We start from the raw sequence: 88272 nt of genomic DNA on the forward strand, positions 1-88272 counted from the left end.
GGCAGCTTTCTTGTTGTTACTCTCGACGAGATGCACCCAGCCGTCAGCATGTTCCGACAAGCAAATGGCGGTGATGACGCCTGGGAAGCCGCCGCCGCTGCCAAGATCCACCCAGGTCTTTGGGAAGGGGGACAATCGAAAGACTTGCAGGCTATCGACGAAATGCCGCTGCCAGAGATCTTCGAGCGTCGATGGTGCGACCAGATTGATCGACTTCGCCCACTTCTGAAACAGTCCGGCGAAATGCTCCAGCTTGTCGAGCGTTTCACGTGAAACACGCAGCGCTTTCATGCGCTCGGCAGGACTCGCATTCATTGTGCCGCTCGCCCCGTTACACCTTGGGCGCCGCGCTCCTGCCGCCGCAACCACGACAGCAGCAACGAGACAGCGGCGGGCGTCATTCCATCGACCTTCATCGCCTGGGCTAGGTTGCGCGGCCGCTGCTGTGCCAGTTTCTGCTTCAGTTCATTGGAAAGTCCGGGCAAAACGCTATAGTCGAAATCATCCGGAATTGCCGCGCTCTCCTCGCGGCGGATGCCAGCGATGTCTGCGGCCTGTCGTTCCATATAGACGGCATAGGCGGCATCGATCTGCAGGGCTTCGCTGACGCGCGGATCGATCGCGTCAAGCTGCGGCCACAGCGGTCGCAACCCTTCGATCGTCTGATCCGGATAAGCGAGGAGATCAAAGGCCGTCCGCCGCTGGCCGTCCCGGTTGAGTTTCAGGCCGTAGCGCGCGCCTTCATTCGGCGTGATCGAAAGGGACTTGAGAAGCGTATGGCCGTCGTCATAGGCACGCTTCCAGGAGCCGAACCGCGTTCTCCGCGCCTCGCCGACGCAACCCAGCTCGATGCCGGTCGGGGTCAGGCGCATGTCGGCATTGTCGGCGCGCAGCGACAGCCGATACTCGGCTCGGGAGGTGAACATCCGGTAAGGCTCGGTGATGCCGCGCGAGGTCAGGTCGTCGATCATCACGCCGATATAGGAATCCGTGCGGCTGAAGACGAAGGGTTCGCGGCCCATGGCTGCCAAAGCCGCATTCAGACCGGCGACAAGGCCCTGCGCTCCAGCCTCCTCATACCCGGTCGTGCCGTTGATCTGGCCCGCCAGATAGAGACCGGGCGACTTCCGCACCGCCAACGAAAGTTGCAGCTCACGCGGATCGACGTGGTCATACTCGATCGCATAGCCGGGCTGCAGGATCGAAACACTCTCCAGACCGGGAACGGTGCGGATGAAGGCCTCTTGCACCTCCTCCGGCAAGGATGTCGAAATGCCGTTCGGGTAGATGGTGTCATCGTCGAGCCCTTCCGGCTCGAGGAAGATCTGGTGGCCGTCCCGCTCACCGAAGCGAACGATCTTGTCCTCGATCGACGGGCAATAACGCGGACCCACCCCTTCGATCTGGCCGGAATACATCGCCGAGCGGTGGATATTGTCGGCAATGAGCTTGTGGGTGGCGTCCGTCGTGCGGGTCACGCCACAATCGATCTGGCGGTTGACGATCGTATCGGTCATGAAAGAGAAGGGCACCGGTTCTTCATCCGGCCCCTGACGACCGACCCGATCCCAGTGGATGGTCCGGCCGTCCAAGCGTGCGGGTGTACCGGTCTTCAACCGTCCGAGCTTGAGGCCGAAACGCGCAAGCGTCTCCGAAAGCCCGACCGACGGCTCTTCGCCGACGCGCCCGGCCGGGATCTTTCGGTCACCGATGTGAATCAGCCCCTTGAGAAAAGTCCCGGTCGTCAGCACCACGGCAGCGGCGCGGAAGACCTGACCATTCTTCATGATGACGCCGGCAACCGTCTCACCCTCGGTCAGAAGATCGAAAGCATCGCCCTCGATGACCAAGAGATTCTCGATCGCATCGATCTCCCGCTGCATCGCCTCGCGATAGAGCCGCCGATCCGCCTGGGTGCGCGGACCCCTGACCGCCGGCCCCTTGCGGCGATTGAGCAGCCGGAACTGAATGCCGGCCGCATCGGCAACGCGACCCATCAACCCATCCAAGGCGTCGATCTCGCGAACCAGATGCCCCTTGCCCAAACCGCCAATCGCGGGATTGCAGGACATCACGCCAATCGTCTCCTTCTTGTGGGTGATCAGGGCTGTCCGGGCGCCCAGGCGCGCCGCCGCCGAGGCGGCTTCACAGCCGGCGTGGCCGCCGCCGATCACGATGACATCATAGCTTGTCATAGATACTCCCGCTTGCTCGGGTCTTGATTGTCAATTCGCCGCATCCAGTCAACAAGGTTTCACGTGAAACGGGTCCCGGGCTCGCTATTGGTGCATTCTCCGCGTCATTTCCCAATGCAGAACTCCGAGAATATCACGTCGAGAAGATTCTCGACATCGACGCGACCGGTAATCCGTCCCAGCGCGTCGCTTGCCAGCCGAAGTTGCTCCGCCTGAATGTCCAGGCCGTCGACTGCCAGGCTGCGTGCCAGCGCCGTTCTCGCCTGCTTCAGGCAGTCCACGTGGCGCTTTCGCGACGGAATGGCGAGCGAAGTTCGGCCGGCCAGATCGGGCAGCTGCGCTTTTAGCTTCTCCAGCAGATCGGTGATACCGTCACCCGTCTTCGTCGACAGGAATAGGTCAGCCTGTCCAGGCGCCCAATGCGCCTCGCTCCGGTCGATCTTCGTCGCCACCCGGATCACCGGCACATTGTCGCCAATCGGCTCCTCCCAGGCAAACCCGTCCGGATTTTCCGATAACAGAAGGATAAGATCGGCATGGCCGATAGCCTCTCTCGCCCGCCGGATACCCTCGCGCTCGACGAGTTCGTCCGTTTCCCGAAGCCCGGCCGTATCGAAGAGTTTAACGGAGAATCCGGCTAAGGAAAGGTCGACCGACAGAACATCCCGGGTCGTGCCGGCGATCTCCGTGACGATCGCAATATCCCGCTTGGCAAGCGCATTGAGGAGGCTCGATTTCCCGGCATTCGGCGCGCCGGCGATGACGATCTTCAAGCCGTCGCGGATGATCTCCGCCAGCCCGGCCCGGTCGACATGGGCATCGATTTCCGCCTGCAGCGTCTCGATGTCGGCCCAGATCATTTCGCTGACCGAGCCGGGAATGTCGTCCTCATCGGCAAAGTCGAGTTCCGCCTCGATCATCGCCCGCGCATGCGTCAGGCGCCTCGACCAGCCCTGATAGAGAGCCGATTGACCGCCGCCGGCCTGTTCGACGGCAAGCCGCCGCTGCATTTCCGTCTCGGCAGAAATCAGATCGGCCAGTCCCTCGACCTCGACCAGATCCATCTTGCCATTCTGGAAGGCGCGGCGCGAGAACTCGCCGGCCTCGGCATGCCGCAGTCGTTCAAACCCGGCGAGCGTGTCGAGAATGGCGTGGACCACGGCCCGCCCGCCATGCACCTGCAGTTCGCAGCAATCCTCGCCGGTGAACGACGCGGGGGCAGGAAAATAGATCACCAGGCCGCTATCCAGGATCTCACCGTTTCGAGTCCGAATCGTTCTCAGCGCTGCCGTGCGCGGTTTCGGCAGAGCGCCGCAAAGACGCCCGATCACAGCGGCCGTCGCTGATCCGCTGATGCGGATGACGGCGACGCCGGCGGGCAGGGCGCCACTGGAGAGCGCGTATATCGTATCCGTGATCTGCATCGGCTCATTCGGCGCTTGTCGGCGCAACGCTCAACTGTGGGCGCCGCGCCAGCCTCAGTTCTTATCTCTATAGAGGTCCGTTCAGCCGGCGCCTCGGCAGCCCTTATGTCCATAGTGCCTGGGCGCTTTCGGCTTTCCGGCATGGCGGACGGAGCGCAGACTTATGCATAGGTGTCGGGCGAAAATCAAGCGACGCCAGAGTCAGTGAAGCTACGTCGGCTGTTTCACGTGAATCATTCTGATGAACCGACGTTTCTTCCATCCGGCAGGAAGTCCGAAACCTGTCTGAGAAATCGAACGCAAACAAAAGTGACCGGAATCAAGTGATCCCGGTCACGCCAAATCACCGATTCGTCGATCGATCAGGTATTCATCGAATCGAAGAAATCGCCGTTGGTCTTCGTCTGCTTGAGCTTGTCGATAAGGAACTCGATCGCATCGGTCGTGCCCATCGGCGCGAGAATGCGCCGCAGCACGAAGATCTTCTGCAGGTCCTGGCGCGGCACCAGCAGGTCTTCCTTGCGCGTTCCGGACTTCAGAATGTCCATCGCCGGGAAGATGCGCTTGTCGGCGACCTTGCGGTCGAGGACGATTTCCGAGTTGCCGGTGCCCTTGAATTCTTCGAAGATCACTTCGTCCATGCGGCTGCCGGTGTCGATCAGCGCAGTGGCGATGATCGTCAGCGACCCGCCTTCCTCGATGTTGCGGGCCGCACCGAAGAAGCGCTTCGGGCGCTGCAGGGCATTGGCGTCGACGCCGCCGGTCAGCACCTTGCCCGAGGACGGCACGACGGTGTTGTAGGCCCGGCCGAGGCGGGTGATCGAGTCGAGAAGAATGACGACGTCACGGCCGTGCTCGACAAGGCGCTTGGCCTTCTCGATGACCATTTCGGCGACCTGGACGTGGCGCGTTGCCGGTTCGTCGAAGGTCGAGGAAACGACTTCGCCCTTCACCGAACGCTGCATGTCCGTCACTTCTTCCGGCCGTTCGTCGATCAGAAGCACGATCAGGTAACATTCCGGATGGTTGGCGGTGATCGAATGGGCGATGTTCTGCAGCAGAACCGTCTTACCGGTCCGAGGCGGTGCAACGATCAGGCCGCGCTGGCCCTTGCCGAGCGGCGCGACGAGATCGATGACGCGAGCCGACAGATCCTTGGACGTCGGCACTTCGAGTTCCATCTTGAAGCGCTCGTTCGGATAGAGCGGCGTCAAATTGTCGAAGTGAACCTTGTGGCGGATCTTCTCCGGATCGTCGAAGTTGATCGTGTTGACCTTAAGGAGCGCAAAGTAGCGCTCGCCTTCCTTCGGACCGCGAATCGGCCCTTCCACCGTATCGCCCGTCTTCAGCGAAAAGCGGCGGATCTGCGATGGCGAAATATAGATGTCGTCCGGACCGGGCAGATAGTTTGCATTCGCCGACCGAAGGAAGCCGAATCCGTCCTGAAGGACCTCGACAACGCCTTCACCGATAATCTCTATCTCCTGTGTGGCGAGATTCTTGAGGATGCCGAACATCAGCTCCTGCTTGCGCATGGTGCTGGCGTTCTCGACCTCGAGTTCTTCGGCAAAGGCGAGAAGATCCGTCGGCGTCTTGTTCTTGAGGTCTTGAAGCTTCATTTCAGCCATGAAGAGTCCATGATTTGTAGGGGAAATTGGGAATAGGCGTGATTTTCGTAAGGGAGCTGCGAGGGGGAAGGGGGCAGGCTCGAAACTTCGTCACAGGCCTTGGGATGAAGGAGATGGGCGAAAATAGCGATTCACGTGAAACGCTGCAAGGGGGCGCAGCAAATTAGCGGCAACTATCGCCGTGCGAATCGATTGAACTCAAAAAGGCTTCACGACGGCGAGAATGACGATCAGGATCATCAACAGGGTCGGCGCCTCGTTCATCAGCCTCCAGTAGCGCGCGCTCTTCCGATTCGCGTCCCGTTGGAAGGCGGCCACCGCCCGGCTGAAATGCACATGCACCAGCGTCAGCAGCACGACGCAGAAAAGCTTTGCATGGAGCCAACCACCCCTAAAGCCGTAGACGCTCCAGGCAAGATAGAGGCCAAGCATCCAGGCAATCATCATGGCCGGGTTCATGATGACCTTCAGGAGGCGCAGTTCCATCGTCTTGAAGGTCTCGGACTGCACCGAGCCGCGCGGCGCGTCGGTATGATAGATGAACAGCCGCGGCATATAGAGAAGCGCTGCCATCCACGACATGACCGCAATGATGTGGAGCGCCTTGATCCAGAGATAAAGATCGTCCGGCTGCGCGACGAAAAGCCCTGCCAGCAGGGCGACGAAGACGGAAAGCGCGACGAGAGCCCGAAGCCTTGCACGCTTTCCGGGAGCGCTATCCGTCTGGTGCTCGATCATCCTTTCGTCCCACGAACGCGCGCGACGAGGGCGGAGACGTTCTCCGGATCCGCCTCCGGCGTAATGCCGTGGCCGAGATTGAAGATCAGCGGTCCGTTGCCGAGCACATCGAGAATCCTGTCGATGCCGCTCTCCATGGCCCCGCCGCCGGCAACCACCCGCATCGGGTCGAGATTGCCCTGCACGGGACCATCCTTCTGCAATTCGGCCGCAAAGGCGAGGGGCACCGCCCAATCGAGGCCGATCGCGTCGGCACCGGTCAAGCGGCGATAGTCCTTGAGCAACAGGCCCGCCCCTTTTGCGAAAGCGATGATCTTCGCCGAAGGCCTGCGAGCCCGCACCGACGCAATCATCCGCCGCACCGGTTCGACGGCGAAGCGCGCAAACTCATCCTCGCCGAGCACGCCCGCCCAGGAATCGAAAATCTGCACCGCATCGGCGCCCGCGTCGATCTGCGCGACGAGATAGTCGGCCGAAACGTCCGCCAGAAAGGCCAAAAGCTCTTCGAAGGCCTTGGGGTGGCGGTAGGCGAAGAGACGTGCCGGCGCCTGGTCCGGCGTGCCGCGCCCGGCAATCATATAGGTCGCAACCGTCCACGGCGCACCGCAGAAGCCGAGCAGCGTCGTCTCCTCCGGCAACTCGCGACGCAGCCGCGCGACGGTCTCGAAGACCGGAGAGAGATGGCTCAAAATACCATCCGCCTTGAGGCCAGCGATGCCGTCGGTATCGATCGGATCCATCCGCGGCCCGTGGCCCTCTTCGAAGCGGACGTTCCGGTGAAGTGCGTCGGGAATGACGAGAATATCGGAGAAAAGGATGGCGGCGTCGAAAGCGTAGCGGCGGATCGGCTGCAGCGTCACCTCGACCGCGAGATCCGGCGTATAACAGAGATCGAGGAAGCTCCCGGCCTTGGCGCGCGTCGCCCGGTATTCAGGCAGATAACGGCCGGCCTGACGCATCAGCCAGATGGGCGGAGGCGTGAGACTTTTTCCGTTCAAAACCTCAAGGACTTTGCGGCGTGTCTCGGCCACTCGGCATCCCCCAATCTAAAATCAAACCTTATTGAAAAGGTTTCTATTTCTTAGAGTCGGTGGCTATCAAGGATTAAAATCAATCCTCAGTTCGTCCAATCAGCGCAGATCTCGACGGGCGTGGCGGGAGAAGGATCACCCGAATTCATTATAGATCGGGCAAAGCCTGGAAAACGTAGAAAAGTCAGCATCTTGCCTTCGCCACGGAAATTGCGATTCCTGTGGACAAGGAGTCGATCCGCGTGACAATTTGTCGTCGGCTTGAGTCTTGTCCACAACTGCGTCTGGGCGTTTTGCGCTTGGGCATCAGATGTGAATAACGCGACGCTTTTCCACGGGCCCGGGTGGCGACCGCGATTCAAGCCGTCTGGTGTCCCGGTCTATCAACAGCCTCCGGAGAATTGCGTGGAGAACCGAAAAAACTATTTCCACCTGCATCTTGTCTCCGATTCGACGGGCGAGACGCTGATAGCCGCGGGCCGGGCGGCGGCCGCGCAATTCCAGTCCTCGCACGCGCTCGAACACGTCTACCCGCTGATCCGCAACAAGAAGCAGTTGATGCAGGTCCTCGACGCGATCGACGGCGCGCCGGGCATCGTGCTCTACACGATCGTCGACCGGGAGCTTGCCGGGATGATCGACCAGAGATGCCGCGAGATCGGCGTTCCCTGCGTCTCCGTCCTCGATCCGATCATCGAACTGTTCCAATCCTATCTCGGTTCGCCGTCGCGTCGGCGTTCCGGCGCACAGCACGTCATGGATGCCGACTATTTCGCCCGCATCGAGGCGCTGAACTTCACCATGGATCACGACGACGGCCAGATGCCGGCCGATTTCAACGAGGCGGACGTCGTGCTCATCGGGGTGAGCCGGACGTCCAAGACACCGACGAGCATCTATCTCGCCAATCGCGGCATCAAGACCGCCAATATCCCGATCGTGCCCGGCGTGCCCTTGCCGGATGGTTTGCTCAGGGCGACGAAGCCGCTGGTAGTGGGGCTGATCGCCAGTGCCGACCGGCTGTCCCAGGTTCGCCAGCACCGCGTGCTTGGCACGACGCAGAGCTTCCATGGCGAGGAATATACCGACCGCGCGGCGATTTCGGAGGAGCTGAAATATGCGCGCACACTCTGTGCCCGCAACAATTGGCCGCTGATCGACGTGACGCGACGCTCGATAGAAGAAACGGCCGCGGCGATCGTTGCCCTCCGTCCCCGGCTCAGATAGAGCGAACCAGGAACCGGTCGCATCAGCCGGACGGCCGCACCGTTCGGTTCCGGTTCATGAGGAATCGGTCATGATGGTCGGATCGAATGGGTCCGGTCACCATCGTGGTCTCGAATTGCGGATTGAAAGATGACAACCTCGCTCGTTCTGGCTTCCGCCAGTCCATTCCGACGCGCGCTTCTCGAGAATGCGGGGCTGACGTTCTCGGCCCGCGCAGCCCAGATCGACGAGCGGGTCCTGGAGCAGCCTCTGGAGGAAGCGGGTGCGTCGCCTGTCGACGTTGCGCTGACGCTTGCCGAAGCCAAGGCGAGAGATGTGTCGCGCCATTTCGACGGTGCCATCGTAATCGGCAGCGACCAGACGATGTCGCTTGGGACCCGGGTCTATCACAAGCCGAAGGACATGGCGGAGGCCGCCGAACATCTGCTGTCGCTCTCTGGCAGGATGCACAGCCTGAACAGCGCAATTGTGCTCGTCCGGGACGGCGAGGTCCTCTGGCGGCATGTCTCGACGGCGCATATGACGGTCAGGCTTCTGGATCGGGGTTTTGTCGAACGGCATCTGAAAAGAGTGGGGGAGAAGGCGCTTTCGAGCGTCGGCGCCTATCAGCTCGAGGGCGAGGGTATCCAGCTCTTCGAGAAGATCGAGGGCGATTACTTTACCATTCTCGGCCTGCCGATGCTGCCGCTTCTGGAAAAACTTCGCGAACTGGGATCGATCGATGCGTGATTCACGTGAAACATTTGTTAACCACGCCTTCGTCACCGGCTATCCGATCAAGCATTCCCGGTCGCCGCTCATCCACGGCTACTGGCTGAAGCAGTTCGGAATTGCCGGCAGCTACCGGGCTCACGAGGTCACCCCGGAGGCTTTCCCGGAATTCATGGGCCAATTGCGCGACGGCGGCACCGGCTTCTGCGGCGGCAACGTCACCATCCCTCACAAGGAGATGGCTTTCGAGCTCTCCGACCGGCCGGATGAATTGAGTGCCGAGCTCGGCGCGGCCAATACGCTCTGGCTCGAGGATGGAAGGATCTGCGCGACCAACACGGATGGGCGAGGCTTTGTCGCCAATCTCGACGAGCGCGCCAGCGGCTGGGACCGGATCTCGACGGCGGTCATTCTCGGCGCCGGCGGCGCCAGTCGCGCCGTGATCCAGGCGGTCCGCGACCGCGGCGTCAAGACGATCCACGTGGTGAACCGCACCGCCGCCCGGGCGCAGGAACTGGCCGACCGGTTCGGTCGCGCCGTGCACGCGCATCCGATCGCGGCGCTCTCCGAAGTCATGGCCGGCGCCGGCCTGTTCGTGAACACGACGTCGCTCGGCATGGACGGCGAGCCGGCGCCGGCGATCGACTTCTCGCCCTTGGCGAACGGGGCGGTGGTGACCGACATCGTCTATGTGCCGCTGAAGACGCCACTCCTTCGCCAGGCCGAAGAGCAGGGCTACCGCATCGTCGACGGTCTGGGCATGCTCTTGCATCAGGCCGCGCCCGGTTTCGAGAAATGGTTCGGTCTAAGGCCGGTTGTCGATGAAACGCTTCGGCAGATCATCATCAAGGATATGGACGTTCACGCATGATCATTGTCGGGCTCACGGGCTCCATCGGCATGGGAAAGACGACCGCCGCTCAGATGTTCCGGGAGCTCGGCGTCCCGGTGAACGACGCCGACGAGGTGGTTCACGATCTCTATCGCGGCGAAGCGGTGGTGCCGGTCGAAGCCGCCTTTCCGGGCGTCGCGAAGGACGGCGTCATCGATCGGGCGGAACTTTCCAGACAGCTCCTGGCGCAACCGGAGCGTCTCGGCGAGCTGGAGCGGATCGTCCATCCGCTCGTTCGCGCCAAGGAAAGCGAGTTCATCGCCATGCACAAGGCGGCGGGAGCGCCTTTCGTTCTTCTCGATATTCCGCTGCTTTTCGAGACGAAGGCTGAAAAGCGCGTCGACCGGGTCGTCGTCGTCAGCTGCTCTCCGGAGGCCCAGAGAGAACGCGTGATGAAGCGCCCGGGGATGACGGCCGAGAAATTCGCGATGATCCTGGCCCGGCAAGTCCCCGACCAGGAAAAGCGCGCCCGCGCCGATTACGTGATCGACACCAGCGACAGTTTCGACGTCACCCGGGGGCAGGTTCGCGCCATTGTCGATCGATTGCGGGCGACGTAGCGCCGACGATTGCCCTACACCGAGGCAGATCGCGAACCTCCGCTTCAACTGCAAGCGAAATGCCATTAAAACTCAGAAACAGCTCGGACTGATTCGCCGTTGAATCTTCGCCAGGAAAACCGCATGCGTGAGATCATCTTCGATACGGAAACGACCGGCCTCGACAGTCGCGAGGACCGGGTGATCGAGATCGGCGGCGTCGAACTTGAAAATCAGTTTCCGACAGGGCGGACGATTCATATCTACATCAATCCGGGCGACCGCAAGGTCCATCCCGACGCCTTGGCGGTGCATGGCATCACCGACGACTTCCTCAAGGACAAGCCGTCCTTTGCAGATGTCGTCGAGGAAATCGTCGATTTCTTTGGCGACGCGCGCTGGGTCGCGCACAATGCCACCTTCGACATCGGCTTCATCAATGCGGAGTTCGACCGCCTCGGATTGCCGCCGGTCGTCATCGATCGGGTGACCGATACGCTGGCGCTGGCGCGGCGCAAGCACCCGATGGGCCCGAATTCGCTCGACGCACTCTGCCGCCGCTACGGCATTGACAACTCGCACCGCGCCAAGCACGGCGCCCTTCTCGACTCCGAACTTCTGGCGGAAGTCTATATCGAGATGATCGGCGGCCGGCAGGCGGCGCTGGGACTGGTCACCAGCGAGATCGGCGGCCTGGCCGTACAGGCGGACGACGGTCCGATTATTGTCATGCAAAGAGAGCGGTTGCTGGCGCCGCGCCTGACCGAAGCCGAGATCGCCGCCCACGCGGCGCTTGTTTCGAAGATCGGTGCCAAGGCGATCTGGATGAAATACAGCGGCTAAGCCGCCTGCTTTGCGGACAAACAAAAAACCCGGCCTTGAGAGCCGGGTTTTCAGTTTTAAGTCTATCGGAATGCGTCAGTTGGTCGTCGTGTTGCTGTTGGCGACCTGGGCGCGGACCTTCTCTTCCGCCATGCGCTGCGCGAACATCTGCGCAAAATCGATCGGGTCGATCATCAGCGGCGGGAAGCCGCCATTGCGGGTCGCGTCTGCGACGATCTGCCGGGCAAAGGGGAAGAGCAGGCGCGGGCATTCGATGAAGAGCAGCGGCAGCATGTGCTCCTGCGGGAAACCCGAAACGCGGAAGACGCCGCCATAGGCGAGTTCGACATTGAACAGCACCTTGTCGCCGTCCTGGGCCTGGGCGTTCAGCGAGAGAACGACGTCGAAATCGTTCTCGGCGAGCGGGTTGGCATTGACGTTGACATTGATGTTGATCGACGGCGCCTGGTCGCGGGCCTGCAGCGAACGCGGTGCGCCGGGGTTCTCGAAGGAGAGGTCCTTGACGTACTGGGCCAGAATGTTGAGCGACGGGGCCTGCTGGGCGCCGTTGCCGTTGGATGCGGTATCGGTCGTCATAAGAGTTTCCTCGGACTTCGAATTTGGTGAGGCCATCTAGCATTTCGGTCCAGGGCTTACAACCCTCGAAGCCGGAACCGGTTCCCCGGCATTAAGGGGTTTCGATCGCTCGCCGGACCTACAGCGCCGCGCGTCTTTTCAGACGCGCCAAGGTTGCCGTGGCACCTTGAGTCGATCAACATCGGCCTGGTCTAGCGGGAAATCCGGTTGCTTGGCGGAGAGGGACCGTTTTCGTCGTCGTTCTTCCTGGAGAACTCGTCCGAGTCGAGATCGATGATCGCCGGGCCGCGCGGCCGGTCGCTCCTCGCGCCGCTTCCGTAATAGAAGCCGCTTCCGGTTGTCAGGATCGTCAACCGCGTCTGCAGGAAGGAAGCGATGGCGCGTCTGATCGGCGGCAGGAAGAGAATGAGGCCGGCAATATCGGTGATGAAGCCCGGAACGATCAGCAGGATCGCCCCAACGAAAATGAGCGCACCGCCGAGAAGATCCGGGCCCGGGTCCTTCCCCGCTCGCGCCGCGTCCTGCACGCGGCGCAAAGTGCCGAGACCCTGGATGCGGAGAAGCAGGACGCCGGCTACTCCGCTCAAAAGGACGAGGAGAAGCGTCATCGCCAGGCCGAGTTCCCGGCCCACGACGACGAAACCGGCAATCTCCGCGATCGGCAGGCCGAGAATGACGAGAGGAATGATCAGCGAACGCATCGATCGTGCTCGCAAGAAGATGAGTGCAATTGACCGGTCTCCGGTTTATGGGTGCGACATCGCCATTTGAATGGTTTATCCTTGCGGACTATATGGAACACCAAGATAAATTCTAACAGCGGTTCCGGGTGGAAATGGGCTCTTTCGACTTCATCACGTTTTTTTTCCTGATCGCGGCTGTGGTCATCTTCTTGCAATTGCGCAGCGTCCTTGGCCGCAGGACAGGAAATGAACGACCGCCTTTCGACCCCTATTCGCCGCGCGAGGCGCAGGGTCCGGAAGCGAGAGACAATGGCAAGGTGGTGCAACTCCCCCGCCGCGAGAGCACCGCGGAGGATGAGTCCCGCTACGCCGCCATCGACGGATTTTCCAAGCCGGGCACGCCCTTGAATGGCCAGCTGAGGGCGTTGAGCGACGCGGATCCCAGCTTCCAACCCGCCGAATTCCTCAACGGCGCGAAGATGGCCTACGAGATGATCGTCATGGCCTTCGCGGACGGCGACCGGAAGACCCTGAAGGGGCTGCTGTCCCGCGAGGTCTACGAGGGCTTCGAAACGGCAATCGCCGAACGGGAAACCAGGGGCGAGGTGGTCAAATCGACCTTCGTCGGCATCGAGAAGGCCGATATCGTCCATGCGGAACTCAAGGACGCAGAGGAGAACGTGACGGTCCGCATCATCAGCCAATTGATCTCCGCCACCTACGACAAGCAGGGCAAGCTGATCGACGGCGACGCCGATTCGGTTGCCGAAGTGAACGACCTCTGGACCTTTGCGCGTGACATCCGCTCGCGCGATCCGAACTGGAAGCTGATCGCCACCGAATCGGAAAATTGACCGCAAGGGGCGATCATGGCCTTCGATCTCGAACCGGTCGCGTTTTCGGGCTTGCCGGGGTGGCAGCAGGATGACCCGACTCCCGTTATCGACGCGCTGCGCCGCTGTCACCACCATGTCACGGCGGTAAAGCCCTACAGGACGGGCTCTCTCGGTGTCTCGGTCGCCGACCTGCTGCCCGCCTACGAGGCGGCCGGCGCAGTCTTGTCGGGTGCATCGGAAGCGCGGGCCTTCTTCGAGGCTCACTTCGTGCCCTTCCGGATCCGCCCCGAAGACAGAAGGACGGGTTTCGTCACCGCCTTCTACGAGCCGGAGGTCGAAGTTCGCCTCGCCGCCGACCAGGCGTTTCGCTTTCCCTTCTACCGGCGTCCCGCCGATCTCGTCGATGTCGACGAGGCGAACCGGCCCGCGGGCATGGATCCCTATTTCGCCTTCGGCCGGCTTCGGGACGGCAGGATCGAGGAATATCCGGATCGCCGGGCGATCGACGAGGGCCTGCTCGCCGGCCGCGGCCTCGAAATCGCCTACGCTCGGTCGAAGGTCGACGTTTTCTTCATTCATGTGCAGGGCGCTGCACGACTTGTCTATCCGGACGGATCATGCCGCCGCATCACCTACGCGGCAAAGACCGGGCACCGCTTTTCCGCCATCGGCAAGCTGCTGATCGAGCGGGGCGAGATCGACGCGGCGACCGTGTCGATGGCAAGCATCCGCGGCTGGCTCGCGGCCCATCCGGATGCGGCCGACGAGGTTCTGTGGCACAATCGCTCCTTCATATTCTTCCGCGAAGCGCTGGTCGAAAATGAAAGCCTCGGCCCGGTGGCCGCCGCCAAGGTGCCGTTGGAGCCGGGACGGTCGCTCGCGGTGGACCGCCTCATCCATACCTTCGGCGTCCCCTTCTACATCGCCAGCGAAACGCTGACCCATCTCGACGGCGGCCGAGCCTTCGCCCGGCTGATGCTGGCGCTCGATACCGGCTCGGCAATCGTCGGACCGGCGCGCGGCGACATCTTCACGGGCTCCGGCGAGGCGGCTGGCGCGCTAGCCGGCTCGGTGCGCAATGACGCCGATTTCTACATCCTCGTGCCTCGCGCGGCTGCCGCCAGATATCTCCATGGCTAGAGAGAAGAAGCTGTCGCCGGAGGATCGCATCCTGTGGGGCAAGGTGGCCCGCTCGACAAAGCCTATGCCCGGGCGGTTGCAGGACCTCGAGGACCTCATCGGCGAGATCGAGCAGCCGCCGGTTCCGCCGTCTCCGCAACCAACCGGCCCAGGCGCGCCCGCATCCGGTAAGGCGGAACAGGGGATTGCGCTCAGCGGCAAGCCGGAGCACCGCCACCACCCGCTCGAAAGACCGGTCAAACGGAAAATATCGAAGGGGCGGCTCGCTCTCGAGGCGCGTGTCGACCTGCACGGAATGATCCAGAGCGAGGCGCACGGCTTCCTGCTGCAGTTTCTCCTCAAGGCACATGAGCGGGGGCTGCGCCATGTCCTTGTCATCACCGGCAAGGGAACGTCATTTGGCAGCGACGGCGCCTTGAAGCGCGCCGTGCCGCTCTGGTTCGCGCTGCCGGAATTCCGCCCGCTGATCTCGTCCTACGAGCCGGCGGCGCGAAACCATGGGGGCGAAGGCGCGCTTTATGTCCGCCTGGCGCGGGCCCGGGGGCGTACACCATGACGCCTTTCGGCGAGGCCATGCGCGAGCTGCGCCGCCGCAAGGGCGTCTCGCAAAAGGAGATGGCGGCGGCGATCGGCGTGTCGCCGGCCTATCTTTCGGCCCTCGAGCACGGCAAGCGCGGCGCGCCGAGCTTCGATTTCCTGCAGCGCGTCGCCGGCTATTTCAATGTGATCTGGGACGAGGCCGACGAACTCTTCCGCGTCGCGCGGCTTTCCGACCCGCGCGTGGTGCTCGACACTTCGGGACTGCCGCCTGGCCATACGGCCTTTGCCAACCGTTTGAGCGAGCGGATTCGCGACCTTTCGCGCGAAGCGATCGAGGCCTTGGAAGATATTTTGGAAAAAGCCACATTTCCTGATAATGACAGGGGATGAAGCCTCGCCCCGGCCATGCATCCGCCGCCTGGGATTTGGAACCCGTGGACAAATTTTCTATAGTCCGCGAGGCGTCCGCGCTGTGATTCGCAACGAATCGCCGCGTTCGTAGAACCTGGAAAGACCTGAACCCGAATGACCGATATCTCTGAGACCGAAGCCGGCGCGATCGCCGAATATGGTGCCGATTCCATCAAGGTGCTGAAGGGCCTCGACGCCGTACGCAAGCGGCCGGGCATGTATATCGGCGATACCGATGACGGTTCCGGTCTGCACCACATGGTCTATGAGGTGGTCGACAATGCGATCGACGAGGCGTTGGCCGGCCATGCCGACATCGTCACCGTCACGCTCAATCCCGACGGTTCTTGCACCGTGACGGACAATGGCCGCGGCATTCCGACGGATATCCACCGGGAGGAAGGCGTCTCGGCGGCCGAGGTCATCATGACGCAGCTCCATGCCGGCGGCAAATTCGACCAGAATTCGTACAAGGTTTCCGGCGGCCTGCACGGCGTCGGCGTCTCGGTCGTCAATGCGCTTTCCGTGTCGCTGAAGCTCAAGATCCGCCGCGCTGGGAAGGTTCACGAAATGAGCTTCACCCATGGCGTCGCCGATGGGCCGCTGACGGTCACCGGGGACGCCGGCAGCGAGACCGGCACCGAGGTCACCTTCCTGCCCAGCGAGCAGACCTTCTCGAAGACCGAATTCGACTTTGCGACGCTCGAGCATCGCCTTCGCGAACTCGCCTTCCTGAATTCCGGTGTCCGCATCGTCTTGACCGACAAGCGCCATTCGGACATCCGCCGCGACGAGATGATGTATGACGGCGGGCTCGAGGCCTTCGTCGCCTATCTCGACCGGGCAAAGAAGCCGCTGGTTCACAAGCCGGTGTCGATCCGCGGCGAAAAGGACGGCATCACCGTCGAGGTGGCGATGTGGTGGAACGATAGCTACCACGAGAACGTGCTCTGCTTCACCAACAACATTCCGCAGCGCGACGGCGGCACCCATATGGCCGGTTTCCGCGGCGCGCTGACCCGACAGATTACCTCCTATGCCGACACCTCCGGCATCACCAAGAAGGAAAAGGTGTCGCTGACCGGCGACGATTGCCGCGAGGGGCTGACGGCGGTTCTGTCGGTCAAGGTGCCGGATCCGAAGTTCTCGTCGCAGACCAAGGACAAGCTCGTCTCCTCCGAAGTTCGGCCGGTGGTCGAAAGCCTCGTCAACGAGGCGCTCAACGTCTGGCTCGAGGAAAATCCGTCCGACGCGAAAATCCTCGTCGGCAAGGTCGTCGAAGCGGCTGCGGCACGCGAAGCGGCCCGCAAGGCCCGCGAACTGACGCGCCGCAAGGGCGCCCTCGACATCTCGTCGCTGCCGGGCAAGCTCGCCGACTGCTCGGAGCGCGATCCGGCCAAGTCGGAAGTCTTCCTGGTGGAGGGCGATTCGGCAGGCGGTTCCGCCAAGCAGGGCCGTTCGCGCGAAAACCAGGCGATCCTGCCGCTGCGCGGCAAGATCCTCAACGTCGAACGCGCCCGCTTCGACAAGATGCTGTCGAGCCAGGAAATCGGCACGCTGATCACCGCGCTCGGCACCTCGATCGGCAAGGACGAGTTCAACGCCGACAAGCTGCGCTACCACAAGATCATCATCATGACGGACGCCGACGTCGACGGCGCCCACATCCGCACTCTGCTGCTGACCTTCTTCTTCCGGCAGATGCCGGAGCTGATCGAGCGCGGCCACCTCTATATCGCCCAGCCGCCGCTCTACAAGGTGACGCGCGGCAAGTCCGCCCAGTACCTGAAGGACGAAAAGGCGCTCGAGGACTATCTGATCACCATGGGCCTCGAGGAGGCCTCGCTGACCCTCGGCTCCGGCGAAGTCAGGGCCGGGCAGGATTTCCGCGAGGTCATCAACGACGCCCTGCGGCTGCGGTCGCTGATGGACGGGCTACATTCGCGTTACAACCGGGCGATCGTCGAGCAGGCGGCAATTGCCGGCGCGCTCAATACCGAGCTCAACAGCCACCAGGACGACTACCAGAAGGTCGCCGCCGAAGTGGCCCGCCGGCTCGACGTCATTGCCGAGGAAACCGAAAGGGGCTGGGTCGGATCGGTGACAGCCGAGGGCGGCCTGAAGCTCGAGCGCATGGTGCGCGGCGTCAAGGAAGTGGCAGTGCTCGACATGGCGCTGATCGGCTCCTCCGACGCCCGCCACATCGACCAACTCACGGCGAAGCTCAAGGAAGTCTATGCGGCGCCGCCTGTTCTGCGCCGCCGCGACGGCACGCACGAAATCAGCGGACCGCGTGCGCTCCTGGACGCGATCTTTGCCGCCGGCCGCAAGGGCCTGACGATGCAGCGCTACAAGGGTCTCGGCGAAATGAACGCCGAGCAATTGTGGGAAACGACGCTCGATCCGAACGTCCGCTCGCTCTTGCAGGTCAAGGTTTCCGACGCCACCGATGCGGACGGCCTGTTCTCGCGCCTGATGGGCGACGAGGTCGAGCCGCGCCGCGACTTCATCCAGGAAAACGCTCTGAGCGTCGCCAACCTCGATATCTGACGGACCGATCGGGTTCGGAGGAAGCACTCGGCGGTGTCGTAAATAAAAGCGTGGGGCTGTCTCGGCCTCACGCTTTTCATTTTTTGCAGCCGGTTTGTCTGTTCACGCCTCAATCGGCCCGGAATCGACCCTCGAAGACGAATTCGCTGATCGGTTTGCGCTGGCTCGGCTTTTCCCGCTCGCGCAAATCCTCCGGAAGCGTGGACGGGTCGGCGATCCTGCCGATCGCCACTGCCGCCTCGACCCGGTGGTGCTCCGGTACGCCGAGGACGCGCATCGCCTTGTCGCGGTCGATTCCAGCCATGGCGTGGGCGTGCCATCCGGCAAGCTGTGTCTGCAGCGCCAGCGCAAACCAGGCGGCACCCGTGTCGAAGGCGTGCGTATAGGCGGGCCTCACTTCCCCGGTCGATGTGACCCGGTGCGTCTTCGACAGAACGATGACGAGCGCCGAGGCGTTTTTCGCCCAGCGCTGGTTGCCCTCGTCGAGCGTTTCGAGCAGGGAAGCAAAATACTCGCTGCCGCGGCGCGCATAGACGAAGCGCCACGGCTGGATGTTGCTCGCCGAAGGCGCCCAGCGCGCCGCCTCGAAGAGCGCCAGCAGCTCCTCTTTTCCGATTTCCTCGCCGGTGAAGGCGCGCGGCGACCAGCGCTCGAGGAAGATGGCATGAATCGGATGGTCGGCTTTCCTGTGGTTGATTTCCGTCACGAAGAGTATCCTTGTCCTTCATCTGAATCCCTTGGGAGGCTCTTCGACCTACAGCGCCGCGCGCGATTTAAGGAGACATGCAGTAGCGGGCGATGCGTCTGCCGAGGAGCCGGATTCGCCGCGACGCTATAGGAGATGAAGGCACTTTGGAACGTGCGCCTTTAAAATTGATCGAGCGCGGATTGCCGAGCGGCAGCCCTTCGGAAGGCGGGAACGAAGCGAGGTGGCGGACGTTCTTGGGTCGCGGTCTGGCCGTTGATCGAACGGAAAAAGCAGAAACGGCAGAAACGACAGCGGGTGATTGTCGAATCTGAAAAAAGTTGTATAAGTTCTGTAGATTTTTTTCGGAGGGAAGGACCAGCCATGAATCTGAAGGACCCGTCGCTGTTTCGCCAGGCCGCGCTCGTCGGCGAAAACTGGATCGAAGCGGACCCGCAGAATGCGATCGAGGTAAACAACCCGGCGACCGGCGAGATCATCGGCCGCGTCCCGAAACTCGGCGCCGCCGAGACTAAGGTTGCGATCGAAACCGCGGCGCGGGTGCAGAAGGAATGGGCCGGTCGCACTGCAAAGGAGCGCGCGGCAATCCTGCGCCGCTGGTATGAGCTGATGATCGAGAACAAGGACGATCTCGGCCAGATCCTGACGATCGAGCAGGGCAAGCCGCTCGCCGAGGCGACCGGCGAGATCGTCTATGGCGCAAGCTTCATCGAGTGGTTCGCGGAAGAGGGACGCCGCGTCTATGGCGACCTCGTGCCGGGCCACCAGAAGGACAAGCGCATCCTGGTGATGAAGCAGCCGATCGGCGTGGTCGCCGCGATCACGCCCTGGAACTTCCCGAACGCGATGATCACCCGCAAGGCCGGCCCGGCCTTCGCGGCCGGCTGCGCCATGGTTCTGAAGCCCGCCGCGCAGACCCCCTACTCGGCGATCGCCATTGCCGTGCTCGCCGAACGGGCCGGCATGCCGAAGGGCCTGTTTTCCGTCATCACCGGCTCGGCCCGCGAGATCGGTGCCGAGATGACCTCCAACCCGACGGTGCGCAAGCTGACCTTCACCGGCTCCACCGAGGTCGGCGCCGAGCTCTACCGCCAGAGTGCCGCGACGATCAAGAAGCTCGGGCTCGAACTCGGCGGCAATGCACCGTTCATCGTCTTCGATGACGCCGATCTCGATGCCGCCGTCGAAGGCGCGCTGATCGCCAAGTTCCGCAACAACGGCCAGACCTGCGTCTGCGCCAACCGCCTCTACGTTCAGGAGGGGGTCTACGACGCTTTCTCGGAAAAGCTTGCCGCCGCGGTTGCAAAGCTGAAGACCGGCAACGGTATGGAAGACGGCACCATCCTCGGGCCGCTGATCGACAAGCCGGCGCTCGAGAAGGTCGAGGAGCACGTTGCCGATGCGCTTGCCAAGGGTGCCCGCGTCATTCAGGGCGGCAGGCGCCACGCGCTCGGCGGCAGTTTTTTCGAGGCGACGGTGCTGGCGGACGTCACCCAGGCGATGGCGGTGGCCCGCGAAGAAACCTTCGGCCCGGTCGCGCCGCTCTTCCGTTTCAAGGACGAGGCGGATGTCATCCGTCAGGCGAACGACACCGAATTCGGCCTGGCCTCCTATTTCTACGCCAAGGACCTGGCGCGGGTGTTCCGCGTCGCCGAGGCACTCGAATACGGCATGGTCGGCGTCAACACCGGCCTGATCTCGACCGCGGAAGCGCCCTTCGGCGGCGTCAAGTTCTCCGGGCTTGGCCGCGAGGGCTCGAAATACGGCATCGAGGAATTCATGGAGATCAAATATGTCTGCCTCGGCGGCATCGCCTGAGGCAGACAGCATCATCCTGACGTGAAGCGAACCGGCCGGAAAGTTCTGGCCGGTTTTTTCTTTTGTGGGTAAGACGTTAGCAAACGCAATCGATTGGGCGCGGTATTGCCCCTCTCCTCGGGTTTAACCCGAGGACTAGCCCTCTCCCCGCACGCGGGGTGCACCTCTCCTCCTCCTGCAATTGCCGAGAGGGACTTGGAGGGTGCGGCATCGCCCTTCTCCCCGCTCGCGGGGAGAAGGTGCCGGCAGGCGGATGAGGGGCAAAACCGGTCGCTATCCCGCGCAGTAGGAGAGATCAATGCCGGCCCCCAAGAATTCCTTCAAAGCGGCGATCCGCGAAAACCGCTTCCAGCTCGGTCTCTGGGTGGCGCTAGCAAGCCCCTATGCCGCCGAAGTGGTCGGCGGTAGCGGCTTTGACTGGCTGCTGATCGACGGCGAACATGCGCCGAACGATCTGCCGCTGCTCGCCGCGCAATATCGCGCCATCGAAGGCCGCGGCAGCCATCCGATAGTGCGCCTGCCGGTCGGCGATACGGCTCTCATCAAGCAGGTGCTCGACACCGGTGCCCAGACGCTGCTCATCCCGATGGTCGACAGTGTCGAGCAGGCGCGGCAGCTGGTCCGTGCCGTCCGCTATCCGCCGCACGGCATCCGCGGCGTCGGCGCCGCCCTCGGGCGTGCCACGAACTTCGGTCGCATAAAGGACTATCTGCAGAACGCCAATGACGAGATCTGCCTGATCCTGCAAATCGAGAGTCGGGCAGGTCTCGCTGCGATCGACGAGATCGCCGCTTTGGATGGCGTCGATGGCCTGTTCATCGGCCCCTCCGACCTGGCCGCCGACATGGGCCATCTCGGCAATCCCGCCCACCCGGAGGTCCGGGCCGCGATCATCGATGGCTTTGCGCGCATCCATAAGGCCGGCAAGGCGCGCGGCATCCTCACCCTCGATCCCGTGCAGGCGCGCGACTACCGCGATCTCGGCGCCGACTTCATGGCGATCGGCACCGACGTGACCCTGCTCGTCAGCGCGACGGAACGGCTACGCCGCGAATATTTGGGAGAGGTCGAGCCGGTCCGGACTGAATCCGGCTACTGATTGGCATCGCGGCACCGGATGATCGTTGCTGGGACCTCCGCGCGTCAGGCGGCGTAGAGGCACCGATGCGTCGAGGGCAACACCTACACCCCCCTCTGCCCTGCCGGGCATCTCCCCCACAAGGGGGGAGATTGGCGAGTGGCAATGTCCCACTCCCCGCCATCCGTTCATGGAATGCCGTGGGTTCAGAAAATGCAATATCGACGTTGGGCAGAGCCGTAGCTCCAGCCGATCTCCGGCAGGGCAGAGGGGGTATCAACCCCTTCGTCCTAAGGAATCGACTGCAGCAGGGTCTCGCGCGCCGACTTCAGGTGCCGGCGGCAGGCCTGTTCCGCCTGTTTCGGGTCGCGCGACTGAAGGGCGGCGATATAGGCGAGATGTTCTTCCAGTGCTCGGGCGTTGCGCTCGCGCGCGTTCGCCTTGTTCCATTGGTAGTGGTAGTGGAAGACGATCGCGATGACGTCGTAGAAATCGACGATGAAGCGGTTGCTCGACGATTTGTGCACCAGGAGGTGAAAGCGCTCGTCGAGTTCGGAGAATTCCCTGTAGCGGTTGTCGATGTCGGCGAGAATGTCGCGATGCAGCGCCTCGATCTGTGTCAGCTCTGCCCAGGCCGGGTCGTTCTCCGGCAGAGTCACGAAGCGCGCAGCCGAGCGGAGCTCGAACATTTCGCGCACTTCCGTCAGTTCGAGCGCGAAGTCGCGGGTAAAGCCCTTGAGCACCCAATGGCTGTTCGGCCGCTTCTCGATCAAGCCGAAGCGGCTGAAACGGATCAGGAATTCGCGGACGCTCGTCGTGCCGGTGCCGATCTCGCGCGCCAGTTCGAGCTCGTTGATCTGCATGCCGGGCTCGGCCCCGCCCGCCAGGATCCGGCGCATGAAGCTGCGCTCGATTCTCTCGGCGAGCGAGTCGGTTTCCTCGGTCGGGAAATAGTCGGAAGGCTCCGGACGCCTCAGCACGATCTTGCGGCGCTTGTCCCAGCTGATGAGCTTGACCTCCTCGCAGCGAGCCAGGATGGCACGCACCGTCGTGCGACTGACGCCGAGGGCCTGCCCAAGCTCCGGTTCGGAAGGCAGCGCGGATGTATCCGAAAGCAGCGTGAGGCAGCGGTTGAAAGCATCCTTGAAGACGGTGTTCTGCTTCGCCATGAAATGATCCGGCCGATTGAAGTTGTTCGCTCATCGATAGCGCCGCGCGTCCGATCGGACGCGCCAAGGTCGCTGTTTAAGGAATCATGCAGTAGCCCGGCAACGCCGGTTTGTCTCGGGGTCGATCGCAGAAACCGTCGAGACCGTCGTTCGTCCTGCCTTTCCCATGCCGCCATCTCGTGAGAGCATTCTCGTCTGCGCAACAGCCATAATACCCATTGACGAAGTTCTGTCTATTGTAGATAAAAGACAGAACCAAGAGACGCGGGATCCGTCCCGCGAAATCCGTTCCGGGAGCGCTTCAGCTTGTCTTCACCTTCTTCGATTCTTCTTGCGCCGGAGGATAACGTCGCCGTCACCACGGTTGCGATCGATCCGGGCGAAACGCTTCCCGGCGGGCCGAAGGCTATGGCGCGGATCGAAGCCGGCCACAAGGCGGCGATCCGGCCGATTCCGGCCGGTGAGCCGGTGATCAAATATGCCCAGGCGATCGGCCGCGCCACGCGCGACATCGCCGCCGGCGAACATGTGCATTCCCACAATCTCGCCTTCGATCAGGACCGGCTGGCGATCGGCGCGCCGGTTCCGCCGGAAGCGGCGAGCGCGGCCGACAAGGCGCGCACCTTCCTCGGCTATCGGCGGGCCGACGGGCGGGCGGCGACCCGCAACTATATCGGCATTCTCGCCAGCGTGAACTGTTCCACCACCGTCTGTCGCGCCATCGCCGAGGAGGCCAACCGGCGCATCCTGCCCCACTACGAGGGCATCGACGGTTTCGTGCCGATCGTGCATGACCAGGGCTGCGGCATGTCGTCCTCCGGCGACGGCATGAAGAACCTGCACCGGACGCTTGCCGGTTATGCCCGTCATGCCAATTTCGGCGGCGCGCTGATGGTTGGGCTCGGCTGCGAGGTCAACCAGCTGACGCTCTATGGCCAGAGCGGCGCCGGCGCGGAGAAGCGGCATTTCAACATCCAGGAGGCCGGCGGCTCGCGCCGCTCGGTCGAGCGCGCCCTTGGCGTTCTCGACGAAATCGCCAGGGAGGTGGCGACCGCCCGCCGCGTGCCGATGCCGGTCAGCGAGATCATCGTCGGGCTGCAGTGCGGCGGCTCGGACGGCCTTTCAGGCGTGACGGCAAACCCGGCGCTCGGCGCCGCGGTCGACATTCTTGCCGGTGCCGGCGGCACGGCGATCCTCTCCGAGACCTCGGAGATCTATGGTGCCGAGCATCTCTTGCGCAGCCGGGCCGTCAACGATGCGGTGGCGGTGAAGCTCGATGGGCTGATCTCCTGGTGGGAAAATTACGTCGAGATGCACGGCGCCTCGCTCGACAACAATCCTTCGCCGGGCAACAAACGCGGCGGCCTGACGACGATTCTCGAAAAATCGCTCGGCGCCGTCGCCAAGGGCGGCCGGTCGCCGCTGACCGCCGTCTACAACTATGCGGAGCGCGTCACCGAGCACGGCCTGGTCTTCATGGATACGCCCGGCTACGACCCGGTGTCGGCGACCGGCCAGGTCGCCGGCGGCGCCAATGTCATCGCCTTCACCACCGGCCGCGGCAGTTGCTTCGGCTGTCGGCCGGCGCCGTCGATCAAGCTGACCAGCAACACGGCGCTCTATCGGGCGATGGAAGAGGACATGGATATCGATTGCGGCGTGATCGCGTCCGGTGAGGCGACGATCGCCGAGCTCGGCCGTCGGATCTTCGACCTCATCATCGACACGGCTTCGGGCCAAAAGACCAAGAGCGAACTTTTCGGTTACGGCGACAACGAATTCGTCCCCTGGCATCTGGGGGCGACGCTTTAGGGGGCGGCGGTTTCAGTGACATTGCCCCTCTCCTCGGGTTTAACCCGAGGACTAACCCTCTCCCCGCAGGCGGGGAGATGGGACGAGGGAGCGCCACGAGTCTCCTTCTCCCCGTCAGAACGGGGAGAAGGTGGCCGGCAGGCCGGATGAGGGGCAAATGCGTGAAGGACGCATCCTTGCAGGGAGGAGACAAGGAATGCAGACGAGAAAGATCGGCCGCACCAATCTGGCGGTGACCGAATACAGCTTCGGCACCGCCGGGCTCGGCGGCCTTTATCGCGAATGCACGCGCGAGGCGGCGATGGCGACGCTCGACTCCGCCTGGGGATCGGGGATCCGCTACTACGATACGGCGCCCTATTATGGGCTCGGGCTTGCCGAGCGCCGCGTCGGCGATTTCCTGCGCGACAAACCGCGCGACAGCTATGTGCTGTCGACCAAGGTCGGCCGGTTGCTTCATCCGGTGGCGGACGACAAGGTGCCGGACTATTCCTACGTCAAGGCGCTGAATTTCGACGTCAGCTACGACTACGGCTATGACGCGATCATGCGCTCGGTGGAGATGAGCTACGCCCGCCTCGGCCTCAACCGCATCGACATTCTCTATGTCCACGATATCGGCGGCTACACGCACGGGGCGGCAAGGAACGCCGTCTATCTCCGGCAACTGCTCGATTCCGGCCTCAAGGCGCTGGAGGAGCTGAAATCGAGCGGCGCCATCTCGGCCTATGGCCTGGGCGTCAACGAGGTGCCCGTCTGCCTCGATGTAATGCGCCACGCGGATATCGACTGCATCCTGCTTGCCGGCCGCTACACGCTTCTCGACCGGTCGGCGGTCGCAGAGCTCATTCCGCTTTGCCAGAAGAAAGGGACCTCGCTCGTCGTCGGTGGCGTGTTCAACTCCGGCATTCTTGCCACCGGCCCCGTGGAAGGGGCGCATTTCGACTATATGCCGGCGACGGAAGAGGTCAGGACAAAGGTTGCGGCCATGAAGCGGCTTGCCGGCGAGCGCGGCCTGCCGCTTGCCGCACCCGCCCTGCAGTTTCCGCTTGCCACCCCTCAGGTCGCTTCGGTCCTGCTCGGCACTGCCAAGCCTTCGAGCCTGGAGCGGAACATGGAGCTGGCCCAGAAGACGATAACGGCGGAGGATTTCGCCGCCTTCGAGCCTTACACGCTGGTCGCCCCCGCGCTTGGCGCGGAGGCCGTGCGGGTCTGAGTTTCCTGCTGCATGTTCCTTGAATCGGCGATCCAAGGGAAAACATGGAGCAATTCAAAGTGCTGCGGCGTCCTTCCTGCATCCGAGATGCACGGCGCTGTAGGCTCGTTGCCGAGGCGGCGGGCGATCCCGGTCGCGTCGTGGAGGAACGCGACGAAGGGAATAATCAATGAGGGCTTGCCAATTCGACTTGCCTGAATTAGCGTGCCCCGAAATGTTTTTTATTGATAAAAGACCATCTACAAGCACCTGGCGGATCGGTCTCGATAACGGAACAAGGTGTTAAATTGAGAGGAGAAACCTGATGAGCATTGCCAGACGCATTCTTTCCCGCCGCGCCTTCAACGCGCTTGCCGGCGCAGCCTTTGTCGCCGCCCTGGCGCCGGTGCCGTCCTTCGCGCAGGACGTCACCGTCCCGATCATCGTCAAGGACACCACGTCCTTCTATTGGCAGATCGTCTTGGCCGGCGCGCGCGCCGCAGGCAAGGACCTCGGCGTCAACGTGCCGGAACTCGGCGCGCAGTCGGAATCGGACATCAACGGCCAGATCAGCATCCTCGAGAACGCCGTCGCCGGAGCGCCGGCCGCGGTCGTCATCGCCCCGACCGAGTTCAAGGCGCTTGGCAAGCCGATCGACGAGGCCGCCAAGGCGGTTCCGGTCATCGGCATCGATTCGGGGGCGGATTCAAAGGCCTTCTCGTCGTTCCTGACGACCGACAACGTCCAGGGTGGTCGCATCGCCGCCGACGGCCTTGCCGCGGCAATCAAGGAAGCGACCGGCAAGGAAGAGGGCGAGGTCGCCATCATCACCAGCCTGCCGGGCGTCGGTTCGCTCGACCAGCGCCGCGAAGGCTTCCTCGATCAGGTGAAGACCAAGTATCCGGGCCTCAAGGTTGTTGCCGACAAATACGCCGACGGCCAGGCGACGACCGGCCTCAACATCATGACCGACCTGATCACCGCCAATCCGAACCTCGTCGGCGTCTTCGCCTCCAACCTGATCATGGCGCAGGGCGCCGGCCAGGCGATCGCCGAGAACAAGCTCGGCGACAAGATCAAGGTCATCGGTTTCGACAGCGACGAAAAGACCGTCGGCTTCCTCAAGGAGGGCGTGCTCGCCGGGCTGGTCGTGCAGGATCCCTATCGCATGGGCTATGATGGCGTGAAGACGGCGCTCGCGGTTTCGAAGGGCGAGAAGGTCGAGGCCAATGTCGATACCGGCGCGAACCTGGTCACCAAGGCCAACATGGCCGAGCCGAAGATCGACGCGCTGCTGAACCCGAAGGTCAACTGACCTGCCGCGATTGCGTCGTGGCGTGGGTGTCCTGCGCCACGACGCGTCTTTGGTGCGACGGCCGTCGCAGACCGGAAGTGAGGAGGGTGTGATGACAGGGCTTCAAGAGGTCAGCCAACGGCACGAAGCCGAACTCGAGGCGGCCGTTGCGAAGGGCAAGCCGATCCTGGAGCTGCGCGGCCTGCAGAAGAATTACGGTGCCGTTCAGGCGCTGAAGCCCGCCACCATCACCTTCCTGTCCGGCGAGATCCACGCGATCGTCGGTGAAAACGGTGCCGGCAAGTCGACGCTGATCAAGCTTCTGACCGGCGTAATTCCCCGGACGGCCGGCGAGGTGTTCTGGCAAGGAGAGCCGGTTCAGCTTGCCACCCCCACGGAGGCGATCAGCCGCGGCATCAATGCCGTCCACCAGGAAGTCGTGCTCTGCCCGCACTTGAGCGTCGCGGCCAACATGTTCCTCGGCGACGAGATGAACAACAGCGGCCTGATGCGCAAGCGGGCGATGACCGATGCAGCCCAGGGCGTTCTCGACGATCTCGGTTTCAACCTGCCCGCCGACGCGACGCTCGGCAGCCTGACGATCGGCCAGCAGCAGCTTGTCGCGACCGCGCGCGCCGCGATGCGCGGCACCCGCTTCCTGATCTTCGACGAGCCGACGGCCTATCTGACGCGGCAGGAATCCGCCCAGCTTTTCCGCCTCATTCGCCGGCTGCAGGGCGAGGGCGTCACCATCGTCTATATCAGCCACCGCCTCGAGGAAGTCTTCGAGCTCGCCGACCGCGTCTCGGTGCTGCGCGACGGCACGCATGTGGGTACCCGCGATATCGGCGAGACCAACGAAGCGGAGCTGATCGCGCTGATGATCAACCGCACCATCGAGCAGATCTACCACAAGGAGCAGTTTGCCCTTGGCGAGACCATCGTCGAGGCGCGGGGGCTCTCCGGGCCGGGTTTCAGCGACATATCGCTCTCCGTCCGGGCCGGCGAGATCGTCGGGCTCTATGGCCTGATCGGCGCGGGGCGCAGCGAATTCGCGCTCGGCCTCTACGGTCGTCATCCGCTCACCGCCGGAGAGGTGTACTGGCAGGGCCGCAAGGTCGAGATCGGCAACGAACGCAAGGCGATGGAACTGGGCATCGCCCTCGCCCCGGAAAGCCGCCGCGACCAGGGCCTTTGCCTCAACCTGCCGATCGGCCTCAACATCAACCTGCCGGTCTTTCGGAAACTGACGCGCGGGGTGACGATCAATCGCGCCGAGGAGGCCGCCAATGCCGACCGCCAGATCCGCGATCTGCAGATCAAGACACCGTCGCGGCGCGTGCTCGCCTCCGCCATGTCCGGCGGCAACCAGCAGAAGATCGTCATCGGCAAATGGCTGAGCCACGGCGCCAAGCTCTTCATCTTCGACGAACCGACCGTCGGCGTCGACGTCGGCACCAAGGCGGAAATCTACCGGCTCTTCGCCCGGCTGCTGGAAAAAGGGGCGGGGATCATCCTGATCTCCTCCTATCTGCCGGAAGTCTACGAGCTTGCGGATCGCCTGCACGTGTTTCGGCAGGGACGGCTTGTGGCAAGCCACGACTACCGCGCCGCCAGCCACGAGGATGTCTTGGCGCAGGCGATCAATGCCTGATCGTTCGAGCGGATATACGCGGTTTCGCCGCCATCCCCGCTCAAGCTACAGATCGAAATAAAAGGGACTGCAGGGAGGGAAGAATGAGTGTGGAAACGGTAGAAAGCGGTACAGGGCCGACGCCGAAGAGAGGGGTCAGCATCCTGTTCGGGCTTACACTTCTCGGCCTGCTGGTTGTCCTCTGGTTGCTCCTTGGCCTGGCGACGAGCGCCTTCTGGACGCCGAACAATATCAGCAACCTGCTGCGCCAGGGCGCGATGACCGCGATCCTCGCGGTCGGCCAGACCTTCGTGATCATCACCGCCGGCATCGATCTCTCGGTCGGCGCGGTCGTCGGCTTCACCAGCGTCATCGTCGCCTGGCTGCTCGCGGCCGGCGTGCCGCTCTGGCTGGCGCTCATTGCAACTCTCCTGATCGGTGTGCTGATCGGCGTATTCCATGCCTTCGGCATCGTCCGCATGGGCCTGCCGCCCTTCATCATCACGCTCGCGACACTGACGTCGCTGCGCGGCATCGGCCTCTTGATCACCAACGGTTCGACGATCTCGATCACCAACGAGGCCTTCACCAATTTCTCCCGCGCCGACTTTCTCGGCGTCCCGAGCCTCTTCTGGATGGTGATCGTCGTCGCGGTTCCGGCCTACGTCTTCCTGCATCTGAGCCGTTTCGGCCGCTATCTCTTCGCCGTCGGCTCGAACAGCGAGGCGGCCCGCCTTTCCGGCGTCAACGTCAACCGGACGATCTATCTCGCCTATATCCTGTCGTCGACCTGCGCCGCCTTTGTCGGCCTGCTGCTCGCCTCGCGCATCGGCATCGGCAACGCCACGCAGGCGGAGGGCTGGGAACTGCAGGCGATCGCCTCGTCGGTCATCGGCGGCACCAGCCTGTTCGGGGCCGTCGGTTCCGTGCACGGGCCGCTGCTCGGCGCCTTCATCCTGGCGACGATCAACAACGGCGCCAACCTGTTGAACGTCAATTCCTTCTGGCAACGCATCATCACCGGTCTGCTGATCATCGTGATCGTCTATTTCGACCAGTTGCGACGCCGCGGGTCGCGTTGAATAGCGCTTGGCCAAAGCCGGCCGGAACCGCGAACATCAAGCTACGGAACGCCCCATGAAAGCTGTCGTCTGTTCAGAACCCGGTCGCCTTGAAATCACCGAACGCCCCGGCCCGTCGGCGCCCGCCGCGGGTTGGGTCCGCCTTGCCGTTCGCCGGGTCGGCATCTGCGGTACCGACTATCATATCTTCGAAGGCAAGCACCCCTTCCTCGAATATCCGCGCGTCATGGGCCACGAGATCTCCGCGACCGTGGTCGAGACCGGCCCGGGCTCCCGGCTGACGCCGGGAACTTTGGTGGTCGTCAATCCCTACATCTCCTGCGAAACCTGCGCCGCCTGCCGCAAGGGCAAGCCCAATTGTTGCACGGCGATCCGGGTTCTCGGCGTTCACACCGATGGCGCCTTCTGCGAAGAGATCCTCATGCCGGAACGGAACCTCTATCCGGCGAACGGTCTTTCTCCCGAGTCCGCCGCGACGGTCGAGTTTTTGGCGATCGGCGCGCATGCCGTCCGGCGATCCGGCATGGCGCCCGGTGCCCGGTCGCTGGTGATCGGTGCCGGTCCGATCGGTCTCGGAACGGCGATCTTTTCCCGGATCGCCGGACACGAGGTGACGCTCCTGGACACCAGCGCCGAGCGATTGGCCTTCGCCGCGGACGAGCTCGGCTTTCCGGGCGGCCTTCTGGCCGGCGAGGGGCTGGAAAATGCCATTGGCGAAGCAACGGACGGTAACGGCTTCGACGTCGTCTTCGACGCCACCGGCAATGTCATCTCGATGGAACGGTCCTTTACCCATGTCGCGCACGGCGGAACCCTGGTGTTCGTCAGCGTCGTGAAGAACGACATCCGCTTTTCCGACCCGGAGTTCCACAAGCGCGAGATGACACTGGTGGCGAGCCGCAATGCGACGCGCGAGGATTTCGATCACGTCATCGCCTCGATCGGCAACGGCCTGGTGCCGGTGGATAAGCTCGTCACACACAGGACGACCCTCGGCCAGGCCGTGCACGACCTGCCGCGTTGGGCGCACGACAAGGCGGGGCTCGTGAAGGCGGTCATCACGGTCGGTGCCACATGAACTTCATCGATTCGCACCAGCATTACTGGACGCTCGGTCTCGGCCACAACGACTGGCCCGGTCCGGATCTTCGACCCATCTTTCGCGACTTCGGGCCGGACGACCTGAAGCCGCACCTCACGGCTGCGGGCATCGGCAGCACCGTCCTCGTCCAGGCAGCGCCGAATGTCGCCGAGACCGACTTCCTGCTCGAGATCGCCGCACGCGAAGAAACGGTTGCGGCAGTGGTCGGCTGGGTCGACATTCTCGGTTCCAGCGCCGGCTCCGAGCTTCAGCGACTGAAAGGGCATCCGAAGTTCAGGGGAATCCGGCCGATGCTGCAAGGCATCGCCGAGACCGCCTGGATCCTGCGGCCGGAAGCGATCGCGACGCTCGAGATGCTGCCGCACATGGATCTCCGTTTCGACGCGCTCATCCAGCCGCGCCACCTGCCGGTGATCGCCGCGCTCGCCGACCGCCTGCCGAACCTCCCGATCGTCGTCGATCACGGCGCCAAGCCGTTCATTGCCGAAGGCCGGCTGGAGCCTTGGGCGACGGATATGGCGGCGCTCGCCCGCCGCCCCAATGTCCACGTCAAGCTGTCGGGGCTCGTCACCGAGGCAGGCGGGAACTGGTCCGTTGAACGTTTGCATCCCTATGCCACGCATCTCATCGGCGCGTTCGGGGCCGAGCGGGTCATGTTCGGCAGCGATTGGCCGGTTGTATTGCTCGATGCCGACTATGCAGAGTGGTTCGCTGCGGCCCAGGCGTTGACCGCGACCTGCTCGGAAGCTGAACGGCAGGCGATTTTCCTGGGGACGGCGGCCCGTTTCTACGGAATTTCGGCGGCCTGAGGTACGAACGTCATAGCGCGACAGGCCCGCGCAATGTTATCTCAATATATTAGTAATATGATTCCCTGCACAAAATGGCCCCAAATGCATGGGGGTCTTTTTGTTGCACTGCACAAGAAAAGTGGTAGTCTGCAAGCGATTGCGGACACCAAGACAAACACTCGCAAGGCTTGCGTCGGACCTGGGAGCGGCGCCGGGATTGATTGAAACAAGGGGTACGCGTCCCATGTTCTACCAGCTTTACGAAATGAACCATGCCATGATGGCACCGTGGCGCACGGCGGCGGATGCCATGCGGCTGGCCTTCAAGAATCCGATGAATCCGGTCTCGCACACCTATTTCGGCCGCGCCGCGGCCGCGGGGCTGGAAGTCTTCGAACGGGCCACGCGACGCTACGGCAAGCCGGAATTCGGCCTGCCCGAGACGATTGTCGACGGCCAGACGGTGCCGGTCCGCGAGAAGATCGTCTGGCGGGCGCCCTTCTGCAACCTCATCCATTTCGAACGGTCGCTGCCGAAGGGGCGGGCGGCGGATCCGAAAGTGCTGCTCGTCGCACCGATGTCCGGCCACTATGCGACGCTGCTGCGCGGTACCGTCGAGGCGCTGCTGCCTCACTCCGACATCTACATCACCGACTGGCTGGACGCCCGCATGGTGCCGCTCAGCGAGGGTACCTTCGACCTCGACGACTATATCGACTACGTCATCCAGATCCTGCATCACCTCGGCCCCGATACCCATGTCATCGGCGTCTGCCAGCCGGCAGTGCCGGTTCTCGCCGCCGTCGCCCTGATGGAGGCGGACAACGACCCGCTCTCGCCGGCGACCATGACGCTGATGGGCGGCCCGATCGACACGCGCATCAACCCGACCGCCGTCAACCAGTTGGCCGAGCAGCGGCCGGTCGAATGGTTCCGCGATAACGTCATCATGCCGGTGCCGTGGCCGCAGCCGGGCTTCATGCGCATGGTCTATCCGGGCTTCCTGCAGCTCTCCGGCTTCATGTCGATGAATCTCGACCGCCATCTGGTTGCCCACAAGGAATTCTTCGCCCATCTCGTCAAGAATGACGGCGATGCCGCCGACAAGCACCGCGATTTCTACGACGAATATCTCGCAGTCATGGACCTGACGGCGGAATTCTACCTGCAGACGGTGCAGGTGGTGTTCATGCAGCATGCTTTGCCGAAGGGCGAAATGATGCATCGCGGCAAGCGCGTCGATCCGACGGCGATCCGCAGAACCGCACTGCTGACGGTCGAGGGAGAGAACGACGACATTTCCGGTCTCGGCCAGACCCAGGCGGCGCAGACGATCTGCAGCAATATCCCGGAGCATATGCGCCAGCACTACATGCAGCCGGATGTCGGCCACTACGGCGTCTTCAACGGCTCTCGCTTCCGCGGCGAGATTGCACCACGCATCGTCGCGTTCCAGCGCCAGCATTCGCGCCACTCAAGCCCGGTGAAGCAGATCATCAAGGGCGGCAAATCGGCCTAGCGCATTGGCCCGAAAATCGGAATCGATTTTCGGAAGGCACGATGCGTAGATCGAAAGTGTTACAGCGTCCTCTGCGCGTCTGAAAAGACGCGCGGCGCTGTAAGCGCAACGTCGCGCGGCCGATCCTGATCTCTTTCGGGCGCTCTGCGGCAGCGATTTGCTGCCGCAGAGTCAAGGGTTTGCCCGATTCCCATGCGGCGCATCTTGCAGACATCTCCGGGCTTTCCCACATCGTTTTCACCGGGCCGCAACGGGCGGCCCGCTGACTGCGAGGAATACTGAAGATGAACCAATCTGCATTGATCCGTCCGGACTGGACGCCTGCGACCATTGCATTGATGGTGCTCGGTTTCATTGTGTTCTGGCCGCTCGGCCTGGCGATGCTCGCTTACATCCTCTTTGGCGACAAGCTGAAGAGCTTCAAGAAGGACGCCAACGACAGCGTGGACCGCATGTGCGCCGGCTTCCGCCGCAACAACCGGGCGCACTGGGCTCACCACCGGACTCACCACCGGACTGGCAACGTCGCCTTCGACGACTGGCGCGAAGCGGAACTTGCCCGCCTCGACGAGGAGCGCCGCAAGCTTGACGAAATGCGCGAGGAATTCGACGCCTATGTCCGCGAGCTCCGGCGCGCCAAGGACCAGGAGGAATTCGACCGCTTCATGCGCGAGCGCAAGAATGGCCGCCCCGGTCCGGAACCGGGCTTCGAGACGAACTAATGGAATCGGCGTCCGGCGTTTCACATGAAACGCCGGACGCATACAGCCATGTGCTACCGGTCCGCGAATCGGTTAGAAAGGTCTCATGTTCCCTTCCTTCAAGCGGCGCCGTGGCAGTGAAACCCGCATCGATGTCACCCGCGACATCGAGGTGGCCGGCAAGCGTCTTCCCTTGACCATCCGGCAGAACGCCCGCGCGACGCGGATGACGTTGCGCATCGAGCCCGGCGGGCGGGCCCTGAAGCTCACCGTTCCGGAAGGCCTGCCGGAGCGCGAGGTCAGCGCGTTCCTCACCCGCCATCAGGGCTGGCTGATGACCAAGCTCGCGCGCTTCTCCGGCGAAAGCGAGCTCGAGCACGGCGGAACGATCTTTGTCCGGGGTGTGGCCCATCGCATCGAGCGGACCGGCCGGCTTCGTGGCCTCACCGAAGCGGTGGTCGTCGATGACGAGGCCGTGCTGCGGGTCGGCGGCGCCGAGGAGCATCTGCGGCGGCGGATTGCCGATTTCCTGAAGAAAGAGGCGCGCTTCGAACTGGAGCGTCTCGTCGCCGTCTATGCCGGCCGGATCGGCCGCCGGGTGCGCTCGCTGAGCCTCAAGGATACCCGCAGCCGCTGGGGTTCCTGCTCCGCCGACGGGGATTTGAGCTTTTCCTGGCGGATCACCATGGCGCCGCCCAAGGTGATCGCCTATCTCGCCGCCCACGAGGTCGCCCATCTTCAGGAGATGAACCACGGCCCGGATTTCTGGGCGCTTTGTGAGAAGCTCTGCCCGGACACCAATGAGGCCAGGCGCTGGCTGAAGCGCAACGGCACCATGCTGCACGCCATCGATTTTGGTTAGAAGAGATCGATGCTGATGGGTTGGGCGGTCCCGCGCGTAGAGGATTAAGATTGCCCCTCACCCCAGCCCTCTCCCCGCGCGCGGGGAGAGGGGACCTCTGCGGTGCGGCATATCCCTTCTCCCCGCTCGCGGGGAGAAGGTCGCGGCAGCGGGATGGGGGGCAAGCCCACCGGCCGACGCGTTTTCCGTCAGTAGGATAAAATCGTCCGAGCTGGAAACGTCCGCGGCTTATGAAAGATCACGCCCTGCACTGCAACGGTTTTGCTCGACTCGCGCGGCATTTCGTGCAAGGTCGCTTCCCATGAAAATGGACGTGAAAATATGCGGGCTGAAGACGGCGGAGGCCGTCGAGCATGCCGTTTCACTCGGCGCTTCGCACACGGGCTTCATCTTCTTCCCCAAGAGCCCGCGCAACATCGAGCCTGACGACGCCGGCCGGCTGGCCGAGCGCATTCGCGGCCGGGCGAAGATCGTCGCCGTCACCGTCGACGCGGACAATGACGATCTCGACGAGATCGTTTCCGCCCTGAAGCCCGACATCCTGCAGCTTCATGGTGGCGAGGATCCGGAGAGGGTGCTGACCGTCAAGGCGATCTATGGTCTTCCGGTCATGAAGGCGCTGTCGATCCGCGAAGCGTCCGATCTCGACCGGATCGACCCCTATCTCGGCATCGTCGATCGATTCCTTTTCGATGCCAAGCCGCCGGCCGGATCCGAACTGCCGGGCGGCAACGGCGTCTCTTTCGACTGGAGACTGCTCGACGCGCTTGACGGAAGCGTCGATTACATGCTTTCCGGTGGACTGAATGCAGAAAATATCGGCGAGGCTCTTGCGCTGACCGGCGCGCGCGCCGTCGATACATCTTCCGGGGTCGAGAGCGCCCCGGGTGTCAAGGACTTGAAGCTCATGGATGCGTTTTTCGACGCGGTCCGCCGCGCCGAAGCCGTACGGCCACGATCAGGGAGCAAGACGTGAATCAGCCGCTAAAACCGAACTCCTTCAGGGCCGGACCGGATGAGGACGGCCGTTTCGGTATTTTCGGCGGCCGTTTCGTCGCCGAGACCCTGATGCCGCTGATCCTTGACCTCCAGGACGAATGGAACAAGGCAAAGAATGACCCGGTGTTCAAGGCGGAGCTCGAGAAGCTCGGCGCCCACTATATCGGGCGTCCGAGCCCGCTCTATTTCGCCGAGCGCCTGACGGCCGAGCTCGGCGGCGCGAAGATCTATTTCAAGCGCGAGGAGCTGAACCACACCGGCTCGCACAAGATCAACAATTGCATCGGCCAGATCCTCTTGGCCAAGCGCATGGGCAAGACCCGTATCATTGCCGAGACCGGCGCCGGCCAACACGGCGTGGCTTCGGCAACCGTCGCGGCCCGCTTCGGGCTTCCCTGCGTGGTCTACATGGGCGCCACCGACGTCGAGCGCCAGGCGCCGAACGTCTTCCGCATGAAGCTTCTCGGCGCCGAGGTGAAGCCGGTGACCGCCGGTCATGGGACACTGAAGGACGCCATGAACGAGGCGCTGCGCGACTGGGTGACGAATGTCGACAGCACCTATTACCTGATCGGCACGGCCGCCGGCCCGCACCCCTATCCGGAGATGGTCCGCGACTTCCAGGCGGTCATCGGCCAGGAGGCCAAGGAACAGCTTCTCGCGGCCGAGGGCCGCTTGCCCGACCTCGTCGTTGCGGCGGTCGGCGGCGGCTCCAACGCGATCGGCATCTTCCATCCCTTCCTCGACGACGACGGCGTCAGGATCGTCGGCGTCGAAGCGGGCGGCAAGGGGCTGGACGGCGACGAGCACTGTGCCTCGATCACCGCCGGCTCTCCGGGCGTGCTGCACGGCAACCGCACCTACCTGCTTCAGGACGGCGACGGCCAGATCAAGGAAGGCCACTCCATCTCGGCCGGTCTCGATTATCCGGGCATCGGTCCGGAACATGCCTGGCTCAACGATATCGGCCGGGTCGAATATGTGCCGATCATGGACCATGAGGCGCTCGAAGCCTTCCAGACGTTGACCCGCCTTGAAGGCATCATCCCGGCGCTCGAGCCGTCGCATGCGCTCGCCGAGGTCATCAAGCGCGCGCCGAAAATGGGCAAGGACGAGATCATCCTGATGAATCTCTCCGGTCGCGGCGACAAGGACATCTTCACCGTCGGCAAAATTCTGGGAATGGGGCAGTAACGAGTATGACCGCACGCATGGAACAGAGGTTCGCCGACGTTGCGGCAGAGGGCCGTCCAGTTCTTGTCACTTATTTCATGGGCGGCGATCCCGATTTCGAGACGTCGCTTTCGATCATGCAGGCGCTGCCGAAGGCCGGCGCCGACGTGATCGAGCTCGGCGTTCCCTTTTCCGATCCGATGGCCGACGGCCCGGCGATCCAACTCGCCGGCCAGCGCGCGCTCAAAGCCGGACAGACGCTTGCCAAGACGCTCGAACTCGCCCGCCGCTTCCGGGCCGAGGACCAGCGCACCCCTATCGTGCTGATGGGCTACTACAACCCGATCTATATCTATGGCGTCGAGCGGTTCTTGAACGATGCCGTCGAAGCCGGCGTCGACGGGCTGATCGTCGTCGATCTGCCGCCGGAAATGGACGACGAGCTGTGCATCCCGGCGCTCAAGAAGGGCATCAGCTTCATCCGCCTGGCAACGCCAACGACCGACGACCGCCGCCTGCCCAAGGTTCTCGAAAATACCTCCGGTTTCGTCTATTACGTCTCGATGACCGGCATCACCGGTTCCGCTCTGCCCGATCCGTCGCGGATCGCCGGTGCGGTGGCGCGGATCAAGTCGCACACGTCGCTGCCTGTCTGCGTCGGTTTCGGCGTCAAGACCGCCGAGCATGCGCGGGTGATCGGCGCCTCTGCCGACGGTGTCGTGGTGGGGACGGCGATCGTCAACCAGATCGCCTCGAGCTTGACGGAAGAAGGCCGCGTCACCGAGGCGACGGTGCCGGGCGTCGAGGCGCTGGTTCGGGGCCTTTCGGCCGGGGTGCGGGCGGCACGCCTTGCAGCAGCCGAATAATCGCCCATATTGGCGCGCAGAAGCCGAAGGACAGCTTCAGGAGTCTACTAAGTGAACTGGATCACAAACTACGTTCGGCCGAAGATCAATTCGATGCTTGGCCGCAGGGAAGTTCCGGAGAACCTCTGGATCAAGTGCCCTGAAACCGGCGAGATGGTGTTCCATCGCGATCTCGAAGAGAACAAGTGGGTCATCCCGCAGTCCGGCCATCACATGAAGATGCCGGCCAGAGCCCGTCTCAAAGATCTTTTCGATGGTGGAATCTATGAAACGCTGCCGCAGCCGAAGGTGGCGCAGGATCCGCTGAAGTTCCGCGATTCGAAGAAATATCTCGACCGCCTGCGCGACAGCCGCGCCAAGACCGAGCTCGAGGACACGATCGTCGCCGGCCTTGGCCTCGTCCAGGGCGTCAAGCTGGTCGCGGTCGTGCACGAGTTCAACTTCATCGGCGGCTCGCTCGGCATGGCGGCCGGCGAAGCGATCATCAGGGCCTTCGAGAAGGCGATTGCCGAAAAATGCCCGCTGGTGATGTTCCCGGCCTCGGGTGGCGCCCGCATGCAGGAAGGCATCCTGTCGCTGATGCAGCTTCCGCGCACCACGGTCGCGGTGAACCTGCTAAAGGAAGCGGGGCTTCCCTATATCGTCGTGCTCACCAACCCCACCACCGGTGGCGTAACCGCATCCTATGCGATGCTGGGCGACATCCACCTCGCCGAACCCGGTGCGGAGATCGGCTTTGCCGGCAAGCGGGTCATCGAGCAGACGCTGCGCGAGAAGCTGCCCGACGGCTTCCAGACCTCCGAATACCTCCTGGAGCACGGCATGGTCGACATGGTCGTCAAGCGCCACGACCTCCCGGCGACCCTTGCGCGCGTGCTGAAGATCCTGATGAAGAAGCCGGTGGAGGCGGCAAGGCGTGAAAGCGGCTCCCAGGTTTCGGCCTTGCCGGTCGCAGCCCGGGCCTGATCGCCGCCCGACCCAATCCGACACCACATTGAGTGCTGCGCGTCCGTTCGGAGGCGCAGGTGTCGCTGTAAGTGTTTTGATTTGCTGCGATTCCGTTTTAAGGAATCCTGCGCGGATCATCTTTTTCGAGGCAGGAACATGGCGGCGGCACAGGTCAGCGAGGCGGCGCAGGAGATCGAGAAGCTTCTTGCCCTCCATCCCAAGGGCTTCGACCTGTCGCTCGACAGGATCACGCGGCTGCTGGCGGCGCTGGGAAACCCTGAGACTCGCCTGCCGCCGATCATCCATGTCGCCGGTACCAACGGCAAGGGCTCCGTCACCGCGTTTTCGCGGGCGATCCTCGAGGCGGCCGGCCTCAGCGTCCATGTGCACACATCGCCGCATCTGGTGAACTGGCACGAACGCTATCGGCTCGGTGCCAAGGGCGGCAAGGGTGCGCTTGTCAGCGACCCGGTCCTCGCCGATGCGGTACGCCGCGTGGCGGAAGCCAATGCCGGCCAGAAGATCACCGTCTTCGAAATCCTGACGGCGGTCACCTTCGTCCTGTTCGCCGAGCATCCGGCCGATGTCGTGATCCTCGAGGTCGGTCTTGGCGGTCGCTTCGATGCGACCAACGTCATCGCCCGGCCGGCCGTTTCCGTCATCATGCCGATCTCGCTCGACCACCAGGCCTATCTCGGCGACCGGGTCGAACTGATCGCCGCGGAAAAGGCCGGAATCATGAAGCGCGGCTGCCCGGTGGTGATCGGCCATCAGGAGGAAGACGGCGTGCGCGACGTGCTCGTCGATACCGCCGAACGGCTCGGCTGCCCGACGTCCGTCTACGGTCAGGATTTCATGGCGCATGAAGAGTTCGGCAGGCTGATCTTCCAGGACGAGAACGGGCTTGCCGACCTGCCGCTGCCGCGCCTGCCGGGCCGGCACCAATATGCCAATGCCGCGGCGGCGATCCGTGCCGTCCGGGCGGCCGGATTCGACGTTCCCGAGGCGGCGATCGAGAAGGGCCTGGCGGGCGTCGAGTGGCCGGGGCGGCTGCAGCGTCTTGCCGGCGGCAAGCTCGCGCACTACGGGCCGCCGGCCGCCGAAATCTGGATCGACGGCGGCCACAATCCCGGCGCCGGCCAGGTGATCGCCGAAGCGATGGCCACATTCGAGGAGCGTGATCCGCGGCCGCTCTTCCTGATCATCGGCATGATCAACACCAAGGATCCGGTCGGCTATTTCAAGGCCTTCCTCGATCTCGCCGAGCAGGTCTTCACCGTGCCGATTCACGGATCGGATGCGGGACTCGATCCGGTCGCACTGGCCGCCGATGCCGCCGCCGCAGGCTTGGAGGCGAATGCCACATCCTCGGTTGCGGAAGCACTCGGCCTTATAGCCGAACTGACCGAAGAGGATCCCGGGCCGCCACGCATCCTGATCGGCGGTTCCCTCTATCTCGTCGGCGATGTGCTTTCCGACAACGGCACGCCACCTCGGTAGAGGTGATAGGGCGCAGCCACCCTCCGGCGTCATCCTCGGGCTTGACCCGAGGATCGATCCTGCCAGCATTCCAGCAATCAAACGCACAGGATTTTGCTGAGTATTCACTGAGTCGATGATTCGACCATTCGTGGCATCGCACAACGGTTATGCCGGAGCCGGCGCTTGCGCCTGGATCCTCGGGTCAAGCCCGAGGATGACGATGCCAAGCGAGAGATTACCGGGCCGACAAGGGCAACCGCAAGTGCGGCCAAAAAAAGCCCGGGCAAAGCCGGGCTCTTTCAGGTCTTGCTTGCGCCGCGCTTCAAGCCGAGGCGTTGGAAATCCACGAGCTCAGCGCCGTCTTCGGCGCCGCGCCGACCTTGATGTCGGCGACTTCGCCGGCCTTGAACAGGGCGAGCGTCGGGATCGAGCGGACGCCGTACTGGGCCGCCAGTTCAGGGTTTTCATCGATATTGAGCTTGGCAACCTTGACTTTGCCGGCAAGCTCGGTGGCGATCTCTTCGAGGCTCGGTGCGATCATTTTGCACGGGCCGCACCATTCGGCCCAGAAGTCGACGACGACCGGCTCGGCGGAATTCAGGACTTCTTTCTGAAAATTGGACGCATCGACTTTTACAGTTGCCATCGGCTGCTCCTTCGGAATGGCATTGTCCAGATGTTGTGCCTCATGTGAGGCCTCGCCACCGGATTTTCAATATCGTGTATCTCACTTTGTCGCGAGCTCTTCAAGGCTCCGATCCAGCATCGTGTCGGGAAGCACCCGGACGGCCGGACCCTCCGTGAAGATCAGCACTGAGCGGAATTGCTTGCCGGGATAGAGCGGCTTCAGCAGATCACGGTAGATGGCGAGCTGCCGTCGGTAGACGGACGGAACGTCGTCGACCGAGGCCGGCACGTCGCGATTGGTCTTGTAATCGGCGATCGTCACCGTGTCGCCGGCAATCGCCAGGCGGTCGAGGCGGCCGGATATTGCGAACTCCTGGCTCCCGAGCTTGAGCGTTCCCATGACGGAGACTTCGGCTCGGCTCTGTTCGCCGAAGAGCGGCTGCAGTTCCGTATGATCGAGCACATCCATTACGGCGGCGGTCAGCGCCCGCCGCTCCGTCTCCGGCCAGCCCGGCACGGCGCGCCCAAGGTAGCGTTCCGCCGCCTCCCGGCGCTTAGCCTCCTCGATCGTCGGGAGCACCTGCAGCAGCCGGTGCAGGATGGCGCCGCGCAGCATCGAGAATTTGGGCGTGGCCTGCTCGGCAAAGAGCGCCGAGCCGACGATCGCCTCCCGGTCCGGATCGTCGATGGCGACGCTGGTACCAGAAGGGGCGAGCGGCCGCGGCAGGCGGCGCGGCGGCGGCAAGGGCGTGAAGAGCGCCGGCGGCAGGATCGACGCAGCCGCGTCCGGCTTGCTCTTTGCGTCGCCACTCTCCGGGATGGTTACCGGCACAGGCGCTTCACGCCAGGCATGGCCCGTCCATTCTTCGCCGCCGGCTGAAAAGTCCGTCGGCACCGCCCTGCCTTTCGGATCGTGCGCCAGCGTCCCCTGGACCATGGCATGCCAGGTATCGAGGTTCTGCCGCTGGCCGCGATAACCGCAGACGATCAGCCGATCCGCCGCCCGTGTCATGCCGACATAGAGGAGGCGGCGATACTCTTCCTCCGCCAGCCGCTTCAGCCGCTCGTTGTCGGCGGCGATCAGCGAATTGGACGCCGAGCCGGGCGCCCGCCAGACCGGCACGATGACCGGAGCGCCGCCGGCCTGCGGCTTCTCCAGGAGGCGCAGGTCCGAGACCTGCTGGCGTACGAATGCCTCGCCGCCGCCGTCGACCAGGAAGACCACCGGTGCCTCGAGCCCCTTGGCGGCGTGCACGGTCATGACGCGCACCTCGTCGCGTTCCTTGTCCTGCTCGCGCTTGACGGTCGGCGCTTCGATCTCGAGCGTCGAGATGAAGGCCTGCAGGCCGGGCAGGCCGCTCCGCTCGTGGTCGAGCGCGAAGGTGAGGAATTCGTCGAGAATGTCGCTGACCTCGCTGCCGAGCCGCGCCAGGAAGGCACGTCGGCCGCCATGGGCGCCGAGCACCCGGGCGTAGAAGTCGTGCGGCAGCAGATCGCGGGCAAGTTCGCCATAGCCGGCGAGGATCCGCACGACGCGGCAATATCGGCTTTTTTCCTCCGCACCGAGCTGCTGCAGCCGCTGCCAGAGGCTTTCGCCCTCCGCCCGCCGCGCCGCCAGGTCGAAGACGTCGTCCTCGCCGAGATTGACGAGCGGGCTTTTCAGCAGTGCGGCGAGCGACAGGTCATCTTCGGGCAGGAGCACGAAGCGGCCGAGCGCCAGGAGATCCTGGATGGCGATGTGGTTGGTCAGTACCAGCCTGTCGGCACCGGCGACTGGAATGTTGCCGCGGCGCTTCAGCGCCCGCGTCAGCGCGTTGACGAAGGCATCGCGCTTGCGCACCAGCACGATGACGTCGCCGGGCCGCATCGGCCGCCGGACGCCCTTCTCGATCACGGTCTCCTTGCCGATCCAGTCTTCGAGCACGGCCGCGATCCGCCGGGCGAGAATGTTGACCGGGGCCCGCTCGGGCGTCGCGTCGAAGGGTGCCGTCCAGTCGTCTTCGGAGGTGGTCGGCTCGGGCGCGATGATGTCCCAGATGTCGACCGCTCCGGGGTGGCCGATGCGGTTCGAGGCATGGACGATTGCCTCGTTCCTGGCGCTCAGGCCTTTGGCATTGCCCGGGTTGGCAAAGACCGTGTCGACTGCGGAAAGCACGTCGAGGGTGGAGCGGAAGGAGAGCTGCAGCCGGATCGGGCTGAAATACTTGTTGCCGGCGCGGACCCGACGCTCGGTCAGCACGCTTTCGCGCGAAAAGCGCTCCGGCCGAGCGCCCTGGAAGGAATAGATCGACTGCTTCTCGTCGCCGACCGCAAAGATCGTCCGGTCGTCGGCCCGCGCTGTTTCGCCGGCGAAGAAATCGGCGGCGAGCGCCTGGATGATCGTCCATTGCGCCGGGCTGGTGTCCTGCGCCTCGTCGACGAGGATATGGTCGATGCCCTGGTCGAGCTTGTAGTGGACCCAGGCGCCGACGTCGCTGCGCGAAAGCAGCGCGGCCGTGCGGTTGATCAGGTCCTCGAAATCGAGCTGGCTGCGCCGCTTCTTGAGGTCTTCGTAATCCCCGTTGAGCCTTTCCGCGAGGATCAGTGCCGCCCGCGTCGCCTCATACATGCGCACGATGCTGAGGCGATCGGCAGTTGAGACGATGTGTTGGCGTGCTTCGTCGATCAGCGGTGCGAGATGCGGCGCCTGCGCCAGCATCGCCTTGTTGAAGAAGGCAGACTCGGCCTTCGGCTTGCCGCCGCCGTTGAAGAACACGCTCAGCAGCGAGGCGAAGCGCTCCTCCGCGTCCTTGACCTTGCAGGCTGCCTTCAGGCCCTCGGCGATTTCGACGGGTTTCGCGCCGCCGAGGCTGAGCGCGAGCCCGATATATTGCTCAAGCGCAGCGCCGTTCAGACCGGCCAGCGGCCAGGCGCCGGCCATGACGCTCTCGGCCGATTCCGTCGGAGCAAGGCCAAGCGCCGCACGCAGTTGCCGTTCGCGCCCGCTTTGCGCGGAGGCGTGGTCGAGAAAGGCCTGGATGGGCGCGCGGTTTGCGACGATCGCCTGAAGCAGTTTTTCAAGGCCGGTATCGTCGGCGAGATCGAGGACCGTTGCGAAGGCCTCGGCAAGCTCGGTCTCGCCCTCGGCGGCCGTCGCGCTCAGCAGGGCGCGGCGCGCATCGGCAAGCAACACAGCCGCGGCACGATCGTCGAGGACCGAAAAATGTCCCGCCACGTTGGCTTCGAGCGGAAATTGGTGCAGCAAGGCCTCGGAGAAGGCGTGGATCGTCTGGATCTTCAGCCCGCCGGGCGTTTCGAGCGCCTTTGCAAAAAGCCGCCGGGCTTCGTGGATCTTCGCAAGGGGAGGCCGTTTGCCCTCGATCGTCTCGATCCGTTTTTCAAGCGCGGCATCATCGAGCGTCGCCCATTCGGCGAGGCGCTCGAAGATGCGGTTCGACATCTCGGAAGCCGCCGCCTTCGTATAGGTCAGGCAGAGGATCGCGGATGGCCGGCACCCGGCGAGCAGCAGCCGGATGACCCGCTGCGTCAGCACATGCGTCTTGCCGGAGCCGGCATTGGCCGACACCCAGGCCGATCGGGCCGGGTCGGAGGCGAGCGACTGGCGCTCCGTCGTCCAGTCGAGCCACGCCTTGGGCGTCCTCTCCTCCGTCCCGAAGGTGTCATTCCTCATCGTCGTCCTCCCCGTCGGCCGTCGCCCATTCCGCGACGCGTGCCAGGTGGTCGTATTCACCGCCGTAGTCCCGTTCCTTCTGGACGATCAGGCGCGAGGCGAAGCCGTATTTTCCGCTGGTCAGCGCGGCGAGCAGCTTCCTCAGTTCGGCAAGCGATTCCTCTGCCAGTTGCTCGGCGGTTTTGGTCTCCCTCGACTTGCTGTTCTCGTTGTTGACCGTGTCGACGGCAAAGCGGCTGCCGGGCTTGAGGCGAACATAGCGCAGCGCATGCGGCCGGGCCGGCCCGATCGTGCCGAAGGCGCCCGCCTTGAGCGCCGCCGCCTCGAGCGCGAGCTGCGGGTCGAGCAGCGCCCGCGCTTCCTTCGCCGAAGGGCTGGAGCCCGTCTTGTAATCGATGATGTCGACCGTACCGTTCGCCAGCCGGTCGAGCCGATCGGCGATCCCGGTCAGTCTGATGTCCGAGACACCGACATCCATCGCGGCAGGAGCCTCGGTGAAGGACCTGACGATCGTGTGCCGGCGCTCCCGCTCCCAGGAAAGAAACGCCCTTGCCACCGCCTCGAAGCGCGGCCGCCAGATCGTGTCGATGTGAGCCGGGAGTTGCTCCTCGTCGAAGGCTTCCCGGATCAGTCGCACCATCGCCTCTTCCCCATCGCCGGAGGCGGGGTCGAAACCGCCCTTGACGAAGCGGTCGACGATCCGGTGGTAGAGCAGGCCGCGTTCGGCGGCGCCCGGATCACGGTTGAAGGAATCGATCGGCTCCAGCCGCAAGATGCGGCGCGCATAGATGGAATAGGGGTCGCGGCGAAGCTTGGTCACCTCGCTGAAGGAGTATTTGCGTGGCTGCAACTCGACTGGCGGCTTCGGCTGCGGCCGCTCGCTGAGCGGCTGGCGCTCGCCGCCGTCTAGGATGCGCATCCAGTGAAGATAGCTGGCGCCATTCGCCTTGAGCTGTTCGGTCAAAGTTTTGCCGCCAAGCGCCTGCAGCCGCTGCACCCATCGCGAGGCGACGGTCGGCGCGGAGCCCTGGCGCATGGAGCGGGAAAGAATCAGACGGCGCGTTCCGCAGGCCATCTGGAAATCATGGGCGAGCTGACCGATGCGCCGCTCCGGCGGTTCGAGGCCGATGCCCGACTTCATCGTCCGCGACAGGAAAGGGTCGTTGGAGGTCTGTCCCGGCCAGGTGCCCTCGTTCAGGCCGCCCAGCACGACGAGATCGACGCTTTGCAGGCGCGATTCCAGCGCCCCGAAGATGAAGACGCGCGGGTGTCGCATCGATCGCGGTTTGACCGCTTCGCTGGCGGCAAGCGCCACGACGATATCGCACCATTGCCGTCCGTCGGCCTCCATCTGCCCGTCGGTCTCGATGATGCTTCGCAGAAGCGTTGCCAATGCTTCGCCGGCTTCCGACCCCCAAAGCTCGCCGAGGCTGCCGCGCTCGTCGATGGCGACAGCCTCCAGCGCCCGACCGGTACGTTCCGCCCAGTCGGCGAGGGTCAGGACCATGGAGTGATGGCGGCCACCTTCCGACCCGCCGGCGTTGGTGCTGGTCAGCGGCTCGACGGCCGTTGAAATGCGCCCCGCAAGTGCCCGTGCGCGGGCGATATCGCCTTGATCGATGCCGCGGCGCCAAGGTCTCGGGTGCCGCTCGGTGCGCTGCCTGGCGAGTGCCTTGTCGAGCACGGCTTCGAGGCCGGAGATATCGGAAAGGTCGGTGCCGCCGCGCAGCGCCAGAAGCTCCAGCACGTCGGCCGCCCGCCGGGTATCTACGGCCGTCTGGCCGAAGCGGGCGAGCGGATGCTTGAGCAGCGCCACCAGGGCCACCGGATCGTCGGGTCTGAGGGTCGCCTCGATCAGCAGCCGCGCCAGCGCGCCAGCCGACGTCGCCGAGAGCGGCACGCCGGCGGAGTCATCGGCTTCGATGCCGAACCGGGCGAGTTCCGCCCCGACGCGCCGCGCCAGTCCCCGATCCGGAGTGATCAGCGCCGCCTGGCTCTCTTCGTCGCCTTCGAGCGCCAGCCGCAGCGCAATGGCGATCGCGGCCGCCTCCTCGCGCTCGTTCGCCGCCTCGATCAGCGCCACGTCGGCGAAGGCCGCAAGGAGCTTCTCCGGCTCGAAACCGCCGCGCGCCTCAGTCCAGCCGTCAGTGGCCTCGGCCGGGAGCAGCGCCCGCGAAAGCACCGCGCCGCGATAACCGAGGTCATCGTCGAGCGATCCCAAAACCGGCACGTCGAGACGTTCGATGCGCATGCGCTTCAGAAAGCGGTGGAAGCCATACTGCGGATGGGTGCGGCTTGCCGGGCCTCTTGCAGGCGGGCCTGAAGCGGCGACCTCTGCGATAAGCTCCCATTCCGTCTCGCTCATCACGAGGTCCAGGCCGGGAAGCACGATCGTGCCGTTCGGCAGCGTCTTCACCGCGGCTATCAGGGCGGCGGTCGCGGGGATCGAGCCGGTCGAGCCGGCGATGATGATTGGCCCGCTTACCTTGCCGGCGGCAATCCGCTGTGTTTCGGCTTTGAGCATCGCGTTGCGATGCCGCGCCGGCGAGGAATGCTTGAGTTCGTCGAGCCGTTCCGGCCAATAGATCCGGGCAATCTTCAGGAAGGCCAGTGTCAATTGCCACCAGAGCGCATGCTCGCCGCCATCAAGCCCGTCGAGCGCGTCCCAGTCGAGCTCCTCCGTCTCGATCGCGTCTATCAGCTCGGCGAGATTGCGCGCCAGCCAGATGGCATCGGCCGGGCTCGCCGGCGCGATCAGCGGGCTTTCGGCATGAATGTCGAGGACCACCTGCGGCAGGCGGTTGCGCCAGGCAAGGATCAGCCGGCCGAGCTCGATCAGCCGTTGGGTGCCGGAAAGCGGCGGCGCCAGATCGAGGATCGCCGGCATCTCGGCGTCGAAGAAGCCGCTGTCATCGTCCGTCTCGCCAAGCGGGCGGATCACCGGCAGGATCGCCGAGCGGCCGCCGAGCAGGTCGACGAATTCCGAGCGCAGGACGCGGGCCGCACGCCGCGTCGGCACGAAGATCGTCACGCCGGCGAGCGCCAGCGGATCGGCCGATTCGTATTGGAAGTCCGGCGTCAGCACGCCGCCCAGGAGTTTTTCCGCCAGCGTCTTTAGGAAAGGCAGGCCGGCAGGAATCGTGAAGACGTTGGAGGCTCGTCCGGGCACCCTACCCTCCCGGTTCGAAGCGCCGGACCACGGCCTCCGCCTCCTCGATGGCGTCAGGCGTGCCGACGGTCATCCACTGGCCGTCGAGCATCAGCCCGAAGAGACGGCCTCTGTCGATCGCCCGGTCGAAATAGATATTGAGGTTGAAGGCATCGGTGGGGGCATCGGCGAACAGCCGTGAATCCATGGCGATTGCGCCCGCATAGACCACCGGATTTTCCATGCCGTCCGCGTAGCGCGTCAGCGCCCCCTCCTCGGACAGCGAAAAATCCTTCTTGCCGTTGTGCCCCGTCGTGTCCTCCAGGCGCACGCAGAGCAGCGCCATGTCCATGCGCTCCGGATCGAAGAAGGCGGCGAGCCGCTGCAGGTTGCAGGGTTGCCCGGCCTTCTCGCCGACCCAGAAGAGATCGGCATTCATCACCAGCACCGGTCCGTTGTCGAGCAGCTTCAGCCCCTTGGCAAGCCCGCCGCCGGAATTCATCAGCGCCTCACGCTCGTCCGAAACCAGGATGCGCGGCGTCTCGCGCCGGCTGAGATGGGCCTCCATCTGGTCGGCGAAGTGGTGGACGTTCACGGCGGCCTTGGTGACGCCGGCGGCCGCGAGCAGGTCCAGCACGTAGTCGATCATCGGCTTGCCGGCGATCTGGACGAGTGGCTTCGGCAGTGTGTCGGTGATCGGCCGCAGGCGGGTGCCCAGTCCGGCCGCAAGCACCATGGCATTGGTGATCGACATGATTTCCTGTCAGTTGGCTGATTCGCTAGCCAGGATTCCAGCCTTAATGCACCAATCGCGCAAGGGTGTCAGCACTTCATGCGTCAGTGCATGCTGAAGATAGCCGAAGGTGCGCGGCATGTGCTTCATGTAGCCGGGCTTGCCGTCGCGCTCTTTCAGTCGCACCCAGATGCCGGCGAGCTTGCAGTTGCGCTGCGCCGCCATGATATGCCAGTCGCGCAGGAAGGCCGTCTCGTCGAAGCTTCCGGAAGCCTTGCGCTCGGCGATGTAGGTGCCCATCAGCCTGTCTGCCAGCTCGCGGTCGATCGTGACGCGGGCGTCCTGCACCAGCGAGGCAACGTCGTAAGCCGTCGGCCCGATCATCGCGTCCTGGAAATCGATGATGCCGATGCGGTCGAGGCCATCGCGCTCCGCCCGCCACAGGATGTTGGGCGAGTGGAAATCGCGCAGCAGCAGGTTCTTTTCGGTTGAGCCGAGACTATCGATCAATCGGTCCCAGATCGCGAAGTACTCGCTTCGCTCCGCGTGCGATGCAGGCCGTCCGCGCTTCCAGGGCAGGTACCAGTCGATCAACAGGCTCGTCTCGATCTTGATTGCCGTGCGGTCGAAGTCGGGAATGTGATGGACGATGCCGTCGGCGACCGCGATGTCGCGCTCGGGTGGCGCGGCATGGAGACGGCCAAGCAGCCGCACGGCCTCGCTATAGCGCTCGACGACGGGCCGGCCTTCGGCGTCGAGAATGCCCTCGGCACCCAGATCCTCGATGAGCAGCAGTCCCAGGTCGAGATCGCGGGCGTAGATCGCCGGTGCTGCGAAGCCGCGTTGGCGCAACAGTTCGGAAATGGCGACGAAGGGGACGACGTCCTCGGCGATATGGGCGAGCTGCTGGTAGTATTTGCCGTCCTGGAGGATCGGGCCGGGCTTGTGCCTGGCCGCGTCCATCATGATTTTCGCCGGCTCACCGTCGTGGATCCGCTCATAGGCCCGCACCGAGGCATCGCCGCTCAGGTGCCGTCGGCCTGCGTGCGGATAACCGGCATCCGACAGGAAGGCCCGGATGGCAAGCGAACGGGCGATCCGCTCGAAGGCCGCGTCAGGCCCAGTGATCCGGACGCGCCGCCCTTCGCCCTCATGCGTGAAGCTCAGCATGATACGCTCGGCAGGCAACGCTTCGGCGGCCTTCTCGGGCCATTCGACAAGACAGATGCCTTCCGCGAGCGCCTCGTCGAAGCCGAGTTCGTCGAGCTCGGAAGCGTCGGCGAGACGGTAGAGATCGAAATGCGCGACGGGGATCCGAAGCTCGTAGCTCTGCACGACGGTGAAAGTGGGGCTCGGCACCTCGAGCCCTTCGTCGTCTGCCATCGCCCGGAGGAAGGCGCGCGCGAAGGTCGACTTGCCCGCCCCAAGGTCGCCCGAGAGGCCGACGCAATCGCCTTTTTTCAGGGCCAGCGCCAGGTCTTCGCCGAGCTCGATCGTCGCGGCTTCGTCCTTCAGCAGGCGTTCGAGAGACTTCATCGAAAAACTATTCCGCCGCGATGATCTTCGGCATTTCGGCGGAGGGGATGCGGCAGGTGACTTCGGTGCCTTCGCCTTCCTTGCTGCGGATCGAGACGGTGCCGTGATGCAGGCTGACGAAACTTTCGACGATCGACAGGCCGAGGCCGGCGCCGCCGCGCTGGCCGTAGCTTTCGAAGCGGTTGAACACGGTGTTCAGCACGTCCTGCGGGATGCCCGGTCCGGTGTCGCTGACCGAAAAGACGAAATCGCCGCCTTCGCGCCGGCATTTGAGGTCGATGGCGCTGCCGTCGGGTGCGAAATTGGCGGCATTGGTCAAGAGCTTGATGAAGACCTGCTTTAGCCGCTGTTGGTCCGCGACGATGCGTCCGAGATTGTCGGCGGCATCGATTCGCAGCGAAGCGCCGCTCTCCGTCAGCCTGTCGGCCATCTGCTGCGCCACGTCGTCGAGCAGGTCCAGAAGGTTCACCTCGGACATGTCGAGCTCGACGATGCCGGCATCCACCGTCGCAAGGTCGAGAATGTCGTTGACGATCGTCAGCAGCAGCGCCGAGGAGGTGGCGATGTGATCGACATATTCCGCCTGGCGGTCGTTGAGCGCGCCGAAGGCCGGTGTCTTCAGGAGGTCGGCGAAGCCGATGATGTTGGTCAGCGGCGAGCGCAGCTCGTAGGAAACATGATGGACGAAATCGTTCTTCAGCGCATCGGCCTTGCGCAAGGCTTCGTTCTTCTCCGTCAGCGCCCGCTCGACCCGCACGCTGTCGGTGATGTTGACGAAGGTCAGCATCGTCTGGGCGTTGGGCAGTGGAATGACCGCATAGTCGAGGATCAGCCCGGTGCGAAGCTCGAGGATGCCGCGGCTCGACGGCCGCTCGTCGTCGAAGCTGGTGATGATATGGGCGAAACGCTTCCAGCCATCCGGCTGGTCGTAGGAGGAAAGGCACGCCTGCTCGACGGCGCGGATATGGGTGCCGGGCTTCGCTTCCACCTCGCTGATGCCCCAGATCGCCCGGAAGGCCGGATTGGACAGCCGGATGCGGCCGTCCGGCCCGAACACCGCGACGCCCTCGGCAAGGTGGTCGATCGTTTCGCCTTGAACCTGCACCAGCGTGTTGTAGCGGATTTCGAGATCGACTTTTTCGGTCAGGTTCTCGAAGACCCAGGTCGCGCCGCCTTGGGGTCGCGCCGTGGCGAAGACGCGCAAGGTCTGCCCGTTCGGCAGGTGCCAGAGGTCGGACTGCGTGTCGAGGGCCTGGTAGACCGACAGCGCGTTCGCCTTCCATTGCTTCCAGTTCAGCTGTTCCGGCAGCTTGTTGCCGGCCCGCAGCCGGTCGAGCACTTCGCCATTGTCCGGCTTGCGCTCCAGGAATCCCATGTCCAGTTCCCAGAGACGCTGGAAAGCCTGGTTGTAGAACTGCAGGCGCTGATTGCCGTCGAAGATCGCCACGGGCGTTGCCAGGTGGTCGAGCGTTTCGGCGTGGCTCTTCAAGGTGCGCGCCAGTTCCTCGCGCACTGCTTCGATGCCCGAAACGTCGATGGCGATGCCCGCCGAGCCGGCGTGCGTGCGGGCATCGACGACGTCGAAGAAGGTCCGGTTGCCCTTGACGACGGTGGAGAGCTTGTCGCGGAAGGGCGTTTCGAAGCTCGAGACGGCGCGGATTTTTTCGCGCGCCGCGGTCGCCAGCAATTCGCGCCCCTCGGAGGCCGCCGCTGCCGGGCTGCGCGCGTCGACCGCCTCGGCATAGGCCTCGTTGACCCATTCGAGTTTGCCGTCCGCGCCGCGCTGCCAGACCGGCAGGTCGATCGCATCGAGAAGGGTGCGGAAGGTCGAGAGCGAGACATGCAACTGGTCGCGATCGAGCTTCAGCTCGGCGAGCTCAGCCCGCAGATTGTTGAGCGCGATGAAGCGCACGAAGGCGCGTCCGCCCGAGACGCGGCCCTGCGCCTCCAGCACCTCGTTGCGCTGCGTTTCGAGCACCAGGTCGAAGCTTTGCGCCTGGGCGCGCAAGGCCTCGATCGCTTTCTCGAGCTGGCCCGCCGATTGCGGCTTGATCCAGCGGCCGAAGGCAAGAAAATCCCGGTCGTCTTGCGGCGCGCCGGTCTCGAGCGGAAGCTGTCCGAGGAATTCCGGGCGCTCCGCCAGACCGTCCCAGACGACGATCCGCCGGTTCTTGTCGGCAATCAGCGCCTGGAAACGGGAAATCCGCTGGTTGGCGTCCGAAAGATCGGCGCGCAGCGCACGATTCTCCGCTTCGATGTTGCCGCGCTGGCGGATCAGCCAGATTGCCGAAAGCATGGCTGCGGAGATCACCCCGATCAGCACGGAAAAGGTCACGACTTCGGACGTGCCGAAAATCGATCTGGCGACCGGAGCGGAAGCCTGGGCGGCCGCATCGGTTGCCGCAAGAAGGGTCGTGCCGGCGAGCAGGCGCCGCATCAGCCGGGAAGCCTTGCGGCCGTCGCCGAAAAAGCTGGCTCGTTCTCTTTTCATGGCGCCGTCCCCGTTGATCCGCAAAGTGCTGCCGACCGCGCGTCGCCATGCCCGAAACCCTCGAGGAGGGTTTGCGTCCGTTCCGATTGCATCCCCGGTCTGTCTCCGTCTGTTTGCCGCTTCCGACAAGACATCCCCGCTCGCAACGCCACTGCATGTTTCCTTAAATCGCCGATTCAAGGATAAAAACATGCAGCATCCAAAGTGCTACAGCGACTTTTGTGCGTCTGGAAAGACGCACAACGCTGCAGGCCCCGCACCATGCCGCTCTTCAATCCTTCGACTGAAAATCCGCACCAGCGTCACGAATCAATGACTTAAACAATACTTCTTTGAAGATTCGCCGCAAAGTGCGTGGCCCAAAAAAGCGGCCGCGATCTCTTGTCAAGATCGCGGCCACAAGATGTTGTGGATTTCCCGGGTAAGGATTAGTACCGGTAGTGTTCGGCCTTGAACGGACCCTGCGGCTTCACGCCGATATAACCGGCCTGCTCTTCCGAAAGCTCGGTCAGCCTGGCGCCGAGCTTGGCGAGATGCAGGCGGGCGACCTTCTCGTCGAGCTGCTTCGGCAGGATGTAGACTTCGTTCTTGTAGTTGCCGCCCTTGGTAAAGAGCTCGATCTGCGCCAGCACCTGGTTGGAGAAGGAGGCCGACATGACGAAGGACGGGTGGCCGGTGGCGTTGCCGAGATTCAGGAGGCGGCCTTCCGAAAGCAGGATCAGCCGGTTGCCCTTCGGGAACTCGATCAGGTCGACCTGCGGCTTGACGTTGGTCCACTTGAGGTTCCGGAGCGCGGAAACCTGGATTTCGTTGTCGAAGTGGCCGATATTGCCGACGATCGCCATGTCCTTCATCGCGCGCATGTGCTCGATGCGGATGACGTCCTTGTTGCCGGTGGTGGTGATGAAGATGTCGGCGGTCGAGACGACGTCCTCGAGCTGCACCACTTCATAGCCGTCCATGGCGGCCTGCAGGGCGCAGATCGGGTCGATCTCGGTGACCTTGACGCGGGCGCCGGCGCCCTGCAGCGAGGCGGCCGAGCCCTTGCCGACATCGCCATAGCCGCAGACCACGGCGACCTTGCCGGCCATCATCACGTCGGTGCCGCGACGAATGCCGTCGACGAGCGATTCCTTGCAGCCGTACTTGTTGTCGAACTTCGACTTGGTGACGCTGTCGTTGACGTTGATTGCCGGGAAGGGCAGCAGGCCCTTGGCCTGGAGCTGGTAGAGGCGGTTGACGCCGGTGGTCGTCTCTTCGGTCACGCCCTTGATGGCGTCGCGCTGCTTGGTGAACCAGCCCGGCGAGGCGGCAAGCCGCTTCTTGATCTGGGCGAAGAGGATTTCTTCTTCCTCCGAGCCGGGGTTGGTCAGCACGTTCTCGCCGGCTTCGGCGCGGGCGCCGAGCAGGATGTACATGGTGGCGTCGCCGCCATCATCGAGGATCATGTTGGAGACGCCGCCATCGGCCCACTGGAAGATCTTGTCGGTATAGGTCCAGTATTCCTCGAGGGTCTCACCCTTGATGGCGAAGACCGGGACGCCGCTTGCAGCGATCGCCGCTGCGGCATGGTCCTGCGTCGAGAAGATGTTGCAGGACGCCCAGCGGACCTCCGCGCCGAGCGCCACCAGCGTCTCGATCAGGACGGCGGTTTGGATGGTCATGTGCAGCGAGCCGGTAATCCGCGCGCCCTTCAGCGGCTTCGATGCGCCGAACTCCTCGCGGCAGGCCATCAGGCCCGGCATTTCCGTTTCGGCGATGGCGATTTCCTTGCGGCCGAAATCGGCAAGCCCGATGTCGGCGACAATATAGTCCTGAGTTGCGGTCATGGAGTTCTCCAGGCTGGTTCCTTGGGCGCGCCGCGTCGTGTTCCGCGGCATGACAATGCCTCCCGCGCTTCAAGCTGACGGGGAGAGTGCGCCCGGTCTATCAGGAATCAGAGGGGAGGGCAACTAACATATAAAGAGGTCTTTATATGTTTATATCAGCTGCATTCGGTTCGGCTCGGAGCGGCCCCTCATCCGACCTGCCGGCCACCTTGCAGCATATCGCCGAAACGGATTTCACATCTCTTCGCCGAACTTGTCGCGCACCAGCGCGTCGAGGGCGTTCAGAGCCTCTTCGGCCTGGTTGCCGCTGGCAGTCACGAAGACCGTGCAGCCGGTGCTGGCCGCCAGCATCATCAGCCCCATGATCGACGTTCCGCCGACGGTCATGCCGTCCTTGGAGACGGTGATCTCGGCATCGTAGGCCTCGACCGTCTGCACGAATTTCGCCGAGGCCCGCGCATGCAGGCCGCGCTTGTTGACGATCAGCAGCTCGCGCGTCAGCGCCGTGTCGGAGAGGTGGTCCATTATTTGCCACTCAGGACGCGGCTGGCGACATTGATGTATTTGCGGCCCGCCTCGGAAGCCTCGACAAGGGCCTTGTCCATGTCGCTTTCGCCCCGGACGCCGGCGAGCTTGATCAGCATCGGCAGGTTGACGCCGGCAATCACCTCGACGACGCCGCTGCGCATCACGGAAATAGCGAGATTGGAGGGCGTGCCGCCGAACATGTCGGTCAGGATGATCACGCCGTTGCCTTCGTCGGCACCTTCGACCGCGTCGAGGATATCCTGACGCCGCTGGTCCATGTCGTCCTCGGGGCCGATGCACACCGTCTCGATAGCTTTTTGCGGACCGACGACATGCTCCAAGGCAAGCCGAAACTCATCCGCCAGCTTGCCATGGGTGACAAGCACAAGTCCGATCATGGGTATCTTTGCTCCAACTGCAGTGCAACTCGTCGATGGTCAGATATCGCAATGCAGCAATTTCGTCCACCTGTTGGGGCGGCCATCTTGGCAAGGAAAAGCTGAAGTGCAAGCCAAAAATGCCGAAAAAGCAGCCGACCTGCCTCTCATTAAGGCTAAAGACCTAGTTTTTGCGGCAGCAATGCCGCGAGTGCATCGACCGGCCCGAGCGGAGTTTCAATCGGAAGACGCAGCATCGGCAGACTTCGCCCGATCTCAAGCTTCAGTTCCTCCTGTTCCGGAGGCAGGCGCGGATCGAATGGCGCGCGCACCGGCAGGATCGCCCATTCGAGGACGCAGGCGGGCAGAGTTTCGACTTCAGCAATGCCGCTGCCACGGATCTCGATCAGCCCGCGGATCGATGCGGGGCAGCGCGCCACGATCCGCTCGTTCGCAAGCGTGAGGTCGACCCGGTCGTCGGCAATGAGCGCCGCGAAGCGGCCGCGGCGCCTGACCTCGGAAATCAAGGCGAGCGCCAGGGCAGATTTTCCCGATCGGGAAGGGCCGGTGACGAGGAAGCCGGTCGCGCCGAGCACCATGGCGGTACCGTGGATGTTGCAGATTGGCGTCGTCACGCGTGCGGCTCGGCTGGGAGGGCGAGGATGAAGCGGGCACCGGTCACCTCGCCGCCCCGGCCGACGATGTTTTCCGCCTTGAGCGTGCCGCCATGCGCCTCGGCGATCTGGCGCGAAATCGACAGGCCGAGACCGGAATTCTGACCGAAATCCTCGCCTTCCGGTCGGTCCGTGTAGAAGCGCTCGAAGATCCGGTCGATGTCTTCCGCCTGGATGCCGGGTCCGTTGTCCTCGACATAGACAAGGCAGCGCGACCGCGAGCGGGCCAGGCGCAGGATGATCCGGCCGTTCGGCTCCGGCACGAAGGAGCGGGCGTTCTCGATGAGGTTGGTGATGATCTGGCCGATGCGCAGGTCGTAGCCGCTGACGATGAAGTTCGCCTTCGGATTGTCCTTGCGGTCGACGACGAAGTCGAGCAGCACGGGCTTCTTCTTGCCGCGAATCTGTCGGGAAATGTCGACGAGGTCGCCGAGCAGTTTCTCGAGGTCGATCTTCTTGGCATCGCTGCGCGCCAGTTCGGCATCGAGCCGCGAGGCGTCGGAAATGTCGCTGATCAGCCGGTCGAGGCGACGGACGTCGTGCTGGATGATGTCGAGGAGCCGCTTCTTCGAGTCGTCGGTGCGCGCCAGCGGCAGCGTCTCGACGGCGCTCCTGAGCGAGGTAAGCGGGTTCTTGAGCTCGTGGCTGACGTCGGCGGCGAAGGCCTCGATCGCCGCGATGCGGTCGTAGAGCGCCGTCGTCATTTCCCGGAGCGCCACCGAGAGATTGCCGATTTCGTCCTGGCGGGAGGAGAAATCCGGGATTTCCTCGCGCTCCTTGGCGCCGCCGCGGCGCACCCGGATGGCGGCGGCCGACAGCCTGCGCAAGGGATTGGCGATCGTCGACGACAGGAGCAGCGACAGGATGACGTTGACGAGCGCCGCCACCCCGAAGACGCGGATGATCGCCAGGCGTTCCGCATGGACGATCTTGTCGATGTCGCCCGCCTGGGTGGAGAGCAGCAACACGCCGAGCACGGCGCGGAAGCGCTGCACCGGCACCGCCACGGAGACGATCAGCTCGCCCTTCTCGGTGACGCGCACCACCGCGCCACGCACGCCGGTCAGCGCATTCATCACCTCCGGATAGATCGAGCCATTGCCGCCCGGCGGCTCCTTGTAGAGCGGCAGGTCGCCCGGCTGCAGCAAGCGGTTGAACCAGGTGCCGATCTTCTCCGAAACGCTCGACGTCTCCGGATCGACGGGCGGGAGGTCGAAACGCAGCACCTGGCCGCCGCTATAGAGATGGCGCGAGTCGAGCAGCAGGTCGGCGTCGGCATCGAACAGGCGGGCGCGGGTGCGGGTCGGCGAGATCAGCCGCCTGAGGACCGGCGCGACCCGCTCCTGGATGATCGGGAATTCCAGGTCCTCGTCGCTCGGCAGTGGAGTTATGCTTTCGCCGGCCTGCAGTTCGAGCAGTTTTTGCGGATCGATGGTGATCGAGTTGGTGTCGACCGACGCCGAAGCGGAGATGGCGCCGGCGATGATCTCGCCTTGCGTCAGCAGGCTTTCCACGCGGGCGTCGATGAGACCCTCGCGGAATTGGTTCAGGTACATGATCCCGCCGACCAGAACGACGAGCGCGACGAGGTTGAAGAAGACGATGCGCCGCGTCAGGCTGGAGAAGACGGCGTTGCCGAACAGCCTGCGGATCAGCGTGAACGGATGCGCCCACCGGCGCCTTCCACGCAGCGCCGACGACCGCCCGTCCGAATCTTCGATCTCGCCCTGCAAGACTTCTACCAAGTCTTCCGCTCCCACGACGAAATATTCGCCGCCCGTTTCATTTGCGCGACCGCCTGGGGCCGAGCTGCCTCTGCTGCGCTCGGAATGTCTCCCGCCGGCCGCCGTTTCCGCGAGCGAGCAACGAGCTCCCCGGCTCGAGGTCAATTGCGCTGCCTTCCGCCGAAACCCGCCTTGTCCGGCGGAATCGCTCGCAGCTATGATCCTGCAGCGCCGCGCGCCCTAATCAGGCACGCAAAGGTCGCTGAAGCACTTTGAGCTGCTGCATGTCTTTCTCCTTCAATCCAAGGCGATTCAAGGAGATATGCAGTAGCCCGCGGCGCGGCCAGTCGTGAGCTGCGATCCGCTTCGGCCGCCGCGCCGGTTCTCAATGATCCACAATAGGGGCGAAGGCAAGCCCCGCTACAGCGCCGTGCGTCTCATCAGACGCACAAAGGTCGCTGTAGCACTTTGAATTGCTGCATGTTTTTATCCTTAAATCGGCTAGGATTTAAGGAAACATGCAGCGGCACCGCCTCAGGCGGACTCGCGGAAGCGATAGCCAACGCCATAGAGCGTCTCGATCATATCGAAGTCGACGTCGACCATCTTGAACTTCTTGCGAAGCCGCTTGATGTGGCTGTCGATCGTCCGGTCGTCGACATAGACCTGTTCGTCATAGGCGGCATCCATCAGCGCGTCGCGGCTCTTCACGACGCCGGGGCGCTGTGCCAGCGAATGCAGGATGAGAAATTCGGTGACCGTGAGGGTGACCGGTTCGCTCTTCCAGGTGCAGGTGTGGCGCTCCTGGTCCATGACCAGCTGTCCGCGCTCCAGCGAGCGCGATGGCGCGTCGGCGCTCTTGGCGGCGCCGGCGACCCCGGCCGCGGCTGCGTCGCGGGCCGGTGCGCGGCGCAGGATCGCCTTGACGCGCTCCACCAGCAGTCGCTGCGAGAACGGTTTCGTGATGAAATCGTCGGCGCCCATCTTCAGGCCGAAGAGCTCGTCGATCTCCTCGTCCTTGGAGGTCAGGAAGATCACCGGCAGATCGGATTTCTGCCGAAGCCGCCGCAGCAGTTCCATGCCGTCCATGCGCGGCATCTTGATGTCGAAGATCGCAAGGTGCGGCGGGCGCGCCAGCAGGCCCTCGAGCGCGGAAGCGCCATCCGTATAGGTTTCGACCTTGTAGCCCTCGGCTTCCAGCGCGATGGATACCGATGTCAGGATGTTGCGGTCGTCATCGACAAGCGCGATGGTCTGCATCGTGTTTCAACTCCGTCTTTATGGGTCCGGCGCCGCAATCCGCTCTTCGAAGCGGCGGCAACCGCGAGTCACGCTGCGTTACTTGAGTATAAAGGTGGAACAAATTGTGGCGAAGCCCAAAAAGCCCGGGGTGGGAGTGCCAGGCGCAGGGGTCTCAATCGGACATTTGCATGGCGCGATTCAACCGATTAAAAAATGCATATTTTTCTTTAAATCGATTAATATACTGATATCATTACTCTTTTAGACTTAGCTATCTTGTGTTCAGCAAACCGAGCCGGTATGTTCCGATGAAATTCAACGCCATTGGCCAGAGACGAAGGAAGCTTGACCATGGAGCAACTCGGTACCCGCAACCCCTCGAACGGATTGGAAACGATCGGTTTTTCCGACCTCTCGGTCGTTCGCTACAACTTCGAGGCAGCGGAGCTTTACGAGGAAGCCCTTCGCCGCGGCGAGGCGCAATTGACGGCCCATGGCGCGCTTTGCGCTCGCACCGGCCAGCACACCGGCCGCTCGCCCAAGGACAAATACGTCGTGCGTGACGCGGCGACCGGCGATCAGATCTGGTGGGACAACAACAGCGCCATCTCCCCGGAAAACTTCGAGCGCCTCCGCCAGGACATGCTGGCGCATGCCAAGGGCATGTCGCTCTATGTGCAGGACCTCGTCGGCGGCGCCGATCAGGAAAATGCGTTGCCGACGCGCGTCGTCACCGAATTCGCCTGGCACTCGCTGTTCATCCGCAATCTGCTGATCCGTCCGCCGCGTGAGGCGCTGGCGAGCTTCCTGCCGAAGCTGACGATCATCGACCTGCCGAGCTTCAAGGCCAACCCGGAACGCCACGGCTGCCGCGGCGAGACGATCATCGCCTGCGACCTGACCAAAGGGCTCGTGCTGATCGGCGGTACGTCCTATGCCGGAGAGATGAAGAAATCGGTCTTCACCGTGCTCAACTACCTGCTGCCGAACAAGGCCGTCATGCCGATGCACTGCTCGGCCAATGTCGGCCCGGCCGGCGACACCGCCATCTTCTTCGGCCTCTCCGGCACCGGCAAGACGACGCTTTCGGCCGATCCGAACCGCACGCTGATCGGCGATGACGAGCATGGCTGGAGCGACAAGGGCGTCTTCAACTTCGAAGGCGGTTGCTACGCCAAGGCGATCCGTCTGTCGGAAGCGGCCGAGCCGGAGATCTTCGCGACGACGCGGCGCTTCGGCACCGTCATGGAGAACGTCGTTCTCGACGAGCGGCGCGCACCCGACTTCGACAATGGCTCGCTGACCGAAAACACCCGGATCGCCTATCCGCTTGATTTCATTCCGAATGCCAGCGAGACCGGCACGGCGCCGCAGCCGCGCACCATCATCATGCTGACGGCCGATGCCTTCGGCGTGCTGCCGCCGATCGCCAAGCTGACGCCGGAACAGGCCATGTACCACTTCCTTTCCGGCTACACCGCCAAGGTCGCCGGCACCGAGAAGGGCGTGACGGAACCGGAAGCGACCTTCTCGACCTGCTTCGGCGCCCCGTTCATGCCGCGTCATCCGTCCGAATACGGCAACCTGCTGAAGGACCTGATCGCCAGGAACGGCGTTACCTGCTGGCTCGTCAACACCGGCTGGACCGGCGGCGCCTACGGCACCGGCAGCCGCATGCCGATCAAGGTCACCCGTGCGCTTCTTTCGGCGGCACTCGACGGATCGCTGAACAGCGCCGCCTTCCGCACCGACGCGAATTTTGGCTTCGCCGTGCCGGTCTCGGTGCCGGGCGTCGACGACCGTATTCTCGACCCGCGCTCGACCTGGTCGGACGGCCAAGCCTACGATGCCCAGGCCCGGCGGCTGGTCGACATGTTCATCGCCAACTTCGCCAAGTTCGAGAGCCATGTCGACGGCAGCGTGCGCGATGCCGCTCCGGGCACCAAACTGGCCGCCGAGTAAGATTACAGGCCATGATTCACGTGAAACCCGGCCCTCGCGGCCGGGTTTTCGCGTTTGCCTGATTGTTTTCAAGGTGCGATAGAACGGCCGAGGAACAATCGATGGCAAGCGAACCGCTCTATATCAACGAAAACATCGTCATCGCCGGCTGGGAACTTGCCGAACAATTCGTGCTGGCCGGCGGTCCGGGCGGCCAAAACGTCAACAAGGTGTCGACGGCCGTCCAGCTTTTTTTCAACATCCAGGCATCACCGGCTTTGCCGGACCGCGTCAAGGCCAATGCCCTGAAGCTTGCCGGCCGCCGGGCCTCGAAGGACGGCGTGCTGATGATCGAGGCCAGCCGTTTCCGCAGCCAGGACCGCAATCGCGAGGACGCCCGCGAGCGGCTGAGGGAACTGATCCTGAAGGCGGCCGAACCGCCACCGCCGCCGCGCAAGAAGACGAAGCCGACGTGTGGTTCGATCGAGCGGCGGCTGAAGGAGAAATCCGGCCGCGGCGAAATAAAGAAACTGCGCGGCCGTCCGGCCGGCGACTGAGCGACGCTCGAATCGTTCGGTCGCTCCCTTGCCTTTTCACCGCCGCGCCCTCTTTTTCCCGAATATGCTGCGCAAGGGAGGCGACAATGGGTCTGTTCAGCTTCATCAAAAACGCTGGCAAGAAGCTCGGTATCGGCGACGACGATAGCCCGCCGGATGCGGCGACCGTCGAGAAGGAGCTCGCATCGCACGATCTCGGCACCAAGGACGTCAAGGTCGAGGTCGTGGACGACAAGGTGGCCCTCAAGGGTGTCGTCGAGGACCAGTCGATTTTCGAGAAGGCCGTCGTCGCCGTCGGCAATACGCTCGGCATATCGGCAGTCGAAGCCTCGGATTTGAAGGTGGCCGAGGGCGCCGCGGCGCCGGCGCCGGCCAAGGCTCCGGTCTTCTATACCGTGAAGAAAGGCGACAATCTCTGGAAGATCGCCGAGGCGCAGTACGGCAAGGGCAAGGGCGCCAAACACACGGTGATCTTCGAGGCGAACAAGCCGATGCTGACGCATCCGGACAAGATCTATCCCGGCCAGGTGCTGCGCATTCCGGACCTCGACGCCGTTTGACCAAGCGATTTTCGGGTCGCGTTCGGCTCCGGCGAACGCTACATGTCTGTCGCGTCCCGTCGCCGTGCAGTTCCTTCTGCGCGAATGGGCCGGTGGATCTTGGGCGATAGGATTTCCAGAATGCAGGTGCTGCCGAAAGGCGTCAGGCATATTCCCGGTTTTCTTGACCGGTCGCGTCAGGAGGCGCTCATCGAGGCCATCCGCGGCGTGGTCGCCGCCGCCCCGCTCTACGTTCCGGAAATGCCGAAGACCGGCAGACCGATGTCGGTGCAGATGACGAACTGCGGCTCGCTCGGCTGGGTCACCGATCGCGAGCGCGGCTATCGCTATCAGCCGGATCATCCCGTCACCGGCAAGCCGTGGCCGCCGATTCCGAACGTCCTGATCGACATCTGGCGGGCGGTTTCGGCCAGCGACAAGCGGCCCGAAGCCTGTCTCGTCAACTTCTATTCCGCCGAAGCCCGCATGGGCCTGCATCAGGATCGGGATGAGCGCGATCTCGAAACGGCCGTCGTGTCGATCTCGCTCGGTGATACCTGCCTGTTCCGCGTCGGCGGACGAACGCGCGGCGGCCAGACCATGTCCTTCAAGCTTGAAAGCGGCGATGTCGTCGTGCTCGGCGGCGAGGGGCGGCTTGCCTTTCATGGGGTCGACCGGATCTATCCGAACACCTCGACGCTCCTGAAGAACGGCGGCCGTGTCAATCTGACCCTGCGGCGCGTCAATCTTTGAGGCTTTCGAAAAGACCCCTCCCCAACCCCTCCCCACAAGGGCCCACAAGTGGGAGGGCTTCAGCGACCGCGGCGGGCGCAGTTGCCAGTTCCAACGGTCTGAGCTTTCGGAATGGCTGAAAAAAGAAGGAGCGGGCGCGTCATCGCGAGCCCCTCCCACCTGGGGAGGGGTTGGGGAGGGGTCTTTTTCCAAAAGAGAACCCTAACCTTTAGAGCTTCCTCAGCGCCACCGTCTGAGTGAGGTGGCTCGGCCCCTTCTGCAGGATGAGATCGGCGCGCGGTCGCGTCGGCTGGATGTTCTGGTGCAGGTTCTTCAAATTGATGTTGTGCCACAACCCTTCGGCGATCGCCCGCGCCGCGTCCTCGCTGATCGTCGAATAGCGGTGGAAGAAGGATTGCGGATTCTGGAAGGCGGTCTCCCTGAGCCGCATGAAGCGGCTCACATACCAGTTGTGGATCAGGCTTTCCTCGGCGTCGATATAGATCGAGAAGTCGAAGAAGTCCGACACCATCGGCACGATCTTGCCGTCGGCCGGCAGGTCGCGCGACTGCAGGACGTTGATCCCCTCGAAGATCAGGATGTCCGGCCGGTCGATAAGCTGGAACTGGTCGGGGATGACGTCATAGGTCAGGTGCGAATAGGTCGGCGCCTTGACGTTCGGCCGGCCGGCCTTGATCGCCGAGAGGAAGCGCAACAGCGCGCCGATGTCATAGCTCTCGGGGAAGCCCTTGCGATCCATCATGTTGTCGCGCTGCAGGATCGCATTCGGGTAGAGAAAGCCGTCGGTGGTGATGAGATCGACCTTCGGGCTCGACGGCCAGCGTGCCAGCAGCTCGGCGAGGATGCGGGCGGTCGTCGACTTGCCGACGGCAACCGAACCGGCGATGCCGATGACGAAGGGCGTTTTCGTCTCGTCCGACATGCTGAGGAAGCGCTTGCGCTGTTGGAAGAGGATCTGCGACGCTTCCACATGGGCGGAGAGCAGCCGCGACAGCGACAGATAGATGCGGCGCACCTCGCCGAGATCGACCGGGTCGTTGAGAGAGCGCAGCCGCTTGACCTCTTCTCCCGTCAGCGTCAGCGGCGTATCGGCGCGAAAGCGCGACCATTCCTCGGCGGAGAAGACGTGATAGGGCGAAAATTCGCCCCCGGTGAGATTGCCCGGAATATCGCCCGGTTCGATGTCTTTCGCGGCGATGCTCATGGATTCTGCCGGTTTGCCTTCTCCTGCAGGCCGGACTGGCTGGTCCGCCTGGCCAGTTCGCTCATCACATCCTGCAACGGGACGGCGGCGATATTCAATACGACCATAAGATGATAGAGGAGATCGGCGCTCTCATCGATCAGATTCTTGCGGTCGCCGCTGACCGCCGCGATCACCGTTTCGACCGCCTCCTCGCCGAGTTTTTTCGCCGCCTTCGGCTGACCGGCAGCAACCAGCTTGGCCGTCCAGGAGTCTTCCGGCGCCGCCCCGGCGCGGGTCGCCACGATCTGTTCGAGGTCGGAAAGAGTTAACTCGGTCATCACGAAATCCTTCAATCGAGCCGCATGGCGATGCCGCGCTCGGCCATGTAGCGCTTCGCCTCGCCGATGCTGTAGGTGCCGAAGTGGAAGATGGATGCCGCAAGCACCGCCGTCGCATGGCCGTCGCGAATGCCTTCCACCATGTGGTCGAGCGTTCCGACGCCGCCCGACGCGATGACCGGCGCCCGCACCGCATCGGCAATGGCGCGCGTCAGCGCGATGTCGTAGCCGCTCTTGGTGCCGTCGCGATCCATCGAGGTCAGGAGGATTTCGCCGGCGCCGAGGTCGACGACCTTCCTGGCGAAGTCGATCGCGTCGATGCCTGTCGGCTGGCGTCCGCCATGGGTGAAGATCTCCCATCGGTCGGTTTCGCCGGCGGCCGAGACCTTCTTCGCGTCGATGGCGACGACGATGCACTGGTTGCCGAACTTGTCGGCGGCCTCGGCAACGAATTCCGGGTTCTTCACGGCGGCCGTGTTGATCGACACCTTGTCGGCGCCGGCCAGCAGCAGCTTGCGAATATCCGATACCTGGCGCACGCCGCCGCCGACGGTGAGCGGCATGAAGCATTGTTCGGCAGTGCGGGCGACGACGTCGAAGATCGTCTCGCGATTGTCCGACGAGGCGGTGATGTCGAGGAAGCAGAGCTCGTCGGCACCGGCGGCGTCATAGGCCTTTGCCGCCTCTACCGGATCGCCGGCATCGATCAGGTCGACGAAGTTGACGCCCTTGACGACGCGGCCGTCCTTGACGTCGAGGCAGGGGATTACGCGGGCTTTGAGGGTCATCGGTTCATGCCTTTCGCGCGGCGCGGATCAGGGCCAGCGCCTCCTTCGGATCGATCCGACCGTCATAGAGCGCCCGGCCCGAGATCGCCCCTTCGAGCTTGGCGGCATCCGGAGCGGCCAGGCGGCGGATGTCGTCCATCGAGGCAAGCCCGCCCGAGGCGATCACCGGAATGGAGACCGCATTGGCGAGTTCCAGGGTCGAATCCCAGTTGATGCCGGTCAGGATGCCGTCGCGGTCGATATCGGTATAGATGATCGCCGAGACGCCGGCGCCCTCGAACTTCTTCGCAAGCTCGATGACGCCGAGTTCGGAGGCCTCGGCCCAGCCCTCGACCGCCACCTTGCCGCCCTTGGCATCGATGCCGACCGCCACCCGGCCGGGGAACTTGCCGCAGGCCTCGATCACCAGCGCCGGGTCGCGCACCGCGACGGTGCCGAGGATGACGCGCGCAAGGCCGTGTGAAAGCCAGTTCTCGATATGCTCGAGCGTGCGGATGCCGCCGCCGAGCTGCACCGGGTTCCCGGTCGCCTTGAGGATGGCGTCGACCGCCGCGCCGTTTACCGTCTCGCCGGCAAAGGCGCCGTTCAGGTCGACGACATGCAACCACTCGAAGCCCTGTTCCTCGAAGGCGCGGGCCTGGGCGGCCGGATCCGGGTTGTAGACGGTCGCCTGGTCCATGTCGCCGAGCTTCAGGCGCACGCATTGGCCGTCTTTGAGGTCGATTGCGGGAAAGAGAATCATCTGTTCGTCCGATCAGGTGGCGCGAAGCCTCAAGGCTTCCAGCGCAGGAAATTCGAAATGAGGGCGAGGCCGAGCGTCTGGCTCTTTTCCGGGTGGAACTGCGCGCCGGCCTTGTTGCCGCTTGCGACGAAGGCTGTCACCGGGCCGCCATACTCCGTCTCGGCGATGACATGCTCCGGGTTCTCGGCGGCGAGGTGATAGGAATGCACGAAATAGGCGTGCAGCCCGGAGTCGCCGGTCGGAATGCCCTCGAAGAGCGCGTGCTTTCGGTTGAGCCGCAGCGTGTTCCAGCCGATCTGCGGGATCTTCAGCGACGGGTCGCCGGGCGTCATCTCCACGACATCGCCCGGAATCCAGCCGAAGCCATGGGTGATCGTCTTTTCCAGCCCGCGTGACGACATCAGCTGCATGCCGACGCAGATGCCGAGAAACGGCCGTCCTTCCTTCTCGACGACCTCAGCGAGTGCCTCTTCCATGCCGGCGACGGCGTCGAGGCCGCGGCGGCAATCGGCATAGGCGCCGACGCCGGGCAGCACGACGCGGTCGGCCGAGGCCACCCGTTCCGGCTTGTCCGTCAGGTCTATTTCTGCGTCGATGCCGGCCTCGCGCGCCGCCCGCTCGAAGGCTTTGGTGGCCGAGCGCAGATTGCCCGAGCCGTAGTCAATGATGGCGACCCGCATCAACGCTCTCCATAGGATTCAAAGAGACCCAGTCCGGCGGCTTTTTCCGGCCGCCCAGACTTGGGCCATTCGATCGACTGCAACGAAGTTGCGCATTGATGCTGCGCCGTCGCTGTCGTGTTCGAGAAATAGATCTCCTCGGCCGTCTCGATATTGCGGGCCGGCACGATCGAGCGAAGCGTCCAGTCCTCGGCCGCGAGCTTCCGGGCGATGAAAAGCGGCCCTTCCAGCGATACAACGAGGCTGAGCGCCAGTTGCAGGATCAGCGCGGCGATCAATCCGCCGGGCAGCGTCGACACAAGGATTAACAAGATCTGCAGAACGGCAACGGAGATTCCAAGCAGCCAGGCTCGCTTGGCGATCAGCCAGAGCGCGGGAAAAAAGAACGCGGTCCAGGAGAACCCGTCGGCGATGAACCGCGCCCTTTCGTCGTCGGCCGCAGCACCCGGCGGTGTCAGGATCAGATAGGAGGCCATGGTTTTCAGCCAGACTTGGCCGGCTCAGGCAAGCGTGCCCTTCGTCGAGGGAACGCGTCCAGCCTGGCGCGGATCGATTTCGGTTGCCGTGCGCAGCACGCGGGCGACGGATTTGAAGCAGGTCTCGGCGACATGATGGTTGTTGGCGCCGTAGATGTTCTGCACATGCAGCGTGATGCCGGCGTGCTGGGCGAGCGCCTGGAAGAATTCGCGCACCAGCTCGGTGTCGAAGGTGCCGATCTTCGGCGAGCTGAAGGTCACGTTCCAGACGAGGAAGGGGCGGCCGGAAACGTCCACGGCGGCGCGCGTCATCGTCTCGTCCATGGCGAGATCGAGCGAGGCGTAGCGGGTGATGCCGCGGCGATCGCCGAGCGCCTTGGCGATCGCCTGGCCGATGGCAATGCCGGTATCCTCGACGGTGTGATGATCGTCGACATGGAGGTCGCCTTCCGTCTTGATCTCCATGTCGATCAGCGAGTGGCGCGCGAGCTGGTCGAGCATATGATCGAAGAAGCCGACGCCCGTCGCAATCTTCGACACGCCCGTGCCGTCGATATTGACGGAGACGGACACGGCCGTTTCATTCGTCTTTCGCGAAACCTGGCCGGTACGGCTCAGCGTCACGTCTGCCATCAGGCTCTCCTGTCTGCACGCGATAAACCGGAGCGGACGATGGCGACGGAACGCCTTCCGGCCCGCCTCACCCGGTTCCAGAGCCGCTCCATATCAGGCGAGGCAGGAAATATCCAGAACTGCGAAGGGAGATTCGATCGGCGCCGGGCGGCCGGCCTGAGCCGCGTCAGGAGGACGGACCGCGGTGATTTGAGCCGCGCATTTGCAATCGCGTCGCACTAACTTACATAGGCCTCAAGCAACCAGGCTTTTTCGGCCGCAACGCCTCGGATTTCGGGGCCGACAGGTTTTTTGATGAGCGAACACAATCCTTACGGAACGATGCATGCCACCACGATCATCACGGTGCGCAAGGGCGGCAAGGTGGTGATGGCGGGCGACGGCCAGGTGAGTCTCGGCCAGACGGTGATGAAGGGCAATGCGCGCAAGGTCCGGCGCCTGTCGAAGGGCGACGTGATCGCCGGCTTCGCCGGCGCGACCGCGGACGCCTTCACGCTTCTGGAGCGGCTCGAGGCGAAGCTCGAACAATACCCCGACCAGCTGATGCGGGCCGCCGTCGAACTCGCCAAGGACTGGCGCACCAACAAATACCTGCGCAATCTCGAGGCGATGATGCTGGTCGCCGACAAATCGGTGACGCTGGCGATCACCGGCAATGGCGACGTGCTAGAGCCGGAGCACGGGACGATCGCGATCGGCTCCGGCGGCAACTATGCGTTTGCCGCGGCGCGCGCGCTCATGGACAGCGACAAGTCGGCCGAAGAGATCGCCCGGCGCGCCCTGCAGATCGCCGGAGACATCTGCGTTTACACCAACCACAATGTCGTCATGGAGACGCTGGATGCCGACTGACCGGGCAGATGTCAGCTTCGAGCCGGTGGCCGAGCGCCACCTGCCGATGCTGCTTGCCTGGCTTTCGGAGCCGCATGTCCGACAATGGTGGGGCGACCCGGATGTGGAACTCGGGCTGATCCGCGAGGGCTGTTCCACCGGCGAGGTCGACGGGTTCGTCTTTCACTTGGCGGGCGAACCGGCCGGTTACATCCAGTCCTGGATTCCCTCGCAATATGACGAGGAACCGTGGGCCAAGGATTTGTCATCCGACACGCCCGGCGTCGATATCTTCGTCGGGCCCCCTGAAATGACCGGCAAGGGCGTCGCGGCCCTCGCGCTCAGGGCCTTCGCCGGAAGACTGTTCGAAAAGGGCGCCGCCCGCATCGTCATCGATCCGGATGCCGGCAACCGTCGAGCTGTCAGAGCTTATGCGAAGGCCGGTTTCGTGCCCTTCGCCGAATGGATAGACGAGTCCGGCCGGACCCTCCTCATGGAGCTGACGCGGACCGAGTTTGAGAGGAATTCATGACCAACTTTTCACCCAGAGAGATCGTATCCGAGCTCGACCGCTACATCATCGGCCAGAAAGACGCGAAACGCGCCGTGGCGATTGCGCTGCGCAACCGCTGGCGCCGCCAGCAGCTCAGCGACGAACTGCGCGACGAGGTCATGCCGAAGAACATCCTGATGATCGGCCCGACCGGCGTCGGCAAGACGGAGATTTCCCGCCGCCTCGCCAAGCTGGCCGGTGCGCCCTTCGTCAAGGTCGAGGCCACCAAGTTCACCGAGGTCGGCTATGTCGGCCGCGATGTCGAACAGATCGTCCGCGACCTCGTCGAGGTCGGCATCACGCTGGTGCGCGAAAAGAAGCGCGCCGAAGTCAAGGCCAAGGCGCACCAGAACGCCGAGGAACGCGTCCTCGACGCGCTGGTCGGCACGACGGCATCGCCTGCAACCCGCGATTCCTTCCGCAAGAAACTGAGGGCCAATGAGCTCGACGAGAAGGAAATCGAGATCGACATTGCCGAAACCGGTGCGCCCGGCGGCTTCGAGATCCCCGGCATGCCGGGCGCCAATATCGGCGTTCTGAACCTGTCGGAAATGTTCGGCAAGGCGCTGGGCGGCAGGACCCGGAAGGTCAAGACGACGGTCAAGGATTCCTACGAGCTGCTCGTCAACGATGAATCGGACAAGCTGCTCGACAACGAGCAGATCCAGCGCGAGGCGATGGCGGCGGCGGAAAACGACGGCATCGTCTTCCTCGACGAGATCGACAAGATCGCCGCCCGCGACGGCGGCATCGGTGCCGGCGTCTCGCGCGAGGGCGTCCAGCGCGACCTCCTGCCGCTGGTCGAGGGCACGACGGTCGCGACCAAATACGGGCCGATGAAGACGGATCACATCCTGTTCATCGCCTCCGGCGCCTTCCACGTGTCGAAACCGTCCGATCTTCTGCCGGAGCTCCAGGGCCGCCTGCCGATCCGGGTCGAGCTGCGTGCCCTCACCAAGGAAGACTTCCGCCGCATCCTGACGGAGACGGAGGCAAGCCTCATCCGCCAGTACAAGGCGCTGCTCGAGACGGAAGGCGTGGCGCTCGACTTCACCGAGGATGCGATCGACGCGCTGGCGGAAGTCGCCGTGCAGCTCAACGCCAATGTCGAGAACATCGGCGCCCGCCGCCTGCAGACGGTGATGGAGCGCGTCCTCGACGACATCTCCTTCAACGCGCCCGATCGCGGCGGCGACACGCTGATGATCGATGCCGACTATGTCCGCAAGCATGTCGGCGACCTTGCCGCCAATACCGACCTGTCGCGCTACATTCTGTGACGCCCGCGCCGCAGTGGCGCGCCAAATAGCGTCGATCACCGCACTCTGGGGCGCCTGTCACTCGACAGGCGCCTTTATTTTATCTAGAGCGAACGGTGATCGGTCGAAAACTGGGCATTATTCCGACATGATTCTGCCCTAGGTGGCCGCGCCCGGACGAATCGGGCCCAGCTTCACAGGAAAATTGAACGTGCGCCTCACCGCCTGCCTGCTTCTTATCGCCACGCTTTGCTTCTCCGCGGCGCAACCGGCCGCGGCCGAGATTCGTGTGGTCCCGGAAGGCAACCGGCATGCCGAGCAGCCACGCGTTCCCGGCGCTTCCCTTCGCCGCACCAAGGCCGGCCGGACCTCTTTCGACGCGAAGTACGAGAAGGTGCGCGAGCTGCTCGCCAACGACCGCAAACTGGTGGCAAAGATCAAGTCGACCGCCGCCGCTTACGGCATCGCTCCGATCCATATGATCGGCGCCATCGTCGGCGAGCACACCTACAATGTCGACGCCTATGACCGCCTGCAGGCCTATTACGTCAAGGCGGCCGCCTATGCCGGCAACAGCTTCCACTTCGGTTATGACGGCGAGTCGGTCGACGAATTCGTCAAGCGCGCGCAATTTGCCGACTGTGCCGGCGAGAAGACGTCCTATGCGCTGTGGAGCTGCCGCGAGCGGGTCTGGGAGCACGAGTTCCGCGGCCGGACCGTCGGCGGGCAAACCTTCCCGAACAACCGCTTCAGCGCCGTCTTCTTCCAGCCCTTCTTCGCCGGCCAGACCTTCGGGCTCGGCCAGATCAATCCGCTGACCGCCCTGATGCTGACGGACATGGTGTCGCGCGTCTCCGGCTATGATCGCCTCGACGAGAACAATGCCGGCGCCGTCTACGAGGCGATCATGGATCCGGACGTGTCGCTCGCCTATATGGCCGCCTCGATCCGCCATTCGATCGATGCCTACCGGTCGATCGCCGGCGTGGATATCTCCCATAATCCCGGCCTGACGGCGACGCTCTACAATGTCGGCAACCCGGATGAGCGCGCCGCGTCACTTGCGGCGAGGAACGCTGGCGGCGAAGTCCAATGGCCGGAAGAAAACTATTATGGCTGGCTGGTCAACGACAAGCTCGCCGAACTCGAGGCCCTGCTTTAGAGCGGGATGAGGAAAAGTGTGCGCGGTTTTCCGCCCGCATCCCGCTCTAACCTATTAGAATCGATCACGATGATTTTAGGTCGATCCGACCTAAAATCATCGTGATCTAGTCCGTCAGGCCGCTCGCCTTATCGAGACTGCTCCATATGAATCATCTTCTTGATTGCACCGTAAAAACCTGAAACGGTAGGCGATCAGGAAAGGCATCGACATGGACACGCGACCGGAGCCCTTCGAGCCGCCCGCGCCCGTCCCGCGCACCCACATCCCATCGCGGATCGAGATCATCCGCACGGTGCTGCGCAATCCGCTCGAGCTCTGGGGTGAGCCTTCCTATACGCTGCCCTGGATCGAGACGAAGTTCATCAACCAGCGCACATTGATCGTCAACGATCCGGGTCTCATCCGCTACATTCTCGTCGAGAATGCATCCAATTACGAAATGTCGAACGTGCGGCGGCTGATCCTCCGGCCGATCCTGCGCGACGGCCTGCTGACGGCGGAAGGCGATGTGTGGAAAAGGTCGCGCAAGGCGATGGCGCCGGTCTTCACGCCCCGCCACGCCAAAGGCTTCGCCGGCCAGATGCTGCGCGTCTCGGAGCATTTCAGGGAGCGCTACGAGCGCGCCGCTTCCGAGCCCTTCGTCAGCAATGTCGCCGTCGACATGACGGAACTCACCTTCGAGATTCTGGCCGAGACGCTCTTTTCCGGCGAGATCGCCGTCGAGAAGGAAGGCTTCGCCGCCAATGTCGAGGAACTGCTGCACCGGATGGGCCGCGTCGATCCGATGGATCTTCTCGTGGCGCCGCCGTGGGTACCGCGCCTCACCCGGATCGGCGGCAGGAAGGTGCTTGACCGCTTCCGCGGTGTCGTCTCTGCGACGATGGCCGAGCGCCGGCGGCGCATGGCGGACGAGCCCGACAAGGTCCCCAACGATTTCCTGACGCTACTGCTGCAGCTCGAGAGGCCGGAGGGACTTTCGACCTCCGAGATCGAGGACAACATCCTGACCTTCATCGGCGCCGGCCACGAGACGACGGCCCGGGCGCTCGCCTGGACGCTCTATTGCATCGCCAACACGTCGGCCTATCGCGAGACGATGGAAAAGGAGATTGATTCAGCGCTGGCGAGCGGCGCCGAGCCGGTCGAGTGGCTGGAACGGATGCCGCATGTGCTCGCCGCCTTCGAGGAAGCGCTGCGGCTCTATCCGCCGGCCCCGTCGATCAACCGCGCCGCGATCGAGGAGGATGCGTGGACCTCGCCGGAAGGTGAGGTCGTGCCGATCCGCAAGGGCATATCGGTGCTGATCATGCCCTGGACGCTGCATCGTCACGCGCTCTACTGGCAGAAGCCGCGCGCCTTCATGCCCGAGCGTTTCCTTCCGGAAAACCGCGACAAGATCAACCGCTTCCAGTATCTCCCCTTCGGCGCCGGCCCGCGCGTCTGCATCGGCGCGACCTTTGCGCTGCAGGAGGCGGTGATCGCGCTCGCCGTCCTGATGCACCGCTTCCGCTTCGACCTGACCGAGGCGACCCATCCCTGGCCGGTGCAGAGGCTGACCACCCAGCCGAAGGGCGGGCTGCCGATGAAGGTGTCGGTGCGGGCGGCGTAAAATCCTTGCGTCATTCCGCGGAAGACCCCCCTCTGCCCTGCCGGGCATCTCCCCCACAAGGAGGGAGATTGGCCGGACACCAAGCCCTGCCCGACAGAAAGCTCGCGAGTGCCGAAATTGCTGAATAGTCGTCGACGCTCAACAGATTGGTGGCACGACACATTGCGCTTGCCGATCTCCCCCCTTGTGGGGGAGATGCCCGGCAGGGCAAAGGGGGGTGGCGTCACCCGCTTTCGCTGCTAACTGGATTCCCGCTCTGATGCGACGTGTAAGGGTCACCGTCAGGCGATGGTTTTTTATCGGAATATGCCCTATCAATCGATCTCTTCCCATCCGGGCGTCGTCCCGGTTTCCAACACTGGACTTAAGCAGAAATTGACCTCGCATCTTCTTCTCGGCATCGATACCGGCGGCACCTATACGGACGCCGTCCTCTTCAGCGAAGCAGCCGGTGTCGTCGCCAAGGCCAAGGCGCTGACGACGCGGCACGATCTTGCCGAGGGAATCTCTGGCGCGGTGGAAGCGGTGCTGGAAAAGGCCAAGGTGCCGGTCTCGGCGATCAGCCTCGTCTCGCTCTCGACGACGCTCGCCACCAACGCTCTCGTCGAGGGCCAGGGCGGGCGCGCCGGGCTGGTGATGATCGGCTTCGGCCCCGAGGATCTGAAGCGCGATGGCCTGCAGGAAGCGCTGGGGTCGGATCCGGTGATCTTCCTGCCGGGCGGCCACAACGTCCATGGCGGCGAAACGCCGCTCGACATGAGCGCGCTCGACGCGGCGCTGCCGACGCTTGCCACTGAAGTATCGTCCTTCGCGATCGCCGGCTACTTTGCCGTCCGCAACCCGGATCACGAGAAGCGGGTGCGCGAGCGCATCCGCGAAGTCTCGCATCTGCCGGTTACCTGCAGCCATGAACTCTCCTCCAAGCTCGGCGGTCCGCGCCGCGCGCTGACGACGCTGCTCAATGCCCGGCTGGTGTCGATGATCGACCGGCTGGTCGGCTCCTGCGAGGAATTCCTGAAGACCCGCGGCATTGACGTGCCGATGATGGTGGTGCGCGGCGACGGCGCGCTGATCTCGGCAGCCGAGGCGCGGCTGCGGCCTATCGAGACGATCCTTTCCGGGCCCGCCGCGAGCCTCGTCGGGGCGCGCTATCTGACCGGGCTCGAAAATGCCGTCGTCTCCGATATCGGCGGCACGACAACGGATGTCGCCGTGCTCGATGCCGGCCGCCCGCGGCTCGATGCGGACGGGGCCGTCGTCGGCGGCTTCCGCACCATGGTCGAGGCTGTCGCCATGCGCACCTACGGCCTCGGCGGCGACTCGGAGGTGAAGATCAACGACCGCGGCCTCAAGGCGAAGATCGATCTCGGCCCGCGCCGCTTCCTGCCCTTGAGCCTTGCGGCGGCGCTCTATGGCGATGCGGTGCTGTCGGTGCTCGACAGGCAGCTGCGCGCCACCCATGCCGGCCGTCACGACGGCCGACTGGCGGTCCGCACCGGTCTGCCCGACCATCTGGCGAGCGGCCTGCAGCCGCAGGAGCAGGCCCTTTACGACCGGATCGGCACGGTGCCGCTGGCGCTCGCCGACCTCATCGTCAGCACGCCGCAGAAGGCGACGCTCGACCGGCTCGTCGCCCGTGGGCTCGTGCATATCTGTGCGCTGACGCCGTCCGACGCGATGCACGTGCTCGGCAAGCAGTCGCAGTGGGATGCCGAGGCTGCCCGGCTCGGCCTCAAGATCGCCGCCCGGAGCAAGGACGGCTCGGGCCAGCCGATCGCCGGTTCTCCCGAAATGCTGGCGCGGATGATCGTCGACCGGCTGACGCGGCAATCCTCGGAAGTCATTCTCCAGGCCTGCCTCAACGAGGATGGCGCCGGCGCCATCGACCCGTCTGCATCACTGGCCGTCGATCGGGCACTGAAGCGCCAGCCCGGCATCGTCCGCTTTGCGCTCGGCCTCGACCGGCCGCTGGTCGGGCTCGGGGCCTCGGCACCGGTCTACTATCCGGCGATCGCCGGGATGCTGGCGACCGAAGCGGCAATCCCGGCGGAGGCCGACGTCGCCAATGCCGTCGGCGCTGTCGTCGGCCAGGTGCGCGCCACCGTAACTGTCTTCGTGACGACACCTGAGGAGGGGATCTTCATCGTCAACGGCGCCGGCCCCAGCGAGCGCTTCATCGATCAGGACGAGGCTTTTGGCGTCGCCCGCCGCCGCGCCGCGACGATGGCGCTGGAGACGGCGCACGCAAATGGCGCTGAAGAACCCGCCGCGACGGCCTGGGAAGAGATCGATGCGCCGGAGATCGAGGGCGGCCGCAAGCTGGTCGAGGCGCGCTTCATCGCTTCGGCGAGCGGCCGGCCGCGCATCGCGCATAGAGCGGGATGAGGAAAAGTGTGCGCGGTTTTCCGCCCGCATCCCGCGATTGAAAAAAACCGGGATGAGGAAAAGTGTGCGCGGTTTTCCGCCTGCATCCCGCGATTGAGAAAAAGCGGGATGAGGAAAAGTGTGCGCGGTTTTCCGCCCGCATCCCGCGATTGAAAAAAACCGGGATGAGGAAAAGTGTGCGCGGTTTTCCGCCTGCATCCCGCTCCTCAACTCATCTATCTTTTCCAATTTGGAAACAATTTTTCGCATCCTTGCGGAATTGACAGGGAACTGGCTGATAGGAGACTGTTCGCGCGCGTGAGCGGGATGGGGAGGCGGAAAACGCTTTCCCGCATCGATCCCGCTCCTATCTATTGGATTCTGGCATAGAGAGCCTCAGGAGTTACCGAATGGACCGCGTTGAGAAACATGATCTGAAGATCGATGCGGGCCTTCACCGCTTCCTGGTCGATGAGGCGATGCCGGGCACCGGGATCGATCCGGAGCATTTCTTTGCCGCTCTGTCGGCGCTCGTTCACGATCTCGCGCCGAAGAACCGCGCCCTTCTCGCCAGGCGCGACGAGCTCCAGGCGAAGCTCGACGCCTGGTATCGCGAGCATGGCGCCCCGGTCGACCTCGACGCCTACCAGGCCTTCCTGAAGGAGATCGGCTATCTCCTGCCGGAAGGACCGGACTTTTCCGTGTCGACCGCCAATGTCGATGCCGAGATTGCCACCATTGCCGGCCCGCAGCTGGTCGTGCCGGTGATGAATGCCCGCTATGCGCTGAACGCCGCAAATGCGCGCTGGGGCTCGCTCTATGACGCGCTCTACGGCACCGATGCCATTCCCGATGCGGATGGGGGGACGCGCGGCAGAAGCTACAATCCGGCGCGAGGTGCGAAGGTCATAGCCTGGGCACGGGATTTTCTCGACGCAAGCGTTCCGCTTGCCGCAGGCCGCTGGAGCGATGTCGGCGGGCTGGCGATCGACGGGACTGCTCTCTCGTTGACACTGACGAACGGCACCAAGACGACGCTTCGCAATCCGGCCCAGTTCGCCGGCTATTCCGGCTCGGCCGAGGCGCCTTCGCAAATCGTCCTCCGCCAGAACAACCTTCACGTCGTGATCGTCCTCGATGCGACGACGCCGATCGGCCAGGCCGACCCGGCCGGTATTTCCGACATCATCCTCGAATCGGCGATCACCACGATCATGGACTGCGAGGATTCCGTTGCCGCGGTCGATGCCGAGGACAAGGTCGTCGTCTATCGCAACTGGCTGGGGCTGATGAAGGGCGATCTCGCGGAAGAGGTCGCCAAGGGCGGCCGAACGTTCACGAGAAAGCTGAATGCCGACCGCGTCTTCACCAGACCAAATGGCGAAACGCTGACCCTGCCCGGCCGCGCGCTGATGCTGGTGCGCAATGTCGGCCACCTGATGACCAATCCGGCGATCCTCGACCGCGACGGCCGCGAGGTTCCGGAAGGCCTGATGGATGCCATGGTGACGGCGCTGATCGCCCTGCACGACATCGGCGCGAACGGCCGCCGGGCAAACTCGCGCGCCGGTTCGATGTATGTGGTCAAGCCGAAGATGCATGGTCCCGAGGAAGTTGCCTTCGCCTGCGAGATTTTTTCGCACGTCGAGGCGGCGCTCGGGCTGCCGGAAAACACCATCAAGATGGGCATCATGGACGAGGAGCGGCGCACGACCGTCAACCTCAAGGAATGCATCCGCGCCGCCCGCGACCGCGTCGTCTTCATCAATACCGGTTTCCTCGACCGCACCGGCGACGAAATCCACACCTCGATGGAAGCCGGCCCGATGATCCGCAAGGGCGACATGAAGCAGGCGGCCTGGATCGGTGCCTACGAGAACTGGAATGTCGACATCGGCCTCGAATGCGGGCTTTCCGGCCGAGCCCAGATCGGCAAGGGCATGTGGGCGATGCCCGACCTGATGGCCGCGATGCTGGAGCAGAAGATCGCCCATCCGAAAGCCGGCGCCAACACCGCCTGGGTTCCCTCGCCAACGGCCGCGACGCTGCATGCGACGCACTATCACCGGGTCGACGTCGCCGAAGTGCAGGCGGGCCTCGGGAGCCGGCCGCGCGCCAGGCTCGCCGATATTCTCTCGGTGCCCGTGGCGGCGCGGCCGAACTGGACGGAAGAGGAGATCCAACGCGAACTCGACAACAACGCGCAAGGGATTCTCGGCTATGTCGTGCGCTGGGTCGACGAGGGCGTCGGCTGCTCCAAGGTTCCGGACATCAACAATGTCGGGCTGATGGAAGACCGCGCGACGCTGCGCATCTCCGCGCAGCACATGGCCAACTGGCTGCACCACGGCATAGTCAGCAAGGTGCAGATCGTCGAGACGATGAAGCGGATGGCGGAAATCGTCGACCGGCAGAATGCCGGCGATCCGAGTTACGTGCCAATGGCCGGACGTCTCGAACAATCGATCGCCTTCCAGGCGGCGCTCGATCTGGTCCTCAAGGGCCGCGAGCAGCCGAACGGCTATACCGAACCGGTGCTGCACCGCCGCCGGTTGGAGTTGAAGGCGAAGCAACGGGCGTCGTGAGAATACTGTCTCCGTCCTCGCATCGCCCCTCATCCGCCTGCCGGCACCTTCTCCCCGCCAGCGGGGCGAAGGGGGCATGCCGCACCGCCCAATTCCGCTCTCCCCGCTGCGGGGAGAGGGCCAGTCCTCGGGTTAAACCCGAGGAGAGGGGCAAATCAATTCGGGACCACCACCGTTGATGGCAAACGAAAGGCCGCCGGCATTCGACCGGCGGCCCTTCGCATTTCAAGCTGCGGATAACTACTGCTGCACGACGACCCGCGCATTGCGACCCGGGCGAACCCGCGAATAAAGGTCGATGATGTCCTGGTTCATCAGCCGGATGCAGCCGGACGAGGCGGCGGTGCCGATCGAGGACCATTCTGGCGTGCCGTGCAGGCGGAAGAGCGTGTCCCTGCCTTCCTCGTTGAAGAGGTAGAGCGCGCGGGCACCGAGCGGATTGGTGATGCCGGGGCCCATGCCCTCTTCGACATATTTGGCGACTTCCGGCTTGCGCTCGGCCATCTCCTTAGGCGGGTGCCAGGTCGGCCATTCCTGCTTCCAGGCGACATAGGCCTCGCCTTCCCAGGCGAAACCCGCCTTGCCGACGCCGATGCCGTAGCGCACTGCCTTGCCGCCCGGCAAAACGTAATAGAGGAAGCGATTCGGCGTGTTGACGACGATCGTGCCCGGCCGCTCCCTGGTGTCATAGTTGACGATCTGGCGGTGGAATCGCTGGTCCAGGCGGTTGATCGGAATGGCCGGCAACGGATAGCCGTGGTCCTCGACGGCGCCATAATTGCTTGTAAAGATCTGATTCGTCGCGACTTTCTGGCCCTCGGGAGCGGAGCCTGCGGTGGACGTCGTTTGCGAGCAGCCGGCGATGAAGACAGTCGCCGCCAGACTGCACAAAAGGAGGGCGTTGCGGAAGCGCATGGGGGTCTCGTAAAAGGGAATCAGGAAAATCGGGGGGAGAGTGCCCGGCCGTCAGCTTATTTGCGATTGCAGTGCACTGCGCAAGGGATTGCGCCGCCGCAATTCGGCCGAAATGTGCAAATTCCGTGACGATGGCTTTTTTGCAACAAGGGATGTGACGTGGACGGGAGTGGCCGATGACGATCCTATCGATCCATGGCGACAATCCCCTCGCCGACGGGCGCCAGTCCGAGCGGGCGCTGAAGGTGCGCCGCGGCGTGCAGCGGTTGTTCATGGAATTGCGCCACGCGGTGCTGCCGGAATTGACGCTCGCCAGCGGCCGGCGTGCCGACCTGATCTCGATTTCCCCGAAGGGCGAAATCTGGATCGTCGAAATCAAGACCTCGATCGAGGACTTCCGTGTCGACCGCAAGTGGCCGGACTACCGGCTTCATTGCGACAGGCTGTTCTTCGCCACCCATGCGCAGGTGCCGCTCGACATCTTTCCGGAGGAATGCGGCCTCCTGCTCTCCGATGGCTATGAAGCGCACATGCTGCGCGAGGCGCCGGAACATCGGCTGGCGCCGGCGACGCGAAAGTCGGTGACGCAGGCCTTTGCCCGCACCGCGGCGCAGCGGCTGATGCTCGCCGAATGGGCGGCGGAGCGCAACGGCGAACTCGGCGAATCGATCCGCGATATCGTCGGCGGTTCGCGCGATGCAGCCGCCGAGGCGGATTGACTACTTCGGTGCGCGCTTCGCCAGGATGCGCTGCAGTGTGCGGCGGTGCATGTTGAGCCGCCGCGCCGTCTCCGAGACGTTGCGTTCGCACATCTCGTAGACGCGCTGGATGTGTTCCCAGCGCACCCGATCGGCCGACATCGGATTTTCCGGCAGCTCGACGCGCTCGCCCTGGCGACGCACCAGGGCGGCGAAGATTTCGTCGGCATCGGCCGGCTTGGCGAGATAGTCGAGCGCCCCCAGCTTCACCGCATTCACCGCCGTGGCGATGTTGCCATAGCCGGTCAGCACGATCATCCGTGTGTCGCCGCGCCGGCCGCGGATGGCCTCGATGACGTCGAGGCCGCTGCCGTCGCCCAGCCTCAGGTCTATGACGGCGTGCTTCGGCGGGTTCGTCTTGGCCTTGGCGATGCCCTCGGCCACGGATTCGGCGATTTCGACCGTGAAGCCGCGGGCCTCCATGGCGCGCGCCAGGCGACGCAGGAAGGGACCGTCGTCATCGACGATCAGAAGCGTTTTATCCGCTCCGATCAGTTCGGCATCTGCAGGGGTGGCGTGGGCGCCCGTCGATTTTTCGCTCATTCTTTCAAATCCGGAGCCACAATTGGGCAGTTGCGCTGAAATTATGTGGGTTTTCCTATCAGGTCTTCAATAAACTGCCAAAAATCATTTCGCCAGTTTCGTATCCATCAGGGCGCGCGGCCATTCGACGCTGACCCGGGCACCGGGAGCATTTTCAAAGCGAAGCCGAGCGCCGGATCGCTCCAGCAGCGTCTTGGCGATGAAGAGGCCGAGCCCGAGCCCGCCGGCGCTGTCCTCCTTTTGCCGCCGCGTCACGTATGGTTCGCCGATTCTCGCGAGGATATCCGGAGAAAAGCCGTCGCCATCGTCCTCGATCGTCACCTTGACGCGCTCCGTGGTGTGTTCGACGGTCACCGTCACGGCCTCGCGCGCATAGTCGACGGCATTTTCGAGAAGGTTTCCGAGGCCGTAGAGGATACCCGCATTGCGGTTGCCGACGGGCTCGCTGGCCCGGTCGCCTTTCTCGACGAGCTTGATCTGGATGCCGAATTCGCGATGCGGCGCCATCACCTCCTCGATCAGCGAGGAAAGCGGCAAGAGCCGCATATGCTCCTCGCTCTCGGAGGACAGCGTCGTCAGTCGTTTCAGGATGTCGCGGCAACGCTCGCTCTGGCTGCGCAGCAGATGGACGTCCTCGCCGAAGCGAGGGTCGTCGCCAAGCTCCCGCTCCATCTCCTTGGCGACAACGGTAATCGTGGCAAGCGGCGTGCCGAGTTCGTGGGCGGCGGCCGCCGCGAGCCCGTCGAGTTGCGACAGGTGCTTTTCGCGCTGGAGCACCAGTTCGGTCGCCGTCAGCGCCTCCGAGAGCTCGCTCGCCTCGAGCGACACACGATAGGTGTAGAAGGCGGCAAAGGCCGTCATCGAGACGATCGCGAACCAGACGCCGGCCGTCAGCACGCGCGGCATCAACAGGACGGTGCCGGGATACCAGGGCAGCGGAAAGGGCGAGAACGCGAGCGCCGTGACGCCGATTACCGCGAACACGGCGAGCACGATGCTGTGCGGCTTCGGCTGCGAGGCGGACGAGATGATCACCGGCACGCAGAGCAGCGGCGCAAACGGATTGGTGAGCCCGCCGGTGATGAACAGGAGTGCCGTCAGCTGTGCCAGATCGAGACCGAGCAAGGCGAAGGCGGCCGGCGCAGTCAGGCGATGCGTCGGCGGGAAGCGAATGGTGAGAAAGACATTGAGCAGCGCCAAGCTGGCGATCAGCAGCGAGCAGGAGACGAGCGGCAGTGGGAACCGCAGCCACAGCGCCGTGACGATGACGGCCACGGCCTGGCCGCCGACCGCCAGCCAGCGCAGCCGCACCAGTGTCTGCAGCCTCAGGCTGCGATTGCTGTTGATCTCATTGTGGTCGAGTGTCATCGTCGCCATTCTGCCTATCCGTTCCCCCATGCGCCTTCTTTGAAAGTCTAGCGCGATCCGCGAATGACAAACCAGCTTTATGTGCCGCGCGGCTTGGCGCGCGCCGTCGGCAGGGCGTTGGCCGGATCGTCCGGCCAGGGATGCTTGGGATAGCGGCCGCGCATGTCGGCCCTGACGTCCTTCCACGATCCCGCCCAGAAGCCCGGCAGGTCGCGCGTCGTCTGGATCGGCCGATGGCCGGGCGAGATCAGTTCGAGCAGCAGCGGCAGCCGCCCGTCGCCGATGGTCGGATGCGACTTGAGACCGAACAGTTCCTGGACGCGGATCGAAAGCAGCGGCTCGTCGCCGTCGTAGTGGATCGGGTGGCGCTGCCCGGTCGGCGCTTCGAAATGCGTCGGGGCGAGCTTGGCGAGGTCGCGCTGCAGACCATAGGGAACGAGCGACAGAAGACCTTCGGCGAGATCGCGGCCCTTGATCCCGTCAATGCCGCCCGCCTCTCCCTGAAACGGCACGAACCATTCCTCGAGGCGGGTAAAGAGCGCCGCATCCGACATGTCCGGCCAGGGCTCGCCGATCGACCGATGCAGAAAGCCGATGCGGTCGCGCAATTGATCCACATCCTTCGGGAAGGGGATGGCGGCGAGGCCCAACTGGCGCACCCCGTCGGCGAGCGCCCGCGCCGCCGCCTCGCCGCGCGGCCGCGGCAGCGGCGCCTCGTCGAAGACGATCACCCCCAGGCGGGTCACCCGGCGGGCTCTGACCTGGCGGCTCGCCCGGTCGAAGAAGCTCTGTTCCTCGGTGACGATCGCCTCGGGCAGGTGCGCTTCGACCTCCGCCCTGGTGATCTCCGCCGCTGCCAGCACCCGCTGCGCCCCGGCGCGTCCCGTCAGGTCGGCGATCACCAGCATCCCGGCCGCCGCCAGCCGTTCGGTCTCCGGCACTTCCGCACCGCGTCCGTTGGCCATGACGAAGCGGCCGCGACCGCCACGCTGCAGAGCGATGCGATCCGGGAAGGCGTGCATCAGCAGCGCCCCCGGCAGGGCGGCCTCGCCCTTGATCCTTGACGCCGTGAGGCCCGCTGCCATGCGTCTGGCAAGCCCGCGCGCCGCCTCCGCCCGGTCGCTGCGTTCGCTCCGGAACCGGCGCAGCCGATCCTCGATGTCGAGGCTGCTGCCGCCAAGGCCCTGTTCTGTGAGCATCACCGCGATGAGGCAGGCTTCCGCAGCCAGACCCTCTTCGGCCGCCGATACGGCCATCGCCGCCAGTCGGACAGGCAACGCCAGATCACGGATCTGGTGCCCCCTCGGAGTCAATGCCCCATGTGCATCGAGGGCCCCCAGTTCGACCAGCAGGCTGCGGGCTTCACGCAGCGTCGTGTCGGGGGGCAGATCGATGAAGCAGAGTGACCCCGGGTCGGCAACACCCCAATGGGCAAGATCCAGCAAAAGTCCGGAAAGGTCGCTGGCAAGAATCTGCGGCGGGGTGAAGGCGGCAAGGGCCGCCGTCTGGCCGGCGTGCCATAGCCGGATGGCGACGCCCGGCTCGGTTCGCCCGGCGCGGCCGGCGCGCTGGTCGGCCGAGGCCCGCGACACGCGCACCGTTTCGAGCCGCGTGATCCCGGTCGAGGCTTCGAACACCGGAAGCCGCTGCAGGCCGCTGTCGACCACGATGCGCACCCCGTCGATGGTGATCGAGGTTTCGGCGATCGAGGTCGCCAGCACGATCTTGCGGGTGCCCTTCGGCGCCGGTTGGATCGCCGCATCCTGCTCCTTCTGGCTGAGATTGCCATAGAGCGGCACGATCATCGTGTTCTGGTCGAAACGCCCGGCCAGGCGCTCGGCCGTCCGGGTGATCTCGGCCTGGCCCGGCAGGAAGGCGAGGATCGAGCCTTGCTCGGACCGGTGCGCCGCGACGATGGTGCGAACCACCGCATCCTCGACCCTTTCATCGGTGGTTCTGCTCTCGTATCGGACATCGACCGGATAGCTGCGTCCTTCGCTCTGAAGGACCGGCGCATCGCCGAGCAGTCCGGAGACGCGCTCGACATCGAGCGTCGCCGACATGACGATGATCTTCAAATCGCCGCGCAGCGCCGATTGCACGTCGAGCGCCAGCGCCAGGCCGAAATCGGCATCGAGCGATCGCTCGTGGAACTCGTCGAAAAGCACTGCCGACACGCCGGAAAGCTCCGGATCGTCGAGGATCATCCGGGTGAAGACGCCCTCGGTCACCACCTCGATCCGCGTCTTCGCCGAGACGCGGTTGTCGAGCCGCATCCGGTAGCCGACCGTCTCGCCGACCTTTTCCGCGAGCAATTCGGCCATCCTTCCGGCCGCGGCGCGCGCCGCCAGCCGGCGCGGCTCCAGGAGGATGACCTTGCCGCCGTTCAACCACGTCTGGCCGAGGAGGAAGAGCGGCACCAGCGTCGTCTTGCCGGCCCCGGGCGGCGCGGACAGCACCACCGACGGAGACGTTTCAAGCGCTTCGCCAAGCGCCGGCAGGATTTCGCGCACGGGCAGGGATGGAAGCTCGACCGTCATGGCTTCTCCTCCTCGCCGATCCGGATCACCCTGCCGCCCGCCGCCTCGGCATCGGCGCTGTCATGGGTGACAAGAATGGCGGGCAGGCCTGCTGCCCTGGCTCTGGAAAAGACCAGTTCGCGCATCTGTTGCCTGAGGGTCGCGTCGAGTTTCGAAAAGGGTTCGTCCAGCAGCAGAAATTGCGGAGCCGAGACGAGAACCCGCTGTAGCGCCACCCGCGCCTTCTGGCCGCCGGAGAGCGTTTCCGGGTCGCGGTCGAAGAAACCGGCGAGCCCGACCTCGTGGAGGGCCCGCTCGGCAAGGGCGTGCCTTGCCTTACGTCCTTTGATCGAGGGCGGTATGGCGAACAAGATGTTGCCGCCGACCGAGAGGTGCGGAAACAAGAGGGGATCCTGGAACAGGATGCCGGCGTGGCGCCGGTTGGCGGGCATGTCCGTCACGTCTTCCCTGCCGATCAGCAGGCGCCCGCCGGCGTCGAAGGCCGGATCGAGGAAGCCGCCTGCGAAGGCGAGCAAGGCGGACTTTCCGGAGCCGGACGGCCCCATGATGGTCAGCACCTCACCAGGCATGACCGTTGCCGAAACGGCAAGCAGGGTTCGCTCCGCCAGCCGTATCGTCACGTCCGCCAGCGTCAGGGGTCTGGTCTTGGCGATTTCCAGCATTCACGTCCTCATTGCCCGGCGCTTGCGGAATAGCAACTGGGGGGCAAGCGAGGCAATGAGAAATACCAGGAAGGGCAGGGATGCCTGGACGAGCGCATGGATGCCGATCACCCGCCTGTCGCCGCCCGACGAAAGCGCCACCGCCTCGGTGGCGATCGTCGTGAGCCGCCCCGCGCCGATCAATAGCGTCGGAAGATAGAGGCTGACCGAGACCGAGAAGCCGACCGCAAAGGCGGTGAGGCAAGCCCGCAGCAGGAGCGGCAGGCGGACGGTCAGAAGGGTTTGCAGCGCCGACTTGCCGAAGCCCGCCGCGATCCTTTCGAAGCGTGGATCGAGCTCGCGCCAGGGTGCTGCGAGCGACAACAGCACGTAAGGCAGGACGAACAGGAAATGCACCGCCAACACGCTTCCAAAGGCTGGCTTGAGACCCGCCGCGACGATCAGGATCTGCAGGCCGAAAACGAAGCTGATCTCCGGCAACAGCAGGGGCAGATAGAGCAGTCGATGGCCGGTTCCGCTTGCGCGGCCGTTGCGATGGAGCAACAGAACGGCAAGGAACAGGGCGAGCGACGCCGATGAGAGTGCGAGTGCGATCGTGGTGCGAAGCGCTGGCCAGAGCTGCGGCAGCGTCCGCAGCCAGGCTTGCGGTGTGAGTTTTGCCGGCCAGGCATCCGGAAACTGCCAGAGTCCCGCGATCGACCAGACTCCGAGAATGGCGATGCCGACGAAGATGAGAGCCGCACAGGCGGCCATTGCGAAAGCCGAGATGAGCCGCGGCACGGCGTCGTTTCTCAAGCGCCGTCCTGAATAGGTCAGCCGGGCGAGGACAAAGCGTCCGATTCGTTCGATCAGGAGCCAGATCACCACCGCCGCAAGGACGACGGCAAGCTGCAGCAGGGCGGCCGCCGAGGCGAGAAACCGTGCGCGGAGGTCGTCATCCGCGGCCCATTGCGCAATCCGCACCGGTAGCGTTGCGGGCAGTTGCGGTCCCAGGATGATGGCGACATCTACGACGGAGACCGAGTAGACGAGGACCGCGAAGACGGCCAGGCGCATCTGGCGATAGAGGGCCGGCCAGAGGCTGACGAGAAAGCCGCTCAGGCGCCCATAGCCGAGCGCTGCCGTCAATTGCCTCGATTGGCGAAGAGGCAACTGCGACAATGCGGCAAGCGCGATCAGGAAGAGGAAGGGGGCCTCCTTAGTGATGAGCCCCGCGACCATCGACAGCGCAAGCGGATCGTTGGGAACGAGCCATTGCGGCGGCCGCGTGAAGCCTGTCAGTTCCGGCGAAACCAGCCGAATGACAAAGCCCGATGGCGCAACGAGGAATGCCAGCGCGAAGGCGGCAGCCGCATGCGGAACCGCAAGCAGCGGCGACACCAGGTGCTGGATGCGGGAGAAGATCGGCGTCCCGGCGAAGCCTGCCAGAAAGGTGCCGACGATCGCCACGACAGTGCAGGTCGTGGCCAGCCCCGCCACGACACCGGTGAGGGCGGAGCGCAGGATGTGCGGCTGGCCGGCAAGCTCGGCAAAATGGTCGAGCGTGACGCGCGAGCCGCCGAGCGCCGGCAGATATCCGAAGGCAGGCAGAATGATCCCCGCCACGCCGGCGAGGATCGGCAGCCCCAGGATGAGGGCAAGCAACGTGTTCGTGGTCAGACCGCGCGATCCTGTCTGCAGCGCCTTGATCCTAGTTGGCCGCCCCATAGCGCCGGATCCATTCCGCCTCGATCCTGGTCATCCAGTCCGGGTGCGGTTCTTCGAGCGCCGGCCCGAGTTCGTTGGGCTTCAGGGTAGCGATGCCGAGGTCCAGACGTTCGAAGGCGGATCGATCCTCGGCCGAAAGCTTTGCCAGCGAAAGGACTGTCGGGTCGCCCCAGATCTTCGGATCCTGCTTGCGCAGCTGCGCTTCGGGCGAAAGCAGGAAGTCGGCAAGCACCAGCGCGCCGGCCTTGGCGGTGGCGTTATAGGGAATGGCGAGAAAATGCGTGTTGCCCAGCGTACCGCCGGAAAAGACGAAGGAGCGCACCGTGTCCGGGAGCTCGCCATTGGCGATTGCGGAGGAGGCTTCCGCCGGGTTGAAGGCGAAGATGATGTCGAGCTCGCCGTCGGCGAGCTTCTGCTTCATGTCGGGATAGTTCTGCGGATAGGCCTTGCCCTGCCGCCACAGGAGCGGCGTCAGCTTGTCGAGATAGGCGAACAGGGGCGCAACATCCGCAGCGAAGGTCGCCTCGTCGACCGGCCCTAGCAGCCTGGTCCGGTCGCCGATCAGCTCGATCAACACCTGCTTCAGGAAGGACGTGCCGGTGAAATCCGGGGGCTGCGGATAGGAGAAGCGGCCCGGATTGGCCTCTGCCCATTTCAGGAGGCTTGCGGCCGAATCGGGCAGGTCGGCTTTCCGCGTTCGCGCCGAATCGTGGAAGAACACCAGCTTGGCGCCGCCCCAGGGGCTCTCCAGCACCTCGGTCGGAATGGTGAAATCCTTAAGCACCGTCGGCTTGGTCTCGTGATCGACATAGCGCCAGTTCGGCAGCTTCGTCGCCCAGCCGGGGCCGAAGAGAAGGCCTTCGCGCTTCATCGCCGCAAAATTCTCGCCGTTGATCCAGATGAGATCGACGGCCCCGTCGTCGTTCTTCCCGGCCGCCTTTTCGGCGACGACGGTCGCCACTGCCTTCGCCGTGTCGTCGAGCTTCACGTGCACGACGTTAACCCCATAGCGGGACTTCATTTCGCCGCCCGCCCAGCGAATATAGGCGTTGATGGGTTCGGAGCCGCCCCAGGCGTTGAAATAGACCGTCTGGCCCTTGGCGTCGGCGACGACGGCATCCCAATTGCCGGCATCGGTGGCGGAGACCTCGCCGGCAAGGCCAAGCGCCAGCATCGCCGCCAGGATGATTTTTCCTGCCCGTCCGGTCATGTGGCTGTCGCTCCTCCCACCTCGCTGTCGGCCGAGGGTACGGCAAGGCCATGCCGCGTCAATGCGGGCCGCACCAGGCCGACGTCACGTTTCGGTGAAGCGCCCCGCCGGACGAGGCGAGCGCGGGGACCTATGCCTTGGACCGGTGCGCCTCGAAGGCCAGCACGGCGCCGGCGAGATCCTCGAGGGCGGCGCCGACCGATTTGAACAGCGTGATCTCGTCGGGCGCCGTGCGGCCGCGATGTGTGCCGCGGGCAAGCTCGAAAAGATCGGCGCGGATCGCCGCTTCCGTGATGACGCCGGCTTTGAGCGGCTGGACGATGTCGCCGCCTTCGCTGAGCGCTCCGTCGCGCGTATCGACGAAGATGCTGGCGCGGGCGACGGCGCGATCGTCCGTTTCGCGCATCGTCGGCTTGAAGGCGCCGATCAGATCGAGATGGGCGCCGGGCTTCAGCCAGTCGCCGCGGATCAACGGCTCGGACGACAACGTCGCGCAGGAGATGATGTCCGCCTGGCGCGCGGCCGCCTCGAGATCCGTCGCCACCGAAACCGTGATGCCCTGAAGGTCGAGTTCCTTCGCGGTCGCCTCGGCCTTCCTCGGGTCGCGTCCCCAGATCGCGACGTCGCGGATGGGGCGGACGGAGGCATGCGCCTCAATGACATTGGCCGAAAGCCGCCCGGTGCCGACCATCAGGAGCCGGCTCGCATCGTCGCGCGCCAGGTAGCGGGCCGCGAGCGCCGAGGCCGCGGCGGTCCGGCGTGCCGTCAGCTCGCCGCCGTCGAGGATCGCCAGCAGC

At 64.1% G+C, this 88272-nt stretch carries 76 protein-coding genes (2 of these 76 running past the window's edge); 39 read left to right on the forward strand and 37 right to left on the reverse strand.

Annotated elements, in window-relative coordinates:
- The 6 genes from rsmG to hemE all read right to left on the reverse strand — a co-directional run.
- Nucleotides 1-315 carry the beginning of a 16S rRNA (guanine(527)-N(7))-methyltransferase RsmG gene (rsmG, locus tag NGR_RS27835; RefSeq protein WP_012709821.1) on the reverse strand. The gene continues 330 nt to the left of window position 1, outside the view, so 315 of the gene's 645 nt are visible here — the first part of the coding sequence; the start codon lies at nt 313-315; the stop codon falls past the left edge of the window.
- On the reverse strand, nt 312-2195 hold the full coding sequence (gene mnmG / locus NGR_RS27840; protein WP_012709822.1) for a tRNA uridine-5-carboxymethylaminomethyl(34) synthesis enzyme MnmG: 1884 nt from the start codon (nt 2193-2195) through the stop codon (nt 312-314). The genes rsmG and mnmG overlap by 4 nt, the downstream gene beginning before the upstream one ends.
- A 104-nt stretch (nt 2196-2299) precedes the next feature.
- The gene (gene mnmE / locus NGR_RS27845; protein WP_012709823.1) at nt 2300-3619 is read right to left on the reverse strand and encodes a tRNA uridine-5-carboxymethylaminomethyl(34) synthesis GTPase MnmE; all 1320 of its coding nucleotides are present in this window, start codon (nt 3617-3619) and stop codon (nt 2300-2302) included.
- Nucleotides 3620-3981: 362 nt separating this feature from the next.
- The gene (rho, locus tag NGR_RS27850; protein ID WP_012709824.1) at nt 3982-5247 is read right to left on the reverse strand and encodes a transcription termination factor Rho; all 1266 of its coding nucleotides are present in this window, start codon (nt 5245-5247) and stop codon (nt 3982-3984) included.
- 198 nt (nt 5248-5445) lie between these two features.
- Nucleotides 5446-5985, reverse strand: a complete 540-nt coding sequence (gene hemJ, locus NGR_RS27855) for a protoporphyrinogen oxidase HemJ (RefSeq protein WP_012709825.1) — start codon at nt 5983-5985, stop codon at nt 5446-5448.
- Nucleotides 5982-7016, reverse strand: coding sequence for a uroporphyrinogen decarboxylase (gene hemE, locus NGR_RS27860; protein ID WP_012709826.1), 1035 nt, complete (start codon nt 7014-7016; stop codon nt 5982-5984). The genes hemJ and hemE overlap by 4 nt, the downstream gene beginning before the upstream one ends.
- 405 nt (nt 7017-7421) lie before the next feature.
- On the opposite strand from hemE, the gene NGR_RS27865 reads away from it, so the two are divergent.
- From NGR_RS27865 to dnaQ, 5 genes are all read left to right on the forward strand, one after another.
- Entirely contained in the window at nt 7422-8243 is an 822-nt protein-coding gene (locus NGR_RS27865) for a pyruvate, water dikinase regulatory protein (RefSeq protein WP_012709827.1), read from the forward strand.
- A 129-nt stretch (nt 8244-8372) separates the two neighbouring features.
- Nucleotides 8373-8972 (forward strand): Maf-like protein, encoded by a 600-nt coding sequence (locus NGR_RS27870; protein WP_012709828.1) that lies wholly within the window; start codon nt 8373-8375, stop codon nt 8970-8972.
- Nucleotides 8965-9825: a shikimate dehydrogenase gene (locus NGR_RS27875; protein ID WP_012709829.1), complete on the forward strand. Its 861-nt coding sequence runs from the start codon at nt 8965-8967 to the stop codon at nt 9823-9825. The genes NGR_RS27870 and NGR_RS27875 overlap by 8 nt, the downstream gene beginning before the upstream one ends.
- Nucleotides 9822-10406, forward strand: a complete 585-nt coding sequence (gene coaE, locus NGR_RS27880) for a dephospho-CoA kinase (protein ID WP_012709830.1) — start codon at nt 9822-9824, stop codon at nt 10404-10406. The genes NGR_RS27875 and coaE overlap by 4 nt, the downstream gene beginning before the upstream one ends.
- Nucleotides 10407-10529: 123 nt before the next feature.
- On the forward strand, nt 10530-11228 hold the full coding sequence (gene dnaQ / locus NGR_RS27885) for a DNA polymerase III subunit epsilon (RefSeq protein ID WP_012709831.1): 699 nt from the start codon (nt 10530-10532) through the stop codon (nt 11226-11228).
- 75 nt (nt 11229-11303) lie between these two features.
- Here dnaQ and secB read toward each other — a convergent pair whose 3' ends face one another.
- Complete coding sequence (gene secB / locus NGR_RS27890) at nt 11304-11804, reverse strand: protein-export chaperone SecB (RefSeq protein WP_012709832.1); 501 nt, start codon at nt 11802-11804, stop codon at nt 11304-11306.
- 191 nt (nt 11805-11995) lie between these two features.
- Nucleotides 11996-12505, reverse strand: a complete 510-nt coding sequence (locus NGR_RS27895) for an FxsA family protein (RefSeq protein WP_012709833.1) — start codon at nt 12503-12505, stop codon at nt 11996-11998.
- A 134-nt stretch (nt 12506-12639) separates the two neighbouring features.
- On the opposite strand from NGR_RS27895, the gene NGR_RS27900 reads away from it, so the two are divergent.
- The 5 genes from NGR_RS27900 to gyrB all read left to right on the forward strand — a co-directional run bounded on the left by NGR_RS27900 (nt 12640) and on the right by gyrB (nt 17964).
- Nucleotides 12640-13341 (forward strand): Tim44/TimA family putative adaptor protein, encoded by a 702-nt coding sequence (locus tag NGR_RS27900; protein WP_012709834.1) that lies wholly within the window; start codon nt 12640-12642, stop codon nt 13339-13341.
- A 15-nt stretch (nt 13342-13356) separates the two neighbouring features.
- Nucleotides 13357-14463 carry a murein transglycosylase A gene (gene mltA, locus NGR_RS27905; protein ID WP_012709835.1) on the forward strand — a complete coding sequence of 369 codons (1107 nt, stop codon included), beginning with the start codon at nt 13357-13359 and terminating at the stop codon, nt 14461-14463.
- A complete protein-coding gene (locus NGR_RS27910; protein ID WP_164924537.1) occupies nt 14456-15019 on the forward strand; it encodes a Smr/MutS family protein in 564 nt (187 codons plus the stop codon). The genes mltA and NGR_RS27910 overlap by 8 nt, the downstream gene beginning before the upstream one ends.
- The gene (locus NGR_RS27915) at nt 15016-15393 is read left to right on the forward strand and encodes a helix-turn-helix domain-containing protein (protein WP_012709837.1); all 378 of its coding nucleotides are present in this window, start codon (nt 15016-15018) and stop codon (nt 15391-15393) included. The genes NGR_RS27910 and NGR_RS27915 overlap by 4 nt, the downstream gene beginning before the upstream one ends.
- Nucleotides 15394-15528: 135 nt before the next feature.
- On the forward strand, nt 15529-17964 hold the full coding sequence (gene gyrB / locus NGR_RS27920; protein WP_012709838.1) for a DNA topoisomerase (ATP-hydrolyzing) subunit B: 2436 nt from the start codon (nt 15529-15531) through the stop codon (nt 17962-17964).
- Nucleotides 17965-18073: 109 nt separating this feature from the next.
- On the opposite strand, the gene NGR_RS27925 is transcribed toward gyrB, so the two are convergent.
- Nucleotides 18074-18670 carry a nitroreductase family protein gene (locus NGR_RS27925; RefSeq protein ID WP_012709839.1) on the reverse strand — a complete coding sequence of 199 codons (597 nt, stop codon included), beginning with the start codon at nt 18668-18670 and terminating at the stop codon, nt 18074-18076.
- Between the two features lie 363 nt (nt 18671-19033).
- Here NGR_RS27925 and gabD point away from each other — a divergent pair, with 363 nt between their 5' ends.
- Nucleotides 19034-20488, forward strand: a complete 1455-nt coding sequence (gene gabD / locus NGR_RS27930; RefSeq protein ID WP_012709840.1) for an NADP-dependent succinate-semialdehyde dehydrogenase — start codon at nt 19034-19036, stop codon at nt 20486-20488.
- Between the two features lie 298 nt (nt 20489-20786).
- Nucleotides 20787-21587 (forward strand): aldolase/citrate lyase family protein, encoded by an 801-nt coding sequence (locus tag NGR_RS27935; protein WP_012709841.1) that lies wholly within the window; start codon nt 20787-20789, stop codon nt 21585-21587.
- Nucleotides 21588-21856: 269 nt separating this feature from the next.
- Here NGR_RS27935 and NGR_RS27940 read toward each other — a convergent pair whose 3' ends face one another.
- Nucleotides 21857-22735 (reverse strand): GntR family transcriptional regulator, encoded by an 879-nt coding sequence (locus NGR_RS27940; RefSeq protein ID WP_012709842.1) that lies wholly within the window; start codon nt 22733-22735, stop codon nt 21857-21859.
- A 306-nt stretch (nt 22736-23041) separates the two neighbouring features.
- Between NGR_RS27940 and NGR_RS27945 the strand changes: the two genes are divergently transcribed.
- The 15 genes from NGR_RS27945 (at nt 23042) to NGR_RS28015 (ending at nt 40212) form a co-directional block, all read left to right on the forward strand.
- Nucleotides 23042-24547 carry a UxaA family hydrolase gene (locus NGR_RS27945; protein WP_012709843.1) on the forward strand — a complete coding sequence of 502 codons (1506 nt, stop codon included), beginning with the start codon at nt 23042-23044 and terminating at the stop codon, nt 24545-24547.
- A 196-nt stretch (nt 24548-24743) separates the two neighbouring features.
- A complete protein-coding gene (locus NGR_RS27950; RefSeq protein ID WP_164924538.1) occupies nt 24744-25763 on the forward strand; it encodes an aldo/keto reductase in 1020 nt (339 codons plus the stop codon).
- A gap of 304 nt (nt 25764-26067) precedes the next feature.
- A complete protein-coding gene (locus NGR_RS27955; RefSeq protein ID WP_012709845.1) occupies nt 26068-27057 on the forward strand; it encodes an ABC transporter substrate-binding protein in 990 nt (329 codons plus the stop codon).
- A 91-nt stretch (nt 27058-27148) separates the two neighbouring features.
- Entirely contained in the window at nt 27149-28690 is a 1542-nt protein-coding gene (locus tag NGR_RS27960) for a sugar ABC transporter ATP-binding protein (RefSeq protein ID WP_012709846.1), read from the forward strand.
- A gap of 83 nt (nt 28691-28773) precedes the next feature.
- Nucleotides 28774-29751, forward strand: a complete 978-nt coding sequence (locus NGR_RS27965; protein WP_012709847.1) for an ABC transporter permease — start codon at nt 28774-28776, stop codon at nt 29749-29751.
- A gap of 55 nt (nt 29752-29806) precedes the next feature.
- Entirely contained in the window at nt 29807-30829 is a 1023-nt protein-coding gene (locus NGR_RS27970; protein WP_012709848.1) for a zinc-binding alcohol dehydrogenase family protein, read from the forward strand.
- Entirely contained in the window at nt 30826-31662 is an 837-nt protein-coding gene (locus NGR_RS27975; protein ID WP_012709849.1) for an amidohydrolase family protein, read from the forward strand. The genes NGR_RS27970 and NGR_RS27975 overlap by 4 nt, the downstream gene beginning before the upstream one ends.
- Before the next feature lie 226 nt (nt 31663-31888).
- Nucleotides 31889-33163: a polyhydroxyalkanoate depolymerase gene (gene phaZ, locus NGR_RS27980; RefSeq protein ID WP_012709850.1), complete on the forward strand. Its 1275-nt coding sequence runs from the start codon at nt 31889-31891 to the stop codon at nt 33161-33163.
- Nucleotides 33164-33447: 284 nt separating this feature from the next.
- On the forward strand, nt 33448-33885 hold the full coding sequence (locus NGR_RS27985) for a DUF2852 domain-containing protein (RefSeq protein WP_012709852.1): 438 nt from the start codon (nt 33448-33450) through the stop codon (nt 33883-33885).
- 85 nt (nt 33886-33970) lie between these two features.
- Nucleotides 33971-34726, forward strand: coding sequence for a M48 family metallopeptidase (locus tag NGR_RS27990; protein WP_012709853.1), 756 nt, complete (start codon nt 33971-33973; stop codon nt 34724-34726).
- A gap of 301 nt (nt 34727-35027) precedes the next feature.
- Nucleotides 35028-35702 (forward strand): phosphoribosylanthranilate isomerase, encoded by a 675-nt coding sequence (locus NGR_RS27995; protein WP_012709854.1) that lies wholly within the window; start codon nt 35028-35030, stop codon nt 35700-35702.
- Nucleotides 35699-36919, forward strand: a complete 1221-nt coding sequence (gene trpB / locus NGR_RS28000; protein WP_012709855.1) for a tryptophan synthase subunit beta — start codon at nt 35699-35701, stop codon at nt 36917-36919. The genes NGR_RS27995 and trpB overlap by 4 nt, the downstream gene beginning before the upstream one ends.
- Nucleotides 36920-36924: 5 nt before the next feature.
- Nucleotides 36925-37764 carry a tryptophan synthase subunit alpha gene (trpA, locus tag NGR_RS28005; RefSeq protein ID WP_012709856.1) on the forward strand — a complete coding sequence of 280 codons (840 nt, stop codon included), beginning with the start codon at nt 36925-36927 and terminating at the stop codon, nt 37762-37764.
- A 51-nt stretch (nt 37765-37815) separates the two neighbouring features.
- Entirely contained in the window at nt 37816-38730 is a 915-nt protein-coding gene (gene accD, locus NGR_RS28010; protein ID WP_012709857.1) for an acetyl-CoA carboxylase, carboxyltransferase subunit beta, read from the forward strand.
- Nucleotides 38731-38868: 138 nt separating this feature from the next.
- Entirely contained in the window at nt 38869-40212 is a 1344-nt protein-coding gene (locus tag NGR_RS28015; protein ID WP_012709858.1) for a bifunctional folylpolyglutamate synthase/dihydrofolate synthase, read from the forward strand.
- A gap of 304 nt (nt 40213-40516) precedes the next feature.
- On the opposite strand, the gene trxA is transcribed toward NGR_RS28015, so the two are convergent.
- From trxA to NGR_RS28075, 12 genes are all read right to left on the reverse strand, one after another.
- Nucleotides 40517-40840, reverse strand: a complete 324-nt coding sequence (gene trxA, locus NGR_RS28020; protein ID WP_012709859.1) for a thioredoxin — start codon at nt 40838-40840, stop codon at nt 40517-40519.
- An 81-nt stretch (nt 40841-40921) separates the two neighbouring features.
- Entirely contained in the window at nt 40922-44491 is a 3570-nt protein-coding gene (gene addA / locus NGR_RS28025) for a double-strand break repair helicase AddA (RefSeq protein WP_012709860.1), read from the reverse strand.
- Nucleotides 44481-47660, reverse strand: coding sequence for a double-strand break repair protein AddB (addB, locus tag NGR_RS28030; RefSeq protein WP_012709861.1), 3180 nt, complete (start codon nt 47658-47660; stop codon nt 44481-44483). The genes addA and addB overlap by 11 nt, the downstream gene beginning before the upstream one ends.
- Nucleotide 47661: 1 nt before the next feature.
- Complete coding sequence (locus NGR_RS28035) at nt 47662-48393, reverse strand: nucleotidyltransferase family protein (protein ID WP_012709862.1); 732 nt, start codon at nt 48391-48393, stop codon at nt 47662-47664.
- 9 nt (nt 48394-48402) lie between these two features.
- Nucleotides 48403-49908, reverse strand: a complete 1506-nt coding sequence (locus NGR_RS28040) for a bifunctional tRNA (adenosine(37)-N6)-threonylcarbamoyltransferase complex ATPase subunit type 1 TsaE/phosphotransferase (RefSeq protein ID WP_012709863.1) — start codon at nt 49906-49908, stop codon at nt 48403-48405.
- 7 nt (nt 49909-49915) lie between these two features.
- Nucleotides 49916-52399 carry a PAS domain-containing sensor histidine kinase gene (locus NGR_RS28045; RefSeq protein ID WP_012709864.1) on the reverse strand — a complete coding sequence of 828 codons (2484 nt, stop codon included), beginning with the start codon at nt 52397-52399 and terminating at the stop codon, nt 49916-49918.
- Between the two features lie 428 nt (nt 52400-52827).
- Nucleotides 52828-54228: an adenosylhomocysteinase gene (gene ahcY / locus NGR_RS28050; protein WP_164924539.1), complete on the reverse strand. Its 1401-nt coding sequence runs from the start codon at nt 54226-54228 to the stop codon at nt 52828-52830.
- A gap of 234 nt (nt 54229-54462) precedes the next feature.
- Nucleotides 54463-54753 carry an HPr family phosphocarrier protein gene (locus tag NGR_RS28055; RefSeq protein ID WP_012709866.1) on the reverse strand — a complete coding sequence of 97 codons (291 nt, stop codon included), beginning with the start codon at nt 54751-54753 and terminating at the stop codon, nt 54463-54465.
- A complete protein-coding gene (locus tag NGR_RS28060) occupies nt 54753-55154 on the reverse strand; it encodes a PTS sugar transporter subunit IIA (protein ID WP_012709867.1) in 402 nt (133 codons plus the stop codon). Before NGR_RS28060 ends, NGR_RS28055 begins: the two co-directional genes overlap by 1 nt.
- A gap of 155 nt (nt 55155-55309) precedes the next feature.
- Nucleotides 55310-55768 carry an HPr kinase/phosphorylase gene (locus NGR_RS28065; protein WP_012709868.1) on the reverse strand — a complete coding sequence of 153 codons (459 nt, stop codon included), beginning with the start codon at nt 55766-55768 and terminating at the stop codon, nt 55310-55312.
- Nucleotides 55765-57498 carry a sensor histidine kinase gene (locus NGR_RS28070; protein WP_240545223.1) on the reverse strand — a complete coding sequence of 578 codons (1734 nt, stop codon included), beginning with the start codon at nt 57496-57498 and terminating at the stop codon, nt 55765-55767. The genes NGR_RS28065 and NGR_RS28070 overlap by 4 nt, the downstream gene beginning before the upstream one ends.
- A 567-nt stretch (nt 57499-58065) precedes the next feature.
- Nucleotides 58066-58791 (reverse strand): response regulator transcription factor, encoded by a 726-nt coding sequence (locus NGR_RS28075; RefSeq protein WP_012709870.1) that lies wholly within the window; start codon nt 58789-58791, stop codon nt 58066-58068.
- 333 nt (nt 58792-59124) lie between these two features.
- Between NGR_RS28075 and NGR_RS28080 the strand changes: the two genes are divergently transcribed.
- The 4 genes from NGR_RS28080 (at nt 59125) to NGR_RS28095 (ending at nt 62563) form a co-directional block, all read left to right on the forward strand.
- On the forward strand, nt 59125-60735 hold the full coding sequence (locus tag NGR_RS28080; RefSeq protein WP_012709871.1) for a phosphoenolpyruvate carboxykinase: 1611 nt from the start codon (nt 59125-59127) through the stop codon (nt 60733-60735).
- A gap of 101 nt (nt 60736-60836) precedes the next feature.
- Nucleotides 60837-61271 carry an alternative ribosome rescue aminoacyl-tRNA hydrolase ArfB gene (arfB, locus tag NGR_RS28085; RefSeq protein ID WP_012709872.1) on the forward strand — a complete coding sequence of 145 codons (435 nt, stop codon included), beginning with the start codon at nt 60837-60839 and terminating at the stop codon, nt 61269-61271.
- An 86-nt stretch (nt 61272-61357) separates the two neighbouring features.
- The gene (gene lysM, locus NGR_RS28090) at nt 61358-61831 is read left to right on the forward strand and encodes a peptidoglycan-binding protein LysM (RefSeq protein WP_012709873.1); all 474 of its coding nucleotides are present in this window, start codon (nt 61358-61360) and stop codon (nt 61829-61831) included.
- A gap of 120 nt (nt 61832-61951) precedes the next feature.
- Nucleotides 61952-62563 (forward strand): alpha-ketoglutarate-dependent dioxygenase AlkB, encoded by a 612-nt coding sequence (locus NGR_RS28095; protein WP_012709874.1) that lies wholly within the window; start codon nt 61952-61954, stop codon nt 62561-62563.
- A 208-nt stretch (nt 62564-62771) separates the two neighbouring features.
- Here NGR_RS28095 and coaA read toward each other — a convergent pair whose 3' ends face one another.
- The 7 genes from coaA to hisB are packed head-to-tail and all read right to left on the reverse strand — an operon-like array spanning nt 62772 to nt 67406.
- Entirely contained in the window at nt 62772-63767 is a 996-nt protein-coding gene (gene coaA, locus NGR_RS28100; RefSeq protein WP_012709875.1) for a type I pantothenate kinase, read from the reverse strand.
- Nucleotides 63764-64087, reverse strand: a complete 324-nt coding sequence (locus tag NGR_RS28105; protein WP_012709876.1) for a phosphoribosyl-ATP diphosphatase — start codon at nt 64085-64087, stop codon at nt 63764-63766. Before NGR_RS28105 ends, coaA begins: the two co-directional genes overlap by 4 nt.
- An 11-nt stretch (nt 64088-64098) precedes the next feature.
- A complete protein-coding gene (gene hisF / locus NGR_RS28110; RefSeq protein WP_012709877.1) occupies nt 64099-64875 on the reverse strand; it encodes an imidazole glycerol phosphate synthase subunit HisF in 777 nt (258 codons plus the stop codon).
- 4 nt (nt 64876-64879) lie between these two features.
- Nucleotides 64880-65617, reverse strand: a complete 738-nt coding sequence (hisA, locus tag NGR_RS28115; protein ID WP_012709878.1) for a 1-(5-phosphoribosyl)-5-[(5-phosphoribosylamino)methylideneamino]imidazole-4-carboxamide isomerase — start codon at nt 65615-65617, stop codon at nt 64880-64882.
- Between the two features lie 29 nt (nt 65618-65646).
- Nucleotides 65647-66297, reverse strand: coding sequence for an imidazole glycerol phosphate synthase subunit HisH (gene hisH / locus NGR_RS28120; RefSeq protein ID WP_012709879.1), 651 nt, complete (start codon nt 66295-66297; stop codon nt 65647-65649).
- A complete protein-coding gene (locus NGR_RS28125; RefSeq protein ID WP_012709880.1) occupies nt 66297-66773 on the reverse strand; it encodes a DUF2628 domain-containing protein in 477 nt (158 codons plus the stop codon). Before NGR_RS28125 ends, hisH begins: the two co-directional genes overlap by 1 nt.
- A gap of 24 nt (nt 66774-66797) precedes the next feature.
- Complete coding sequence (gene hisB, locus NGR_RS28130) at nt 66798-67406, reverse strand: imidazoleglycerol-phosphate dehydratase HisB (protein ID WP_012709881.1); 609 nt, start codon at nt 67404-67406, stop codon at nt 66798-66800.
- Nucleotides 67407-67700: 294 nt separating this feature from the next.
- On the opposite strand from hisB, the gene hslV reads away from it, so the two are divergent.
- The 7 genes from hslV to NGR_RS28165 all read left to right on the forward strand — a co-directional run bounded on the left by hslV (nt 67701) and on the right by NGR_RS28165 (nt 77772).
- On the forward strand, nt 67701-68258 hold the full coding sequence (gene hslV, locus NGR_RS28135; RefSeq protein WP_012709882.1) for an ATP-dependent protease subunit HslV: 558 nt from the start codon (nt 67701-67703) through the stop codon (nt 68256-68258).
- Complete coding sequence (locus tag NGR_RS28140; RefSeq protein ID WP_012709883.1) at nt 68248-68769, forward strand: GNAT family N-acetyltransferase; 522 nt, start codon at nt 68248-68250, stop codon at nt 68767-68769. Before hslV ends, NGR_RS28140 begins: the two co-directional genes overlap by 11 nt.
- The gene (gene hslU, locus NGR_RS28145; RefSeq protein WP_012709884.1) at nt 68766-70070 is read left to right on the forward strand and encodes an ATP-dependent protease ATPase subunit HslU; all 1305 of its coding nucleotides are present in this window, start codon (nt 68766-68768) and stop codon (nt 70068-70070) included. The genes NGR_RS28140 and hslU overlap by 4 nt, the downstream gene beginning before the upstream one ends.
- A 190-nt stretch (nt 70071-70260) precedes the next feature.
- Entirely contained in the window at nt 70261-71211 is a 951-nt protein-coding gene (locus NGR_RS28150) for a DUF1402 family protein (RefSeq protein WP_012709885.1), read from the forward strand.
- A 211-nt stretch (nt 71212-71422) separates the two neighbouring features.
- Entirely contained in the window at nt 71423-72823 is a 1401-nt protein-coding gene (locus NGR_RS28155) for a cytochrome P450 (RefSeq protein ID WP_012709886.1), read from the forward strand.
- 375 nt (nt 72824-73198) lie between these two features.
- Nucleotides 73199-75208: a hydantoinase/oxoprolinase N-terminal domain-containing protein gene (locus NGR_RS28160; RefSeq protein ID WP_164924540.1), complete on the forward strand. Its 2010-nt coding sequence runs from the start codon at nt 73199-73201 to the stop codon at nt 75206-75208.
- Between the two features lie 389 nt (nt 75209-75597).
- Nucleotides 75598-77772 carry a malate synthase G gene (locus NGR_RS28165; RefSeq protein ID WP_012709888.1) on the forward strand — a complete coding sequence of 725 codons (2175 nt, stop codon included), beginning with the start codon at nt 75598-75600 and terminating at the stop codon, nt 77770-77772.
- A gap of 240 nt (nt 77773-78012) precedes the next feature.
- Here the strand turns inward: NGR_RS28165 and NGR_RS28170 are convergent, their stop codons facing one another.
- The gene (locus NGR_RS28170) at nt 78013-78687 is read right to left on the reverse strand and encodes a L,D-transpeptidase (protein ID WP_012709889.1); all 675 of its coding nucleotides are present in this window, start codon (nt 78685-78687) and stop codon (nt 78013-78015) included.
- 176 nt (nt 78688-78863) lie between these two features.
- On the opposite strand from NGR_RS28170, the gene NGR_RS28175 reads away from it, so the two are divergent.
- Complete coding sequence (locus NGR_RS28175; protein WP_012709890.1) at nt 78864-79406, forward strand: MmcB family DNA repair protein; 543 nt, start codon at nt 78864-78866, stop codon at nt 79404-79406.
- On the opposite strand, the gene NGR_RS28180 is transcribed toward NGR_RS28175, so the two are convergent.
- The 7 genes from NGR_RS28180 to NGR_RS28210 all read right to left on the reverse strand — a co-directional run.
- Nucleotides 79407-79988 (reverse strand): ActR/PrrA/RegA family redox response regulator transcription factor, encoded by a 582-nt coding sequence (locus NGR_RS28180; RefSeq protein WP_012709891.1) that lies wholly within the window; start codon nt 79986-79988, stop codon nt 79407-79409.
- An 84-nt stretch (nt 79989-80072) separates the two neighbouring features.
- Complete coding sequence (locus tag NGR_RS28185) at nt 80073-81365, reverse strand: ActS/PrrB/RegB family redox-sensitive histidine kinase (protein ID WP_164924541.1); 1293 nt, start codon at nt 81363-81365, stop codon at nt 80073-80075.
- Between the two features lie 68 nt (nt 81366-81433).
- Nucleotides 81434-83896, reverse strand: a complete 2463-nt coding sequence (hrpB, locus tag NGR_RS28190) for an ATP-dependent helicase HrpB (protein ID WP_012709893.1) — start codon at nt 83894-83896, stop codon at nt 81434-81436.
- Entirely contained in the window at nt 83893-84558 is a 666-nt protein-coding gene (locus NGR_RS28195) for an ATP-binding cassette domain-containing protein (RefSeq protein WP_012709894.1), read from the reverse strand. Before NGR_RS28195 ends, hrpB begins: the two co-directional genes overlap by 4 nt.
- Entirely contained in the window at nt 84559-86265 is a 1707-nt protein-coding gene (locus tag NGR_RS28200) for an ABC transporter permease (protein ID WP_012709895.1), read from the reverse strand. It abuts the gene before it with no gap.
- On the reverse strand, nt 86249-87475 hold the full coding sequence (locus NGR_RS28205) for an ABC transporter substrate-binding protein (RefSeq protein WP_012709896.1): 1227 nt from the start codon (nt 87473-87475) through the stop codon (nt 86249-86251). The genes NGR_RS28200 and NGR_RS28205 overlap by 17 nt, the downstream gene beginning before the upstream one ends.
- 130 nt (nt 87476-87605) lie before the next feature.
- Nucleotides 87606-88272, reverse strand: partial view of an ornithine cyclodeaminase family protein gene (locus NGR_RS28210; RefSeq protein WP_012709897.1) — the 3' portion only. Its footprint extends 281 nt past the window's final position; the window shows 667 of its 948 coding nt (coding positions 282-948); its start codon lies beyond the right edge, outside the window; it ends in the stop codon at nt 87606-87608.

It is taken from the genome of Sinorhizobium fredii NGR234 (assembly GCF_000018545.1).
Lineage (GTDB): Bacteria > Pseudomonadota > Alphaproteobacteria > Rhizobiales > Rhizobiaceae > Sinorhizobium > Sinorhizobium fredii_A.

Excerpts from the sequence above, each read along its gene's own strand:
- NGR_RS28200 (WP_012709895.1), bottom strand. The coding sequence starts at position 86,265 with ATGGGGCGGCCAACTAGGATCAAGGCGCTGCAGACAGGATCGCGCGGT.
- NGR_RS27910 (WP_164924537.1), top strand. The coding sequence starts at position 14,456 with ATGGCTAGAGAGAAGAAGCTGTCGCCGGAGGATCGCATCCTGTGGGGC.
- trpA (WP_012709856.1), top strand. The coding sequence starts at position 36,925 with ATGACCGCACGCATGGAACAGAGGTTCGCCGACGTTGCGGCAGAGGGC.
- NGR_RS27975 (WP_012709849.1), top strand. The coding sequence starts at position 30,826 with ATGAACTTCATCGATTCGCACCAGCATTACTGGACGCTCGGTCTCGGC.
- hisB (WP_012709881.1), bottom strand. The coding sequence starts at position 67,406 with ATGGCAGACGTGACGCTGAGCCGTACCGGCCAGGTTTCGCGAAAGACG.
- mnmE (WP_012709823.1), bottom strand. The coding sequence starts at position 3,619 with ATGCAGATCACGGATACGATATACGCGCTCTCCAGTGGCGCCCTGCCC.
- NGR_RS27995 (WP_012709854.1), top strand. The coding sequence starts at position 35,028 with ATGAAAATGGACGTGAAAATATGCGGGCTGAAGACGGCGGAGGCCGTC.
- hisA (WP_012709878.1), bottom strand. The coding sequence starts at position 65,617 with ATGATTCTCTTTCCCGCAATCGACCTCAAAGACGGCCAATGCGTGCGC.
- NGR_RS28175 (WP_012709890.1), top strand. The coding sequence starts at position 78,864 with ATGACGATCCTATCGATCCATGGCGACAATCCCCTCGCCGACGGGCGC.
- NGR_RS27970 (WP_012709848.1), top strand. The coding sequence starts at position 29,807 with ATGAAAGCTGTCGTCTGTTCAGAACCCGGTCGCCTTGAAATCACCGAA.
- NGR_RS27900 (WP_012709834.1), top strand. The coding sequence starts at position 12,640 with ATGGGCTCTTTCGACTTCATCACGTTTTTTTTCCTGATCGCGGCTGTG.
- hrpB (WP_012709893.1), bottom strand. The coding sequence starts at position 83,896 with ATGACGGTCGAGCTTCCATCCCTGCCCGTGCGCGAAATCCTGCCGGCG.
- hisH (WP_012709879.1), bottom strand. The coding sequence starts at position 66,297 with ATGCGGGTCGCCATCATTGACTACGGCTCGGGCAATCTGCGCTCGGCC.
- NGR_RS27985 (WP_012709852.1), top strand. The coding sequence starts at position 33,448 with ATGAACCAATCTGCATTGATCCGTCCGGACTGGACGCCTGCGACCATT.
- mltA (WP_012709835.1), top strand. The coding sequence starts at position 13,357 with ATGGCCTTCGATCTCGAACCGGTCGCGTTTTCGGGCTTGCCGGGGTGG.
- addA (WP_012709860.1), bottom strand. The coding sequence starts at position 44,491 with ATGAGGAATGACACCTTCGGGACGGAGGAGAGGACGCCCAAGGCGTGG.
- NGR_RS28055 (WP_012709866.1), bottom strand. The coding sequence starts at position 54,753 with ATGGACCACCTCTCCGACACGGCGCTGACGCGCGAGCTGCTGATCGTC.
- NGR_RS27935 (WP_012709841.1), top strand. The coding sequence starts at position 20,787 with ATGCCGGCCCCCAAGAATTCCTTCAAAGCGGCGATCCGCGAAAACCGC.
- trxA (WP_012709859.1), bottom strand. The coding sequence starts at position 40,840 with ATGGCAACTGTAAAAGTCGATGCGTCCAATTTTCAGAAAGAAGTCCTG.
- NGR_RS28045 (WP_012709864.1), bottom strand. The coding sequence starts at position 52,399 with ATGAAAAGAGAACGAGCCAGCTTTTTCGGCGACGGCCGCAAGGCTTCC.
- coaA (WP_012709875.1), bottom strand. The coding sequence starts at position 63,767 with ATGAGCATCGCCGCGAAAGACATCGAACCGGGCGATATTCCGGGCAAT.
- NGR_RS28170 (WP_012709889.1), bottom strand. The coding sequence starts at position 78,687 with ATGCGCTTCCGCAACGCCCTCCTTTTGTGCAGTCTGGCGGCGACTGTC.
- NGR_RS28165 (WP_012709888.1), top strand. The coding sequence starts at position 75,598 with ATGGACCGCGTTGAGAAACATGATCTGAAGATCGATGCGGGCCTTCAC.
- arfB (WP_012709872.1), top strand. The coding sequence starts at position 60,837 with ATGGCAAGCGAACCGCTCTATATCAACGAAAACATCGTCATCGCCGGC.
- gyrB (WP_012709838.1), top strand. The coding sequence starts at position 15,529 with ATGACCGATATCTCTGAGACCGAAGCCGGCGCGATCGCCGAATATGGT.
- hslU (WP_012709884.1), top strand. The coding sequence starts at position 68,766 with ATGACCAACTTTTCACCCAGAGAGATCGTATCCGAGCTCGACCGCTAC.
- ahcY (WP_164924539.1), bottom strand. The coding sequence starts at position 54,228 with ATGACCGCAACTCAGGACTATATTGTCGCCGACATCGGGCTTGCCGAT.
- gabD (WP_012709840.1), top strand. The coding sequence starts at position 19,034 with ATGAATCTGAAGGACCCGTCGCTGTTTCGCCAGGCCGCGCTCGTCGGC.
- NGR_RS27870 (WP_012709828.1), top strand. The coding sequence starts at position 8,373 with ATGACAACCTCGCTCGTTCTGGCTTCCGCCAGTCCATTCCGACGCGCG.
- NGR_RS27965 (WP_012709847.1), top strand. The coding sequence starts at position 28,774 with ATGAGTGTGGAAACGGTAGAAAGCGGTACAGGGCCGACGCCGAAGAGA.
- NGR_RS28185 (WP_164924541.1), bottom strand. The coding sequence starts at position 81,365 with ATGGCGACGATGACACTCGACCACAATGAGATCAACAGCAATCGCAGC.
- NGR_RS27955 (WP_012709845.1), top strand. The coding sequence starts at position 26,068 with ATGAGCATTGCCAGACGCATTCTTTCCCGCCGCGCCTTCAACGCGCTT.
- NGR_RS27940 (WP_012709842.1), bottom strand. The coding sequence starts at position 22,735 with ATGGCGAAGCAGAACACCGTCTTCAAGGATGCTTTCAACCGCTGCCTC.
- NGR_RS28035 (WP_012709862.1), bottom strand. The coding sequence starts at position 48,393 with ATGTCGATCACCAATGCCATGGTGCTTGCGGCCGGACTGGGCACCCGC.
- NGR_RS27960 (WP_012709846.1), top strand. The coding sequence starts at position 27,149 with ATGACAGGGCTTCAAGAGGTCAGCCAACGGCACGAAGCCGAACTCGAG.
- NGR_RS27895 (WP_012709833.1), bottom strand. The coding sequence starts at position 12,505 with ATGCGTTCGCTGATCATTCCTCTCGTCATTCTCGGCCTGCCGATCGCG.
- NGR_RS28060 (WP_012709867.1), bottom strand. The coding sequence starts at position 55,154 with ATGATCGGACTTGTGCTTGTCACCCATGGCAAGCTGGCGGATGAGTTT.
- NGR_RS28075 (WP_012709870.1), bottom strand. The coding sequence starts at position 58,791 with ATGCAGACCATCGCGCTTGTCGATGACGACCGCAACATCCTGACATCG.
- NGR_RS28205 (WP_012709896.1), bottom strand. The coding sequence starts at position 87,475 with ATGACCGGACGGGCAGGAAAAATCATCCTGGCGGCGATGCTGGCGCTT.
- dnaQ (WP_012709831.1), top strand. The coding sequence starts at position 10,530 with ATGCGTGAGATCATCTTCGATACGGAAACGACCGGCCTCGACAGTCGC.
- mnmG (WP_012709822.1), bottom strand. The coding sequence starts at position 2,195 with ATGACAAGCTATGATGTCATCGTGATCGGCGGCGGCCACGCCGGCTGT.
- lysM (WP_012709873.1), top strand. The coding sequence starts at position 61,358 with ATGGGTCTGTTCAGCTTCATCAAAAACGCTGGCAAGAAGCTCGGTATC.
- hslV (WP_012709882.1), top strand. The coding sequence starts at position 67,701 with ATGAGCGAACACAATCCTTACGGAACGATGCATGCCACCACGATCATC.
- hemJ (WP_012709825.1), bottom strand. The coding sequence starts at position 5,985 with ATGATCGAGCACCAGACGGATAGCGCTCCCGGAAAGCGTGCAAGGCTT.
- coaE (WP_012709830.1), top strand. The coding sequence starts at position 9,822 with ATGATCATTGTCGGGCTCACGGGCTCCATCGGCATGGGAAAGACGACC.
- hisF (WP_012709877.1), bottom strand. The coding sequence starts at position 64,875 with ATGACCCTCAAAGCCCGCGTAATCCCCTGCCTCGACGTCAAGGACGGC.
- NGR_RS27990 (WP_012709853.1), top strand. The coding sequence starts at position 33,971 with ATGTTCCCTTCCTTCAAGCGGCGCCGTGGCAGTGAAACCCGCATCGAT.
- rho (WP_012709824.1), bottom strand. The coding sequence starts at position 5,247 with ATGGCTGAAATGAAGCTTCAAGACCTCAAGAACAAGACGCCGACGGAT.
- secB (WP_012709832.1), bottom strand. The coding sequence starts at position 11,804 with ATGACGACCGATACCGCATCCAACGGCAACGGCGCCCAGCAGGCCCCG.
- NGR_RS28105 (WP_012709876.1), bottom strand. The coding sequence starts at position 64,087 with ATGACCGAGTTAACTCTTTCCGACCTCGAACAGATCGTGGCGACCCGC.
- NGR_RS28015 (WP_012709858.1), top strand. The coding sequence starts at position 38,869 with ATGGCGGCGGCACAGGTCAGCGAGGCGGCGCAGGAGATCGAGAAGCTT.
- NGR_RS28040 (WP_012709863.1), bottom strand. The coding sequence starts at position 49,908 with ATGAAGTCTCTCGAACGCCTGCTGAAGGACGAAGCCGCGACGATCGAG.
- NGR_RS27875 (WP_012709829.1), top strand. The coding sequence starts at position 8,965 with ATGCGTGATTCACGTGAAACATTTGTTAACCACGCCTTCGTCACCGGC.
- NGR_RS28195 (WP_012709894.1), bottom strand. The coding sequence starts at position 84,558 with ATGCTGGAAATCGCCAAGACCAGACCCCTGACGCTGGCGGACGTGACG.
- NGR_RS28095 (WP_012709874.1), top strand. The coding sequence starts at position 61,952 with ATGCAGGTGCTGCCGAAAGGCGTCAGGCATATTCCCGGTTTTCTTGAC.
- NGR_RS27950 (WP_164924538.1), top strand. The coding sequence starts at position 24,744 with ATGCAGACGAGAAAGATCGGCCGCACCAATCTGGCGGTGACCGAATAC.
- NGR_RS28155 (WP_012709886.1), top strand. The coding sequence starts at position 71,423 with ATGGACACGCGACCGGAGCCCTTCGAGCCGCCCGCGCCCGTCCCGCGC.
- NGR_RS28180 (WP_012709891.1), bottom strand. The coding sequence starts at position 79,988 with ATGAGCGAAAAATCGACGGGCGCCCACGCCACCCCTGCAGATGCCGAA.
- NGR_RS27915 (WP_012709837.1), top strand. The coding sequence starts at position 15,016 with ATGACGCCTTTCGGCGAGGCCATGCGCGAGCTGCGCCGCCGCAAGGGC.
- NGR_RS28140 (WP_012709883.1), top strand. The coding sequence starts at position 68,248 with ATGCCGACTGACCGGGCAGATGTCAGCTTCGAGCCGGTGGCCGAGCGC.
- NGR_RS28125 (WP_012709880.1), bottom strand. The coding sequence starts at position 66,773 with ATGGCCTCCTATCTGATCCTGACACCGCCGGGTGCTGCGGCCGACGAC.
- phaZ (WP_012709850.1), top strand. The coding sequence starts at position 31,889 with ATGTTCTACCAGCTTTACGAAATGAACCATGCCATGATGGCACCGTGG.
- NGR_RS28080 (WP_012709871.1), top strand. The coding sequence starts at position 59,125 with ATGGAGCAACTCGGTACCCGCAACCCCTCGAACGGATTGGAAACGATC.